This window comes from Lactococcus cremoris subsp. cremoris KW2 (assembly GCF_000468955.1).
GTDB lineage: Bacteria > Bacillota > Bacilli > Lactobacillales > Streptococcaceae > Lactococcus > Lactococcus cremoris.
The window spans coordinates 2191510-2306852 of record NC_022369.1; the positions used below are offsets into that span (position 1 = coordinate 2191510).

Sequence of the window (115343 nt, forward strand, 5' to 3'; positions counted from 1 at the left end):
TGTAAGTTGGGTAACCATCACGTTTTTGGATAACCCAATCTCCACCGATGTTGCCACCTTCAAATTCAATTTCGCCTTTAACGATGTCATTCCATTTGTAAATGGCTTTTTCGTCAACAGAGATACGAACGACAGGTTCAATATTTTGTGCTTTACGTTCAGCAATATAAGCTGCTTTTTCGTCATCGCTCATGCCAGCATATTCATTGATATAATGTGGGGGAATTCCTGCTGCTTCTTGTTTAGCATGGTCAGCTTCTAGTTCTTCAGGAGTTTTGTAAGAATAATAAGCTTTACCCTCAGCTAACAATTGGTCAATATATTTTTGATACAAAGGCAAGCGTTCTGATTGACGATAATTTTCGTGTGTTTCAGGGCTTTCATCCCAATCCATTCCCAACCAACGAAGGTTTTCAAGTTGTGAACGTTCACCATCTTCAACATGGCGTTCACGGTCTGTATCTTCAATACGGATGATGAAGTCTCCCCCGTGATGACGGGCAAAAAGATAGTTAAAAAGGGCTGTACGGGCGTTCCCGATATGCAAAAGTCCTGTTGGTGATGGTGCGTAACGGACGCGGATTTTTTTGTTCATTTTAATCCAATTCTCCTCATTGATTTCTTCACTTCTTTTTTATCAGAAATGAATCTTTATTGGTTTTAAATAGTAATTACTACTCTAACAATCAAATCTATTTTACCACAAATTAAAGAAGCTTGCGTCAGTGAAATTTATCTAATCTTTAATTTGAAGAAAACGTCCCTGCCAAAGATGATTTTCGTAATAATCAATCATTTCTCTTGCTGTCAGCCAATGATTATCAAAAGTTGAACTTGCCCCTTTTTGCATAAAATTTCGATAGCCCAAACCATGGGCAAAAACGACCGTTGTATTCACGCAAAATTCAGTTTGTGCCCCGCAAAATTCAATCGCTTTTACTGACAGCTTTTCCAAAAGCATTTGCAGTTCAGTTTGATAGAATCCATTAGCATGTGTTTTTTCCACATAGCTGTCAGTAGATTCTGTCAGTAATTCTGGAAGAAGTTGCCAACCCTCGCTTTCTTTTATCAGTTCATCATCATGATGTTGGATAAAGATAATTGGCTTTTTCTCCTTTCGATAAATAAGAATGCGTTGATTAATTTGCTCAATGAATTCATTTCGCCGATAAATGCCGTCACATACCCCTTTTTGCATATCAATCACAATTAAGACATCACTTGTTTTCATTGTTTATCCTTTCAAGAATTGGTCAGCTGTCAGTACTTGCGCAAAATTTTGTAAGGCTGAAAGAAAACTAATTTGAACATTTTCTGCCAAAACTTTTTTATCTTCAAAAATTAAATCTTTTGTTGCTGTTGCATCGGAAATCAATACTGGCTGAAAGCCAAGTTCTTTTGCCGCTCGAGTTGTTGAATCAACACACATTTGTGTCATCATTCCACAGATGACCAACTGCTCAATCTCTAATTTTTCTAGCGTTCTAAGTAACTCTGTCTCTAAAAAGCTATTAGGAAAATGTTTTTCAATGATGATTGACTGTTCCTGCACTTTGAGATTTGGGTGTAATTCACAGCCAATTGTCCCTGCTTCAAAAAAATCTGCATTCAGCTGATGCTTGATGTGTTGAATATAAATGATTGGCTTTTGTTCAGACAAAAAGCTATTTTCCAGTTGATTGACCTTTAGCAAAGCCTTGTCAGCTTCATGCAACTCATTTTTGCCTTCTGGAAAATAATCATTTTGAATATCGATTATAAGTAATGCTTGTTTCATTTTCGCCCTCTTTTTTAAGTTACTGAACAGTTTGTCAATAATTATTTCTCTGACAGAGTCGCTCACTCTATGTTAAAATTAGTATAACTCAAATTTAAGAAAAAGGAAATGGCTGTTTTTGCAAGATGGCCTTGTGATTTTTACATGACCTTTCAACATCTTTCAATCGAAAATATGCAGCTTTTTGTGACTGTTGCAGACAATAGCTCTATTTCACGTGCGGCCGAACAACTTTTTATTGACGCATCTTCTGTTAGTCGCAAGATATCTCTCATTGAAGAAGAACTTTCCAATCAATTATTTATTCGCTCAAATCAAGGGGTTGCCCTGACAGATACTGGAATTATCTTCTACAATTTTTGCCAGGAAACACTGAAAAATCTGTCAGAACTTTTTGAACATCTGTCAATAAACTCTAGTCTCTCTCAACTAAAAATAGGAACTTATGATTCCGTCAGTGTAGGTCTTTATAAAGATTTTTTTAGTGAAAATTTTTCAAAACTCGGAGCAGTTAAAATTTCTAACCAGATTGATAATTTAATCCAATCATTCAATAATAATCAATTAAATACTTTGATAATTGACGACGAATTTTCAAAATTTCTGACAGGAAATTTCTACGAAAAATCCTTAGCCAAAGAAGCATTTTATCTCGTCAGTCATCAAAAGTTTGCTAATAGTTTTGACAGTAAAAATTGGAAACAGCTTGAATTATTTTTAAATCCCAAAAGCTGTCCCATTCACCAAAAATTATTAGCCTTATGCCCTAAAGAGAACTTGCCCAAAATTCATGAAATAGAATATACTGCTTCTGCTCTTTCATTTTTGGTTTCTTCAAACCAAGCGACCATCTTACCAGAAGGCAGTCTAAAAAAATATGCATCAGAAAATTTTTATTTTCAAAAACTTCCAGAAAATTTCAATCGTAACCTTGTTATATTCTCAAGAACCTTGTCTGACCAAGAATTATTTTTAAGAAAAAATAACACTCAATAGAATGTTATCCTTGTAGTAATCTTTTTATTTCTCTAGTTGAGAGAATCCTCTTCAATAAATGAGTAACCAATGGCTTTTGTCGCCACAAAGGTAACTAAAGCAGCAATTATTAAGGACATCGTTGTATCTGACAAGAAATGTGCCCCAATTCGGACACGGGCAGCCATCATTAAAAGAGTGAAAATCAAGCCACTGTAAGCCAAAATCTTTTGGCCTTTAAGATTTTTTCTGTCAGCAAAAAATGGTAAAAAGAGTGCTGCTGCCGCTGCAATCGTATGTCCTGACGGGAATGACTGATGTCCTGTTGCACCATTTAAATGCCACCAATTAGTGAATGTTCCTTTAGTAGAAGACACAATTTCTTTGATCTCGTAAGGACGAAAACGCCCCCAGTTAACTTTCATGGTATTGACAATCGAGTTACTGACATAAACGACCGCAATTCCAGCAATAGCCACAATAATCAATTGACTCAACTCCTCATAAGTTTTTTTGCTTAGCCATCTATAAATTAAAAACGTCCCAATGACCAAGATAATAAATGTAAAAAGTGCTTCAAGACCGAAAGAATAAGTAGCTGTGGCGCCGATACTATTATTTGCCGCACCGAGCGCTTGATGAGTTTTGATATTATTGAGTGTCGTCACACCATAAAACATCCAGCCATCAACCCAACCCCAAGCTGACCAATAGGCAAAACCCAGAGCCGATAATGATAAAATCCATTTGCTAATTTGATTTTTTTGACGCAAACCGTAAATAAAGATAATTTCCGCTGAAATAAAAGGGATAAGTGCTGACGGAAACATTCCAAAAATCTGAAAAATATTACCAAAAATTGAATTTTGATTCAGGACCGCTTTTGAAATTTGCAAATCCTCAAAAGATGCAATAATTAATAAAAGAGCTGAAATTCCAATTAAAATGCTTAGGAATTTTTTCCCGCTTGTGTTCATAAAACCTCCAATAAGTTGATTACTACCCTTTTATTTTATCCCATTCTCAAACTCCCAATGTAAATCTTTGGTAAATTTTCCGTAAACCCTTTGTTAATCACTTCTTTTTATTTATAAGGCCAAACTATATAATCTTTTAATGACAAATGGTGGTTTTGGATTTTCTTTCTGGATAGTCTATGTTAGAATTAAATATATGAATGAAATTACTTATAATCAAATTATGCCAAATGATATAGATGATGTCATCCGTATTGAAAGACTCACTTTCTCAGAAAATGAAGCTCTGTCAGTTGAGTCAATGCTTGAAAGAATTAACTTAATTCCTGACACCTTTATCGCTGCAAGAAATAGTGAAGGAACTGTCGTCGGTTATGTTTCTGGCCCAGTTACAGAAGGCCGCTATTTAGACGATGAATCTTTTGAACGGACTGACGCCAACCCTGAACAAGGTGGTTTTCAAAAAATCATCAGTTTGACCGTTGACCCCGATTATCAAGGCTTGGGAATTGCAACAAATTTACTTCTTTTACTTGAAAAAGAAGCGAGAGCTAAAAAACGTTTAGGAATTAGCTTAACTTGTCATGATTACTTAGTTCCCTACTATGAAAAACATGGTTTTACTGATGAAGGACTTTCAGAGTCAACATTCGGTGGCGAAACCTGGTACAACATGGTCATGGAATTTTAAAATAAAAAAGTTACTGATAGGATTTTGTCAGTAACTTTTTTTATAAGCACCTTTCAAACTTACTGACAGTTTTGTTAGTAAGTTTTTTTATTACTTCTGAGCAAAATAATCATTCAATTCTTGCCGATATTTTTCTCGCCAATCTTGTTTATTTTCACTTAATAATTCGTCAGCAAAAGCCGAACTATCTTCACCTAAAACTTCTGCTGGGGTCCGTCCGTCAATGACAGCCAACTCAAACAATTCGATAATATCGGTAAAAATATGCCAATCTGTTTCCCCCATATTAAACATATACTTTTGAATGGCCTTATAAGCTTGATAAAAATCCTTAGGTAAATTTTTGGCCCGATTTTCCATCGCTTGCCATTCTCGTTTTTCCTTTAAGACGTCACTAATTTTCTCTAAAATCATTTTTTCACCGCCCTATTAAGTTTCACTTTTTGCTTCTTTTCCCAACCCTTATCATCAATCATCTCATCAATAAAGTCCGCAACATCTGTCCCAATTAAATCTGTCAGCTTTCTTTTTTGTCCCTTTGCCTCTTCAAGCAAATCCAAAAGTTGATTAAAAATAAATTTAAAATCGCTCCATTTGCTTGCTCCAGAAATCCAAACATATTTTTTTAATTCACAATAATCCTTATAGTAATCTGGGCCAAGATTTTTAGCTCGCTCTTCAAATTCACGAAATTCTCGTTTTTCCTCAAGGCCAATCATTCTATCAACAATATTTCTTTGTTTAGTCATCATTTTCTCCTTGCTCTGTCGTAAATTTTGTTTTATCTCTTAAAATCTCTAATTTTTCTGAGATAAACATCCATTTTTCCCAAAAATTTTGGCGTTCGGTTTGACCAGCCTCATTCAACCGATACCATTTACGTGGTGGTCCTATTGTTGAGGGTTTTTTAGCGACCTCAAGCCATTCTCGTTTTTCTAAACGCATGGTAATTGTATAAACAGTTCCTTCTACAACATCCTCAAAGCCAAGCTCCCGTAATTTTTGAGTAATTTCATAACCATAAGTTTCTCCTTGACCAATGATTTCTAAAACACACCCTTCAAGAACTCCTTTCAGCAATTCTGTTATTTCTTTCATTATTATCTCCAGCTATATTGTATTACTTATTACAGCTATATAGTACTACTACATAGCAAAATTGTCAAGCACTTCAATATTTTGGCAATAAAAAAACTGCATAAAAGCAGCTTTTCTATTCTTATTTTTCAAACTCAATTACTTTCATCTGCCCCTTAAAATTTTCATAGAGCACCGATTCAATGGTCAAACGAATAATGGACATATTCTCAGCGTTCTCGTGAAGAGACACAATTAGAGGTTCTTCCTTAATAAGCTTCTGAGTTGCCTCTCCCTCAATAACTTCAGACTTCACTCGATTCGAAGATAAACGTCCTCCATTTTCTAAGGAGTTAAACCAAGTTGTAAAACTTACTAATGGATTCTTTTTTAAGTCATAAATCTTTGATGCTTTTTTATCTGAAACCATATATAAAACATTCTCATTTTTTTGGGCTTGAATAAAACTCATAATTGTAGTTGAACTTTTTAAGCTCTCGTCAGTAACACTCAATGCAAGATAACCAGGAAAATCTTTCAGAAGGTAAGCCAGTTCATTTTCCAATGCATTTGTACCAACAACTTTAGCTTTTCGATTACTTTTAAAAATAGTCAACAGAACAAGAGGTAAAGTTAGAAAGATATAAGCAACCAAAAGCCCCAAAGCAAACCTTAACCAAAAATTACCAAAATTCATTTCTAATATCAAAGCGAAAATCACAAGAGAAACAAAAAAAATCACGAATAACTGAACAAATCTTTTTAAATACATCATTAACTCCCAAACACATCCATTAAAATAAAAGCCGATAAATTATCGGCCTTTCTTTTTATTTTTTAACCAAATCAGCAAAAATCATTCGACCAGCACTTGTTTGTAAAACCTTAGCAACTTCTACAGTCACTGTTTTATCAATCAATTTTGCGGTATCTTCGATAACAATCATCGTACCGTCTGGCAGATAGGCTACTCCTTGTTGACGTTCAGAACCTGCACGAATAATTTGAACATTAATATGTTCTCCCACAACAAGTTGTGTTTTCACAGCATTTGCAAGGTCATTAATATTAAGAACTTGAACCCCTTGAATCTCAGCAACTTTATTAAGATTAAAATCATTCGTCACTAATTTTGAACCAGTGGAACTTGCATATTTAAGTAACTTAGTATCAACTTCACGAACATCTGTAAAATCAACTTGAGAAATTTCAACTTGATCAAATTTAGTCAATTCATTGACCAAATCTAATCCCCGACGTCCTTTAGCTCTCTTCAAAGGATCTGAACTATCTGAAATTAACTGTAATTCTAAAATCACAAAATTAGGAACAATAATTTTATCTGAAATGAACCCTGTTTTAATTACATCTAAAATCCGACCATCAATGATTGAACTTGTATCCAATAAAATACTATTATCACTCTTAGATTCACTGACAACTTCCTCAGCAACTTCTACAGCTTCTGTTGCCATAACCTCCCGACGCTTACGAAAGAGCACTTTAGCAATTTCATCTCCACGACGGTCGAATAAAACATAACCTAAGTAAATCATGACCAATACAAGTATAAATGAAATGATATTACTCAAAATAGGAACATTTAAAAATCTTAATGGAATACTTCCAATAACTCCAACTAGAAGCCCAAGAACAATCCCAATAATATTAAAGACCATTTTTGACATATTCATTTTTGAGATTCTAGAATCTATTTTTTTCAACCCATTAAGCATTGAACCGGCAAATATAAATGAAAGAATAATAAAAATAATTGCACCAATCACACCGTCAACAGCTTCGTTTTGTAAAATTCCTTTGTCCCAACCAAATACCTTTAAAATGGACGGTACAACAGCAACACCTAGCGATGCTCCGATGACAGTCATAACGAGATGAATAATCCAACGACGCATATCTTTTCCTCCTTTTAGAAAATGGATAGGCTTACAATAAAGCCCTGTGTCAATTATACCACACGCTCCTTTAATATTGCTTATCCAAACACAAGAAATCTAGTTGATTTCTCATGCTATATTTATTATTTTATAACTTAATTACTTTAATAGCGACAATTTAATTTTTATTTTTGATAATAAATTTTATCATTTTAAATAAATAACATTGAAAAAGCATTGTGCTATAATGACTTTATCTTCTATAGATTATGAAGGAAATAAATATGATTAAATCCACTACTAACTCTAAAGAAAGTCTGCTCGTCGCTTTATTGCTTGCAATGAACACTGGCTTTGTTGATGCCTTTACTTTTTTCCATTTTGATGGCCGTTTTGCTAGCTTGCAAACAGGAAATCTAATACAAACCGGAATTAATTTAGCACATGGAAACTTTGAAAAAGCTTCTCAATTTATCATTCCCATCCTTTTTTTTGCCCTAGGAGCCCTTTTTAAAACATTATTTACCAAATATAAGAACAAGAATAACCACAGTGAAATTGGTCCACTCCTATTCATTCAAATGACTGGAATCCTTATCTTTTCCCTTTCATTTGCTACTTTTTTACACTTATCGGCCTCACTTTTTGTTGGAATTCTTTCTTTTTTCATGGTAATCCAAGGGGATACTTTTACAAAAGTGAGAGGACTTCCCTATGCCAATATCATGTCAACCGGGAATATTAAAGCTTTCGGAACCAATCTAGGCGAATATCTTGTTTCTAAAGAATCAAAATATTTAAGAAACTCGTTCATGTTTTTATCCCTTGCTCTATCTTTTGTTATTGGTGCCTTTGTTTCTTCTTTGGCCGGCTTCTGGTTAGGCAATTTTACCTTAGTGGGTTCTAGTATTCTAATATTATTTGCCTATATACTATATTCTTACAATCTGAAATTTTCATAAAAAATAAAAGCTATTTGTCTATCCAAATAGCTTTTATTACTTATTTTAGCCAAATACTAATTTTAGACATTCAGTTAGGGTTGTTACCCCAATTACTTTTATTTGTTCAGGAATATCAATTCCCACAATTGAATTTTTAGGAGCATAGACTTTTTTGAATCCTAATTTAGCAGCTTCATTCAGTCTTTGTTCAATTCGCGTCACACGTCGAATCTCTCCTGTTAAGCCAATTTCACCAATAAAACATTCACGCGCATCCGTCGGAAGTTCTTTATAACTTGAGGCTACAGCGACAGCAACCGCAAGGTCAATGGCTGGCTCATCTAATTTTACTCCCCCAGCTGATTTAAGGTAAGCATCTTGATTTTGCATCAATAAGCCTGTCCGTTTTTCAAGTACTGCCATAATCAGGCTCACTCTATTAAAATCTAAACCAGAAGTTGTTCTCTTAGCATTTCCAAACATTGTTGGTGTAGTTAAAGCCTGTATTTCAACTAGTATCGGACGTGTCCCTTCGAGTGCACAAACAATAGCAGAACCAGTTGAACCCTCTAATCGCTCTTCCAAGAAAACCTCAGAAGGATTAGTTACTTCAACTAAACCATGCCCTTGCATTTCAAATATACCAATTTCATTAGTTGACCCAAACCGGTTTTTAACTGCTCGAAGAATTCTAAAAGTATTATTTCTTTCTCCTTCAAAATAAAGAACGGTATCAACCATGTGCTCTAGCATTCTTGGTCCTGCCAATTGACCTTCTTTCGTCACATGACCAACGATAAAAGTAGCAATATCATTCGTTTTGGCAATTTGCATGAGTTCACCTGTCACTTCTCGAACTTGACTCACAGAGCCTTGAGTTGATTGAATTTCAGGTGTCATAATCGTTTGGATCGAATCAATAATCAAAAAATTTGGCTTCAAACGTTCAACTTCAGCACGAATTGACTGCATGTTAGTCTCGGCGTAAAGATAAAAATCTCGATCAATATCGCCCAAACGTTCCGCTCTAAGCTTAATTTGTTGAGCAGATTCTTCACCACTCACATAGAGAACCCGTCCTCTTGATGCAAGCTGAGTTGATACTTGCAAAAGCAACGTAGATTTTCCTATTCCTGGGTCTCCACCAATCAAAACGAGTGAACCAGGAACAACACCACCACCTAAAACACGATTAAATTCGTCAAGATCTGTTTCAATACGTGGTGTATCAAAAAGCTCAACTTCATCTAATTTCATTGGTTTTGAACGTTCACCAGACATCGACACTCGCTGATTTTTGACTTCCTGTACTTCAACTTCTTCAACAAAAGAGGACCACTCTCCACAATTTGGGCATCGCCCAAGATACTTTGCAGACTTATAACCACAATTTTGACAAACAAAAGATGATTTTTTCTTCGCCATTTTCCCTCCACTTATTTATACGTAAAATTTATTCAGATGTAACAAAAAAGCGAATAAATCGTCCTAAAATACCCTGATAAATAATTTTTTATCTTATTATTCTATCATACTTTATTTGACTTATCGCTATTATCTATGAAATATCATGATATAAAGGAAAATGCTTGGCTTATTTCTGCTTTAGTAGTCTGTATAATCGATTGGATAATCCAGTAGCATAAGGAAATGAACTTGCCAATTTCAAAAATGTTCCCCATTTTTTTCCAATATCTAATTTTAGAAAATATTTTTTATCCTCTTTATAAAGACTTTGAATGATCCGAATATTTTTTTTACTAACCGAAAAATTAGAAAATCGAATATCACCAAAAATCTTACCATAAAGCCAACAATATTTAAGTGCTAAATTATTAGCTTCTAAATCTATAAACTCCGGGTATTTAATTTTTACATCTTCTATTATTAAACGCTCTTGTTGGATTAAATCGAATTGTTTTTCGTAAAAAGTAATTCTTGTCTTTGAGGTCGGATTAGCGTAATAATAATAACCAATGTAGCTTGTTGCAATGGCCTTTTGGACTTTTTTAAAGTACTGATAGTTGAAGAAATTATCCTCAAATTCTCTGCCCACTTCAAAACGAATCTCCCCAAGAAGTTCGGTTTTATAAAGATTTGCATAAGACTCCCAAGGAAAATTTCTATCATCTTTGAATTCTTTCTCTAAAAAATCTTGCATAACATCATGATTATTTCTAAAATGATAGACTTTTGCTTGATTTTCCTGAATTATTTTCTTTACTTCTTCATCTCGTTCTTCCGAATAAGCGATATAACGACAACTCACGACATCAGCTTCATATTCAACCATTGGCTGATAAAGCTGCTCTAAGTAATCTAATTCAACAAAATCATCACTGTCAATAAAAGCAATATAGGTTCCGTAGACATTATCAATTCCCAAGTTTCTAGCTGCACTTTGCCCTCCATTTGGAATATGCCAAACGCGCACACGCTGATCTTTTTTTGCATAATTATCACAGATTTGACCAGAACTATCTTTTGAACCATCATCAATCAATAGCAACTCAAAATCCTGGAAGCTTTGATTGAGAACAGAATTCAAACATCTCTCTAAAAGTTTTTCAACATTGTATACAGGTACAATTACACTGACTTTTGGCATTTACTCTCTCTTTTCAAAATATAATTCACCGCTTCTTCGACATTATAAGTACAAAAATCTGCCTCGGTTTTTATTCGCTCACCTATCCCTACTGTTTTAAGACCTGCATTTTTTCCAGCCAAGACATCAGAATCAGAATCCCCGATTATATATGAATTATTCAGACTAATACTGAAATCACTCACAGCCATATTAATCAAGCCAGTTTTGGGTTTACGGCATGTACAAGACTCATAGCCAGGATAATGCGGACAAACATAAATTCCATCAATTTTGCCACCCTCCTCATTCAAAAGTTGGACCAATCGTTCATTTATTCTTTCAACATCAGAATAAGCGAGTCCTCTGTTATGAATAACTCCTCCTTGATTGGTAACAATAATACACAAATAGCCCGCTGCATTGGCTTTTTTTACTGCTCTTGCTGCTCCGTTAAGTAATACAAGCTCTTCAACTTGTGTAATATAATCTCCTAGTTTAAATTCATTGAGCGTCCCATCACGATCAAAGAAAATTGCTTTTCTCATTTTTCATTCGCAACCTTTTTATAAAAGACAGACATCATCATATGATTAAAAGTAAGGTGAATATCCTCAGCGATTTGCATATCATTGATAGGTACATGCATATTAAAATCGCTCATTTGATAAAGTTTTCCTCCATCATAACCTGTCATTCCAACGACTTTAGCTCCCACTTTTTGAGCCTCTTTAACCGCCTCAATTATATTTTTTGAATTTCCGCTTCCAGAAATCGCAAGCAAAATATCATCTTTTGTGATATTGCCCTCAAGTTGTTTTGAAAAAACCTTATCATAACTATCGTCATTGGCAATAGCCATCAACGTTGCCACATTATCATTCAAACAAACAAGGTGCCATTTTTTGTCTTGGTCATAAGAAAGTCCTTTGTTAAAATCATTCATGATATGTGAAGCAGTGCTTGCAGAGCCACCATTTCCACAAACATAAATTCTTACTTCATTTTCATAAGCTTCTTGTAAAAGATTCATCACCTGATTTAGTGCTTCTTTATCAAGTGATTCTATTGTTTTTTCAAGACGTGCGTAATAGTTTGTGATTTCTTCTGTATAATTCATTTAATTTCTCCTTTTGCTATGCATAGCTGATAATCAATTTATTAGTAGAAATATATGGTTTTTATTTTTCCTCATAAATGACTTTAGTTCCTTCGGTATCGTAAGAAAATTTAATTTCAGGAAGCTTTAAAGCTTTCCTAATTTTTTCTTTCGAGTCTTTAGTGGCATAAAATAATAAAAATCCTGCTCCACCTGCGCCCAGCAATTTACCACCTAGCGCACCTGCTTCCAAAGCCAATTGATAATATTCATCAATTCTAGTATTGGAAATTCCTCTTGCCAAAGTTCTTTTTAAAAGCCAATTTTCATGTAAAATTTCTCCAAGAGCATCAATATTCCCACTTTCAAGCTCAACTTTTAATTTTTCAGCAAGCTCGCACATTCTAATCAGGTTCTTTTCTTTACTCACCTCCTGAATATTTTTAGACTGCTCTGACAAAATCTGTGGAGCATCATGAACTCCTCCAATATAGAACATCAATAAGTTATTTGCCATTTTCTCTTTATCAGCTGAACTCATCTTAACTGCTTCAACGCTAACAGAACCATCTTTTTGAAATCGATAAAAGTTAAGATTACCGTAGCTTGCAGCGTATTGGTCCTGTTTCCCAATAGGGTTTCCTAAATCCTCTATTTCAATTTCACAAGCTTCTTGAGCAAGTTGTTCCTTATCTGTTTTCTGTCCCTTGTAGCTATTCAAAGCCGTTAATAAAGCCGTTGTAAATGTACTTGAAGAACCCAGCCCTGTTCCTGCTGGAATGTCTGCATCTGAATGAATTTCGATATTTTTTATATTTTTCTTTTGGAGACAAGCTCTTACAATATCATGACCAATTTCCGAAATCTCTTGAACCACTTCACTTTTTTTATAACGTAATATTGTTTCATTAGCATTGAAAGATGGATGAACGGATAAATAAATATATTTATCTATTGTTGTTGAAAGGACACAACCTCCATTTTTCTCGTAAAAACTTGCAATATCACTTCCGCCTCCTGCGAAAGATACCCTAAAGGGGGCTCGTACAATAATCATTTAAATATTTCTCCTTAATATTTATATTTCTAACCATTATTTTTTGAAAATAAACCATTGACCAAGCTTCTAAAATATCTAAATTCTCTACTTTTTCTAAAAAGTAAGATAAGTAAAGCATTGGGTATAATGAGACAAATTACAATTTTAAGTATAAAATTTCCCCAGACATTGCTTACGTCTAAAAAATGCGATACGACTACTGTGGATATAAAGAGTAAAACAAAGATAAAAAGATAGCTGAGTTGCTCAATTACATAAACAGAAACTTTCTTTTTGAATATCGGAACAAAAGTATATTTTGGAAAACTGTAACCATAAAGTATCATTGTACATATAATTGTTCCCAGTAAAACACCCGCAAGCCCTAAGTATTTAATCAATACAATCGAAGCTATCAAATTTGTTATCGCTTCAGCTACTGGGACGAACCTATTCTCATAAAAAATACCAGCCGCTTGCTGAAAGACTGTCATTGGACTTCTCATTCCCTGAACATAAAAGTTGAGTGCAACAACCAACAGAACACCACCAGATAAGAGATAATTTTTCCCCAGCCATAACTCAATAAAAGGCTGCGTTACAATATAAATCCCAATTGCTGAAAATGAGTAGAGCCAGAAACAGATAAAGGTTAAATGCTGATGAACTTTAAAATTTTCTTTACCATTTTTTTCCGTTAATAAATCCCCCACACTCGGAGTTACACTTCCTACAACTTGAAGTAAAAAACTGTTGAGCGTATTCGTTATTAATAAATAGTTACTATAGAGCCCCATAACAGTAAGTCCTAAGAAGGAGCTGATTATCATATTATCTGTTCCAAAAACAACAAATCCTCCGATGACGTGAAAAGCTTGTCCTTTCATTTGTTTTATCAATCTTCGAGCAATTTTTTTATCCAACAATTGAACATTTTTATCTTTAATATATGGATAACGTCGATCCGCAACTCGACTAATCATAATATTTTCAGCTAAACGAAGAAAAAGAACAAGCAACAAAATGAGAATATAATTATGGGTTAGAATTAACAAAGCAATCTGCCCTAAATTATAGATAATCGTATACGCTAAATCTGCCAGATTAATCAGATGTTTTTTTTGGTGAGCAATCAGTATTGATTGTTTATAAATTAATAAATAGGAAAAAGCTGAATCAGCTAAAAAAAGTAAATAAATTACATATACATTTTCATTAATCGAAGACATATTAACAAAAACATGTAAAAAGGGCATAAGAGCAAGTCCAAAAACAATGACAAATCCGGCAATAGCTTGATAACAGCGCTGATAAAATTTTAATAATGATTTTATCGTTTCAATATCTCTTTTAGCAATATACTCGTACATGTTAAATAAGATAGCTGTCCCCAGCCCAAGCTCAGCAATCCCGAGCATGCCAATAATACTTGAAAAAAGTCCATTAAGTCCTTGATATTTCAAACCTAGAATATGTATGAAATAGGATTGAGCTATAAATCTTAGAATGATTGTAACAACAATCTGCATCACTGCTGTTATCATATTACGTAAGGAATTTTGAATTCTCATAATTGTATCCAATCACTTTGTACTAGGGCATTATTTTTATTAATAGAATCTTTAGGATACCAATTTTTAGGGCCTACAACGATTTTTTGTGGATTAGCTGATAGAAATTGGCACCACCATGAAAAAGTGGAATTTGCAATGATATAATGCTTACAGGCGCTCATTAATCTTAATTTCTCCCAAACAGGGTTTCCCTCTTTTTCGACCATAAAATTATCCTCTTCTGTCATCACATCCTCTGCAAACTGTTTTGCGTACTCTAAATCATCACTAAAAAAGAAAAAAACTGGATTGACGATTTTTGATTTAAGTATTTCAATTCCTTTGATGAAGTATGATTCATCACATTGAAAAAAGGACTGACGATTTTCCGTTGAGAGATAATCGCCTCGGCGGATTGTAATACAAATCGACTGGCTTTCTTGAATTTTTCTATAAAACTCTTTATTTTGCTCAAGTAATCCCTCTCTTGGAGAAAAGGTTGCTTGTAGCTCAGCCTGCATTCCTTCAAAAAAACTAGCATCTTCAAAATATGAATGAAGTAAGATTGTTTCATTTTGAGGCTCATAGTTTAAGTCTTTTATCTTACTGGGATAAATTAACAAACCCTTTCGATACAGAAATCGACTATAATATTTCAGAAAGTTAGGCAATTTACCAAAAGGAAAGTATGAATGCCTTTTGAAGGATGATAAATGATGTAAGAGGCGATTTGTTACTCTTAGCCAGAAATATTGCCTTTTTGATAAATACTGAATTAAAAAATTTGATAATTTTTGCTGATCCAGTTGATAATCTGCATGAAAGTATTGAAGATTATTCATCCACCCTTGCTCATTTGGTGCTAAATCTCCATAAAGCGAAATTCTATAGAAATTAATAATAATTTCACTCTTTGGAATTTCTTTTTTTAGTTTCAAGGCATAAGCGTATTGAAACATTTGATTGCCTAAACGACCATCCATATCAACTACTATTTTTTTCATTTCACTTCTCATTCTTGATAATTTTGAACTAAAAAATAAAGCCAAGTGCTTTTTATTATTAGAAAATATTTTATCTTTTGTTTGAAGGTTAGTATTTTTGCTCGACCCAATCTAGAATAAATGCCTTTTATCAGCAATTTATTAAGAGTTTTTGTCATCCGGCCATAGTAAACATAATGATCTAGTACGTATAGCAGAGCATAATCAAAAGATTCTTTGCTTTTTCCTGATAAATTTTCTTCATATTTCATAAAAGAAATTAATATATTTTCCAAGTCTAGGACGGAGCTTCCATCTCTACTCTCAATAATAGAATCCTCATGCTCTCTTTGATAAATGTACTCGAAAGTCTCGATAATTTTTGCTCGTTTGGCAAGGTTCCAAACCCGCGGGGTGAATTCCTCATCTTCATGAATCGTTTTTGGGGAAAGCCAAAGACCATTTTTCATTAAAAATTCTCGCCGATACATATAGGCCCAAATCATTGGAATATAATTTCTTAGTTGAATTTGTTTCTTAAAAAGTACTATTCCTTCTTGGACTCCAGCCCTCAAAAGTTCGTTATTTCTTTCCATTTTCTTGGAAACTTTATTTTTGTAAGTTGCTTCGAAACTTCCACAAATGATATCAAGTTTTTTATTTTCAGCTTCTTGATAAAGTTTTTCTAAAAAAGTAGAATGCACAAAGTCATCACTGTCTACAAAACTAATATAATTACCACACGCAAGAGCAAGTCCTTTATTTCTAGCTTCAGCTGCCCCACTATTTTCAATCTCAATAAGTCGAATAAAATTATATTTTTCAATCAAATCAAAGATATGGTCAATACTACGATCAGTCGAACCATCATTAACCAGAATAATTTCAATGGGTTTTAAAGTTTGCTTGATTAAAGACTCCAAACAAGAACGAATATATTTTTCTGAATTATATATTGGCACAATGACCGAAACTTTTATATTTTTCATTATTATTTTAGGTGCCCCTCATTTGAAGTAGAATCTTATATTATAAGCCCACCAGATAATATTCGGACAAGATTTAACCATTTTAATCGTCCACTTTTCTCTTTTAGTTTTAAGAGCAAGAGCTCTTTGCAAAATTTCTTGATCTTCAATGAGATAATTTCTGATAATCTTTAAATACTCTTTAGATTTTGCTTTATTCTCTTTAAGCAAAGCCAGACATTTTATGATAATCCAATAGTAACCCCAAGCTAAATTATAAGCAGCAATGGGTAAATATTCTGGATATTTTTCTTTAACTTCTTTGATTACTTTATGTTGTTCGGTAATATTATCAAGTTGTCTTAAATCAAAGGATTTTCTTACAGTACTCTCTTGATTTTGAATGTAAAAATAACCTACAAAATCAATTGCAACTGCCGAGCTTATCTTTGAAAAATACTGGTAATTGAAATAGTAATCCTCATATATTTTATGCTCAGAAAAATATATCCCTTCTAACAATGCTCGATGATAAAGCTTTGTAACCGGTCCAAAACTAAACGGACTTTCTTGAAGATAGGCAGCCATTAAATCATCATTTGTTTGGAAATAGGTGAGCTTTCCACTCTCTTTTGGTGTCAAACTTTTTAAGTAGCTCTCCCCTCTCATCTGACAACTTACTAGGTCAACTTTTTCTTGCGCTATCACTTCATAAAGCCGTTCCAAATAATCAGAAGTAACATAATCATCACTATCTATAAAACAAATATATTTTCCCTGAGATTTAGTTAGACCCAGATTTCTGGCTACACTCTGTCCACTATGTTGCTCATAAAATAGTTGGATACGACGATCTTTCTGTTGGTAATGTTTACAGATTTGAGGAGATTTATCATCAGAGCCATCTTCTATTAGAATTAATTCGAAATCCTGAAAAGTCTGATTAATAATCGAATCTAAACATCTTTCTAAAAAGGGGGCGCTATTATAAACTGGAACAATAATGCTTATTTTAGGCATAATTCTCTACTTTTTATCCTTTCGCATTTTATAGAGTCTTTTGATTAGAGGATAAAGAAGTCTATTTGTAGGAATATCAAATTCTCCAACATATTCCTTAAAGGAAGGATTAAACATTTTTTTAAAAGAGCGTAAACCTCCAGAATCTGCCTCTACTCCCCCCATATCATGCATCAAAGCTCCTTTTAGAAAGCTATACTTTATACTTTCATCCCAAGAAAGATAAGAAACATAATATTTTTTGAAAGCATCATCCATCCCTGCATACAAGTTGTATGACTTTTCACCATAATATATTATTAAATTTCCTGCACTTGGGACAATTTCTCCCGAAGTTTTTATGATTTGTTCTAAATCATTCACCTCAGTCTTTTTTTCAAGAAGTTGATGTTCTAAAAGAACTTTTTTCTTTTCATTACTTATATCTTTGATTCTTTTTGATAATTTCAAAGTTTCGGTCTTTGCTTCATCCAAAAGTTCTTTAACATTTGTATAAACAATAACAATAGCAGAATTTTTGGGAAAGGCAGCTAGAATTTTTTCAAAATATGCTTTATCTCTTAAATTTATAACTTTTCTTGTCTCTGTTAATGTCATTAAGCGAGCAAAATCCTCGCTATATTCTTCTTGACCAATCTTAATTTCAGGAAAGGCTTTTTTGGCTTTATTTAATCGACTATTAAACTTTTTTGATAGTTTCTCGTAGCTATAATCGTCTCTATAGATTGTGGCATCAAAACGAAATTGTATTGTTTCATGAATTTCTTTTGTTCTTCCTCCATAAGCCACTCCTAATAGAGTTAACTTTTCAATAAGTCGCTTTCCCTCCGAATTCTCTTCAATAAGCGGGTCAAATTTAATAAAAAGCGCCTTTTCTTTCTTACCATATTCTTTCAACTTCAAAACAACAAAGCTTAAAAGCTCATCGTCGGAATAATCCATGATAATGCCTCGTGGAATATAGCACATTTTAAAACCCAGAGGTAAAGAACGCGTCAGTACTAAACAAGAAGCTAAAAGTTCTGTCTCCCCTTTTTCCGTAAATCCTAAAAATTCTGACTTCCATTCATCTTTAACATTTCTCCATGATGGCGTCTGCAAAATATCAAAAAGCGGTGACTTGAGTATGAAGTTTTCAACCTTTTCCAAGTCTACGATGCTTTTGAATTCAAACTCTCTTGATGTATATTCATTCATAAAATATATTAATTTCTAATTTTTTAAATTTTGCTGCTCTCATTTTGTCTTGGTAAAAGGTTACCACTAAAGCTTTCAATCACTCCATACTATTTCATAAAAGATTGAGCATTTCTATTATTTTACAGTTGAGGATGTTACAAATTTTTTAGATACATATATTAAATAGTCAAACTTTTCTAATACATCTATATTACACATTATTATATTTTTTGTCAACAAATCATGTTCTTTTTCTTTATCTATACTTTTATTTCTTTATTGTATTCACAAGGATACAACATATTACACTATTCCGTTCATTTTCTTTAGTGAATTCCCTAACATTTCTCAAATTTTTTATAAATGAAAAAAGGCAATCTTGTTGACTGCCCTTTTTTGATTACAAAAAAACTTAGACAAATAAAAAAACCTCATCTAATCCAAAATGAGTTTTTTTATTTGTCTAAGTTTATATGCCATTGAACAGAATCGAACTGTCGACCTTCACCTTACCATGGTGCTGCTCTACCGACTGAGCTACAACGGCTAAAATAAATAAATTGAGTGGTCTGACCAGATTAGAAATTTAATCTAATCAGACAGAGCTAGACTATAAGCAAGGCTGATGCGAAAGAGAGTCAATCACAACTCAACACATGCACCCACAGAAACCCCCGCCAACATCATAACACTCAATTTAGTATTTTATTACTTCAAGATTTAATAAAATTAAACCAATTCAATGATTGCCATAGGCGCAGCATCACCACGACGTGGTTCAACTTTAAGGATACGAGTGTAACCACCGTTACGTCCTTCGTAGCGTTTAGCAAGGTCGTTGAATAATTTTTGAAGGGCAGTTGGGAAAGTTTCAGTTTCTTCGTTGAAATCTTTAATTGCGATTTCATTACGTACGTAAGCAGCTGCTGCACGACGAGCTGAAAGGTCACCTTTTTTACCAAGCGTAATCATTTTTTCTACTGTACGACGAACTTCTTTAGCGCGAGCTTCAGTTGTAACGATAGTTTCGTTGATGATCAAATCTGTAGTCAAATCACGAAGCATAGCTTTACGTTGTGAAGATGTACGTCCGAGTTTACGATTGCTCATTTGTTTCCTCCTATATTATTATTTTCTTTTTTTAAGGGAAAGTCCCAATTCAGTCAATTTAACTTTGACTTCTTCTACTGATTTGTGACCGAGGTTTTTGACTTTAATCATGTCAGCTTCGCTCATTTCAACAATATCAGCAACAGTGTTGATACCTGCACGTTTCAAACCATTGTAAGCACGAACTGAGAAGTCCATTTCTTCAATAATTTTATCGAGCACACGTTCTGTTTTAACTTCATCTTTAACAACAAGTGTTTCAGCTTCAGCTGCAACTTCTGAAAGATCAACGAACAAGTTCAAGTGGTCTGTCAAAATTTTAGCTGAGAGTGACAAAGCTTCGTCAGAAACGATAGTACCGTTTGTAGTAATTTCAAGTGTTAATTTATCGTAGCTAGAATCTCCACCAACACGGGCAGGTTCAACTTGATAATTTACTTTACTTACTGGTGTGTAAATTGAGTCTACGGCAATTGTGCCAATTGGCGCTCCATCGACTTTATTTTCGTCAGCCGGAACATAGCCGTATCCTTTTTTAACAGTCATTACAGCACGCATTGAGTGACCTTCAGCAATAGAGAACAAGTAATGGTCTTTGTTGACAATTTCAATGTCGCTATCAGTTAAGATATCACCAGCAGTAACATCCATAGGACCAGTAACGTCAAGTTCGATTTGTTTTTCAGATTCAACGTATGATTTGATGGCAATTCCTTTAACCGCAAGAACGATTTGGATGACATCTTCACGTACGCCAGGGATTGTTGCGAATTCGTGTTGAACACCTTCAATTTGAATTGAAGTCACAGCAGCACCAGGAAGTGATGACAAAAGGACGCGACGCAGAGAGTTACCTAAAGTTGTACCATAACCACGTTCAAGTGGTTCAACAACGAATTTACCGTAATTTTCTGATTCGTCAAATTTAGTAATTTTTGGTTTTTCAAACTCAATCATGTATGTTCTCCTCTAAAGCGAAAAGTGATTAGTGACAAGAGTGACTAATTATACACGACGACGTTTTGGAGGACGTGCACCATTGTGAGGTACAGGAGTCACATCACTGATAGATGTTACATTAAGACCAGCTGCAGCGAGTGCGCGGATAGCTGATTCACGACCTGAACCAGGACCTTTAACTGTAACAGATACAGTTTTCAAACCTTGCTCTTGAGCAGCTTTAGCAGCAGCTTCTGAGGCCATTTGAGCGGCGAAAGGTGTAGATTTTTTAGAACCTTTGAAACCAAGTGCACCAGCTGAAGACCATGCAAGGGCGTTACCATGAACGTCTGTGATCATAACGATTGTGTTGTTGAATGTTGATTGGATATGAACAATCCCAGATTCAATATTCTTTTTAACACGACGTTTACGTGTAATTTTTGCCATTTTAACTCCTTTCTATTTAATTATTTTTTCTTACCTGCGATTGATTTAGCAGGACCTTTACGTGTACGAGCGTTGTTCTTAGTGTTTTGTCCACGTGTAGGAAGTCCACGACGGTGACGCATACCACGGTAAGAACCGATTTCCATCAAGCGTTTGATGTTAAGTGACACTTCACGACGAAGATCTCCTTCGAGTTTCAAGCCATCGAGTTCACGACGGATTGCATCTTCTTGATCTGATGTCAAATCTTTAGTACGGATATCTTCTGAAACACCTGCAGCTGCAAGTACTTTCTTAGATGTTTGAAGTCCAACACCGAATACGTATGTTAATGAAATAACAATGCGTTTTTCGTTTGGAATATCAACTCCAGCAAAACGAGCCATATTTTTCTATTTCCTTTCTATCCCTGACGTTGTTTGTGTTTTGGATTGGCAGGGCAAATTACCATTACACGACCGTTACGACGAATAACTTTACAGTATTCGCAGATTGGTTTAACTGATGGTCTTACTTTCATTGTGTCTTCCTTTCTATGGTTACTGTGCATCATGCACTCAATGAATGTCCGGATTACTTAAATCGGTAAGTAATTCGTCCGCGTGTCAAATCGTATGGTGAGAGTTCAACTTGAACCTTGTCTCCAGGCAAGATACGGATATAATTCTTACGAATTTTTCCTGAAATCGTCGCCAAGACTTGGTGACCATTTTCGAGTTCAACAGTGAACATCGCATTCGGCATGGTGTCAACGACTTTGCCGTCTACTTCAATTACATCATCTTTTGCCAAGCAAAAGTACCTCCTTAAAAATTTCCCGAAAGATATAAATACAAATTTAAATATATCTAAAAAGTCGGACTTATGTATTTTAGCATTTTTCAACAACAAATGCAAGTCTTTCTTTCATAAAAGCCTTTATTTTTCTAGCCTGAGTCCATTTTTATTTTCAGATTATCTGATAAGAGTACCTATGGCAATGCTTTCGGGTGTTTCTTTTTATTTTTAAGCTTGTTGACTCTTCTGTCAGTAAATTTTATCTTTCATTTTCATAATTAAAAAAACCTCTGACAGAGGTTTTATGATTTATTAGCCTAAAACTTTTTTAATATCATCTGTAACTTGACTAATTTCTTGTTCGCCTTCGATATTTTTAACAAGTCCAAGTTCAGTGTAATGTTCAATAATTGGCGCAGATTCTTTGATGTTGACATCTAAACGGTTTTTAACTGTTTCTGGTACATCATCAGCACGTTGGTAAAGGTCATGGCTACCACAAACGTCACAAGTTCCTTCAACTTTAGTTGGGTTGAAAATTTTGTGATAAGTTGCTCCACAATTACGGCAGATGTAACGACCACTTAAACGATCAACCAAGATATTTGGATTAACAACAATATTTACAACAGCATCAAGTTTAATGCCAAGCTCTTCAAGCATTGTATCAAGAGCATGCGCTTGGTCAATCGTACGTGGGTATCCATCAAGCAAGAAACCTGAAGCTTTGATATCGTCTTGTGCTAAACGTTCTTTGACAATACCATTGGTTACTTCATCAGGAACGAGTTCACCTTTATCAATAAAAGATTTAGCAAGTTTACCCATTTCTGTTTCATTTTTCATCGCTGCACGGAACATATCTCCTGTTGAAATATGGTTTACACCATAATTTTTAACGATAAATTCGGCTTGAGTTCCTTTACCAGCTCCTGGAAGTCCCATGATTAATAAATTCATTTTGTTTTCTCCTGATTTTGATTTTATAAATTACTGACAGCTCTGTCAGTAAAATGCAGATGTGCACTGTCTTTTACCTACACTATTTTAGCGTATTTTTACTGAAAAATAAAGAAAAACCTTGTCTAATGACAAGATTTTATTTTACGCATGAACTTTATTAAAAGTCATCTACTTGATTTCTGGAAAATTACTTTGATTATTTACAGCAATTTCAAGTGGATTATCCATAAATCCTGCATATTTACGTTTAAGTAAATATCCTTCAAGTTGTTTAACCGCTTGAATAGCAACTTGAATCAAGATTAACAATGATGTTCCTCCAAGAGCGACGATTTTTGGAAGTCCCCAAACGTTTTGGGCCGCAATAGGAATGATAGAGATCAATCCAAGGAAGAGCGAGCCAACCGTTGCAAGACGCATTAATAGACGAGAAACATACTTCTCAGTTCCTTTACCCGGACGAACAGATGGAATGTACGAACCTTGTTTTTGAAGGTTTTCAGCCATCTTTTCAGGATTAACCTGAACGAACGAATAGAAGAAAGTAAAGAGAACAATCAATAATGCGTAGAAGAGCATCCCTGTCCAAGTCGTATATGACAAAGCATTTTGTAAGGTTGATAACCAACCTACATTGCTACCTTGTGAACGTTGCAAGAATTGCAAGATCGTAGCAGGTGCAGTTGTAATTGAACCAGCAAAGATAACTGGAATAACACCAGCTGGATTGACACGAAGTGGCAAGTACGAACTTGTTGGTGCGCCTTGAGTCAACTTAGTGTATTGAATTGGTACTTTACGTTCCGCTTGTTGAACAAATGTTGTAACATAAATAATGACAATTGCTGACAAAATCAATCCAATAACAAATATCCAAGACATAGGAATTTCAGATGGTCTTACGTTTAAGAATTTTTCATCATAAACAGATTTGATGGCTGATGGAATACCAGAGACAATCCCAGCAAAGATAATTACTGAAACACCTGATCCAAAACCTTTTTCATTAATCTGTTCACCCATCCAAGTAACAACCATTGAACCTGTGGTCAAAAGCACCCCAATCATCAAATAACTTTGCCAATTTGGGTTTTGCACAATATTTAACGAGCTCATGGCTTGGAAACCAGCAGTAATCCCGATAGATTGTGCCATAGCAAGCACTAAGGTAATATAACGTGTCGCCTGATTCAGCTTACGACGTCCAATTTCTCCTTGTTTTGACCACTCAACAAATTTTGGTAAAATATCCATTTGTAATAATTGCACAATGATTGAGGCAGTGATATAAGGCGAAACTCCCATTGCAAAGAGTGAGTAGTTTTGCATTGCATTACCAGAAACCAAGTTCATCATGCTTAAGAATGGCAAATCCGCAACTTGTTGTAGATTTTGTACATTAACGCCAGGTACAGTAATGTGAGCACCTAGGCGAAAAACAAAAAGAATGAAGATCGTAAAGAGAATTCTTGCTCGGACGTCTTTTACCTTGAAGGCTTCCTTAAGCGTCTTAAAAAACATAAAATCTCCTTAAAGCGTTTTAATTGTAAATAGACAATAAGCGGTTGAAGATTCAACCGCCAATTGAAATGTAAAAATTAAGCTTCTTCTACAGAACCACCAGCAGCTTCGATTGCAGCTTTGGCAGCAGCAGATACTTTAGCAACTTTAACTGTAAGGTTTTTAGCTGTCAATTCACCGTTAGCAAGAACTTTAACACCTGATTTAACGTCCTTAACGATTTTAGCAGCTACAAGAGTTTCAGCTGAAACAGTTGCGCCATCTTCAAGACGGTTCAAAGTTTCAAGGTTGACAATAGCGTATTCTTTACGGTTAACATTCAAGAAACCACGTTTTGGCATGCGACGGAACAATTCTGTTTGTCCACCTTCAAAACCAGGACGTACTCCACCACCTGAACGAGATTTTTGACCTTTTTGTCCACGTCCAGATGTTTTACCATTACCTGATGATGTACCACGACCTACGCGATTACGTACTTTACGACTGCCTTCAGCAGCTTTCAATGAATGAAGTTCCATTTTTTTCTCCTTATTTTGTACCTTGCTGTCGCCTAATTTTCATGTAAGGAACGTGAAAATTAAACTCGCCGATACTTCAATATATTTATTTGTCTATTAACAGACTCCTATTATTTTACTATTTTTCGATTGGAATTACAAGCTATTTCCTCGTTTGTCCTGCATTTTACAATTCTAAAGTTATCTTTTGAATTGGTGAGATAAAATTTACAAGTTTTTAAATTACTGACGGATTTTTTAAGAAAAAAACAATCCTATCAGTAAAGATAGGATTGTTATTTTATGCAATAGTAATTATGCTTCTTCAACTTTTACCAAGTGAGAAATAGAGTTTACCATACCAAGAATAGCAGGTGAACCTTCTTTTACTACTGAGCTGTTGAGTTTACCAAGACCGAGTGCTTTAACAGTTTTGCGTTGAGCAGGGATACGGCCGATTGGTGAGTTTACCAATGTAATTTTAATTTGAGCCATTTTTTCCTCCTTAGGCGAAATCTGATACAGATTTACCGCGTAATGCAGCAACTTCTTCAGCACGTTTCAATTGAGTCAAACCATCAACTGTTGCACGAACAACGTTAATTGGTGTATTTGAACCAAGTGATTTTGATGTTACGTCAGCAACACCAGCGAGTTCGAGGACGGCACGAACGGCACCACCTGCGGCAACTCCAGCACCTTCTACAGCTGGTTTAAGGAGGATTTTACCACCACCGAAGACACCAAGTGCTTCGTGAGGAAGTGTAGTACCTACCATAGGAACTGTAATAAGGTTTTTCTTAGCTGCTTCGATTGCTTTACGGATAGCTTCAGGAACTTCTTGAGCTTTACCAGTACCGAAACCTACGCGACCGTTACGGTCACCAACAACAACAAGTGCTGCAAAGCGAAGACGACGTCCACCTTTTACAACTTTAGTAACGCGGTTAATTGAAACTACGCGTTCTTCAAATTCGCTTTGTTCGCGATCATTTCTTCTGTTTTCTGCCATGTTTAATTACCCCTTTCCTTAGAATTTCAATCCAGCTTCACGAGCTGCTGTAGCGAGTGCTGCAACACGTCCGTGATAGAGGTAACCACCGCGGTCGAAGACAACTTCTTCAACGCCTTTAGCTTTTGCAGCTTCAGCAACGAGTTTACCAACTTCTGCGGCTTGTTCAGTTTTAGTACCAGTCAATTTGAGTGATGAAGCTGATGCAAGTGTTGTACCAGTAACGTCATCAATGACTTGTGCATAAATGTTTGTGTTTGAACGGAAAACGTTCAAACGTGGAGTTTCAGTAGTTCCTGAAATTTTTCCGCGTACACGTGTGTGACGTTTTTGGCGGAGTTTGTTTTTATCTGGTTTAGAAATCACAATTCTACCTCTATATTATTTTAAATTTCGATAGTTTTTGCCATCGATTTTCTTACTGATTAATAAAATAATCAGCAAGCGGGGAGTTTTTGTCTGTCTAACAAAGTTAGCATTGACAAAATACTGGCAATTTGACCTAAATCAAACCACCAATTACGGATAACATTTTTTGCTAAAAGATTGCTAGGCAGCTTTTAGGACGAAGTCCGTGCTGAATCGTACTGACGTACATAAAGCAAAAGCTAACGACGCAAGCCCGACGCAAAAATTATTTACCAGTTTTACCTTCTTTACGACGAACGTATTCACCAACGTAACGGATCCCTTTACCTTTATAAGGTTCTGGAGAACGACGGCTACGGATGTAAGCTGCTGTTTGACCAACAGCTTCTTTGCTGATACCTTCAACGACGATAGAAGTTGGAGTTGCAACAACAAACTTAATGTTTTCAGGTGCTTCAACTTCGTCTTGGTGAGATTTACCAACAGACAATACAAGTTTAGTTCCTTGTAATTGTGCGCGGTACCCAACCCCAATCATTTCAAGTGCTTTAGAGAAACCATTTGAAACACCTTCTACCATGTTAGCAAGAAGGGCACGAGTAGTTCCGTGGAGCATTTTCATTTCTTTAGTGTCGTTTGGACGTTTAACAGTGATTTCGTTTTCAGCGATTTCAAGTGTGATGTTTTCGTTGAATGAACGAACGAGTTCACCTTTAGGTCCTTTGACAGTGACAGTTGCACCGTTTACTTCTACAGATACGCCTGCAGGGATAACGATGACTTTGTTACCAATACGTGACATTTTTTTTCTCCTGTTAAATTATCAGATTTAATTCAATCTGTTTTCACGGGTTTTAAATCAATTTTGACTTAAAAGATATAGTTTTTTACTGACAAAAATAAAATTATCTTTGTCAGTAAATTTGACTTACGAAAAATCGCTTGTCAGTTCAACACAGCATTTAGAAGTGTCGAATGTGAGGATAAAACTTCAGAAAATGAAGTTTTTCCTAAAATAATTACCAGATGTAGGCAATTACTTCACCACCAACATTTGTTTGACGAGCAACTTTATCAGTTACGACACCAGTAGATGTTGAGATGATTGCTGTACCAAGTCCGTTAAGAACTTTAGGGACATCATCAGATTTCACGTAAACGCGAAGACCTGGTTTTGAGATACGTTTCAAGTTAGTGATAACTTTTTCACCGTTTTTACCGTATTTAAGGAAAACGCGGATTACGCCTTGTTTGTTATCTTCAACGTATTCAACGTCTTTCACGTAACCTTCAGCTTTGAGGATTTCAGCGATTTGACGTTTGATTTTTGATGCAGGTGCTTCAACAACATCGAATTTACGCATGTTACCATTACGAATACGAGTCAAGAAATCTGCAATTGGGTCAGTCATTACCATAGTGTAATTTCTCCTTATTTGTAGTTTGGGCTTGTTCAAATCCCACTTTCAAATTAATGAGGTCTTTTTCATAAAAAGACCGAACTTAATTAGTATAGCAGAAGTTCCGCACTCTGTCAACATTTTTCTTTACAATGTTTTCGGGTGTGTCATGGATTTTTTAGAATAAAAATTACTGACAGGATCGCCAGTAATTTGTTATAACTTATGAACTCAAACCTGTGGTATCATTACTTACCTTATAATAAAATGATGTTGGCATCGTATCAAATATTTCTATGCCTTCTTCATCCGTAGTTATTATAAGCCGGTCTTTTCCCGAATCTGTCTTATCTAAATTTGAGGAATTTGGAAAGATTGGTGAATTATAAGCAGAGGCAAACATAAAGCCCATGTGTCTTTTGTCATTCAATGCATCAGCAATAATTATTCCATCCTTAGCTATTGGATTTGATATTATTCTCACATATTCTGAACTAAAAATGATGTTACCGTTTTTTAAAATAATTTTAGAAGTACCATCAGCAGTCTGCCAAGTTCCATTCAAAGAAGAATAATTCCCTGAAAGAATTTGTGAACTGTTTCCAAATCCTTCCTGACTGGAAGAACTTGAATTTGAACTTGATGAACTTGTACTTGAAGACGAACTACTACTTTGAATACTTTCATTATTTTTAATACTTGAAGAGGAGCTGCTTTGTTCAGACTTTTTACTTTCTTTACTGCTACAGGCCGATAAAACGGTTAAAGTTCCTAAAAGAATTAGGCTAATTCCTACAAACTTTTTAATATTAGCTGATATTTTTTTCATAAATCCCTCCTATTTCCTCACCATTATAGCAAATTCTCACTTTTAATCCACTATAAATAGACCATGTTTTCATAATACTTCTAAGGTATAAAAAAATTACTGACAGAAATCCTGTCAGTAATTTTTATTCGTTACACGATAATTAACAAATTACCATGAAGCTTTTTTAACGCCTGGCAATTGACCTTTGTAAGCCAATTCGCGAAGACAGATACGGCAAAGTTTAAATTTGCGGTAAACTGAATGTGGACGTCCGCAACGTTCGCAACGAGTATAAGCTTGTGTTGAGAATTTTGCAGGGCGTTGGTTTTTAACAACCATAGATTTCTTAGCCATTTATGTATTCTCCCTATCTTATTTAGCGAACGGCATGCCGAGTTTAGCAAGCAATTCACGTGATTCTTCGTCAGTGTTAGCAGTTGTTACGATAACAATGTCCATACCACGAACTTTATCAACATCATCATAGTTGATTTCTGGGAAAATCAATTGTTCCTTCACACCAAGTGTGTAGTTACCGCGACCATCAAACGCTTTGTTTGAAACACCGTGGAAGTCACGTACACGTGGGAGTGAAACAGTAACCAATTTGTCCAAGAATTCGAACATACGTTCGCCACGAAGAGTTACTTTCGCACCGATTGGCATACCTTCACGAAGACGGAAAGCAGCAACTGATTTTTTAGCTTTAGTAATCAATGGTTTTTGACCAGAGATCAAAGCCAATTCAGCAACAGCTTTATCAAGGTTTTTAGAGTTGTTTACAGCATCTCCAACACCCATGTTGATAACGATTTTATCAACTTTTGGTACAGCCATGATTGAAGTGTAGTTGAATTGTTCAGTCAACGCTGGTACTACTTCGTTAGTATATTTTTCTTTCAAACGATTAGTCATATTATTTCTCCTTTCCGCCTTAGTCTAAAATTTCGCCAGATTTTTTGTTGAAACGAACTTTTTTATCGTCAACAACTTTGTAACCTACACGACCAGCAACGCCATTTTTGTCGAGCACTTGTACGTTAGAAACGTGGATAGGAGCTTCGATTTCAAGAATAGCACCACTTGGGTTTTCTGAGTTTGGTTTTTGGTGTTTCTTCATGATAGCAACACCTTCAACGACAACTTTATTTACTTTTGGCAAAGCTTTGATTACTTTACCAGTAGTACCGCGGTCTTTACCTGCGATAACTTTAACTGTATCACCAGTTTTTACAAACATGTTTATTTCCTTTCTTACGCCCGATGGGCACCCTCATATTTTACTATCAGGGGACTATTCTGTTAATAATAACAGTAAAATATGACTCTGTCAAAAAATTTTTCCGACAAAACCATATCTCTATAATGCTTGATTAGAGTACTTCTGGAGCAAGTGAAACGATCTTCATGTAGCCACCTTCGCGGAGTTCGCGGGCAACTGGGCCAAAGATACGTGTTCCGCGAGGAGTTTTATCGTCACGGATGAGCACTGCTGCATTTTCATCAAATTTGATGTATGAACCGTCAGGACGTTTCGCACCAGATTTAGTACGAACGATGACTGCTTTCACAACTTCACCTTTTTTAACTGCTCCACCAGGGGCAGCTGATTTAACTGTAGCTACAACGATATCACCGATACCAGCGAACTTACGTGATGAACCACCGAGGACACGGATAGTCAAAAGTTCTTTAGCACCTGAGTTATCTGCAACTTTCAAACGAGATTCTGTTTGAATCATGCTATATTCCTCCTAGTTTTGCTTAGATAATAACTGCTTCTTCAACGATTTCTACAAGACGGAAATGTTTGTCTTTAGACAAAGGACGAGTTTCCATGATACGAACGATGTCGCCAGTTTTTGCAGAGTTGTTTTCGTCGTGAGCTTTATATTTTTTTGAATAGTTGATACGTTTACCATAGACAGGGTGGTTACGCTTAGTTTCTACGACAACTGTGATAGTTTTATCCATTTTGTCTGAAACCACGCGGCCTTGATAAACTTTACGTTGTTTGCGTTCCATTTATAGTTTCTCCTGACCTATTATTTGTTCAATTCAGCTTGCACAGTTTTTACACGTGCAATAGTTTTCTTGACTTCGTCAAGCTTAGCTGTGTTTTCGAGACGACCAGCAGCAGCTTGGAAACGAAGATCAAACAATTCTTTTTTCAATTCAGCTTCACGAGTTGTCAATTCTTCAACTGACAAAGCGCGCAAATCTTTAAGAAGTGATTTAGTTTCGCTCAATTTCATTACGCTTCACCTCGTTTCACAAATTTAGTTTTAACAGGAAGTTTGTGTGATGCAAGACGCAACGCTTCGCGTGCAGTTGCTTCATCAACGCCGCCCAATTCAAACATGACAACGCCACGTTTAACTGGAGCAACCCATCCTTCAGGAGCACCTTTCCCTGAACCCATACGCACACCAATAGCTTTGGCAGTGTATGATTTGTGAGGGAAAATTTTAATCCAAACTTGACCGTTACGTTTCATGTAACGAGTCATAGCAATACGAGCTGCTTCAATTTGGCGGTTAGTAATCCAGTGAGATGTAGTCGCTTGAAGACCATATTCACCGAATGATACTGTGTCGCCACCTTTAGCATAACCACGCATTTTACCGCGGAATTCACGACGGTGTTTTACACGTTTTGGTACTAACATGGATTATTTTTCTCCTTTCACAGATTTTTTAGTAGGGAGAACTTCACCACGGTAGATCCAAACTTTAACGCCGAGTTTACCATAAGTTGTGTCTGCTTCTTCCCAAGCGTAGTCAATGTCCGCACGGAGTGTGTGGAGTGGAACTGTACCTTCTGAATATCCTTCAGCACGGGCAATATCAGCACCATTCAAACGACCAGAAACTTGAGTTTTGATCCCTTTTGCACCAGCGCGCATAGCACGTTGGATGGCTTGTTTTTGAGCACGACGGAAAGCGATACGTGCTTCAAGTTGTTTAGCAATTCCTTCACCAACAAGATGAGCGTCCAAATCAGGTTTTTTGATTTCAACGATGTTGATGTGAACTTGTTTACCAGTAAGTTTGTTGAGTTCTGCACGGAGTGCATCAACGTTAGCTCCTGATTTACCAATAACCATACCTGGTTTAGCAGTGTGCAAAGTTACAATAACTTTGTTAATTGCACGTTCAGTTTCAATCAATGATACTGATGCATCAGCAAGTTTAGTTTGGATAAGTTGACGAATTGCCAAGTCTTCGTGAAGGTAATCCGCATATTCTTTTTCAGCATACCATTTGGCATCCCAATCACGAATAACGCCAACACGCATTCCTATTGGATGTACTTTTTGACCCACGTTTTTACCTCCTTATTCTTTCTCAGCTACAACTACAGTAATGTGAGCTGTGCGTTTGTTAATTGGTGAAGCTGAACCTTTGGCACGTGGACGGAAACGTTTCATTGTTGGACCTTCGTTAATGAATGTTTCGCTTACTACCAAGTTAGCTTTTTCAAGACCAAAGTTATTTTCTGCATTAGCGATAGCACTATTAAGTACATTTTCAACTTCTACAGCAGCTTTAGTCGGTGTAAATTTCAAGATTGCAATTGCATCTGCAACACGTTTCCCGCGGATAAGATCGATAACAAGACGAGTCTTACGAGGTGAAACGCGAACTGTTTTTGCAGTTGCTTTAGCTGAAGTAATTTCTGCCATTTTTTTCTCCTCCTATTAGCGACGTGTTTTCTTGTCGTCAGCAGCGTGACCACGGTAAGTACGAGTTGGTGCGAATTCACCAAGTTTGTGTCCAACCATATCTTCTTGAACATAAACTGGTACGTGTTTGCGACCATCGTAAACAGCAATTGTAAGTCCTACAAAGTTTGGAAAGATTGTAGAACGGCGTGACCAAGTTTTGATCACAGATTTTCTTTCGGCGTTGGTTTGAGCTTCAACTTTTTTCATCAAATGCTCATCGACGAAAGGTCCTTTTTTAAGACTACGACCCATTTTGCGAGTTTCTCCTTTAAATATTTGTACCACTGCCGCTACTAAGGCGGAGTTGGCGGAATTTATAGATGCACTTTCGACATCTCATTAAATTTGATAATAAGTTTTATCAAATTTAACAAGACGCCGAGAAGGCTCTTGTGAAAATAAAGCGACTTATTAGTCGTTGATACGACGAACGATAAGTTTGCTTGATTTTGCTTTCTTGTTGCGAGTCTTGAGACCAAGGGCTGGTTTACCCCATGGAGTCATTGGAGACTTGCGACCAACTGGTTGACGACCTTCACCACCACCGTGTGGGTGATCGTTAGGGTTCATTACAGAACCACGTACTGTTGGGCGGATACCCATGTGACGTGTACGTCCTGCTTTACCAAGGTTGATTAAGCTTTGTTGTTCATTACCAACAACACCGATTGTAGCACGGCAAGTTGAAAGAATCATACGAACTTCGCCTGATTGAAGACGAACGAGTGTATATTTACCTTCTGAACCGAGTACTTGAGCTGAAGCACCAGCTGAACGAACCAATTGTCCGCCTTTACCAGGTTTCAATTCAATGTTGTGAATCAATGTACCAACTGGAATGTTAGCAAGTGGCAACGCGTTACCAACTTTAATATCGGCATCAGGGCCAGATACAACTGTCATTCCAACTTCAAGGCCTTTAGCAGCCAAGATGTATGATTTAACCCCGTTAGCGTAAACAATCAATGCGATGTTTGCTGTACGGTTTGGATCGTATTCAATTGTAGCAACTTTAGCAACTACGTTGTCAGTTGTACGTTTGAAGTCGATCATACGATATTTACGTTTGTGACCACCACCGTGGTGACGAACTGTGATACGACCAGTGTTATTACGACCAGCTGTTTTGCTCATGCTTACAAGCAAGCTCTTTTCAGGAGTACTTGTAGTGATTTCAGCGAAGTCGCTACCAGTCATGTTACGGCGACCGTTTGTGGTAGGTTTGTAAACTTTAATTCCCACGATTTTCCTCCTCTATTATTCTGCGTCTTCGCCGAAGATTTCAATTGTTTTAGAATCTTCAGTCAAAGTAACGATAGCTTTTTTGTAGCCTGATTTAGTACCAGTGTATTTACCAACTCGTTTAGATTTTGGTTTTACGCTGATAGTATTTACTGAGGCAACTTTTACATCAAAGACAGCTTCAACAGCTTGTTTGATGAGAAGTTTATGCGCACGTGAATCAACTTCAAAAGTGTATTTCTTTTGATCCATAGCAGCCATAGAAGCTTCAGTAATGATAGGTTTACGGATGATATCATAAAGTGACATTATGCAAGAACCTCCTCAATTTGTGTCAATGCTGATTGAACCACAAGGAGTTTGTCAGCAGAAACGATGTCAAGTACAGATGCTGAATTAGCAGTTGTAACTTTCACGTTTTCAAGATTGCGTGCAGAGAGTTCTGCAAATTCGTTACCTTCGTTTGGAAGAACCACAAGTACTTTACGTTCGATTGAAAGTGCTGAAATTACTTTTGCAAATTCAGCAGTTTTTGGAGCTGCAAAGTCAAGTGTATCAACAGCGATTAATTTACCATCAGCAACTTTTGTTGAGTAAACTGATTTAAGCGCCAATTGACGAACTTTTTGTGGAAGTTTGTAAGCGTAGCTACGTGGGTTCGGTCCGAAGACAGTACCACCACCACGCCATTGTGGAGAGCGGGTAGAACCTTGACGGGCACGACCTGTACCTTTTTGACGCCATGGTTTTTTACCACCACCAGATACAGCAGAACGATTTTTGTGTGCATGTGTACCTTGGCGAAGGCTAGCGCGTTGTGAGATTACAACGTCGAATACGACAGATTCGTTTGGTTCGATACCAAATACTGAGTCGTTAAGTGTAACTTCACCAGCTTGTGAACCATCTTGTTTAAATAATGATACTTTTGCCATTATAGATTTCTATCTCCTTTCCTTCTTATTTAGCTTTGATTGCTGATTTAACAACAATCAATGATTTCTTAGCACCTGGGACATTACCTTTTACAAGGATAACGTTCTTTTCAGGAAGCACTTGTGCAATAACAAGGTTTTGTACAGTAACGCGTTTGTTACCCATACGTCCAGCAAGTTTTTTACCTTTTGGAACTTTGTTAGCTGCAACAGGACCCATTGAACCAGGACGACGGTGGTAACGTGAACCGTGGGCCATAGGACCACGTGATTGACCATGACGTTTGATTGGGCCTTGGAAACCTTTACCTTTAGAAGTTCCGGTAACATCAACAACATCTCCGGCTGCAAATGTATCAACAGTGATTTCTGCTCCTACTTCAGCGCCTTCGAGTCCTTTGAATTCACGAACGAAGCGCTTAGGAGTCGTATTAGCTTTAGCAGCATGACCTTTGGCAGGTTTGTTGGTCAAAACTTCACGAAGTGTATCGAAACCAACTTGAGTTGCTTCGTAACCGTCTGTTTCGACAGATTTAACTTGAAGAACTGTGTTTGGAGTCGCTTCGATCACAGTAACAGGAATTAATTCACCGTTGTCTGTGAAGATTTGAGTCATTCCCACTTTTTTCCCTAAGATTCCTTTTGACATGAGAATTACCTTTCTTAATTAGAGTTTAATTTCGATGTTTACACCACTTGGCAAATCGAGTTTCATAAGTGAATCAACAGTTTTTTGTGTTGGTTCGATGATGTCGATCAAGCGTTTGTGTGTACGCATTTCGAATTGTTCGCGTGAGTCTTTATATTTGTGAGTCGCGCGGATAACAGTGTAGACGCTACGGTCAGTTGGAAGTGGAATTGGACCACTTACTTCTGCGTTTGTACGTTTAGCAGTTTCTACGATTTTTTCTGCAGCTGCGTCAAGGATACGATGTTCGTATGCTTTCAAGCGAATGCGAATTTTTTTAGTTGCCATTTTTTCTCCTCTCGTCTATTGTATTCAATAGGCTAGCTCCACGGGAAAACCGACACGTTAGGTATGGCAATACCTTCGGGTGTGTCGCAACCTCTCGTTTCGTCGCTACATACTGTTTTTAACAGCACTTGTCTATTCTATCAAAGGAGATGTGCCTTGTCAAGGACTTTTTAGACTTTTTTCCATTCTTTCCTGTTCTTTTTATATATCTTTTAAAATTTTAAATAAAATCAATGAATTTACTGAAAAAGGCAAGAACCCACACTTTGTCATCTTTAAACTTTTTGATATAATTTGATTAAAGGTTTTATAAACTATTTATATAGGAGGATTTATGTTAAAGGAATTTAAAAACTTTATTTTGCGTGGCAATGTCTTAGACTTGGCCGTTGGGGTTATCATCGGGGCAGCTTTTACTGCTTTAGTTAAATCTTTGGTTGATAATTTGATTAACCCTTTGATTGGAATGTTCGTTCAAAGCAGCGCTCTTGCCCACTTATCAGTAACTGTTGGTAAGACTAAATTTACTTACGGAGCTTTCTTAAACGATGTTATCAATTTCGTCATTACAGCTTTTGTTATTTTCGTTCTTATCAAATTTATCAACAAACTTTTCCCTAAAAAAGAAGAAACTGTTGAAGAACAAAAAAACGAAGAATTGGAAACTCTCCAAGAAATTCGCGACTTGTTGAAAAAATAATAAAAAAACTGACAAAATCTTGTCAGTTTTTTTATTGATTAAATTTCTGTTGTGAGTGTTTTCTTAAATTTTATCTTAAGAAAAACGAATCTAAAAAAGTTATCAAGCAAGACCGCCAACCAAACACCTTCTAAGCCTAGCTTCAATACTAAAGCTAAAAATGCGCCTAAGATTAACCGAATGCCAAACATGCCTAAAGTTGTTGCATAAAACGGAAGTTTGGTATTTCCAATTCCCTGAAAAGCCGCTGTGTAAGTCGTCGCTCCTGTGACGAAGAAAGTCGCTAAAAAAGAAAATAAGATGACTGTCGTACTTGCGCCCATGGCAATTCTGTCAGTAGTAAATAGCTGATTTAGCATATTGGCTGTCAGTAAAAGAACTAATCCAATGACAAACATCATACTTGTTGCCAACCAGTAAGTTTTTTTGATGTAAGATTTAATATTTTCAATATTATTTTCAGCGGTTGCCTGTGCGACTAAAATAACTGTCACGGTTGCCATTCCAAAGACTGGCATATAATTAAATTGTGTAATGCTCTCGCCAATTGCATTTCCCGCAAAGACACGTTCTCCTAAACGGACAATAATCATCATGATTAATAAATCACCCAATCTCATGGATAATCTTTCTCCTGCCGCAGGTAGACTTAGCTTGATTAACTGACGATTGAGTTTTACTTTATAAAATTGAAGACTGGGCCGTTTTTCTTTTAATTTATAATAGAGGAAAGCTGTCCCAATTACTCTGGCAAGAACTGCTCCAAGCGCCGTACCTAAGACTCCTAAATGAAAAACAAAGATAAAAACAATTGAAAATAATAAATTTAGAACACTTGCAAAGAAAGACGCCCACATGGGTGTCTTTGTGTTTCCATCAGCCCGCAAAAAGGCTCCAAAAGTTGTCATTAAAGCTAAAAGAACAATCAAACCACCCACTAAACTCAGATAAATGATTGAAAGTTCTAAAACTTGCTGACGAGCCCCCAACAAATAAAGAAGCGGTTGAGCAGCAAAAAGGGAAAATAGACCAAAAACTAAACCGATTAAAACGGTGAGTTTAGTTGCAGAATTAATTAATTCTTTTGGCTTTTCTTTTGCCTTTTTTTCAATAAGTACCTTGGCAAATAAACTTGAAATAATTGTTCCTAGGGCGATAAATATTGCCTGATATACCGTAATTAAATTATTCGCAAGAGAAACTGCGGCTACAGCAGAAAGACTAAGGTGAGCAACAATCATTGTATCACTCACACCAACTAACATTTGCAAGAAATTTTCAATAATCGCAGGAAGGGCGAATTTTAATATTTCTTTATTTGTTTTCATTTTAAACCAAGGTATTTCTCTACTTCTTTTTGCATTTCCTGAACTGGAACTACTGTATGATGCAAAATTTCAGCTTTTTCAAGCCCTAACACAGCTTTGGGTAATGGAATACCACTGAGTTTTTCAAGTGATTTAACGGCAGCAAAATCATCTATCTTCTCTGGCAAGTCCGTTCCTGACTTTTGAAGTCCTTCTAAAACAACTTTAGGGAACTTATAAGGGCTGGCAGTGCTGACAACAACTGTTTTTTCTTTTGGTTGAATTTGATGATAGACATAGTTTGCAACCGCTGTGTGGGGGTCAAGAACATAGTTTTCATTTTCAAAAGTTTCATTAATTTCTTTGGAAATTTCTTCTTCTGATGCCCAGTCAGCTATAAAATCTTGCAACTTACTCATCATTTTTTTAGAAATTTGATAATGACCTTCTGCTGACAAAGCTGTCAGTAAAGTCAAAGTCTCATCATCACTCTCGTCAGTTAATTCAAAAATTAAACGCTCAAGATTTGAAGAAACCAAAATATCCATTGACGGTGAACTTGTCACATAAAATTCTCGATTTTTATCATAAAGCCCTGTTTTGAAAAAGTCAGTCAAAACATTATTTTTATTTGAGGCACAAATCAGCTGACCAACTGGTAAGCCCAATTTTTTCGCATAATAAGCGGCTAAAATATTTCCAAAATTTCCTGTCGGAACTGAAAAATTGATTTTTTCTCCGTCAGTAATTTGACCAGTTTTGACCAGTTGTGCGTAAGCATAAATATAATAAGCGACTTGCGGAATCAAACGTCCAATATTCATTGAATTTGCTGATGAAAATTGCTGATGATTCTTCAGAAGTTGGTCATGCAAGCTTTTATTATTAAACATTTCTTTTACTGCTGTCTGAGCTTGGTCAAAATTTCCATCAATTCCAACAACGTGAACATTAGCTCCTTTTTGGGTCAGCATTTGTTGCTCTTGAATGTGGCTGACTCCACCTTTAGGATAAAAAACAATAATTTTTGTCTGTGGCACATCAGCAAAACCTGCCATAGCTGCTTTTCCTGTATCCCCAGAAGTCGCCGTCAGAATAATAATTTCATTGGTCACACCATTTTTCTTAGCCGCTTGGGTCATTAAATGAGGCAAGATAGAAAGTGCCATGTCTTTAAAAGCGATAGTTTCACCATGAAAGAGTTCAAGAATATAGTGATTCCCGAGATTTTTGAGCGGTGCAATTTCAGGACTATCAAATTTTTCTCCGTAGGCTTTTGTCACCATTAATTTTATTTCGTCAGCAGAAAAATCATCAAAAAATGCTTTTAATACAAGTTCAGCAACTTCCTGATAAGAAGCATTTTTTAATTTTTCAAAATCTAAGTCCACTTTTGGAAATTCAACAGGAACAAAAAGTCCACCGTCTTCTGCCAAACCTTGCAAGATAGCTTGTGAGGCTGTTTTTTTATTTGATTTATCCCGTGTTGATTGATAAAAAGTTACCATGATATTTATTCCCCAATCACATTTTTTATAATTATAACAAATATTCTGTAAACTCGCAAAAAGCCACGAATCATCGTGGCTTTTTTTATAATAATTAATTAGGCTTGAATATCTTCGATTTGGTGCATGTCCAATTCAACTGGAGTTGCACGACCAAACATATCAACAGTCAAAGTCAATTTATCGCCATTGATTTCAGTAATTGGCGCTTCAAATCCTGAAAAGGCTCCATCAACAATACGCACACGTTTTCCAACAAAAACGTCAAAGTCAATTTCACGAACAACTTTGCCCATGCCAACCAAGATATCTTGGATTTCTTGTTCAAAAAGTGGTGTAGGTTTTGAACGGTTCCCGTGTGAACCAACGAATCCAGTAACGTTTGGTGTATTACGCACGATAAACCATGCTTCATCAGTCATGTTCATTTCGACCAAAACATACCCAGGGAACAAGTTTTCTTCAACGTCTTTCATTTTACCGTTCACTTCGGTACGAATTGTTTCCGTTGGAATTTCGACGCGCAAGATTTTGTCTGCCATATTATAAAGTTCAGCACGTTCAAGCAAATCTTCTTTGACTTTACGCTCATAACCTGCATAAGTTTGAATAACAAACCAACCTTGGTCAAAACTTACTAAATTATTATCTTCCATTTGAAATACCTCTGTATTTATTTTTTACTTAATTAGTGAAATCCCAGCTGACAGAACCTCTATAGCAATGCTGTCAGTAATTTGGGTACAAGAAAAAGGGCCAAGCCCTTATCAGATAATATTATTATATCATATTTATCTTGAATTAAAAGGACTTTTGTCAGTTAAGAAAAGAAAAATCTGTCAAAAATGACAGATTACTCGCTTATTTGAAAAATGGTACCAAGTGGCTAACACTAAATGTAATTCCATTTTGAGTTACCCAATCGAAAATTATGATAAACACCAAGAAGAAAGCTGTATATTCAATGACCATAAAAAAATCACGAACAGATTGTTTTCTGCTTGGCCAAGTTGTCAATTTCATTTCTTCAACAATGCTACCAATAAATTTAAACATAACCTTTTCCTATCCCTGCCCCATTATTACTGACAAGGTCCATTTCTTATTAAAAGTTTACTGACAAGTCCGTCAGTTCGACGTGTTCAAATCCTATTAAAGTAATACGATTTAACGCGTTTCTTTGTGCAATGTGTGTTTGCCACAAGTACGGCAAAACTTTTTAACTTCAACTCGTTTTTCTTTCGCTACTGATGAAAGATTGAGTGTATAATTTCGTGAACCACAAACGGTACACGCTAATCCAGCTTTTCTTAACATATTATCTCTTATTCTATCAAAAATTATTTACAAGCGCAAACTATTTTGCTACCTTAATCAGACTGTTTGCCACCAAAGTCGCGTATTCTTCTGCACCTGTTCCTTTTGGATGGATATTGTCACTGTAAAACCATGCGTTATGACCCGATGCTTTTTTATTCCAATCAATAATTTTTAAGTTTTTATATTTCTTAGCCGTTTTGGTCAGTAAATTATTATTAGGTTTTGCCCAAACTCGATCGGCATGAATGTTCATCCAATAGACTGGTTTATTACCTGCAACCTTCATTGCGGCTTCAATTTCAGATTCTTTAATTGTTCCATTTGTTCCCAAACCAATCAGATAAGCATCAGGATTAGGCATTTTAGCCTTAGCATTCGTTAAATCTGTTGCAAGCGACTCGGCTTGACGACCAACTGCTGCATCAATATACATATGTGGGAAGACCTCTTGCAAATTTGTTGAAGCGGCAACCATGACCGAATCTCCAAGTGCTAGAACATTCATTTGTGAAGCTTTTTCAGCAACAACTGGTTGAATTTCATACTTTTCCGCAACTGTCTTCAAAGACAGAGGAACCTTGTTATTCGCTTCGGCTAATTGTTTCTTTTGCAAAGCAACTTGTTGGGCCATGATTTTTTCTTCAATAAGTCTTTGGTCATGTGGTGAAGGAGGTGAAAAAATTATGAAACCTAAACTTATCAGAACAAGTCCAGAAAGAATCATTGGTCCAATATTCTTTTTCAACTTCCAGCCTTTTTCTCGGATGAAATTTTGAACAATTTCCAAAACATTACTATAATCAAAACGCTGTGTAGGCAACTCAATCAAACGATATGACAGTTCAGTCAGGATAAGAATGAGCGCTAATTGCCAAATCAAATTGTACCAAGAAGTTGGTGCTAATACTTTAGCCTCAGCAAAGGCAAAAACAGGAAGTTGCCAAAGATAAATTCCATAAGAACGCGAACCAATGTATTCAAAGATAGGATTTGAAAACAGCTTATTAGCTGGTAGACTTGGGTGTGCCACTAGTGCTACTAATATAACGCTTGATAGACTGGCCAGCCACATTCCGCCATAGTAAGTGAATGTCCCTTGAGCCGGCATGAAGATATAAGCAACCAATAGAACTAGAGATAAGCCAATGGTTAGCTGCCAAGCAATCTTAGTTGCCCTTTTATTAACCTTATGCGAAAGTTTATTTAAAGGCCAGATGAAAGCTAAACTTGCCCCCATCATTAAGCTAAAGAACCGCGTATCTGTTCCATAATAAACCCGTGTTGGGTCAGCCCCAGGAACAAAAAGTACCGCCATCAAAATTGCTGAAAGAATAGCTAAAACATTAGCAATGATAAAAATTCGACCCCGTTTTTTAACAAATTTAAGTAATACAATTAAAAGCAAAGGCCAGATGATGAAAAATTGTCCTTCAATTGCTAAGTAATAAATATGTTTAAAGGGCGAAGCCCCAGCAATATCAGCGAAGTAAGAACTTCCTTGCGAAATTTGCCACCAGTTCTGCACTGAAAAAACAGCCGAAAGAAAGTTTGAACGTAAGCCAGCCCATAAATTAGGCTGGAAGATAATAATATAAGGTGTGACAAGAAGAAAGATTGAGATTAATAAAGGATAGAGTCTTTTAATTCTTCTACCCCAAAACTTCCAAATATTAATCTTTTTACTTCTTTCGTACTCCCTTAAAAGAGAGTCCGTCACCAAATAACCAGAAAGGACAAAGAATAAAACGACACCAAGAAAACCGCCCTGAACATGATTTGGCCAGAGGTGATAAAGAATAACCGTTAAAACTCCAATAGTCCGTAATCCATTAAAACCTGTGACGTAACGCTTCATTTTCCTTCTCGATTTCTATCTTTATTCTTTAAGTTCTTTTTGTCTTAAAACTACTACGCTTTCTTCTTAATTTTATCATATTTTCAGTGTTTTTTTTACTTTTAGTTGCCAAAAACCCCTTTAACTTTATCCCAAGCATTTTTAGCTGCATCACCAATATTTTTACCAATTTTACCTAGGTCCAAACCATTGGAATCAGAAGATGATGAAGTGCTAGAACTAGAGCTTTCTGGAGTATTTCCAGTCGTATTCGCTTCTGCCTGTTCTTGGTCTACAATATCATCTTGATATTGTCTTTGTTGAGTCCAATAAGGTTGTTGAGCCGCAACGCCTGCCTGAGCATAAGGGTTTTCAACTGTGAAAGGTGTTCCTTTGGTGTAAGGCAACATATAACTTGCTTCCTGACGGAAAATTACTGACGTTTGTCCTTCTGATGAACCTGTCAATTTATATTTACCATCAGAATAACCAACCCAAAGCGCCATCACAACATCTGGAGTATAACCGACTACCCACTGGTCTTGGTCTTCGTTAGTCCCTGTCTTACCTGCCAAAGTATAAGATTTAGGTGAAGCTTTCCAAGCAGAACCATTAGTGTAAGTCCCTAACATCATTTGAGTCATTTTATCGGCAGTATCTTTACTAACGACACGTTTTTTGTTTACTTTTGCCGTTTTAACGACTTGACCAGCCGCATTTTCAATTTTAGTAATGAGATGCGCATCATTCATTACTCCACCATTGGCAAAAGCTTGATAAGCCTGAGCAATTTGCCATGGATTTGTTTCAACTCCTGCGCCAAGAGCCGTTGGTAAAACATCATTTTTACTATTTAAATCCAAACCAAATTCACGTCCCAAAGCATTTCCAACTTTTGGACCAATGGCTTGATAGGTATTTATGGCTGGAATATTATATGAATTGGCTAAAGCCGTATACATCGGAATTTGTCCTCGCCATTGATTATCAAAGTCCGTTGGTTTCCAACCATTATAATCAGCCGGAGAGTCATCAACTGTTTTGTCAATTGACCAACCCGCTTCAATTGCAGGAGCATAGACAATCAATGGTTTGATGACCGAACCGGGAGAACGTTTAGACATTGTCGCATAGTTATAATCAGTAAAACTATTAGAACCTTCTGTATTAACATTACCCACGAGAGCATTAACAGCTCCTGTTTTTGGATCAATTGCCACCGATGCTGACTGGGCATAGGTTCCATCTGCTGCTTGTGGGAAGAAGCTTGGATCCGCATAGGTTTTTTGTAAACCTGACTGCATATTTTGATCCATTCCCGTATAAATTTTATAGCCATTATTCATAATTTCTTGTAAGGTTAAACCATACTTACGTTCAGCCTCAGAAATTACCGCATTATAATAGCTTGGATATTTGTATTGACTACTTTTAGATTGATAATTATCTTGCAATTGAGCTTGTAAATCAACCTTCATAAAGCTGTCTGCTTGTGATTGCTCAAGATAGCCAGCATTAACCATATTTTGTAAAACGGTATTGCGACGGTCAGTGGCATATTTTCCCTTTTCATATAAAGGATTATAAATTTCAGGACCTTTTAGCATTCCGGCAAGACTGGCTGCTTCATCAACAGTTACTTCACTGGCTGGAACACCAAAATATTTCAAGGCTGCATCTTGAATTCCCCAAACCCCATTACCAAAGTAAGAGTTATTCAAATACATATCTAAAATCTCATCTTTGCTATAGTGTTTGTTAATTTCAAGAGCCAAGAAAAATTCACGCGCCTTACGGTCAATGGTTTGTTCTTGAGTCAAGTAAGCATTTTTGGCCAACTGTTGAGTAATTGTTGAACCACCCCCAAAACGACCAAGTGTTACTGCCGCCAGAGCAAAACGTTTCAAATTAACCCCGTGGTTTTCATAAAAGGTTCTATCTTCTGTTGCCACTACAGCATTCGTAATATTTTTAGAAATTTGGTCAATCTTAACAGGAGTTCCCTTTTGGCCATAAAGATTTCCAGCTTCATTATTATCTTTATCATAAATAACTGTCTGAGCAGAAATAGAACTTTGTAGAACCTTCACATTTGCTGTTTTAGCCAAGTAAAAAAGATATGAGCCTGTCGCAACGATCGCTACCAAAACAAAAATAATCGTAATTTTTGTTAAGTTATAACGTTTCCAGAAACGTTTTATCGGTCTCATAAATTTACCAAATTTAGTTTTAGCTGGTTTTTCTATTTCTTCTTCAAGTTTTTTTTGTTTTTTAGGGCGTATTTTAGGAATTTTTAAACTTTTCTTTCCTGTTTCTTTTTTACTACGCCGACTGAAATTCTTATTTTCAGGCATCTATACTTCCCTCAGATATTTTTTATTTCTATACTTACTCAAATGAATACATCAATATCTTATTTTAATACTTTTCCGATTTTTTTTCCTTACATATTTGTAAGACCTCTAGTTTTCATCTTTTCAGTTTTGCTTATTTTATCAAAAATCCCTTTGCACTACAATATAAATTTGTAAAACGAAAGGGATTTATGTTTTATTATAAAGATTTCTAAGGATTTTTCAATTGTTTTACTTCCAGTATCAAAATTCTATTTATAAAATTTATATCTTTATTATCAATATAGCGACAATAAATAATCATCTTTTGAGACTTTTATCATTTGTAAATCCATCTATAATTTAGCTAAATTTAAATTAAAAGAACAGTATTCACCTGCTAATATTTACTTTGTATATCCGTAAAGTTTAAGTTCACCTGATAAGTATTCACCTAAATAAATTTCCTTGATTTGGTTGTACCCTTGCAGATTAATTTGCTGTTCAAGCCAAACTTCATCTTTATCAATTAATTCGAGAACGTCAAAATTTGCTTGTCCATCAACAATAATTGGATATTTAATATTTTCACCGCCAAATTCAATCAATGTCAATTGACCATTTTGCTCTAAAATAGCTCTTTTAACATTATGTATCTCATAGATACCATTGGAACGTAATTTAAACATTAATTCATTAGCAGAGATTCCATTTCTGAGGCATTCATTTACTCTAACTTTCCCATCTTGAATTAGAGTCAAGGGTTTACCATCAATGATTAATTTTACATAGCGATTGTGCTCCTTTGCAAATTTCAAAATTAATACTAACAGCGTCCATATGATTAGAACCAAGACAAATTGTAAGACCGTAATAGAATCATTATAAATGACTCCACCAATAATTCCACCTAAAACATAATTTTGAACTTGGTCCATTGCTGATGAGGGAGCAAGATTACCTTTGCCCATTAAATTTATTTGAATAATTAAACAAATAATCCCTAAAGCAAATTTTAATATTATTGGACTGTATAATTGCATTATAACTCCTAAATTTTTTATTTTTCTGGATTAATCAAGTAACTTTTGGTAAGGGTATATGATTGCTGATCAGTACTAAGATTAACTTTATAATAATCACCTTTTATTTTGACAATCACGCCATCAGCTAATTGTGTGGAATTAACAAAAATATTATTTTTATCCGTTCTTTCATTTTTGGCGACTCTTTCAATGAATCCAACCATCTGTGAAGATTGAGTATGCTTAGACTGGTTAATTTGATAATTGGAATATTGTATACCGATTTCTAAAATAATAAATAATAATAAAATAATACTAAGATCTCTATATTTCGTTTTAATTCTATGCTTAATATATATAGCAAATACAATAACAAGAACTACAAGACTCCCAAAAATAAAGATATACCGAAGATAATCGCTAAGTCCAGCTTGAGATTTTAAAAATTCAATATCATAAAACTTCATGTTCTCCCCCCTTAATAACTATTATATTAAAAAATAATTAATAAATCATTATATAATTATTAAAAAACTCATTTAATTTTATAGATAATCTTTCATAAGATGAAAAATTATCTTTATAATAGTTGCTCTACTTCCAACGGAGTAAGTTCAAGAACTGCTCTTAAAAATGGATATTTCTCTTTCATCATCGCATAGTCTGGACCACTTGAAATAAGTTTTGCTTTAGCACTCACCCTAAAGCCAATCCCTTGATAGCCATTTTTACCTTCGACTTCTCTAACCCCAAGCATAAGATAAATTGTATCATTTACTTTAATGTCTTCTTCTAAATAATGCATCCCTGCCGCTGGTGCCAATATCCGTTCATCATTGGTAAGATGTAAATAAGAAATCCATGTTCCCGTAACATGTGGATGATTGTCAGCCCCCCATGAAGTTAAGGAAACTGACCCTTCATATTCTAATGTCTCTTTAAATTTTTTTGTTAGCATTTTTTCTCTTTCTATAATTCCACTCATAATATTTATCATTTTTTTACACTTTGAGTTATTTTTATTACGTATTTTTAAGAAGATACTTTGATTATAACAAACCTAGAGTTAATTGAAAAGTAATTCTTTCGATATTCACAATTTGAACTCTTTATATTTTGGGGGCAACTAAAAACTTATAGTATAATGTGATTATGGAATTTAACTTCATTTTACCCGAAAATTTTATCCCACAAGTTCTTTCAGATTTACTTGAAAAAACTTGGCTCGTCCCGCGTAAACAAAGACATTTTTTACGAATGAAAAAACATGCTTTAGTCAATGATCAAATAATCGATGAGAATCAACTCCTTCATGCTGGAGATAAGGTGACTCTTATTTTTGATAAAGAAGATTTTTCAAATTTGTCATTAAAATTTGGCTCAGCCTCCTTAGCAGATATTCTCTATGAGGATGAACATTTGATTGTAGTCAATAAACCTGAAGGAATGAAAACTCACGGCAATACAGCTGATGAAATTGCTTTACAAAATCATGTTGCAGCAGCAATTAATCAAAATGTTTTTGTGGTTCATCGACTTGACCAGGCAACTTCTGGAGCTGTTTTATTTGCCAAAAATCAATTCGTACTGCCAATTCTTGGAAAAATGTTTGAAGAAAATAAAATTCATCGTGAATATTTAGCTCTTGTTGCTGGCCATTTCTTAGAAGAAACCTTTACCATCAACCAAGCCATTGGACAAAATCGTCATGAAAAGAATAAACGAATCATTTCTAAACATGGGCAAAAAGCAATCACACATGTTCAACTTATACAAAATTTTACTGACAAAAGTTTAGTTAAATGTATTTTGGATACAGGACGAACACATCAAATTCGTGTTCATTTATCCTCTTTAGGTCACCCTATCATTGGAGATGCATTATATGGGCCAAAAAGCACCTCACGCTTGATGCTACATGCTGAAAGCATCATTATCCCCCATCCCTTCACTAATCAACTTTTAAACATTTCTGCACCGAGCCCTAGCTTTTCAAACATTCTAAATAAAATAAAAAAGAAGTAATTTCAGTACTTCTTTTTTATTTTACGCTCTAATTAATCGTTTTAAACTTGAAGTAACTAAGAAAAGAACAATGAAAATCAAAGTTATTGCGGCAGAGGCTGGCGCATCCATATAATAAGAAGCAATCAAACCAGCATTTAACCCAATAAAACTAACAATAACTGAGATAAAAAGCACAGCCTTGAAAGATTTTCCTAATCGCATCGCAATCGAAGCTGGTAACACCATGATCGCTGATACCAATAGAGCTCCCGCTGCCGGAATCATCAGTGCAATCGCAATCCCTGTCACAATATTAAAGGCAATTGAAATCCAGCGAACTGGAAGTCCATCAACAAATGCCGTATCTTCATCAAATGTCATCACATAAAGCGGACGTAAAAATAGAATAAATCCGAGTAGAACAACTGCAGCCAAAACAAAGAGCATAATTACTTGCGAAAGTGAAATTGTGATAATTGAACCAAACAAATATTGCTCTAAACTTACAGAGGTTGCTCCTTTGGAAGAATTTAAAATTAATAAAGCAATAGCAAGACCCGCCGACATCAAAATCGCCGTCGCAATTTCCATGTAATTATGATAAATCGTTCTCAAATATTCTAGAAAAACTGCAGCAATCACTACGGTAATTAAAGTAGTAATCGTTGGATTCCAACTTAATAGCACGCCAAAGGCAACACCCGCTAAAGAAACATGCGATAATGTGTCCGACATTAGACTTTGTCTACGCAGGACAAGAAATACACCAAGTAATGGCGAGAAAATTGAAATTGCTGTCGCTGCTAAGAGAGCATTCCTCATAAAATCATACTGGAATAATTCAAACATTTGCTTTCTCCTCTAATTCTTCTTGCTCTTCTTGGAGAACTCTATCACGGTCAGTATGCAAATCAAAACAAGCGAACTTTCCATTTTTGTCTTTTAATAGATGAATGTTACGGTCAGCGAAATCTTTCACTTCCTCAGGATCATGAGTGACCATTAGGACTGCTTTCCCATGCTTATGGGCCGCATGATGCATCAACTGATAAAAATCACTACTTGATACATCATCCATACCAGTTGTTGGTTCATCAAGGATAAATAAATCAGGGTCACTAGCAAACATTCTCGCAATAGCAATCCTTTGCTTTTGACCTCCCGAAAGTTCACCAATCCGTTTATCGCGATAGTCCCACATACCAACTGAATCAAGAGCTGCCTTGACATGTTCTAAATCATGAGCGCCCATTTTTTTAAACCACCCCTGTCTTGGATAGCGTCCACTCATGACAAATTCATGAACAGAACTCGGAAATCCTGCGTTAAAACTTGCAACTTGCTGCGGAAGGTAGGCAATCCGTAACTTTTCTCCTCTATTATTTTTAGAAGAAATCGTTATTTTCCCTTTCTTTGGTTTTAAAATACCCAAAGTTGTTTTAATTAAAGTTGATTTTGCCGCTCCATTTTCTCCAGTTAAGGTGACAAATTCACCAGAGTCCACATGGTAGCTAATATTTTCTAACACTGGCTCTCTATCATAGTAGAAGGTCAGATTTTCAACATTGATATATCTCATTTTTTTCTCTTTTTATCTTTAATAGTAGCCCTAATTATAGAACTATCTAGTGCCTCTTATTTTTTATTCAAAAACACGAAACTCCCGTTCATAAGAACGAGAGTTTCAAGGAGTTTTATGAAAAGATATTTTTGGAAGAAGTTCATTATAATTCCTTCTTCTTAATTTCCCCTTAAACTCACTTGATTGTTTTCTTCAAAGCTGTCAAGTTTTCTTGCATCAATGTGAGATAGTTATCCCCATTTTTTTTCTGTTGATCCGACAAGCCTTCAACGGTATTGATACCAATTAGATTTGCTCCAACTGATTTTGCCAAAGTTTCTGCAATTTTACTATTTGCATTTCCTTCAAAGTAAACATTTTTAAGTCCGGCTTTTTCCATTTCAGTCTTTAAAGTAGCAAGTGTTGAAGCTGATGGCTCAACTTCTGGGTCGAGTCCAGCAATAGCAATTTCTTTCAAACCATAATCACGTCCAAGGTAAGCAAATGCTTCATGTTGTGTGATAAATGTTTTTTGCTTGGCATTTTTTAGAGTGTCAAATTCACTATCTAACTTTTTCAATTTGACAACATAGTTTGCTGCATTCTTTTCAAAAGTTGTCTTATCTTCTGGGAATTTTTTCCCTAATTCCTCAGCAATTGTATTAACTTCAATAATTGCTTGCTTTGGACTAATCCAAGTATGTGGATCTCCTTTAATTTTATTGACGTCTTTGCTTGCTTCTATTTTGACTCCTTTATTATTCACTTTCAGAGCCCATTTTTCAAGGTCATCAGAATTATAAATAATAGCTTGAGCATTTGTCATTGTTGCAACTTGCTTGGCACTCGGTTCAAATTCGTGAACTTCTTGATTCGCCGGAACAATATTTTCAATTTTAACCTTATCTCCAACAATCGCTTTCGTAAATTCATACATCGGCTCAAAAGTTGTCACAACTTCTGGTTTGTCTGCTGTTTTTTGACAACCAGCAAGAAGTAAAACTGCCGGAATAGCAAATAACATCAATATTTTCTTCATCGAAACTCCTCCGTAAGTACTGATAAGAATTGACTTATCACTTTTTGTTCTTCGTCAGTAAATTTGTCTCCTAATTCTTGGTAGGTACTTAGAGTTTTCTCATGATGAGCAGCATGTTCTTTAGCAACTGGAATTGCTTTTTCTGTCAGGCTCCAAAGGACTACGCGTTCGTCATTTGTTGCCCGACTTGATTTAATCAGTTCTTGCTCTTGTAATTTTTTGAGAGCTTTAGTTACCGCTGCTGGCGAAATCTTGAGTTGCTCGGCAATTCTCGCGTTTGTCGAAACCTCTGCAGCTAGAATCATTAAGATATGTTCTTGCGTGCTTGTTAGCTTAACATTACTTTCGCATTCGCCGAGTAATATTTCATGCTTGTTTTCTGCAAACTGCATAATTGCCCCAAGAAACTGGTCGATTTGATTTGCTAAACTCATAGTATTTCGTCCTCCATAATTAGTTTACTGGTTAATTATATAGCAAAGTAAAAATAATGTCAACCAGTTAACATTATTTTTTACTTTTTTATTTGAAAAATTCTTCCATCCTTAAGCCGAACATCAAAACAATAAGTTTTATTACTAACAGTTTGACCACCGCTAGTTGAATCAGCTGACAGATCTGTCAGTAATTTATAAGTTAAATTTCCACAATCAAAATTAAGTTGACCACTCGTTTTCAAATCCTTTTTAAGAGCCAATGAAACCATTAATTCGGCTGTCAGTCGCTCCTTTTCTATTTTCAATTGCTGAGCTGTAAGCACCTGTTTTTGCAAATAAAACTGTAGAAATAAAGAAAAAATTAGCAGTAAAACCAAAGTATATAAAAGTATCCCTCCTTTTACTTTGTATCTGTAAATCGATAAATAAATACTCGCTCACCTCCATTATCAAAATCAATTGTTATTTTTATCAAATTTTCTTCTGCCTGAATTTTTGCTCCTTTTAAATCATAAAGCATCGGTTGGTATCCTTGCCCTTTATCATCACTTTTACGAAAATCATCCCCTACTAATCCGAACCGTAACTTCTTATCTTTGGTCACATACAAAAAATTTTGATTCACATTGTCTAATTTTGCTCCGGAGAGTTCTGAACGCATTTGTTCACAAAATATTTGCCAATCTTTCCTACTATCATTCTGGCTTATTTTCATCTGTTCTTCAATCATTCTAGTCAGCCCTGAGATGACTAGCACTGAACCAGAAATTGCCAAAAGTGCTACGAGACATTCTAGTAAAGTAAATGCCCTAATTTTGAGCTTCAAGTCGCAAAATTTCCTTTCCATGGTCACTAATAATGGTTGCAGTCGAATCTTGTCTTATTTTTATAACAGAACCATTTAACGATAGTTCCGTCAACTGACTTTCTATTGCCATCTGAGCTACATTTAAGGACTCAATTTGTTGATTTTCTTGTGCCTCTTGCTGACGAGAATTAGTAAGAGAACTCAAGAGAAAAGTGACTAAAAAGCTCAATAATGCCATACTAATTAGGCTCTCAAGAAGTATATATCCCTTAATTGATTTTCTTTTTATATTTTCCACTCCCCATCTCCATTTGATATAAAATTGTTTTCTTCTCATAAGGTAAATAAACTTTGATTTTCTGTAAACTTGAGTTCTCCCCCTTCTCATCAAATTTAATCAAAAATTCTACCATTTCAACCTCTTTGGGAATATCTATCTCTTTGTTTTCATAAATCAATTTCCCATTTTTACTTCCTAAATTTTCTGGACTACTTTGTAGCGCTGCATTCTCCTGACTTATTTTGTATAAATTTTCGAACTGTAAGACAAAGAGTTCTCCCTTAAATAAATGCACTGTTTGAGTCAATTCTGCTGAGAAAAAGAGGGTGATAAAAGAGACAATAAGTAATACCAGTAGAGATTCTAACAATGTGAAGGCTCTAATCATCGAAATTGCGCTGTTCATTTTTATTCTGGTCATAGTAATCATCATAGGCCGTGACTTGCTTTTGCGTAATCATCCCCGCACTTAAAAGTTCTGATAGGTTTGGCTTATCATTATCATGATCCAACTCATAAAGTTGTGCCTGACTTTCAACTACTTTAACTACTGCTGCTTCACCAGTTTTTTGAACTTGTGCTTTTTCTTTTATCAAATTTGGCACAAAAAGCAAAATTAAAATACTGATAATTGCCAACACAATTAACATCTCAATCAAGGTAAATGCTTTTTGCTTTTTTTGACAAAGCTTTCTTCCGTGAATTTTAACTAATGACAAAGCTTTGCTCATTATTAAAGTTATATTTTCTATTTTCATAAATTTCCTTCCTTTTTTTAAATTCCAGAACCCATATTAGAATAAATGGGTAACAACATCGCTGCATACAATAAGACAATCATCAAAGCAACAAAAATAAAAATTAGGGGTTGTATTAATTGCATTAGACGGTCTATCTTAGAAAAGAATTGTTCCCAACATTCATCAGCATAAACAGAAAGCTCCAACCCTAATTTATCTTTAATCGCGCCGTACTCAATCATCAAAGAAAGTTCTGGTAAAAAAATCGAAAAATGACTGACAGCTTGCTCAAAATTCTGACCAGCCTTCAAACCCAAATCAAGTTTAATTCCAACTTCCGCAAAAATGCGACTTTTCTGCTTTTTCATCAATTCTATTATTTGTCGCAATTCAACGCCTTGAGCAATTAAATTTCCCCATTCTCTGGAGAAATAAGCGGTCAAATACAAGCGAATAAAAGAACTTACTAATGGAACTTTGACCAAAAAAGTAAAATTAGTGAGTGCTGAAATATGTTTGAATATTATTATTGATAAACTTGTTAGTAAAACGATTAAAGCACCAACAGAAAAAAATACTAGCGGTAAATGATTAATTAATAAAGTAGCAAAATTATTTCCCTTATCAAGCTGAGGCAACAAATAATTTTTCAAGCCCCACATAATTCCAATGAGAAATACCAACAATACAACTGGATAAGTTGCCACTTCAATTAATTTCTTTTTGACCTTAAGTTGCTTTTTTAAATGCAGTTCTACCAATTGCATGGTTCCTACTAGATTTCCATGCACTTCTACCAAAGCAAGTTGTGTCACAACATTTTTAGAAAAAGAGAGACTTTCTAAAATTTCAGATAATGATTTTCCAGAACTAAGACCTTGGTGCATTTTGAATACAAACTCTTTTTCTACTAATTTTGATAAGGCTAAAAAATTGATAACTTCTCCCAAATTAAAACCATTATTCAAAAGATTCCCCATCAGTTGTATCAATTTTGCTTGCTTGATTAATGCTAATTTTTTCCCTTTCGGCCTCAATAGCCGTAAGATGTCCGTTTGCATATAAGTTCTCAATCTTTTCATTCCATTTTTTCGGCGACCAAGTGTCAAATTTACTTTTCGCAATATCTAATACTCCTTTTCCCGCTATTAACCGTTGATAAACAACTGCCTCTAATCCATTTTTTAATTCCCAATCACTCAAACCCAATTCCAACAAACGTTGAACCACTCCCTTCACGGAAGCCGCATGAATAGTAGAAAAAACTGTATAGCCTGTTAAACTTGCACGCAATACAGCACGAGCTGTCTGCTGATCTCGAATTTCTCCAACAATTAGTAAATCTGGTCGGTGTCTTAAAGAAAGTTTAATTAATTCATCATAACTATTCCCAATTACATCATTAACTTGTAACTGAATAAAATCAGAATCAATTAATTCTACAGGCTCCTCAATAGTGATAACCTGTGCATTTGAAAAATGACGGTGGGCTAAGTCAAACATTAGTGAAGTTTTCCCAGACCCTACTGGCCCAGCAAATAAATAAAGTCCTCGTTTACATCGAAAATCCTGAAGTTTATCATCAAACCAAAACTCAAGTTCTTGTTTTTGGTCATGCAGAAGACGGATAACCAATGATTCGTTTCCTTCAAAATCTCCCACTGTTGAAAGGCGCAAACGTTTTGCCGAACTTCCCTCTAGTTCATACCAACAAGCACCCAGCTGAACACGCCGGCGTTCACCAGTATTCATGCCAGCAAGAAATTTAAAATGAGTAAGTAATGCTAAACCAATCTCTTGGTTAACTTCCTCTATTAAAGTTCGCCCTAATTGTTGACGAATATATATCTTATAAAGATTTCCTGAAGCAATTAAATAAATATCAGAAGCCTCCATCTCAATTGCCTTTTGAATGAGTTCTTGTGCTTTTTTCTGTACCATACTAGAATATACGCAATTTGTTAGTAAATGTAACTAAAAATAGTACAAAAAAAGTCGAAGATATTTCGACTTTTTTAATATAAATGACTAATCTAGCGATTCAATTGCTTAAATCAAAAGAAATCATCAAATAAGCTTAATTGATTATCATCAGGCATCCCTTCAAGAACGCCCATATTGGTCATGTTTTCAATAATGGTTTGTGAAACTCCCCCACGTTTACGAAGTTCCATCTTACTCAAAAATTCACCCTCAGCACGCGCTGCGACGATTTGTTTTGCCACGTTTTCACCCAATCCGTCCATCGTTACAAATGGCGGAATCAAAGTGTCACCGTCAATGACAAACTCCGTAGCCTCAGAGCGGTAAAGGTCAATTTTACCAAAAGTGAAGCCACGCTCTAACATTTCATTACAGAGTTCCAAAGTTGTATAAAGGTTAGTTTCCACATTTGTAGCCTCAAAACCTTTATCCTTAATTTCTTTCATTTTTGCTTTGACTGCTTCAAGACCAGCCCCCATGACACCAATATCAAAGGCCGTTGCCCTGATAGAGAACCATGCGCAGTAATAGAAAATTGGATGATGTACTTTGAAATAAGCCACCCGCAGAGCCATCATAATATAAGCTGCCGCATGGGCTTTAGGGAACATATATTTAATCTTAGAACAAGACTCAATATACCATTCAGGAACCTCATGTTCTCGCATGGCTTCCACATATTTCTCACGTTCTTCGGCAGGAATTTTATTCCACATTCCCTTACGTACATGCTCCATAATTGTAAAAGCAAGACCATTTTCAAGTCCTTTATGGATGAGATAGACCATAATATCATCCCGACAACCGATAACACTTGAAAGGTCGGCAATTCCTGAACGAATTAAATCTTGGGCATTTCCTGACCATACGTCTGTTCCATGGGAAAGTCCAGAAATTTGCAGTAAATCAGCGAAATTTTTGGGTTTGGCTTCGGCAATCATATTCATTGAGGTAAAAGTTCCCATTTCAGGAATCCCAAGAGTCCCGAGTTTTACTCCCAATTGCTCTTCGGTCAAACCTAAAGATTCTGTACCGGTGAAAAGTTTCATCACTCCGGGGTCATCCATCGGAATGTCTTGAGGAACAATACCAGAAAGACTTTGCAATTTTCGAATCATCGTTGGATCATCATGTCCAAGAATATCGAGTTTCAAGATATTATCATGAATGGCATGGAAATCAAAGTGAGTCGTTTGCCATTCGGCATTGACATCGTCGGCTGGAAATTGAACTGGAGAAAAATCATAAACATCCATGTAATTTGGAATAACGATAATCCCGCCTGGGTGTTGACCTGTTGTTCGCTTGACACCCGTCGAGCCGGCAGCTAAACGGTCAATTTCAGCATTGCCATAAAATTGGTCATAGTCACGTTCGTAGCCTTTGACGAAACCAAAAGCCGTTTTTTCGGCAACCGTACCAATTGTTCCCGCCCGAAAAGCGTAATCTTCCCCGAAAATATCGCGAACGTCCAAGTGAGCCAAAGGTTGGTCATCCCCTGAAAAGTTCAAGTCAATATCGGGAACTTTGTCCCCCTTGAAACCTAGGAAAGTTTCAAAGGGAATATCGTGACCATCTTTGATGAGTTTGTGGTCACATTTAGGACAATTTTTATCCGGCATATCATAACCTGAACCGAAAGATCCATCATCATAGCATTCAAAATATTGACATTCTGGGCAACGGTAATGAGGTGCCAGTGGATTTACTTCGGTAATTCCAATCATGGTCGCAACCAGTGACGAACCTACTGATCCCCGTGAACCAACAATATATCCACGCTCATTGGAACGCTTTACAAGTTCTTGCGAAATAATATACACGACTGAGAAACCATTCCCCAAAATCGACCGCAGTTCTTTTTCAAGCCTTGCATCAATAATATCTGGCAATGGATTTCCATACCACTCGTGGGCTTTTTCATAAGTCAAGCGAACAATCCGCTCTTCTGAGGTTTCTCCTCCGTCAAAGACCATTTTAGGAGTATATAAATCATCACGAACAGGAGTGAGAACATCGAACTCATCAGCCATTTTTTGGGTATTGTCAATGACAATTTCACGCGCTGTTTTCTCATCAAGAAAACTAAAGGCTTCAAGCATTTCATCAGTTGTTCTAAAGTGAGCTTCAGGTAATGGCAATGGTTTAGCGTGTTCCCCATGTCCTTGTGTCCAGTTAATTTCTGCCCCAAGACCTAGTGAACGGACAATAATTTCACGATAAATGGCATCTTCCGGATTCAGATAATGGAGATTTCCTGTGGCCAGAACTGGCTTGCCAAGCGTTTTTCCGATTTTTATCAAATCTTTAAGCGTTTGTTCCAATTCTTTTTCTGATTTGAAAGAGCCGCCGACAACAAGTGAGCGATAAAGTGCTGGTGGGAAAACTTCAATGAAATCATAAAATTTAGCAATTTCAAGCGTTTCTTCAAAAGTTTTATTAATCGCTGCATCGAAGACTTCGCCGACTTCACAGGCTGAACCAACAAGTAATCCCTCGCGATTGGCTTCCAAAACTGACCGAGGAAGACGAGGAAGACCAGCATAATATTTCACATTTCCAAAACTAACAATCTTGAAGAGATTTTTAAGTCCTTCTTGTGTTTTGGCATATAAAGTCACGTGTTTTGGTCGTACTTTTTTATAAGAATCTTCACTGACCAACTTGGCATTAAGTTCTAACAGACTTGTCCACCCTGTGTTTCTGGTCCGTAATTCTTCCAAGAATACAAAGAGCAAACGCCCGGTTGCTTCCGCGTCAAAATTGGCCATATGGTGATGTTCAAGTCCGATTTGGAATTTCTTAGTCAATTGACCCAGACCAAAACGTTTCATTTCTGGGTAAAGATTACGGGCAAATTCAAGAGTATCAACGACAGGTTGACTAATAATCGGCAGCCCATTTCGTGAATAGTTCATATTCATGAAGCCCACGTCAAAGGATGCATTATGAGCGACAAGAATTGTTCCTTCGCAAAATTTTTGAAATTTCGTCAGTACTTCATAAAGCGGTTTGGCATTTTTGACATGGTCATCAGTAATTCCGGTTAGTTCTGTTGTAAATTCGCTCAAACGATAACCCGGATTAATAAATTCATCAAATTCATCAATGGGATTTCCTTTGTGCATTTTTGTTGCTGCAATTTGAATCAAATCATTATGAACTGCTGAAAGACCTGTTGTTTCGACGTCAAAGACGACATAAGTTGATTCATACATATCAACATCTGTTTCATTAAATACAATTGGGATTTTGTCTTCGACAAGATTGGCCTCGACTCCATAAATAATCTTGACCCCATTCTTTTTACCTGCCGAGTGAGCCTCAGGGAAAGATTGCAAGCCCCCATGGTCAGTAATTGCAATGGCTTTGTGTCCCCATTTTGCAGCCTGAGCAACTAAACTTGAAGCTGACGGAATCGCGTCCATTTGGCTCATATTAGTATGGGCATGAAACTCAACACGTTTTTCGTCAGACTTATCTTCACGAACATTTTGTGTCGGAATTTCAATCAAATCAGTCAATTGTAGCACTAAATCATTTTTGAAATTGTCCCGTTGAACATTCCCGCGAACTCGACACCATAGTCCCGCTTTAATTTGTTTGGCCAATTGAATTTCTTCTTCGCCACGTAACCACTTTTGCACATAAAAACTTGACGTGTAATCAGTCATTTCAAATTCAAGAAGATAACTGATATTTCCTGTCTTACGTGATTTGATTTCGCGGAGTTCCCCTTTGAAGACATAACCTTCAAAAACAACGGGACCGTTAGTAGAAAATTCACTGACAGAACGCATCGGAGTGACTGGCTCATTATTTTTGATTTCACGGCCCAGTTGAATTTTATCTGATTTTACAGCTTTGATTTGGAGAGCCACACGGTCAATGGTTGGTTTAGGTTTGATTTCAACAACCGCATTTGCCGTCATTACTAAGTCATCTTTGTATTTGTCGTGTTCAATATTTCCTTGCACACGTAACCAAAGGGCATCAGATAGGCTGTCAGTAAAATTATCCGCTCCGTCAGTAAGAATTTTTTCATTCATGGCTTTAACGGTGCTGACAATTTGGTCAAATTGTGCAATTTCTTCGTCCTTACGACCCCATTTGGAAATCATAAAGGTTGATGTTTCATCAGCCATTTTCAATTCTAAAATATGATTGACTTTACCTGATTCTTTTCCTGTAAATTCGCGATGTGCGGCCTCAAAAACAAGACCTTCAAAGATAACCCCAAAGCCTTCCCCGGCGATGAAAGACATACTGGTAATTGGACTTTGTCCACTGATTTTTCGACCAAAGAAAATCCCATCAGAAAGTGCCGTCTCTACAAATTCTGGTTTGGCTTCTCTAGTATTTTTACTTTCACGTTCCTCTGAGCGTTGTTTTTTAAGCTCCGAAACTTGAGCTTGCTCTGCCGTTTGAGCGGCCAAGCGAGCGGCTACTTTTTCGGCATGAGCAGCCACCTGTAAGTCGGTTAATTGTTGATCAACCACTGGAATAATTTTTAATTTTCCAAAACCAAAATCTGCGAATTTTTCTTCTAAAATTGGAAAGTATTTTTCAACAAAAAAGTCCATTCGTGGATTATCTTCAACCATCAACTGAATTTTTTCTTCCTGCAATTCAAGATGATATTTCTTAAAAATACTTGAAAATGCAGAATCACAAAGTTCAGGAAGTGTCAGCGCATATTGATAATAATCATTAAGTTTTTGCTCGTCAATGACTATTTCACGGCTACTGACAGAAATTTCTGTACGAGCGATTGTAGAAAAAGCTGTCTCTGTCAATTCTGTCAGTAATTTATATGTGTCAATTGGTAAAATCTCGTCAAAAATTAACTGAAAGTGCCAGAGCTTACTTGCCGTATGCACTTCAACATTTTCAATATCAGCATGCTCAAACTGTCTAGAACGACGCAAGTTTGGTGGCATTTTGATCTGATCCATCAATTTCTCAAAAAGATTTTCCATGTTTTTCGACCCTTTATCTTATTTTTTCTATCTTCAAATAAATAGAATTTCAGTTCTCATTATAGCATAAAAAAATGATGATTTTCATGATTTTTTTCAAGAATAAAATAACTGACAAAGCTGTCAGTTAATTCATTTTTACTTACTAATGACCGACAGTTCTGTCAGTAAAATTATTTGTTCGTTGAATGATTATTTTCATCCATTTCCCAAAAATAGAGTGCTTCTTCCAAAGTCTGTGCCTCACCACGTTTCATATAACGAATCATGTGGCTAACCGTTTCAATTGTTTTAAATTCTGCTGGAATTCGTTCAAAGTGATTTAATTCTTTTTGAATTTTTTCTTCTTCTTCTTTAAGTTTCTTCAATTCAGAAGCTAGAGATTCTTTTCTTCTGACACTTTCTTGCTCTAAAGATAGTTTTTTCTCAAATTTTCTTGAATCATATCTAAATAAAAGGCAAAAAGCCAATAAATACAAAAGAGAGATGACTAGTAACAGAAAAAATGATAGTTTGAAATAGACCCCGACCGCTATGATAGCAATGAAAAGAACCAGTTTAATAAATAGAGATTTACCCTGACGACGACGAATTCTCTGTTTATTAGAATGCTCCGAAAAAAACTCAATATTTTGCTCTACCTTTGCCAAATCTTCAAGCAGTTGGAGTACTTTTTGGCAATAAATTAAATCTCTATTGGTCTTTTCCACAAAAAACTACCTTTCATTCTCTCTGACTAGCCGAGCAAGGATCCGATTAAAGCCTCGTGGGTCTTTGTATCCATGTTCAAAATAAAAATCTGTAAACTCAATATCTTCAATTCTCAATTGTTGCTGAATCGCAAGTGAGAAAATATTAACATATTCTGCCATATCACTCGTTTTTCCGATACATTGTAAACCAAGAATTTGATGCGTGCGTCTTTCATAAATCATCCAAATATTGCTTGGCAGACGCCCTTCGAGATGTTCATTTAATAAGTGCACAGCATCTGCATCATAACCAAAACCAACCGCTTGTTTCATTGTAATTCCAGTCATGGCCATTACTAAATTTTTCATCGGAACATGATAAGTTCCTTGAGTGCTCGTAATTTTTTGCCGAGCTTCTAGCAAATTAATAGCCGCAATTTCTCCGTCTCGAACAGCATCTGACGCATGTGGAAGATAACGATTCTCTTCTAATAAATTGACATAAGTCGTTGAGACGTCACCCACTGCAAAAACATCAGGACAGCTTGTTTGCATGTATTCATCAACTACGACTGCACCTCTATCGCCTAACTCAACTTGTTGATTCAAAAGATAAGAATTAGGACGAAAACCGATTGTAAAGATGACCCCATCAACAGCAATCTTTTGACCATTTGTTGTTTGAACCACCGTATTTTCTCCATCAACGCTAATTTCTGTTACTTCAGTATTTAATAAGAGACGAGTTCCTTCAGCATTCATCCAACTTTCCAACAACCGGCTGGCAGGTTCATCAAGATAATCATTCAAAAGATTTTTATTGCGGTGAATGAGTGTCGTTTGAATTCCTCTATCTTGTGTGATTCGAGCAACTTCAACACCAGTCATTCCACCGCCAATTACTGCAATATTTTTAGCTGTTGCCAAAAATTCTTCAGCCTTTATTGCATCTTCCATACTCTTCAAAAAGTAAAGATTACTTTTTTTATCAAAAGGAACCGAGGTCATCGCCGGATATGAGCCCGTCGCTAAAATTAATTTATCATAATCGGTAACTTTTGTTTTCTTTGAGTTACTTCTACGGTAAAATACTTTTTTATGATTTGTATCAATTTCTTCTATCACAGTTTCCATCTGCATGTTCAATCCCGCTTCTTTTAATTCTTCTACCGAAGAATAGCTAGATTGATTAAGGACAGATTTTTGACCCGCGAGGTAAGAAATAATTCCTTGAGAAACAAAAGAAACCTGATTACGCTTATCATAAAGCGTAATCTCGGCTTCTGGGTATTCTTCAAGCGCCCGTAAACCAGCACAAATTCCGGCATGGGAGCTTCCAACAATAACAATTTTCATCGTAAATCTCTTTTTTATTTACTTAAAATTTCAATGGTATTAACAAGTTCATCTTTGTTGATTTCAACAACTTCACCTGTCGCACGAATTTTAACTTCAACGATTCCCTCAGCTGCTTTTTTACCGATTGTTACACGAACTGGAAGTCCAATCAAATCACTATCAGCAAATTTCACCCCTGCACGTTCATTACGGTCATCAACTAAAACTTGGTAACCTTTACCACGGAGTTTTTCTTCAAGTTCAGAAGTTAATTCCATTGCTGCTTCATCTTTAACATTGACAGGTACAAGGTGAATGTCAAATGGTGCCAATTCTTTAGGGAAATTGATTGACCAGCTAAATTTGAATTCTTCTCTTGGTGTTTTTTCAACATAGATACGGGCAAATTGTTCCAAAATAGCTGAAAGCAAACGACTGACACCGATTCCGTAGCAGCCCATGAGCATTGGAATTGAACGACCATTGGCATCAAGAATATTAGCATTCATAGCCTCTGTATAGCGAGTGCCCAATTTAAAGATGTGGCCAATTTCAATCCCACGTGCAAATTTCAAAGTTCCACGACCATCTGGTGAAATTTCACCTTCATTAACTGTGCGTAAATCAACAAATTCTTCAACTTCAAAATCACGACCGAAATTAGCATTCTTGTAATGATAGCCATCAACATTCGCACCAACCACTGCATTTTTAATTAACTCAACTTTGCGGTCAGCAATAATTCGAACATTTTCAAGACCAATAGGTCCAAGTGAACCAAAATGAGCTCCAAATTTTTCTTCAACTTCTGCTTCACTTGCAGCTTCAATAAATGACGCTCCAAGATGGTTAGTTAATTTCACTTCATTAAGTTGGTCATTCCCGTTTAACAAAATAACAATTAACTCATCATCAGCATGATAAACCAAAGTTTTAACCGTTTGTTCTTCATCAATTTCAAGGAAGTTTGATACTTCATCAATTGTTTTAGCCCCTGGTGTTGCTACTTTTTCAAGTTCAAGTTCTTCTGTATAAGCGACATTTGGTTCAAACTGGCTTGTTGCCATTTCAATGTTTGCAGCGTAATCGCCACCTTCAGCATAAACAATGGTATCTTCACCAGCAACCAACCATTTACCAAGTTCTTCTTGGATTTCTGAAAGGACAGATTCTGGAATTTCATCAATTGAAGTAATATTTTTACTTAAAACAAGCCATTTTTCGAGATTGATGCGGTCATCAGTAATCGCAATAAACTCTTGACTATCTTTACCACCCATTGCACCAGCATCGGCAATAATTGGTTTAAAGTTCAAACCAGCACGCTCAAAGATTTTTTCGTAAGCTTTTTTATAATCAAGATAAGTTTCATCTAATGAATCTTGGTCAGCATGGTAACTATAACCATCTTTCATCAAGAACTCACGACCACGCAATAAACCATAACGCGGACGTTTTTCATCACGGAATTTTGTCGCAATTTGGTAAACATTGAGTGGTAATTTTTTATAAGAAGTGATTTCGTCACGGACAAGAGAAGTCATTGTTTCCTCATGAGTTGGTCCTAAAATGAAATCAGAACTATCACGGTTTTTTAATTTATATAAATCTTCTCCGTATGTTTCGTAACGACCAGATTCACGCCAAAGGTCTGCTGTCAAAAGACTTGGAGCAAGAAGTTCTACAGCACCAATTTCATCAAACTCTTCACGCATGATATTTTTCAACTTTTCAAGTACACGATTTGCCAATGGCAAGTAGGCATAAATCCCTGCTGAAACTTGGCGAACATATCCTGCACGCATCAGTAAAGCATGGCTAATAACCTGGGCATCAGAAGGCATTTCTCGAAGGGTTGGTATAAGCATTTTTGATTGTTTCATAATTTTAAAATTTCCTTTATGAGTATGGTTCAACTTCTTTTTTTCTGAATAGAAGACGAATAGATAATATTAGTTGACAAAAGCCCGTAGAATGTCATTCCATGTTACGGCCACAAAGAGCACAAGCATGAAGACAACTCCGACTAATGTGATAATTGATTCTTTCTCAGGCGAAAGTGCTTTGCCACGAATTGCTTCAATAATATTTAAGACGATTTTTCCACCGTCAAGCACTGGAATAGGGAAAAGATTGACAATTCCTAAGTTAATTGAGAGCATAGCTAACAACTGAATAATTGTTGGCAAACCTGCTCTTGCCGCTTGTCCGCTGAGTTGATAGATGGCAACTGGCCCACCCAGTTTATCAAGACTCGGTCGTGCAATCAGACTTCCTAATGCTCTGAAAATTGCTGTGGTCGCTTGTCCTGCTTGAACAAAACCACCTGTAATTTTATCAAAGAAGCCTGTTTTCATAGATTGCATGATTCCAACACGATAACTGCCATCCATCTTTTTAGGGGTAACTGCCAAAGTTTCTGATTTGCCTGAGCGGCTAATTTCAAGTTTTAATTCTTTTCCATTAGAACTTGAAATTTCTGTGACCAATTTATCCCAATCTGCTGTTTTAGTTCCATTGACAGCTTGAATTTTATCTCCAGATTTCAAGCCTGCAGTGTAGGCTGGTGTTCCTTTTTCTACTTGCCCAATAGCATTAGAATTTGATGGAACGCCTCCTTGAATAAAAGTTAAAACGATAAAAGCGACAAGCCCTAGAATAAAGTTATTCAAAGGACCACCGAAATTCGTCAACATCTTATGGAAGACCCCTGCTGATTGATATTGAACATCAAGAGGAGCAATCCGGACTTCAGTGCCATCTTCTTCAATAATTGTGGCATCATGGTCAACTGAATAACGTTTGATTTCTCCAAACACTTCTCCTTCAATGAAAAGTTCTTTTTCAAAATCATATTCAGTGATTAACATTGGAACAGCTTCTTCTAATTCCACATGTTCTGACAGATTAATTCTTCTGACAATATTACTGACAGAATTTTCATCTCCTGAATTTACTGCTTCAGATTTACTGACAACCAGACTTGCAGCTTGTCCTTTTTTTATTTCAGTTTTATCATCACCCCAGCCGGCCAAACGAACATAGCCTCCAAGTGGTAAAATTCGAATCGTGTAGAGCGTTCCATCTTTTGCTTGATGAGCAAAAATCTTCGGCCCCATTCCTACGGCATATTCACGCACTAGAATTCCAGAACGTTTTGCCCACCAAAGGTGACCATATTCATGAATAGCGACAATAATACCAAAAATAATAATAAAAGTAATCAGAGTTTCTATCAATCGACTTCCTCCTTTAGATTAGAACAGTCCAAGTAGATGCATAATCGGAAAAACAAAAATAAGATTATCAAAACGGTCAAGAATTCCACCATGACCTGGTAAAATTTTACCAGAATCTTTCACGCCAAAATGACGTTTAATGCTTGACTCCACGAGGTCACCAATCTGTCCAACAACAGAAAAGATAATGGTGAATGCAATAAGTTTTATATAACCAATATGTGGTAACTCTTTGGTAAATAGAAAATACATAATTAGAGCAACGACAACAGCTGAAACAATCCCACCAAGCGATCCAATCACCGTTTTATTTGGTGAAACAGAAGGTAAAAGTTTTTGTGGGAAACGGTCTTTGAGTGACCGACCAAAAGCATATGCTCCAATATCTGTCGCCCAAACAATAAAGAGGGCTAAAAAGACAATATAAACACTTGTTTGGCGTGCTGTCAGTAAATTTTGAAAACCAATTCCTACGTAGAAAGCCGAAAGGAATGGAAAACCAGCATCAACAAAAGAATATTTTCCGTTTGAAAGCACCATTCCTGTCAGCATTGCAAACAAGAAAAGGGTAAAGAGCATCACTCCACCGTCAACATTAAGCCCTAGCCAGTGTTTCCCAACTGGTAAAGCAAGTGAAAGGGCGGCTAAAGTTGCTAAAATTCCTTCAAATGATAATAATTGAAGCTTGTACATTCGAAATAGCTCTTGCATGGCAATAATAACAAGCAATGCGACTAAAATTTGGAAGTAAGCACCTCCCAAGAGCAAAAGGGCTAGAAAAATCCCTCCTGCAACCACTCCTGTGATAATTCGTTGCATCATTATTTGACTCCTCCATATCTGCGGTCACGCTTTTGGAACGCAGCAATCGCTTTGTCCAATTCCGCTTCATCAAAGTCGGGCCAAGCGGTTTGCGCAAAATATAATTCACTATAAGCTGACTGCCAAGTCAAGAAATTAGACATCCGTTGTTCACCTGACGTTCTGATAATCAAATCGGGATCCCGAAGATTTTCCGGCAAAACAGCTGTTTGCAGATGTTTTGATAAATCTTCTTCGGTCAGTGTACTTAAGTCCTGTCCACTCTTAGCAAGTTCTTGAATGGCTAAGATGATATCACGACGTCCACCATAATTCATCGCAAAATTCAAAATCATTCCAGTATTTTCAGAAGTTTCTCGAGCCGCACGGTCAATAGAGTCTAAGGTTGCTTTTGGCATTCCTGCTCGTTCACCAATCATACGGATTTGAATATTTTCTTCTTTTAAAACTGGAACATATTTGCTGTAAAAGTCAATCGGTAAGCTCATAATGAATTTTACTTCATCTACTGGTCTTGTCCAATTTTCGGTAGAAAAAGCATAAACAGTCATCACTTTAATTCCACGTCTTGCACCATGAACGGCAACATCTTTTAGCGAATCCATTCCTGCTTTATGACCAAAAATTCGTGGTTTCCCCTTCTTTTTGGCCCATCGTCCATTACCATCCATGATAATCCCGATATGCTCTGGAAGTAATTCTTCTTGTTCTTTATTTTTTAAGTTATTAAACATAGTACCTCACATGGGAATTTTATGCAAAAATTGTATTTCATAAACTCACCAATATACTCTTTGGTTATTAAAGTTCTATTGAGATAAGAGCTTTCTGAAAAATAAAATTCTCTCATCCATTTTCAAAACTTTATTCGATACTTTCTCAAAAAGACAGTATTACTTTTCCATTTTACCATATTTTGATATAGATTTGTATCTCAAATTTTATTCGTCAGTATTCAAGTTTTATTCTTTTTGATAAATTCAAATTACCGATTGTTCTGTCAGTAAATAATTTTATAAAAAAATCCTGTCAGTAACTGACAGGAAAATAAATTGAGTCTATTGCCTCATCAAGAAAAAATAAATTATTTTTCTTCAATTGGGCTTTCCACTTTTGTTTCTTCTACTGTTTCTTCAACAACAGTTGCTTCTGGTGTTACACCACTTTTAACTGTTTTTACAGCTGCACGGTCAAAAGTTAAAATAACTCCTTCACAATCAAGTTCAATTGTTCCTTTTGCTGAATCAATACTTGAAAGAATTCCGTGTAAACCGCCAATTGTTACGATTTCTGAACCTGGTTGCATCGCATCCAATTGTTCTTGACGTTTTGATTGTTGTTTCTTTTGTTGACGGTTCATAAAGAACATCATCCCACCCATAACAACAACGATAAAAATAAGAGATAAGCCTGACATTTCTGTCTCCTTTGTAAGTTTTATTCAAATTTAAGTCCATTTCCGAACATTCTTCTTATTTTATCATAGTTTGAAAACTCTGTCAAATCAAGCTTTAGAGATGTTTAGTGGCTTCCCGAATTGAAAGTTTTGCCATTTCTTTTTCATGCCGCCCAATAAATTCTTGCACCCATCTTGGATTAGTTTTTGCTAAATCTCGCAAAGCCCAACCAATAGCCTTATTAATGAAAAATTCGTCAGCAAATGGAGAATGTGCAAGATTTTGTTCAATATTATAAGAAAGTAGCTCTAAATCTGTTTTTTCTTTTAAACTTAATTGACAATCTATCGCGATTCTACGAACCCAAAAATTCTCATCTTGGGCCCATTCTTTTACTAGCTTACTCATTCTTTCATAAGCTAGCCCCTCATCTTCAACCAACTTTGCTCGACTTGCCATTAAGATAAAGCCAACTAATTCATCAAGCGAATCCACTGTGTCCCACCAAGATTTACTAATCGTTAATTTTTTTATCTTCGCTAAATCTGCAAAAGTAAGCCATTTTTTCATTTGATGAAGATAATCGATCGCCAAATATTGAAATTCACGTTCAGGCAAGTTCCAAAGTTCAAAAACAAAATCCCATTCAATTTCTTTACTTTGTTTTTTTTCCTTTATAAATTCCTTACCTAAAAGACGTCTTTCGGGTGTTTTCAAACCAATAAATTCAAACTGATGGCGTAAATAAGCCGCTTGTTTTTCCGCATTTTCTAAATTTTTATTTTTGCGGAATTCTTCTATTATATTAATCATATCTCATTCTTTCATTTTTACTTATGATAAGCCGAACCTCGATTTATCATTTGCGCTCGATAAATCTGTTCCACTAAAACCAAACGCATCAGCTGATGAGGGAGAGTCATCCGACCAAATGAAATTTGCAAATCACTTCTTTTATAGACCTCCTCGGAAAGTCCCAAAGACCCTCCAATTACGAAAACGAGATTGCCTGTTCCATAAACTTCTGCTTTTTTCACAAAATCAGCCAATTCCTCTGATGACATCAACTTCCCTTGAATTGCTAAAATTGCTAACTTATCTCCTGTTTGAATGCGAGATAAAATTTTATCCCCTTCTCGCTTCTTTAAAGCTTCCGCTTCTTTCTCAGAAGCATTATCCGGAATTTTTTCATCAGCTAGCTCGATAATTTCAAGTGGAAGCATCGTTCCCATTCGTTTAACATATTCGGCAATTCCATCTTTTAGATACTTCTCTTTCAATTTTCCAACAACTACTAATTTAATTTTCATCTTTATTTTTCTCCCAATCAAAGCTTTTATTACTTAAAAATTAAAAACTTTTTCCCCAATTTTTTACTCACTTTTACACCTTAGGCAATAAAAACATTTATAAATTCTTAAATTTATTTTATAATTTTACCCTTTTCCCCCATTGAAAACAAGATGAAAGCATGATTTATCAACATTTTTTCACTTTTTTCCACTTTTGTGTGGAAAACTCCTCTTAAATATCCACTTATCCTCATTAATTTTTAAATTATCCACAAAAATGTGGATAAACTATATTAGTTTGATTTTTGTTACTATTAAGGTATTATTAAGTGAGAGTAGTTATAATTACAACATAGAAATGCTACAAAGAGTAATAATTGAAAGGAATTATTTATGGCAAAAGCTAATATAGGAAAATTGCTATTAACCGGTGTCGTGGGTGGAGCTATCGCACTCGGAGGAAGCGCAATTTATCAAAGCACTACAAACCAACTAGGAAATGCTAATCGCTCAAATACGACTAGCACAAAGGTTAGTAATGTTTCGGTAAATGTCAATACCGATGTTACCTCTGCAATTAAAAAAGTTTCAAATTCTGTCGTTTCTGTTATGAATTATCAAAAACAGAATTCACAAAGTGATTTTAGTTCAATTTTTGGTGGAAATAGCGGCTCAAGTTCAGCTAATGACGGCTTGCAACTTTCCAGTGAGGGTTCTGGTGTTATTTATAAAAAATCTGGTGGAGATGCTTACGTGGTCACTAACTATCACGTTATTGCTGGAAATAGTTCCCTCGATGTTTTACTTTCTGGTGGGCAAAAAGTTAAAGCCACAGTTGTTGGTTATGATGAATACACTGACCTTGCCGTTCTTAAAATCAGCTCTGACCATGTTAAAGACGTGGCAACTTTCGCTGATTCAAGCAAGTTAACTATTGGTGAACCAGCTATTGCGGTCGGCTCACCTTTAGGTAGCCAGTTTGCTAATACTGCAACCGAAGGAATTCTGTCTGCAACAAGTCGTCAAGTCACCTTGACTCAAGAAAATGGTCAAACAACAAGTATCAATGCGATTCAAACGGATGCTGCCATTAACCCTGGTAACTCAGGTGGAGCCTTGATTAATATTGAAGGTCAAGTGATTGGTATTACTCAAAGTAAAATCACAACGACTGAAGATGGTTCTACCTCTGTGGAAGGTTTAGGTTTTGCTATTCCATCTAATGATGTGGTAAACATCATTAATAAACTTGAAACTGATGGTAAGATTTCACGTCCTGCTTTAGGTATCCGTATGGTTGACTTATCTCAATTATCAACAAATGATAGTTCTCAACTGAAATTACCTAGCAGCGTAACTGGTGGAGTGGTTGTCTACTCTGTTCAAGCGGGTCTTCCTGCTGCCTCAGCCGGTCTGAAAGCTGGCGATGTGATAACGAAAGTGGGAGATACCGCTGTTACTTCATCAACAGACTTACAAAGTGCTCTTTACTCACACAATATTAATGATACTGTGAAAGTCACCTACTACCGTGATGGTAAATCAGCCACAGCAAATGTTAAACTCTCTAAATCAACAAGCGATTTAGAAACAAATAGTTCATCTTCTTCTAATTAATATATCATTGATAAAAAAGTCTTCTGGAAAGAAGGCTTTTTTCATACTAAAGTCTGAAATTTTGTAAAATAATAATTTTCCATTTTTCTTTTATTGATTTATGGTAAAATAAAGGTAAGCATGAAAATTTTACTTTACTTAGAAGCCGAACAATTTTTGAGTCATTCAGGAATTGGTCGTGCAATGAAACATCAACAACGCGCCCTTGATTTAATGGGCATTGACTGGACAAAAAATCCTGAGGATGATTATGATATCCTCCATTTAAATACTTATGGTTTTAGCAGTTGGAAAATGTTAAAGAAAGCCAAAAAAGCAGGAAAAAAAGTAATCTTTCACGGTCATTCGACAAAAGAAGATTTTCAAAATTCCTTTATCGGCTCAAATATTGCCGCTCCTTTCTTTAAACAATATTTAATGCACTTTTATCGGGCAGCCGATTTAGTGATTACACCAACTGATTATTCTGCTAGTTTGCTTCGTTCTTATGGAATTAAATGCCCAATCCTACCCATTTCAAATGGAATTGATTTGGCTAAATATTCCCGAAGTAAAGCTAAAGAACAAGCTTTTCGTGATCATTTTTCTTTGAAAGCTGACCAAAAAGTTGTCGTAACTGCTGCTCTTTATTTTAAACGTAAGGGAATTGATGACTTTATCAAAGTCGCTGAAAGAATGCCTGACGTGACATTCATCTGGTTTGGTTACCAAAATTTATGGACCATTCCTGGATGGATTCGCCGCATTGTGAAGAAAAATCACCCTAAAAATGTTCTTTTCCCTGGCTATATCAAAGGCGATATTTTTGAAGGTGCTATGACTTCTGCTGACGCATTCTTTTTCCCTTCACGTGAAGAAACAGAAGGAATTGTTGTTCTTGAGGCCTTGGCTAGTCATCAAAAAACCGTCGTTCGAGATATTCCGGTCTATCATGGCTGGCTTGATTCAAATGCTGTAAGTATGGCTTGCGATATTGATGGATTTGTTAGCCAGCTCCAAGATGTTTTAGATGGGAAGGTAGATAAAACAGAAGCCGCTTATCAAGTGGCTGAAAGTCGGACAATTGAAAAAGTAGCACAACAATTGGCTGATGCCTATCAACAGACTTTGGAACTTTGATTTTTTGAATGATTTATTGATTTATTGATATAATGGGATAAATGAATTTACTGACAGACTAGACTGGTCAGTAATCTTAACTGACAAAAATGTCTATCATTAAATTAATGATAGACTTTACAGAAATATAAACGGGAATTTATTTATGAGAGTTGGACTTTTTACAGATAGCTACTTTCCACAAATCAGTGGTGTAGCAACAAGTATTCGCACTTTAGCCATAGAGCTTGAAAAACTAGGGCATGAGGTTTTCATTTTTACAACAACAGACCCAAATGCTGATGTGGACCATGAACGAAATATCATTCGCTTGCAATCTATTCCTTTTGTGAGCTTGGCTGAACGAAAAATTGTACTCAAAGGCGTTTTTGCTGCCTACTTGATTGCGAAAGAATATGACTTAGATATCATTCATACCCAAACTGAGTTTGGAATGGGAATCTTGGGTAAAATGGTTGCTGCTCAATTACGTATTCCTGTCATTCATACTTTACACACTAAGTATGAAGACTACGTTTATTACATCGCTAAAGGACGTTTGATTCGTCCAAGTATGGTCAAATATGTGATTCGTAATTTCTTACGAGGAACTGAAGCGATTATTTGCCCAAGTGAAATGGTTCTGGAAACAGTCAATAGCTATGGCGTAACCCTTCCTAAACGGGTCATTCCAACAGGAATTGAAATCGACCGATTCAAACGTGACGATATTAAACCTGAAGAATCCGCAAAACTCCGCGCTGAGCTTGGTTTACAAGAAAATGAAATCATGTTACTCAGCCTTTCACGAATTGCTGCCGAAAAAAATATCCAAGCGGTTATTCACGCGCTACCTGATATTTTAGAAGAGTTTCCCGTGAAACTTGTGATTGTTGGACATGGTCCCTACGCTGAAACGCTAAAAGATTTAGTAGATTCACTCGAATTATCTGATAAAGTTATCTTTACAGGTTCCGTTGAAAATGAGCAAACTGCTTATTATTATAAAGCCGCAGACTTTTTCATCTCTGCCTCTACCTCAGAAACACAAGGGCTCACTTATCTTGAAGCAATGGCAGCAGGAACAAGAGTTTTAGCAGCAAAAAATCCTTATTTATCTGAATTAATCAATGATGATGAATTTGGAAGACTTTTTATCGGTGATGACGATTTAGCTGAAGTTACTAAAAGTGCGATTCGTGACTTACACCCAATTGATAAAGATAAATTTGAAAAGAAACTCTATGAAATTTCAGCAGAAAATTTTGCTAAAAAAGTTTATCTCTTCTATATTGATACAGTTATCGAATATAATAACCTTAAATCTATTGAGGCGGAACGTTTCCCAATGAAAATGGAAGATACCATTCGCCAAATGCCAGTTACTGTTAAACGTTCACTTAAAAGAGAACAAATTCGGGCAAAATATTTTGCTAGAAAAGCCAGTAAACTTGCCAAAAATCTACAAAGTTATGTTAAAATAGATAAGGACAAAGAACAGGACTAATGGGGTTAATCCTGAAAGCTGTTCCTTTGAAAATCAATTGTAAGTAAAAACAATTTTATAAAAAACAAAGTTTTGCTTTGCAAAACGCCGAAAGGAATTTTTAAGAAATGAAATCACATTTGTTAGCAATTATGAATCGCTTAAATCGTTTAGTTGAAGGTGGCGATCCAAAAGAAACTTATAATTTTGAACGTGAAGGCGAAGTAATGCTCACAGTGAGCTACAGCCCAGAAGATGAAGCATTTGCTTTACGTTATCCTAAACAAAAAGACGCTTCTTTGTTCGATGACATCGACCTTGTTGCTATTGAAATTTATGATATGATTTATTAAAAAATTACTGACAAACAACTTAGATTCGCTCTTAATGGTTTGTCAGTGATTTTTTTTGTTCTTTTGTTTCATTATTTCTGATTTGTTATTGATATTTTACTTTTTTTATAGTAAAATATCAATAAAATACATTAGGAGTAATTTATGAAAAAGAAAATTTGGATGTCTTTGGGAATCACTGCTCTTGCAGTTGTCACTCTCTCTGCTTGCTCGACTAAAAACTCTGATGCGGCAAAAAAAGCCTTTATCTCAGATACAGTTGCCCTAAACAACTCTAAAGAATACAACGCACAAAATGTAAAACTTGATGTCAACGAATTCAAGCTACACGGGGAAGATTCTTCTGAATTCAATAAAATGTTTTCAAAAGGGGCTCATTTAAACGTAAATCTGGGGCTTGACAAGACTAACCAACTTGCTGCTCTCGCTGGAACAATCACATTAGATAAAAAAGATTATAATTTAGGCGTGATGATGTCACAAAAAGGCCTTTATCTTGCTAGCACTGATATCAAATCACTTTATAATAACAATAAAGATTTGATTCCCAGTGAAGATAGCGATACGGCAATGGTTTATGGAGCGATGATTGACAGTCTTAACAAATCATATCTTTTGATTGATTCTGAAACAATTGATTCAAGTGCTCAATCTGTTGATGAAAATTGGTCTTCAACTTTTAAAGACTTATTTAAATCTACTGAAAAAATAAAACAAGCTGATTTGGAAAAAGAATTTAAAAAAATACCAAATTCTGATTTTACCAAAGATGGTGATAAGGTGACTTTGAAATTCTCTGGTAAAGATATTGACCTCAAAGATTTAATCAATAGTATCAGCTCAACCTCTTCAATCCCTAAAAAACAAGTGGAACAACTGATTAAAGAAAGTAAAAACCTTGATATTAGTAAACTTTCTGTTAAATTTGCGATTGATAATAAGGCACACAAAATGACGAGCACTATTTCCGGAAGTATTACTAATACTAAAGAAAAAGCAAGTGCTGACCTCAATCTCTCATTATCTTCAACACGTAGTAAATTAAAGAAAGCAATTAAAGAACCAGCTGCTACAGATACTAACACACTTGAAGAAGTGCAAAATGCAGCGATTGAAAAAATAATGGCTCAAGCAAGTGCCGCATATTAAAAAAGAGTTACTGACAAGTAAAAGCTTAACTTTAGGCTTTCTGTCAGTAACTTTTTTTAATGTTTTCCATAATAAATTTCATCAATTTCATCGGTATAAGTCCCATCATCATTATGAACAATGAGAGGTGGGAGGAAAATTTCTCCCCCTTCTTTTCCATCTTTAATGGCATCAATCAACAAAATATTAGCCGGTTGATTCGCTTTGGGATAGACGAACTGAATCCATTTAGGCTGCAAATTATTAGCTCGCATCTTATCAACAATTTCTAAAAAGCGCTCGGGCCTATGGACCATGGCAATATGACCATTCGTTTTCAGTAACTTTTTACTAATCTCAAAAATTTCATCCAAATTTGTTGTCAGTTCATGGCGTGCTAGAGTATAATGCTGACTTTCATTTAGATGACTGTCAGCTGAGTCTACTTTAAAATAGGGTGGATTACAAAAAATCAAATCTGTACTAGAAGTATGAAGATGATTAAGCGCCTGATTGAGATTATCATTAATGACCGACATTCTGTCAGTAAGTTCATTAAGCTCAATTGAACGCTGCGCCATGTCAGCCAGACGTTCTTGAATCTCTAGCTCAATGATCTGTGCATTGGTTTTAGAGCTCGCAAAAAGACCCACTGCCCCATTGCCCGCGCACATGTCTACAATTTTTCCACGTTTTGGCAAGCGCGGAAAACGAGCCAGCAAAATCGCATCTATGCTAAAAGAAAAAACCTCTCGGCTTTGAATAATTTTGACCCCACTACTGGCAATTTCATCAATTCTCTCATCCATCTTCAATTCGATATTTTCCATAATTTTATTATATCACAGACCCCGACACATCTTCTAACAGTACCTGTTAAAATACCAAAATGATAAACACCAAAAAATGATAATCAGCACGAACTAATTATCATTTTTATTTACCTTTTTTTGTCAGCTAGCTGCTCTGTCAACTGAATTAAAAATTCAACTGCTACTTGCTGACAGAAAGCTTGTCAGTATCATTAATGACTAGTATTATTTGGCTTCATACCAAGTTTTACCAGTATTTTCATCCACTTTCAATGGCACAGCAAGTTCGATTGCTTCTTCCATTGTTTGCTTTACAAGTGCCTTGATATCCTCCAATTCCTCGAGTGGAACATCTAGAATAATTTCATCGTGCACTTGCAATAATAATTTTGATTTTAATTGACGTTCCGTCAGCGCTTTATCCAGATTAATCATCGCAATTTTCAAAATATCCGCTGCCGATCCTTGGATTGGCGAATTAATTGCCGTCCGCTCCGCAAAACCACGAACATTAAAATTACGTGCATTAATATCTGGAATCTTACGACGACGATGACTCATTGTCTCAACAAATCCTTTATCTCTAGCCTCGCGAACAATATTTTCCATATAAGTTTTAATACCAGGATAACGTTCAAAGTAAGTTTCAATATAATTTTTGGCATCTTTTCTTGTAATTCCCAGATTTCTTGCCAAACCAAAATCCGAAATTCCATAAACCACACCAAAATTGACTGCTTTTGCATTTCGGCGGTCATTTGCCGTGACATCTTCTGCTTTTTCAATGCCAAAGACCCGCATAGCCGTTGACGTATGGATATCAGCCCCATGTTTAAAGGCGTCAATCAAATGCTCATCAGCAGAAATATGAGCCAGCACTCGCAATTCAATTTGTGAATAGTCGGAACTCAACAAAAGAGAATCTTGACTGGGCACAAATGCCTTACGAATCTTCCGTCCTTCTTCCAGTCGAACAGGAATATTTTGCAAATTCGGGTCAACCGAACTCAAACGACCGGTCTGAGTCAAGTCCTGAACATATCGCGTATGGATTTTTCCATCATCAGCAATTTGCGGAATCAAGCCTTTAACATAAGTCGATTGTACTTTATTGATTTGACGATATTCCAAAATCTTTGCCACCACTGGAGATAAAGCAGCCAAGTCTTCTAAAACATCCACCGCCGTTGAATAACCCGTTTTTGTTTTCTTACCTACTGGCAATTGCAATTTTTCAAATAAAATCACTCCCAGTTGTTTTGGTGAATTAATATTAAATTCTTCACCAGCCAAATCATAAATTTCACGAGTCAACGAAGCCAATTTTTCTTCGTTTTCTGCACCAATTTCTTCCAGCGTATTTTGACTGACAGAAATTCCTGTAATCTCCATTTTTGCCAAAACTTCGGCTAATGGTAATTCCATATCAGACAAAAGATGTTCTTGTTCATTTTCAATAAGTTCAGCCATCATTTTTTCTTTGGCACGAGCTAAAACTCTGATTTTACGAGCCAAATGGTCAAACAAAATCTCATCATCAGGTAGAGCAAGTTTTGTACCTTTGCCAAAAATTTCCTCATCGGTGACCAAATGTCCCACATCAAAAAGTCGTGCAATGGTTGAAATTTTATTATCTTCCGTTGTAGAAATTAAATATTTTGCAAGCATAGCATCAAATTTAACCAGAGGTAATTCAATACTTAAGTGGCTCAAAAGTACGCGATTTTTCTTGAAATCATAAGTATTTTCAGGAAATTTCATTTCTGTCAGTAAATCCAGATTTTTTGAAACATAAATTTTCTCAGAATTTCCCCAAGCAAATGCCACAATCTGCTCACGATGATAATTTTCACCCAAAGTTTCCAAGTAAAAGAAGTCATCAGCATTTACTGAAGCAACTGAACTTTTGTCAGTAACTATTTCAAACTTAATTTCTTCACTGACAGTTTCGTCAGTAACTTCTCCACCGCCGTCAGCTAATAACTTACTTTTGAATTGTGAAAATCCCATTTCATCATAAAATTGGCCCAGTTCAGCCACATTTTTTTCTTTTAAAAGCGTATCTTCTAAACCAATTTCAAGAGGAGCTTTCGTATTGATTGTCGCCAATTGCTGTGACAAAAAGGCCATTTCCTTGTCAGCAATTAGATTATCCTTCATCTTGCTGGCTTTTAGCGTCTCAACATTTTCATAAAGATTTTCCAGTGAACCAAACTCTTGTAAAAGTTTAAGACCCGTTTTTTCACCAACTTTAGTGACACCAGGATAATTATCCGAAGAATCGCCCATCAAAGCCTTCAAATCAATAAATTGTGATGGCGTAAGTCCCATTTTTTCTAAGAGATAGTCAGGCGTAAATTCCTCAAACTCAGCCACACCCTTTTTAGAAATTTCCACTCGTGTATTTCCATCGACAAGCTGGATCATATCCTTATCCCCGGTCACAATGGTCACATCGAAATTCACATCAGGTGCTTCAGCCATTTTATCCAAAGTTCCGATAATATCATCAGCCTCATAGTTTGCCAACTCATAGTGTCGAATTCCTAACTTCTCAATCATTTCCTTAATAAAAGGCAATTGCTCGCGAAACTCATCAGGTGTTTTTGACCGTCCCCCTTTATAATCCGCAAACATCTCCGTCCGAAAAGTCGTTTTCCCCGCATCAAAAGCAATTAAAACATGTGTTGGTTGAATTCGTTCCATCAAAGAAGATAACATCGTATGAAAAGCAAAAATGGCATTTGTATGTAAGCCATTAGGTGCTTTGAACCGATCTAACTGATTATATAATGCGAAAAACGCTCGAAAAGCAACCGATGACCCATCAATTAGCAAAAGTCTATTCTTATCTTCCATCTCTATTATCTACCTCTATTTTTCTACTTTTTATTCTATTATCCTATTTTACTTTTAATTCAAATCAATTTATCTCTCAAATCAATAAAAAATGAGCTTTACTAAATTATAACATTTTAAACACTCCTTTTGGAATTGCTCAGCTCTATCCATTTTTAGAAAAAAATACTTCCATCAGTAAAAATAAAAATAATAATCCTTGACATGGAACGCGTTTCATAAATTAGAATAGAATCATCAAAGAAAAGGAGCTTCACAAAATGAAAATTAAACACATTTTTACAGATATGGACGGAACATTGCTTGACTCACATGGAGCTTTATCTGATACCAACCACTGGTCAATATACTACAGTAAGTTACCAATTACCCTAGTTTCAGCACGTAGCCCATTAGAAATGAGTGATGTGGTAGAAAAATTACAGCTTTCCACACCACAAATTGCTTTCAATGGAAATTTAACATTTACACAAAATCAATTCGGCCTTCAAATTTTAGATAAAAACACCCTGAACTCAGAAACAGTATTCCAAATTTTAGATTATGTTTCAAATGAATTTCCGAAAGTAAGTCTAAACTGGTATAGTCTTGCTCATTGGTATACCAACAAACAAGATAAAGGAACCTTTATCCAAAAAGCCTTGACAGGCCTCGAACCAAGAATCAAAACTTTCGATGGACAATCAGAAATCTATAAGATTATGATGATTGTTTTTGACCAAAATGAACTTCGTCAACTTCAAAATCAACTTAATCAATTGGAAATTCCAAATGTTGCAATTCAACAAAGTGGTCAGTGGTATTTAGAAATTACATCTGATAAAAGAACAAAGGCCAATGCGGTTCAATCGATCCTTAACGAGGAAGCATTAGATTTTACACAAATTGCTGCAATTGGTGATGGTCATAATGACATTCCTCTCCTTAAAGCCGCAGGTCTAGCCATCGCAGTGGATAACGCTAACCCAGAAGTTAAAAAACATGTTAAAATGGTAGTAGCAAAGAACACAGAGCATGGTGTGGCAGAGGCCATATCAGCCATCAATACCCTCAATGAACAGGTAATTTAATGACCTCACTAACCGATTTATCAAAACTCAGTGGCTATTCAAAAGCTACAGTTTCACGTGCCCTTTCTGGAAATGGCTACGTATCTCCCGAAGCTCGGACAATCATACAAGATTTAGCAAATAAATTGGATTATACTCCTAATGCCATTGCTCAAGAACTTGCTGCCGGAACAACCAAGAATATCGGAGTCGTTCTACCTTATGTTAAGCACCCATTTTTCAGTCAAATTTTGGAAGGAATTCTTGATAAAAGCTTTGAAACTGGCTATAAGATTGTCATTCTTCCCTCAAATTATGATCAAAATCTAGAACTTCAATACTTAGAGCAATTGCGCAAAAAAGCATTTGAAGCCTTAATCTTTACCTCAAGAAAAATATCTGAGGAAACTGTTCTTAAATACCAAAAATATGGTCCAATTATCTTATGTCATAAACCTAAGACCAAGACAATATCAGCCAGCTATGCCGAAAGAGAAATCGGATATCGTGATGCCTTTAAATGGCTTAAAAAACAAAACTGTACAAATATAGGTTTTCTATTTTCACGCTATAAAAGCCCAACCACATCCGTCACCCTCCAGACCTATAGCGAAATATATAAACAACCAGTTAGGACTGACCAAATCAAAACAGGAGCGGTCTCCTCGACAGATGGCTACGACTTAGGAGCAGAACTTACTCAATTTGATAGTATTTTTGCCAATTCAGATGATATTGCTGCAAATGTTTGGCGATGGTTTGAACAAAACAAACTCCCCAAACCAATTATAATAGGCCAAGAAGCACTGATTGCAGGCCAACTATTAAATCTCCCAACTGTTGACAATCACTTTTTACAAATTGGAAGATCAGCATTTGAATTAGCCATTTCAAAAGAAATAAAACAACTAGCTATAAAATCAGAATTCATTCTCCAAAGATAAAAACAGCCCTTAGGGGCTTTTTAAGTTATCGAGAAATAAGTAGCCAAGAACACAAAAAAAGGAGCCTTAGCTCCTTTAGTTCACTTGGCCACTCGCATATCTCCCAGGGGGCAACCCCCAAGTACTTCCGCCGTAGATGGACTTAACTTCTGTGTTCGACATGGGAACAGGTGTATCTCCATCGCAATGATGACCAAATCATTAAATGTTACTTTGAACATTCAAAACTAAATAACAATTCTTCTAACTTCTAAACCATAAGCATTTTATATTTGACTCTTTTGGTAAAGTCCTCGAGCGATTAGTACTGGTCCGCTCCAAGTCTCGCAACTCTTCCACTTCCAGCCTATCTACCAGATCATCTCTCTGGGCTCTTAATTCTTACGAATGGGTAATCTCATCTTGAGGTGGGCTTCGCACTTAGATGCTTTCAGCGCTTATCCCTTCCCTACATAGCTATCCAGCCGTGCTCCTGGCGGAACAACTGGTACACCAGCGGTAAGTCCATCCCGGTCCTCTCGTACTAAGGACAGATCCTCTCAAATTACCTACGCCCGCGACGGATAGGGACCGAACTGTCTCACGACGTTCTGAACCCAGCTCGCGTGCCGCTTTAATGGGCGAACAGCCCAACCCTTGGGACCGACTACAGCCCCAGGATGCGACGAGCCGACATCGAGGTGCCAAACCTCCCCGTCGATGTGAACTCTTGGGGGAGATAAGCCTGTTATCCCCAGGGTAGCTTTTATCCGTTGAGCGATGGCCCTTCCATGCGGTACCACCGGATCACTAAGTCCTAGTTTCCTACCTGCTCGAGTTGTAGCTCTCGCAGTCAAGCTGGCTTTTACCTTTACACTCTACGATTGATTTCCAACCAATCTGAGCCAACCTTTGAGCGCCTCCGTTACTCTTTAGGAGGCGACCGCCCCAGTCAAACTGTCCGTCAGACACTGTCTCCCTGGCCGATTATGCCAGCGGGTTAGAGTAACCATAAGTCAAGGGTAGTATCCCAACAACGCCTCAATAGAAACTAGCGTCCCTATTTCAATGGCTCCTACCTATCCTGTACATGACTTACAGGTACTCAATATCAAACTACAGTAAAGCTCCATGGGGTCTTTCCGTCCTGTCGCGGGTAACCTGCATCTTCACAGGTACTAAAATTTCACCGAGTCTCTCGTTGAGACAGTGCCCAAATCATTACGCCTTTCGTGCGGGTCGGAACTTACCCGACAAGGAATTTCGCTACCTTAGGACCGTTATAGTTACGGCCGCCGTTTACTGGGGCTTCAATTCATACCTTCGACTTACGTCTAAGCACTCCTCTTAACCTTCCAGCACCGGGCAGGCGTCACCCCCTATACATCACCTTGCGGTTTAGCAGAGAGCTGTGTTTTTGATAAACAGTTGCTTGGGCCTATTCACTGCGGCTGGCTTTTACACCAGCACCCCTTCTCCCGAAGTTACGGGGCTATTTTGCCGAGTTCCTTAACGAGAGTTCTCTCGATCACCTGAGGCTACTCGCCTCGACTACCTGTGTCGGTTTGCGGTACGGGTAGATATGACTTTACGCTAGAAGCTTTTCTTGGCAGTGTGACATCAGAGAGTTCGCAACCGTAGTTGCTTCCCCATCACAGCTCAATGTTAGAGAGAAATGCATTTGACACATCTCACACCTCACTGCTTAGACCAGAATCCATTAACTGGCATCTCTTAGCCTACTGCGTCCCTCCATCACGATCATATCTAGTACTGGAATATCAACCAGTTGTCCATCGACTACGCCTTTCGGCCTCGCCTTAGGTCCCGACTAACCCAGGGCGGACGAGCCTTCCCCTGGAAACCTTAGTCTTACGGTGGATAAGATTCTCACTTATCTTGCGCTACTCATACCGGCATTCTCACTTCTTAACGCTCCAGCACTCCTCACGGTATACCTTCATCGCGGTTAAGAACGCTCTCCTACCATTGATAAAATATCAATCCAAAGCTTCGGTAATATGTTTAGCCCCGGTACATTTTCGGCGCAGGGTCACTCGACTAGTGAGCTATTACGCACTCTTTGAATGATAGCTGCTTCTGAGCTAACATCCTAGTTGTCTGTGCAACCCCACATCCTTTTCCACTTAACATATATTTTGGGACCTTAGCTGTTGGTCTGGGCTGTTTCCCTTTCGACTACGGATCTTAGCACTCGCAGTCTGACTGCCGAACATGTGTATTAGCATTCGGAGTTTATCTGAGATTGGTAATCCTAGACGGACCCCTCACCCAAACAGTGCTCTACCTCCAATACACTTACATTTCGACGCTAGCCCTAAAGCTATTTCGGAGAGAACCAGCTATCTCCCAGTTCGTTTGGAATTTCTCCGCTATCCACAAGTCATCCAAACACTTTTCAACGTGTCCTGGTTCGGGCCTCCAGTGCGTCTTACCACACCTTCACCCTGCTCATGGATAGGTCACTAGGTTTCGGGTCTACATCATGATACTAAGTCGCCCTATTCAGACTCGGTTTCCCTACGGCTCCGTCTCTTCAACTTAACCTCGCATCATAACGTAACTCGCCGGTTCATTCTACAAAAGGCACGCTCTCACCCATTAACGGGCTCGAACTTCTTGTAGGCACACGGTTTCAGGTGCTATTTCACTCCCCTCTCGGGGTTCTTTTCACCTTTCCCTCACGGTACTGGTTCACTATCGGTCACTAAGGAGTATTTAGGGTTGGGAGATGGTCCTCCCGGATTCAAACTGGATTTCGCGTGTCCAGCCCTACTCAGGATACTGCTAGGTATAAGCGCTATTTCGTCTACGGGATTATTACCCTCTTTGATTAACCTTCCCAGGTTATTCGACTATAATGCTTAAGTCCACGTTGCAGTCCTACAACCCCAAGAAGCAAGCTTCTTGGTTTGCCCTTCTTCGCGTTCGCTCGCCGCTACTTACGAAATCGTTTTTACTTTCTCTTCCTGCAGGTACTTAGATGTTTCAGTTCTCTGCGTTACCTTTACATGAGCTATGTATTCACTCATGAATAACTGCTAGTAGCAGCTGGGTTTCCCCATTCGGAGACCTAGGGATCAATGCGTACTTACTGCTCCCCCTAGAATATCGTCGTTAGTCACGTCCTTCATCGGCTCTTAGTGCCAAGGCATCCACCGTGCGCCCTTATTAACTTTGCCATGATGATTTATAATCATCGTTTTTCAAGTATAAGTTTGTAAATTCTTTAAAATTCACAGCTTTTGGTTTATTTATCGTTATTAGATATTGTTATTTAGTTTTCAATGTTCAAGTGATTTTAACGTCTTGTCTGACAATGGAGCCTAGCGGGATCGAACCGCTGACCTCCTGCGTGCAAAGCAGGCGCTCTCCCAGCTGAGCTAAGGCCCCACAATCAAGAATTTGATTCTTGCTTAGGTTTATGACTAAACCCCTCAAAACTGAATAAAGTTGAATGCTCACGTCTTTGTATATATTCCTTAGAAAGGAGGTGATCCAGCCGCACCTTCCGATACGGCTACCTTGTTACGACTTCACCCCAGTCATCGGTCTTACCTTAGGAAGCGCCCTCCTTGCGGTTAGGCAACCTACTTCGGGTACTCCCAACTCCCGTGGTGTGACGGGCGGTGTGTACAAGGCCCGGGAACGTATTCACCGCGGCGTGCTGATCCGCGATTACTAGCGATTCCGACTTCATGTAGGCGAGTTGCAGCCTACAATCCGAACTGAGAATGGTTTTAAGAGATTAGCTAAACATCACTGTCTCGCGACTCGTTGTACCATCCATTGTAGCACGTGTGTAGCCCAGGTCATAAGGGGCATGATGATTTGACGTCATCCCCACCTTCCTCCGGTTTATCACCGGCAGTCTCGTTAGAGTGCCCAACTTAATGATGGCAACTAACAATAGGGGTTGCGCTCGTTGCGGGACTTAACCCAACATCTCACGACACGAGCTGACGACAACCATGCACCACCTGTATCCCGTGTCCCGAAGGAACTTCCTATCTCTAGGAATAGCACGAGTATGTCAAGACCTGGTAAGGTTCTTCGCGTTGCTTCGAATTAAACCACATGCTCCACCGCTTGTGCGGGCCCCCGTCAATTCCTTTGAGTTTCAACCTTGCGGTCGTACTCCCCAGGCGGAGTGCTTATTGCGTTAGCTGCGATACAGAGAACTTATAGCTCCCTACATCTAGCACTCATCGTTTACGGCGTGGACTACCAGGGTATCTAATCCTGTTTGCTCCCCACGCTTTCGAGCCTCAGTGTCAGTTACAGGCCAGAGAGCCGCTTTCGCCACCGGTGTTCCTCCATATATCTACGCATTTCACCGCTACACATGGAATTCCACTCTCCTCTCCTGCACTCAAGTCTACCAGTTTCCAATGCATACAATGGTTGAGCCACTGCCTTTTACACCAGACTTAATAAACCACCTGCGCTCGCTTTACGCCCAATAAATCCGGACAACGCTCGGGACCTACGTATTACCGCGGCTGCTGGCACGTAGTTAGCCGTCCCTTTCTGGGTAGTTACCGTCACTTGATGAGCTTTCCACTCTCACCAACGTTCTTCTCTACCAACAGAGTTTTACGATCCGAAAACCTTCTTCACTCACGCGGCGTTGCTCGGTCAGACTTTCGTCCATTGCCGAAGATTCCCTACTGCTGCCTCCCGTAGGAGTTTGGGCCGTGTCTCAGTCCCAATGTGGCCGATCACCCTCTCAGGTCGGCTATGTATCATCGCCTTGGTGAGCCTTTACCTCACCAACTAGCTAATACAACGCGGGATCATCTTTGAGTGATGCAATTGCATCTTTCAAACTTAAAACTTGTGTTTAAAGTTGTTATGCGGTATTAGCATTCGTTTCCAAATGTTGTCCCCCGCTCAAAGGCAGATTCCCCACGCGTTACTCACCCGTTCGCTGCTCTTCAAATTGGTGCAAGCACCAATCTTCATCGCTCAACTTGCATGTATTAGGCACGCCGCCAGCGTTCGTCCTGAGCCAGGATCAAACTCTCAAATAAAGTATTTAAGTCACCGAAGTGACTGGCTTGTCTTTCATTATTGATTGACAGATTTTTGATGTATTGCTACATCACATGAGTCATTCTTCTTTATTCAGTTTTCAATGGTCTAGCTTGTCGCGCTTCAACGCTCGTCTCTCGCGACAACTATTATATTCTATCAAACCTATCTCGCCCTGTCAAGAATTTAATGTGGCTTTTTAGAATTTCTTTCCCTTTTGTTCGTTTTAATCTACTTATGTATCCGTTTTAACTTAGGCTAGCAAACAATTGGACCTCTTCTTATTTTTTTTATTATTTTTTAAAATAATAACTCCCCTATCAAAGATAAGGGAGCTTTTTTTAATCATCATCTCGAGAAAATAGTATATTTTTGATTTTTTCTCGTAGCCGATAGCGTTCCATTCGCGTGAGTTCTTCTCCTCTCATTTGACGCACGAGTAATTCCTGATAGTGGGCGCTCAATCCTTCATAAACTTCTACTAAAAGATGATTGAACACAAGCTCGCTTTCAGGGGTACTTCCTCCTGCATCTATCCAGTCCGAACATTCATAAATGTCCAGACCTACAAAATGGTCATGAAGCCGTTTTTTGGCGTAGCTATGGCGTAGTTCATCAATCAAACGTTGATGATATTTTACTTTGAACTTTGTATAAATATTAGTGGATGGGTGATTTTCTTCTAAAAGGTGATGCAAAATAATCATTCCTTCTTGATAATAATCCTCTATGTCCCATGCTTTGATTCGAATTTGTTTCATCAATTTTCTGATGATTGGTTTCATTCCAGAAAATAAACCTTCGAATTCATTTTCTTCCAAGTAATATGTCATTGATATTCCTCTTTTTCATAATTTATTATAAGTGATTAAAGAAATTATGGGGGGAGAATGACTGTCTAATAAGCCGTCAGGGGGGAATTCTATTATAATGTTGAATCTTCATTTTTGCCCTTTCCAAGACATGAATATATCTTTATGTTTCATTATAATAATTTTTATTTGTTTTACCTAACATCATTATACAGAAAATTCTAAAATTATCAAACTATTTTTTGAAATAAAATAAAAAAAAGCAAGGAAATTAATCCTTACTTTTTTATAAATAATCTGGTGTAGGTTTATTTTTGAAATAAACTCCGGAAATTCTTGAAGCGGCACCAGGTTCAACTATTTCTAAAGTCTTAGAAATTTCATCGAATGAACCATCATAATCGCGACTGTTTTCAAAAAGTTGAAGTGCTCTTGAGATGCCTTGTGCAACTTGTTCATTAGACGCTTTATAACGATTAGCATATTGAATAAGTTGTTCTGCTAATACTGCATGGTCTGTCAAATTAGTTGTTGCTTCTTTCAAAACATGCATATCTTCGGTACTCACATCAACAAGATGGTTAATTGTATCAATATTAATTCTTACACGTCCCAACTCTTTGAAAAGATTTTGCACTCGATCTCCAGTCATAAAGAATAAATCAAGATAATCTTTAGGAAGTCCTGGCAAATTACATTTTTCAACATAACGTTTGATAGTACGAAGTTCAGAATCAAAACGTTCTGCAATTTCTTGTGCTGCTCTTTCTTCATCTCTGAGTCCTGAAAGAGTCTCGCTAATTTTGATTTGATTTTTTTCAATATCTTCTAAAGCATTGACAACAGAGTTCACGCGGCGTGAAAGGCTTGAATAAGGAATTGCTTTAGCTTCAATGTTGGCGATGATTTCATCAACATCTGCATCCAATGACTCTAAATGTTCTTGATATCCTCTCACATAACCTTTTTCATTTCCCGAAAGGATATAAGCTTGAGTCACATGATCAATTTCAAGAAGAAGATTTTTGTTATTCACTCTAATATGTTCAATATATTCTTTAAGAACTGATGAACGTTTTTCGACATTTCGACGTGCACTGTATTCTCTCTCAAAGATAGAATAAAGTTCTTCCACTCGTTCTTGAATCAAATCAAGTTCTGCTTCAACTCGATCAAGTTCAAATTGCTCCAAAAGTGAGCTACTTTCTTCAAGATGATGTTGTAAATCATCCATTCTCTCTTTGAGATTAACATTCTCTGGGAGAATATAATCTTCGGCAATGAATTTGTCACTTGCTTCTTGTAATTCTTCAAGACGTTTAGGCACATCTTTTTCAATTGTTTTAATGAACGATGGGATTTGTTCGGTAATCGCACGCAATGCAATTGTATGTTCTTCTGCCGTTTCTAAAACTTCGGCTGCCTCAATTGGGTCACCAGTTGAGTTCAACGTTACAAATTGAGAAAACTCTGTTTCAATATTAGCAAGATGTTTTTCGAGCTCAGTAATAACTGTCCCATACAAATCTGCATTATCTGCGATATCGCTACGCAAATTATCATACAAATCAAGAGATTCTTGAATCTTGTTTGAATTTCGTTTTTCTTGCTCAACAAGTTGGGCAACCCCTTGGCGAATTCCTTCAACATCTCCTTCCATCATTTCAATTTGGGCTTCGCTATCTGCGACAGATTCGCGAGCGCGGAAAAAGTGGAAAGAATCGTTGAGCTGTTCGGCTTCAAAAATGTGCTCTTCTAAGTCAGCAAAAGAATTTGATGATAAATCAAGCCATTTTTGATTCCATTCGCGGAAAATTGTCTGTGATTGCCCTACAAGGTGCATTTTCTTCACAGAATCAATCTCTTCTTGAACGGGTAAATCGAAAAGCGACTCTTTTCGCTCTTCTAAGGCTAAAATACGATCCTCCGTTTTCTTTCGCATCAAAATTGCAAAAGCGTAAAAAGCAACGAGAATAACTAATAGGACAACAATGAGGATAATTACAGTACTTGACATGCTTTACTCCATAAAATGATTTTATTACTTGAAAATATATTTGTTTACTAAGGTTAATAGATTTTAATTAAATAGAAAATCTCAAATATAATTATAGCATATTGCGTCAAAGAAATACACTATTTTCTTAGTTTTCTAGTTGTAAATCCTTTTTTCTTTTTCAAAAAAAAAGCAACCACTAATTTGGTTGCTCCTTTTATTAAATTAAAGTCCTGCTTTTGCTGCTTCAACTTCAGCTGCGAAGTCTGTTTCAGCTTTTTCAATTCCTTCACCAACTTCAAAACGTGTGAATGCAATTGCTTTAGCACCTTTAGATTCAAGGAAAGCTTCAACAGTTTTACTATCATCCATGATGTAAAGTTGTGCAAGAAGAGCAAATTGTTGGTCAACTTTTGTGTTGTCAACGATAAATTTAGCCATTTTACCTGGAAGGATTTTGTCCCAGATTTTTTCTGGTTTGCCTTCAGCTTTAAGTTCTTCTTCAAATGAAGCTTTTGCTGCTGCAAGAACTTCTTCTGTCAATTGGCTCTTAGAACCATATTCATGATGTGGAAGTTCTGGTTTGTTAACGAGTACACGGCTAGCGTTGTCTTCATCAATTTTGTGGTTCATTTGTGCTAATTCAGCTTTTACAAATTCTGAATCAAGTTCATCAGCAGAAAGAACTGTTGGGTTCATAGCGGCAATGTGCATTGATACTTGTTTAGCAAGTGTTTCGTCAGCGCCTTCGATAACTGAAATAACCCCAATTTTACCACCGTTATGTTGGTATGCACCAAAGTGTTGCGCATCAGTTTTTTCAATTACTACAAAACGACGGAAAGTGATTTTTTCTCCGATTGTTGCAGTTGCTTGAACAAGTTCTTGTTCAAGAGTTACGCCTGAAGCTGTTTTGATAGCCAATGCTTCTTCATTGTTTGCTGGTTTGCTAGCCGCAAGAAGTTCTGCAGTTTCTTTAACCAAAGCAACAAATTGGTCATTTTTCGCAACAAAGTCTGTTTCTGAATTCAACTCAACAAGTGCTGCAACATTTCCATTTACAGCAATCCCTGTAAGTCCTTCAGCGGCAACGCGGTCAGCTTTTTTAGCTGCTTTAGCGATTCCTTTTTCACGAAGAAGTTCTGCTGCTGCTTCCATATTTCCGTCAGTTTCTACGAGCGCACGTTTAGCGTCCATAATTCCTGCACCAGTTTTTTCACGTAATTCTTTTACTTGAGCTGCTGTTACTGCCATTTTGTAAATCTCCTATGTGTTTATTCTGTCAATATTGACAGTAGTTTTATTTAAAAAAACAGGTGAGGCGTAAGGCCTCGCCTGTTGTAGTTACTTAATTTAGTATAAGTTGAAGTTAAAATTATTTACCTTCAACGATTTCAGCAAGTTCTTCAAGTGATTCTTCTGAAGCTGCTTCTTCTGCAACGAAATCTTCCGCTGCATCTTCACCTTGACGTCCTTCAATGATAGCGTCTGCCATTTTAGCTGTAATCAATTTAACAGCACGGATAGCATCATCATTTGCAGGAATAACTACGTCAATTGGTTCTGGATCTGCATTTGTATCAACCATTGCTACAACCGGGATTCCCAAAGTTTTAGCTTCTTTTACTGCGATTTGTTCAGCATGTGGGTCAACGATGTACATAACATCTGGAATACGAGGCATATCAGCGATACCACCGATGAATTTTTCAAGGCGTTCGCGTTCTTTGTTAAGAAGAACTACTTCTTTCTTAGGTAATACTTCGAAAGTTCCTTCTTCTTCCATTTTGTTGATTTCTTTAAGGCGTGTCACACGTGTTTGGATTGTATTCCAGTTAGTGAGCATACCACCCAACCAACGGTGGTTTACGTAGTATTGACCAGCGCGGAGAGCTTCTTCTTTTACTGCTTCAGCAGCTTGTTTTTTAGTACCAACAAAAAGAACTACTGCGCCTTCTTGTGAAGCGTTTTTTACATAGTTGTAAGCATCGTCAACAAGTTTTACAGTTTTTTGAAGGTCAATAACGTGGATACCATTACGTTCTGTGAAGATGTATGGTTTCATTTTAGGGTTCCAACGACGAGTTTGGTGACCGAAGTGAACACCAGCTTCAAGAAGTTGTTTCATTGAAATAACTGACATGTTAATGTCTCCTTTTAAAATAGTTTTTCCTCTTTCATCTGTCATCCGCAGCCGCAATACTTGCGTACACTACGACTTTGTCGAGACGAAATGCGAGATGGTTGCATAGCAACTCTCTCATTATACATTGTTTAAGCTACTTTTGCAAGCATCTATTCATTTATTTCTTTTATCAATATGAGTAAGTGAAAGCTATCCTACTCCACTTTTTTTATTCTGTTTTTTATATCTCAATGTTGTCTGACAAATTTAACGAATATTTTTGCCAATATAATCCCCTTAAGGGAGATTTTTACATTTTTTTCTAAGAATAAAATTAATATTTTTGCTGAAAACGCTTTTTTTGTGATAAAATAATTATAGTAAATAAAATAGTTTGTGAGGAGAGAAATATGAAAGAAAAAATCCTTTTAGGCGGTTATACTAAACGTGTATCTAAAGGCGTTTACAGTGTTCTATTAGATAGCAAGAAAGCTGAATTGTCGGCTTTAACTGAAGTTGCAGCGGTTCAAAATCCAACTTATATCACTCTTGATCAAAAAGGGCACCTCTACACTTGTGCTGCTGATGGAAATGGTGGTGGAATTGCTGCCTTTGATTTCGATGGTCAAAATACAACTCACCTAGGGAATGTAACGAGTACTGGAGCCCCTTTGTGTTATGTGGCTGTTGATGAAGCACGTCAACTCGTTTATGGTGCCAACTATCACTTGGGTGAAGTTCGTGTGTACAAAATTCAAGCTGATGGCTCCCTTAGATTAACCGATACAGTTAAACATAATGGTTCTGGTCCTCGACCTGAGCAAGCAAGTTCTCATGTCCATTACTCTGATTTAACTCCAGATGGTCGTCTTGTTACTTGTGATTTAGGTACAGATGAAGTGACTGTTTACGATGTTATTGGTGAAGGTAAACTCAATATCGTTACGATTTATCGTGCCGAAAAAGGAATGGGAGCTCGTCACATCAGCTTCCATCCTAATGGAAAAATTGCTTATCTCGTCGGAGAATTAAATTCAACTATTGAAGTTCTAAGCTATAATGAAGAAAAAGGACGATTCGCTCGTCTTCAAACAATCAGTACCTTACCTGAAGACTATCACGGAGCCAATGGAGTAGCTGCTATTCGAATTTCTTCTGATGGTAAGTTCCTCTATGCTTCTAATCGTGGGCACGACTCTTTAGCAATTTACAAGGTAAGTCCTCTCGGAACAAAATTAGAATCTATTGGTTGGACAAAGACTGAAGGTCATATTCCACGCGATTTTAATTTTAATAAAACCGAAGATTATATCATTGTCGCTCATCAAGAGTCTGATAATTTAACTCTTTTCTTGAGAGATAAAAATACAGGGTCATTAACGTTAGAACAAAAAGACTTTTACGCTCCTGAAATTACTTGTGTTTTACCTTTGTAAAAACTAAACTTTAGTAAATCTTGCTTTTGTTTTTTCACAAAGTTTTACTAAATCAGACAAAAAAATATTGCCAAATCTTTAAAAGGATTGGCAATATTTTTTTGTCTGAAACCCTTGCTTATAAAGCGATTTCTAAAAGTTTGATGAGTTTTTTTGTAAATTTCATCACAATATCGCTTGACTTCTTTAAAAAACTTTGTTAAACTATTCACGTAAAAGAAAGTGAATGAAATCACAAAGGAGAACGTACACATATGGCAACTAAAAAAGCCGCTCCAGCTGCAAAGAAAGTTTTAAGCGCTGAAGAAAAAGCCGCAAAATTCCAAGAAGCTGTCGCTTATACTGATCAATTAGTCAAAAAAGCTCAAGCTGCAGTTCTTAAATTTGAAGGATACACACAAACTCAAGTTGATACTATTGTTGCTGCAATGGCTCTTGCAGCAAGCAAACATTCTCTGGAACTCGCTCACGAAGCCGTTAATGAAACTGGCCGCGGAGTTGTTGAGGACAAAGATACAAAAAACCATTTTGCTTCTGAATCTGTTTATAATGCAATCAAAAATGATAAAACAGTTGGCGTTATCGCTGAAAACAAAGTTGCTGGTTCTGTTGAAATCGCAAGCCCCCTTGGAGTACTTGCTGGTATTGTCCCAACAACTAATCCAACATCAACAGCCATCTTTAAATCTTTATTGGCTGCAAAGACACGTAATGCTATTGTCTTTGCCTTTCACCCACAAGCACAAAAATGCTCAAGCCATGCAGCTAAAATTGTTTATGATGCTGCTATTGAAGCAGGTGCACCTGAAGACTTCATTCAATGGATTGAAGTACCCAGTCTTGATATGACGACTGCTTTGATTCAAAATAGAGGAATTGCTACAATTCTTGCAACTGGTGGTCCAGGTATGGTCAATGCCGCGCTTAAGTCTGGTAATCCTTCACTTGGTGTAGGTGCTGGTAACGGTGCAGTGTACGTTGATGCAACTGCAAATATCGATCGTGCTGTTGAAGATCTCTTGCTTTCAAAACGTTTTGATAACGGAATGATTTGTGCGACTGAAAACTCTGCAGTTATTGATGCATCAATCTATGATGAATTTGTCGCTAAAATGCAAGCACAAGGCGCTTATATGGTTCCTAAAAAAGATTACAAGGCAATTGAAAGTTTTGTTTTCGTTGAACGTGCTGGTGAAGGTTTTGGTGTAACTGGTCCTGTTGCTGGTCGTTCTGGTCAATGGATTGCTGAACAAGCTGGTGTTAAAGTCCCTAAAGATAAAGATGTTCTTCTTTTTGAACTTGATAAGAAAAATATTGGGGAAGCTCTTTCTTCTGAAAAACTTTCTCCTTTGCTTTCAATCTACAAATCAGAAACACGTGAAGAAGGAATTGAAATTGTCCGTAGCTTACTTGCTTACCAAGGAGCTGGTCACAACGCTGCCATTCAAATCGGTGCAATGGACGACCCATTTGTCAAAGAATACGGAATTAAAGTCGAAGCTTCTCGTATCCTCGTTAACCAACCTGACTCTATCGGTGGGGTCGGAGATATTTATACTGATGCAATGCGTCCATCATTGACGCTCGGAACTGGTTCATGGGGGAAAAATTCACTTTCACACAATTTGAGTACATACGATCTATTGAATGTTAAAACAGTGGCTAAACGTCGTAATCGCCCTCAATGGGTTCGTTTGCCAAAAGAAATTTACTACGAAAAAAATGCAATTTCTTACTTACAAGAATTGCCACACGTCCACAAAGCTTTCATTGTTGCCGACCCTGGTATGGTTAAATTCGGTTTCGTTGATAAAGTTTTGGAACAACTTGCTATCCGCCCAACTCAAGTTGAAACAAGCATTTATGGCTCAGTCCAACCTGACCCAACTTTGAGCGAAGCCATTGCAATCGCTCGTCAAATGAAACAATTTGAACCTGACACTGTCATCTGTCTTGGTGGTGGTTCTGCCCTTGATGCTGGTAAGATTGGACGTTTGATTTATGAATATGATGCTCGTGGTGAGGCTGACCTTTCCGATGACGCAAGTTTGAAAGAGCTCTTCCAAGAGTTAGCTCAAAAATTTGTTGATATTCGTAAACGTATTATCAAATTCTACCACCCACACAAAGCACAAATGGTTGCTATCCCTACTACTTCTGGTACTGGTTCTGAAGTGACTCCATTTGCGGTTATCACTGATGATGAAACTCACGTTAAATATCCACTTGCTGACTATCAATTGACACCTCAAGTTGCCATTGTTGACCCTGAGTTTGTTATGACTGTACCAAAACGTACTGTTTCTTGGTCTGGGATTGATGCTATGTCACACGCGCTTGAATCTTATGTTTCTGTCATGTCTTCTGACTATACAAAACCAATATCACTTCAAGCCATCAAACTTATCTTTGAAAACTTGACTGAGTCTTATCACTATGACCCAGCTCATCCAACCAAAGAAGGTCAAAAAGCTCGCGAAAACATGCACAATGCTGCAACACTCGCTGGTATGGCCTTCGCCAATGCTTTCCTTGGAATTAACCACTCACTTGCTCATAAAATTGGTGGTGAATTTGGACTTCCACATGGTCTCGCCATTGCCATCGCTATGCCACACGTCATTAAATTTAACGCAGTGACAGGAAACGTGAAACGTACGCCTTATCCACGTTATGAAACTTATCGTGCGCAAGAAGACTACGCTGAAATTTCACGCTTCATGGGATTTGCTGGCAAAGAAGATTCAGATGAAAAAGCGGTCAAAGCCTTGGTTGCTGAACTTAAGAAATTGACTGACAGCATTGACATTAACATCACTCTGTCAGGAAATGGTGTCGATAAAGCACATCTTGAACGTGAACTTGATAAATTGGCTGACCTTGTTTATGATGACCAATGTACTCCTGCTAATCCACGTCAACCTCGTATTGACGAGATTAAGAAGTTGTTGTTGGATCAATACTAATCTATACTTGATAATAAATAAGAAGCTCTGACGAATTCGTCAGAGTGTTTTTTTATATATTATTCTTAATTATAAATCAGTAATTAATTAGCACCAGAAGTTGAGTTCATAAACCTTATCGGTAAAAACAGTTCATCATCTCTAAACATATCTTTTTCCTTTTCCATAGACGCCTAAAACTATGATAATTAAAGCAAAAATTGCACTCATATACAAATAAGTCATCAAATAGTTTTCTGTTCCTTTTTGAACAATTCCCATTAAGAAGAAAGAGGCGGATAATAAAAGCTGAGCTATTGTAGAATAAAGAGAAAAAATAGTTGTTTTATCTTTCCTATCTCTAATCGCTGTGTTGATAAAATAAGAAGATAACCCTTCTGAAAACAGCCTGATAGTCTGCATACTTGAAAATACTATTGCGATAATGAAAAAATGGAAAAAATTGCCTGATATAAAACGTTCACTTATCAAGACTCCTTGAAAAACAAGAACTCCAAGGGAAATAATAAGTAATTTCGAAAGTCTAAATAAAGATACTCTATTTTTCAAAATCCTCAAAAAAACAAATATTGCTAAGTTTACTATCATGATAAGAACGCCATAGTAATACAGGGGAATATCTAGCGAAGTCATGACTGGTTGATAGAGTGAAAAAGTTGCCCTCGAAATACAAAATAAAATTGCTAATGACAATAATAGAAATAGTAATTTATAATTTAATCGATTTACTTTTTCTCTATTCTTATTATTTTTATCCTCAATTCTTTTATGGCTTGTTCTTTCTTCCGAAGGTATAAAAAATGTGAGCAATAATTTGATAATTTTTATCAATATATCCAATATAAGTGGCAAAATTACTAAATATGAGAACAAAACAGTAGAAAAAAATCCAGAAACTGCGGCTATAATCGCTCCTATGGAAAAATATGATGCTGATTTTTCCATAAAATCCCTTTCAGGTTTTAGTTCTTGTTTAAACATATCAAATATTAAAACTTCAAAATTTCCACTTGATAAAGCTAGCATTCCCGTTCTTAAAATTTCTATAAATAGAACCGGAAGAAATAAAGAACCTTTAATCAGATAGGGGAGAAAAAGTAAAACTAAAAGACATATAATTTCTGCCCCATTTCCTATTATTAGCATCAATTTTCTATTAAATTTATCTGATAAATAACCCGTTGGAATTTGAACTAATAGAGAAAACAGTAAACACAAGCCCATAATTCTTGAGAAATTCGGAAAAGAAAGTTTTAAATACATACTAAAAAATATTACCTCTACTACTGTTATGAATGTATCATCAAAAAATATTCTATTTATAAATAATATTTTTTGCCAGTTGAATATTTGATTCATTGACTTCCTCCATAAACTATCATTTTCAAAGTCACTTTTAGGACAGACAAAATCGTCATGACTTCTTTTATAGTAGCAGCCCCCGTCGCAATTTGGAAGAAACTCGCAGCTATCACAAGTATCATAAGCATATCCTATATTCTGTGCTTGGGAGCGAATAATCTCAAACATTGCAGAACCGTAATCATTAACGTGAGCTTGCCTAAACTCATTCATACCAACAGCTTCTATACAAGAAAAGAGAAAACCATCAGCGCCTATAATGATTTCTCATATATTTCACTACTGCTAAGAAACATCAGTTCACCTATACCTATACTAGCCTGTTTTAATATACTTTATATGAATCATGTCTTAGGTCTAAAATCTTCATGTAAAATAACCCCGCTATTATCATCAAAACAGCAGTCAATAAGAAAACATCAGTGAAAGGTACTCTATCATAAAGATAGCCAAACAACATGACACTTACTGCTCTGAAAAGCTGGTCATAATTTTTTTGCTTTGTCAGAATATTGTTTAATGCACTCTCTGAAAAATTATTTAGAGTATTTACGGATAGAATCACTCGATATCTAACAATAATTATCGCAAAAAATAAATTAAACAAACTAATAGATAAAAATGGTGGGAAAAATTTCATAAGGAGGGATACTGAAAACAACATTACGATTGCCCCCATTATAAGAATTGATTTGGCAAAATCTGCTAATTTTGACTCTTTTTTCAAATTTTTAATTAAAAATACTCCCGAAATCAACATCCCAACGGCCCACAAAACTTTTGTAAAGGCATATTGAAATGCAGATAATGATAATTTATCAATTTGGATAAATGGTAAACCAACATTAATTGAAGAAAATCCAATAGATATTATAGTTGGTACGATTATAAAAAGAGAGGTTTGCCTACGCACAATAAAATCATTGTTTTTAGTAGTATTTAATAGACTACCAGAATCATTAATTTCCGTATCAGGCTCGTATTCTTTGTTGAAAAATACTAAGCGTGAAACCATAAAAAGAGTAATAAAATCAATGGCAGCACTAAGAATAATATAAACTGTGGAATTTAATATCGTAAATAATGTAGCGGCCAAAAGAGGACTGATAATAAGTGCAATAGCTCCTACAACTTCTTCTAATGATTTTAACCTTTTAACTTCTGCTTCAGAGCTTACTAGGAATTTACATGAGATATTATATGAAACAGAGAACATTTGATTAAAAATAGCATTAAGTGTTAAAAGTAAAATTACCATAAGAAATAAAAAATTTTGGTTAGAAATAATCCATAAAGAAAATCCAATTAATAGAGAGATAATCGTTGTAGAAAAAAGAGAGAGTTTCAGAATTGACGAGACCTTATACTTTTCTAAGATATTTTTCATTTGTTTAGTAAAAATGAAGCAAACAACTGGCCCTAAGAACTGTGATATCCCAAAAATCAATGCGGACCTTGATTTTAATAAAATAATTAATCCAATACCAAAGCTCAAAAATTGTCCCGCAAAGCTTCCAAAAAAGCAAGCCGATAGCGCCCAAAGTATGTTTTTGTTTTTTATTTTCATATAATGAAAGGCTCCGGCATTATTGGAGAAACTAGTGGATAAATTTCATGTGCGTAAAATTCAGCAAGCTTGCAAGTTAGTTCGGAGTAGCTATATAGATTATTAGTATCATAATAGCTATCTGCTCGACAACCACCCCCACAATATTTCAAAAATTCACATTTTTGACATTTCTGTGGAAGTTGACGCGGAGTAAAATTATAAACTTTTAGCCATTCTGGATTATTCAAAATCTTATCTATAGGGTCTGTTAAAATATTTCCATAAGATATATCCAAAGAGGGACAATAAGTTACATCTCCGTTAGGACGAACAGTAAGTGCTCCTTGATAAGAGCATGGACGACTATCCAAATCATATTGAACAAGATGTGCTCCCTCAAAAATTCCAGACCGATAGAGTTTACTGACGTCCAACTCAAATACCTCTGGTTCTTTCATGTGTTTGACGATAAGCGCTTTGATTTTAAAAAATTGCTCTTTTGTCCCATCAAATTTCAAGCTATTTTTACTTGCATTACCTTGTCCAAAAATAAATCCAAGACGCCATCTATCAACACCCATATCTTTAAATAAATCGTACATCTCCATAAGTTCATCAATGTTTTCATTGGTAATCATAGTATTGATAGTAGTAACATATCCATTATCCAACAATCGTTTTACTCCATTGAGCGCATATTTGTAAGGAACACCACGAATATTTTTATGGCTTTCTAAGCCGTCAATACTTATTCTAAACTCAATAAGTAAATCTTTAACTGCATTGAGCTCGTCAATTATTTTTTGTGATATAAGCATACCATTCGTCAGAATATGTATAGGATGATCTTTTGAATAAGTAATCAGTTCCATAATATCTTTTCTCATGAACGGCTCCCCACCTGAAAAACCAATATCCCTACAACCAATTTCAAGCGATTTATCAATGATTTTTTTAATAGTCTTAATATCAATATCATCGTCAGAAGAATCTAAGTAGTCAATATTATAGCAATGCGTGCACCGTAAGTTGCACTGATTTGTGAGTTCAAAATGTAATCCTGTAAAAGGTTTTTGCATAACTTTTCCTTTCATAAAAGGCCAAAGAATTCTTTGACCTTCATTTTCTTAAGCAACATTTTTTTCTGTTTTAGCTTCAATAATTTCAAGAAGAGGAAGACAGGCAGAATCATTATTCCAAGCAACTTCCTGTGAAACAATGCGTGTTTCGCTCTTACCAAAAAGTATAGTACGTTTTTCTTCTTTTGACATTTTAAATTCCTTTCTCCTGAATACTTCTCGCGCCTAAAAGTATCTAGGTTTTTCTAGGTTTTTCAAAGCCCTATAATTTTTCAATTTCTTCAAAAAGTGCTTTTGCTTCTAGTGGGAAACCATAATCTGCAAGAGTTTGCGCGTGTTTTTTCATTTCTTCTATCGCTCCGTTTTGTTTTTGCAATACCTTATAATGAGCTTTGTGATATTCAAAGAGGATTTTTTCATAGAAAAAATTGATACTTATTCCTATTTCTTTTAAATGGTTGATATATTTAAAAGCTTGTATTAAGTTTTCTCGACGTAACCAAGTATCAATAAGATTTAAAAATGTTCTTATTACTATCTGTTGATTGAGATGAATTGAGTGATAATAATTTGCTTTTCCTAAAATTTGCATTCCGTAATACTCTAAAGCATTATCATCAAAATGTCGAAGACAATTCCCAAAAATCCATAGTTCATAGCGTCCCCATTCGCTGACAGATTCAAGGTAGTTCATCAAAAAGTCAGTATCTTCCTTAAAAACAGTAGAACCTTTTGCCATTGCTAAGTTGATTTTAACCACTATTTTATTAATCTGATAAAATTTATTATCAGATTTCTGTTGGCATTTTTCTTCCCAAAAACTTTGAATTTCCTTTATTACTTTGATATTTTTTTGCGCATAAGCCACAGCCAACTCGTGACGGTAGTTGTATTCATATGATTGTTCATATTCGTTATAAAGGTTTTGAAATTCATCTAAATAGACATTTGAGTTTTCTAAAACGGTAAATAGTTTACCCACCGTAATCTCTGTTTCTCCTTTTTCAAATTTTGCGAGCTGAGATTCTGAAAAATCGCCACCAGTCATTTCTTTTAATTTTAGATGCTTCGTTTCTCTGATAAAAGCAATTATTTTTCCGGTTTTTAAATTTTTTCCCATTTCATTTTCCCTTTGTCGTATATTCCAAATCTTTTAAATTATTTGAAGTCATTATATAACTTTACTTTTAGCTTGTAAACTACTACTAAGCAAAATATAGATTAAAAAAATAAATAAGGAGATTGAACCAAAGATTAAATAAATAAATTCAACTGTTAGATTTTGTGAAATAAAACCACTTGACAAATCAGCTAAAATAAACCAGAAAGATAAAAAAGTATCATAGATTGACCAGAAAATTACTCGATTATTTTTTATTCGTTTATTAAATTCACCAATGAAAAAATTGTTATAGCTACCATTTATCAATCTAAAAGCCGAAAACAGGATAATTGTCATAAATAAAGATTTTGTGAAAAACAAAAGAATGGATAGGAGGGGGAGGAAAAGAACTAAGGATATTTTCCCCCATTTTATTCGACTACCAATTGCCATACATAGATTAAAAATAAACAAAATAAGTCCTAAATATTTAAGTGAAAAATGATGATACTTTAATAAAATACTACTCCAACTATTTGCAGACATGATGAGTGTTGTTATCGTTATTCCTAATATAACGAACAGGCTTAGACTTTTTGAGGTTTTTAATTCTTTTTGCAAAATCCTTAGACTAAGATTTACTTTTTCTTGTTTTTTCTCTTCTCTTTTTCCTGATTTTATGAAGCATAAAAAAATAGTTGATAAAATGATAAATACTATCGATAGGATGATTGGTAAAAAACGGTTAAATTGTAGTATCGCTGGTGTGATAATAGTCATTACTGCTACCGCAAGGTATTGGATGAAGTTACTTTTTTCTAGATATTCTCGATAAGTCTTATCATCCAGAAATTGTTCATAAGAAAAAGTTTGCATTACTCCAGAGGACAAGGCTTCTGATACCCCAAGTATAACTGCAGCTAGGATTGCTAGATAAAAATTTTCAAATAAGAAGAGTATAAAAGCACTAATTGATAAAATATTATTAAGTAATAATACTTTTTTTCTATTTCTTTGTTCCGCATAAATCCCAAGAGGAAAATTAAAAATGACTGCCACTATTTGTGTCATTGCACTGATACTCATAATTTCCGAATAACTATAACCTAAAGCATTCATAATTAATATGCTAATAAAAAAATAGGGAAGGAGGGATAAAAAGAGTTTAAATAGAAAAAGTTGTTTGTATTTGATTATGATTTTCATAACTGACAAGTTTTATCTTTCGTAAACTTGGGATTTAATGTTCTTTGTAATTTGGGATAGCATCCCCCCTCGCAAATTTTTAACATTGAACATTTTAAACAATCTTTATTTTCCGTTTTAAATTCTCTAACTTTTGTATAATTTGAATCGTTTTTCCATATTTCATCCAATGTTTGATGAAAAGCATTGGAAGTATACTTTGCTCTACAACCAAAATACATATTTTCAAACTCCGATAAATTTTCCCCTTCCTCAATTAACTCTGGAAAAGCCGTAAAATAAAAACATCCTTCAACTGAAAAATTGAAATTATCTATTTTATTATCTAGTAGATATCTTCGAACTTTTTCTTCTAATTTTCTCAGGTCTGATATATTGTAAATTTTTGTTATTTTTGTAAAACCAGTCACTTCGGAGTAGTCCGCAATAGAAAAACGGTCAATTTCGTTTTTAATCGCAAACTTCAAAAGCTCCACAATATCCTCCTCACTTTGATTAGAATAAACCGTATTTAATCTGACTTTCTTTTTTCTTTCATGAAAAAGCTTTATTAATTCTATTCCTCTTTTTGACCTTGTACCCATGAGTTCAAAATTTTTAAAATCATCTATTGATTCAAGAGATATAACTGGGGTAATATAATCAGATTGGCAAATAATATCTATTGTTGATTTTTTTATCTCTTGCCCGTTTGTTGTTATTGTTGTCACTACTTTCAATGAATCAATGATTTTTAAAAGATTATCTATGTCTTTATATTTTGTTGGCTCACCACCTAATATAGAAAATGACAAAATTCCATTTTCTTTTGCTTGACTTAAAACCTTTTTCCAATCATCTGCAAGATGAACATTTTCATCTTCTCTGTTTGCAAGAAAGCAAAAGCCACAATGAAGATTGCAATACATACTAGGATAAATTACTAACTCTAGTGGAAAACTGATTTGATTTAGTTTTTTTAGCTCTTTAATTTTACTTTGTATTTTATTAATAATTGATAAAGAAGATATACCTTTTTCTTTTATCTCTCCTTCTCTATAAATTTTTTCTCGTAAAATTTTTGTTAGAGAATCAGCACTAAAATATTTTATGTATTCGTTAAATGCTTTTTCTTTTCCCATTTCTTTTACTAAAGATAAAAAATAGACTCACTTTCTGACAATTCTAATCTGCTAAAATTATTTTTATTTATTAAAATTCCGCCGTTTTTCTCAACTCTAAATAATAATTCATCTGATAAAACATACATATTAACATCCTTTCTAAATATTACTCAAAAAAAGGCGACTAAATGTCGCCAATTCTGCTATCAAATTTTATTTGCTAGCAGCCCATCCATCTCCTTTAGCCATTGAACTATTTTCCAATACATTTTTAAGCATTGCCAAAAGCTCTGGTTTGGTTGATTGTTCTTTAAGTTCTTTTTGCATAATAAATCTCCTTTAAATATAAATATGCACTAATCTTTAAACCAATTAGTACTTATTATCTTAGCAAAAATATTGATAGTAAAAATATCATTTGGAATATATGCCAAAACTTCATTAAGTGTTGAACTCGCCAGAAACCTTTGTTTTTACTAGATTATAATTCTTTTTCTAATTCCAAGTTTCTCACATTATCTCCAGTTTTACTTTCAAAATCTCAATCCTAAACTTTTTTTAAAAAATTTTATTTTATTTATCTTTTGTCATATATTCCAAAAATATCCGATAAAAAAATTACTGACAGAAAAGCTGTCAGTAGTTTTTATTTTTCTAAATAAGTTAAAGCGTCTTGAATGGTCTTGACGGGAACAATTTTCATCTTCGTTTTTAATTTTTTAGCGGCTGCTTTGGCTCCAAGATAGTTATTGCTGCTTTCTTTTTTGGTGCCTGAGTCAGGAACTAAGAAAACTTTTGCGCCTTCTTTGCTAGCAGTAGCTACTTTTTTATCAACACCGCCGATTTGGCCAATGCTTCCATCATGTTCAATCGTTCCAGTTCCTGCTATTTCGCGACCACCACGTAAGTCTTTACCTGTCAACTGACTGTAAATCTCTAGTGTAAACATCATTCCGGCAGATGGTCCACCGATTGAACCTGCATTGACTGTAACTTTTGGGTCTGTGACTACTTCAGTATGGTCAACTAGTCCAATTCCGATTCCAGTTTTTCCATTAGCGATTTTGATATATTTTCCAGTAGACTTGTGCTTACTGCCATCAATCCGTGTATATTCAATGGTAACTGAATCGCCGACTTTTTGCTTCGAAACGTAAGCAATCATATCTGCACTTGATTTAAATTCTTCCCCATTGACTGCTGTAATCGTGTCCGAAAGTTCCAATTTATTTTTAAAAGTCGAATTTTTAGCAATATCAAGGACATAAACCCCTTCATATTTCAGTTCATAGGGTTTATTTGCCAACTTGAATGCCTGATAAACGGCTGTATTTTGTGCCGTTTCCATGTAAAACTGGTTGACACGATTGAACTGCGCATCATTAAGGCCACCGGTCATTTCTTGTTCACTGTAAATGCTTGTAAAACTATTAAAATGACTGTAAATCATTGTGGCAAGATTAGCGCGCGCAATTTGAACGGTAGTAAGGAAGAAGTCACCTTTGTGCTCATCTTTTTTTCCTTCGACTTTGACCATTTTCCCTAATGGCTCGGTTGTTCCAGGCATTTCCACATAGTAATTTGTTGGATACACTAAAACAAGGAGAGCGACAATAATCAGACCAATAGAGATGCCCCATTTTAATTTGGGACTGATTTTTTTATTTTTTTTCTTCATCTAATTTCCTTAATTCACGACTCACATTTTCTGGAACCCAAGCGCTGACATCTTGCCCGAAAGCATGTAATTCTCGCATTCTTGTTGAATTTAGCGGTTCAAGTTCTGGTTTTGCTAGAAAGAAGATGGTTTCAATACCCGTCATCTCCAGATTAAAATAGAACATATTTTTTTCATATTCTAAATCTTGGCTATTACGTAAAGAACGAACCAGAGCCGTCACACCAAGTTTTTTTGCGATATTTACTGTCAAATCACGTTCATGTTTGATGACTTTAACTTTATGATTTACTGACAGATTTGTCAGTGCTTCTTCTAGCATTTCCACTCGTTTGTCCGTTGGAAAAAGTGGATTTTTCTGGTCATTTTTAAAAATTCCAACATAAAGTTGATCAAAATGCTGGCTAGCACGTTTGATAATATCTAAATGGCCATTTGTCAGTGGATCAAAAGTTCCTGTAAAGAGTCCAATTTTTTCTGTCATTACTTTTTTCTTTCTTAATTTACTGACAGAATTTCTGTCAGTAAATGTCAAAATTCATAAATTGATATTTTAGAAATTCCATAAGTTTTTTGCCTAGTCAACTCTAATTTCCCGATTTGGTCAGGAAGTTCAACTTCCTTGTCTGTTTCACAGACAACAATTACCTTTTCTGTCAGTAAATTTTTTTCTTGCAAAAGTTCTAAGTTTTCAACAATTTGTTCTTTAGCGTAGGGTGGATCCAACAAGACTAAATCAAAACTTTCAGACAGATTTGTCAAAACACGCTCTGCTGACATTTTTAATAATTGAAATTTCTCAGGCTCTTTCGTCATCTTGATATTTTCCAAAATGACTTGTTGAGCTGCTCGGTCTTTTTCAACAAGAAGGGCATGATCCATTCCTCTTGAGACGGCTTCAATTGCCAAACTTCCTGACCCTGCAAATAAATCAAGGACACGACCTCCGTCGAAATAAGGGCCAATCATATTAAAAATGGCTCCCTTGACTTTATCTGTGGTTGGTCTTGTTGTTTTTCCTGCCAATGTCTTCAGCGGTCTTCCGCCATAATTTCCTGAAACTACTCTCATGAAAATAATTATATCACAAAAGTTTAAATGAAGAGCCGAATCGTCCTGTCAGGCTTGGTCCAATCGTTCTGTCAGTAAAAATTTTCTTTCTTGTTATTACTAACAAAAAAAGCTTCTCAAATTAGACTTTCATTCTAACTCTTGAAACTTATTTTTGACTTTATCCAAATAATTAATGACTTTCATGCATCCTAATCGCACGTAGTGAGGGCAGCACACCTAATACAATAATGAAAAACATGAAAATTGTCATTCCGATATTTCCGTAAAGACTTGAGAGGGACACCAGAATTCCTGACAAGACCGAAGCGATAGGTTGTGTGACCGAAAAAGCGCCTGTATAAGTTCCCACTTGGTCTCCATCCATCAAATCGGCCCGCAGAGCCTGTGAAAATGGAACCAAAATCATTTCACCAATTGTTGCTACCAAAGCCGCAACAAGTTCCCAAGTCAAGTCGCGACCAAGAAAAGCAATCATGAAGCCCAAACCTTGCAGAATAATCCCAATGGATATTCCGCTACTTCGTGACCAATTTTTGGTTAGTTTATTGACTCTTCCCATAAACAATACGATGACTAAGGTATTGACCATCAGGAAAATTGTCAGCATCCGTTGTCCATAAACTTCAATGCCAAAAATTCTGGCGGTTCTAAAGCTGTCACTCAAGTGAACTGGCAGATAATAATCAATTTGATTAAAAATCATCGCAATAAAGACGGAAGCAAATAAATAATACATGAAAATGCGGTCTTTAGCGACTGTGAAATAGGCTTTAATAATGTTTGATTCTTGCTTGTGCTGCTGAGTATCTGGATTGAAGGATTCATCAATCCAAAAAATCACAACCAGACAACTTAATATTTCTTCAATTGTAATAGCTAAAAGTAGCCAAACCAAGTAATCTCTGAAAAACCAGCCTGAGAGTCCTGAACCAATCATGATTGCAAAGTTGATAATCCAGTATTGAATACTATAAACGACTCGCCGATTTGCGCTCGTTGTTAAATCTACAATCATCGCTTGACTTGCGGTGTTAAAAAAGCCAAAACCAAAATTAATAATGAGAAAACCTAAAAAAGTTACCCAAGGATTGAAATAAAAGGGCGAGTTTGCGAATGTTGCTAAAGCTCCACCAAATCCAGTGATGGCAGTTGAGAAAATCATCACAGGTCTTCGTCCCTGAACATCGGACAAATGTCCTGCATAAAGTCCAACCAAGAAGACCATGACTGAGCTAATCACCAAAAGTAGTCCTGTGATTCCTGCACCCATATATTTATTGTAGTAGATTGTCATTGAGCCACCCACTGTACTAAAGCAAAGCGTCCCAAAAAAATTCATAATTAAACGAATTTTAAGTGTTGGATGTAATCCAAAAAAATCTTTCATTTTCTTTCTTTCTGTTTTCTTTCAATAAAAAATCTATCTTGACTCCTTTTCAAGATAAATTTCTTTTTTTAGAAGTCATTTATTTAATTTAATTTTGTTTTCTGATGTCTATTTACAGCAACAAGAACTAAAATAATCGCTAGAACTTCAGTCAATGCTAAGACCAAAGAAACTCCTGTTGCCTTAATAATTGGTGAAATCGAAACAAGTAAACCTGCAAGAATTGATGCAATTGGCATTTTAATTGCTGCAACGCCATTATAAGAACCAATTTTTTCCGGATTCATCAAATCTGCTCCTAAAGTTTGAACACTTGGGGTATAAACAATCTCACCCAAAGTATAAACAATACCTGCAATAAAAATTGGTGTAAAAGTTGTTGTCAAAAATGAAAAAATCATCCCAATTGCCATAAATAGACTCCCCCAAATAAAACCTTTTTGGTGTGACCAATCTTTGGTCAATCGATTTAGAGTCGTCATTAATAGGACAACTAATACACAAGCTAAAATCAAATATATGGTGAGCATCCGTTGTCCATAGATTTCAAAACCCCAAAAAGTGATTGTTTTAAAACTATTCGATAAATGAACAGGTAAAAAATTATCAAATTGCATGATAATAAAAGTAGTCGCAATATTGGCTCCCATGAAAATCATGTAAGTTTTATCTTGTAGTACTGTCTTATAAGCCTGAAAAATATTCTCGGCTTTCTCATCAACTTTGACTGTGGGTATAAAAGTTTCTGTCATTACAAAAGTAGTCAGGAAAAATGAGACTAAGACAGTTAAAAGTAAAATCACTAAAAGTGCTTCAAAAGCTGGTCTAAAAAGCCAAGCACCTAATGCTGCCCCTAAAATAACCGATAAATTTTGCGCCCAATAGTCCAACATAAAAACAACTTTACGATTTTCAGCATTCGATGCATCAATAATCATGGCATTCCCAGCAGTTATCACAAAATTATAACCAAAACTAATCAGCAAAAAAGCAATAAAAGTTGACCAGGGATTCACATGTCCCGGTAAGTTTGAGGCAATAGCTAAAGCTGCTCCTAAAAGTTGAATAATTGTTCCAAAAACCATCACTGGTTTTCTTCCATTTCGGTCAGCAAAAAAGCCTGCAAGAATTCCGGCGACAAAAGTTGCTACCGCAGATAAGGCAAGCAAAATCCCTGTAATTGCGCTTCCTAAATATTGATTATAATAAATGGTCATTGAAGAAAAAACGGTGCCATATGAAAAGGCACCTAAAAACACAATCCCTAAACGGAGTTGCAAGTTTTTGTCTAAATTCCAAAACTCTTTCATATTATTCCTTAAATTTTCCGATTTTTTTAATTTATCTATAATTGTAGCACAAATAATAAACAAAAACTAGGTGGATTTTTAAAAGTTATTAATAAAATACAGAGAATGAAAATATAACTTATGAAAATATACAAAAAATCACTGACAGACATCTGTCAGTGATTTTTATGACACTTTTAATCAAAGATTAAAGGCGGTCATTTAATTCTTTGCTGAGTTCTTCAAATCCTGGTTTACCAAGAAGAGCGAACATATTTTTCTTGTAAGCTTCAACACCTGGTTGGTTGAATGGGTTAATTCCATTCAAGTAACCAGAAACACCGATAGCAAGTTCAAAGAAGTAAATTGCATAGCCAAGTGTGAATTCGTCTTGTTCAGGCAATGTCACGATCATGTTTGGAACATTTCCGTCAGTGTGAGCAAGAAGCACGCCGTCAGCTGCTTTTTTGTTAACGAAGTCAACATCTTTACCTTGCAAGTATCCAAGTCCATCAAGGTCAGCGTCAAGTTCTGGAATGTTGATGTTTTTACGTGGTTTTTCAATACGGATTGCTGTTTCAAAAACAGTACGTGTTCCTTCTTGAATCCATTGTCCTAATGAGTGAAGGTCTGTTGAGAAGTTAGCTGAAGTTGGGTAAATTCCTTTTTGGTCTTTCCCTTCTGATTCACCAGCCAATTGTTTCCACCATTCTGAGAAATATTGAAGACTTGGTTCGTAATTGATCAAGATTTCTGAGAATTTACCTTTACGGTAAAGGATATTGCGAAGTGCAGCATAGGCGTAAGCATCATTTTCATGAACATTTGTAGAAGTGTATTCTTTACGCGCAGCGTTAGCACCTTCCATCAAAGCTGTGATATCAGCACCTGAAGCTGCAATTGGCAAAAGTCCAACAGCTGTCAATACTGAGAAACGTCCACCAACTGAATCTGGAACAACGAAAGTTTCCCAGTTGTTTGCGTCAGCATTAACTTTTACAGCACCTTTTTCTTTATCAGTTGTTGCGTAAATACGTTTGTTTGCTTCTTCGCGACCGTATTTTTTAACTAACATTTCTTCGAAGACACGGAAAGCAATCGCTGGTTCTGTAGTTGTACCTGATTTAGAGATTACATTTACAGAAAAATCTTTGTCCGCAACATAATCTACAAGGTCAGCCAAGTATGATGAAGAAATTGAGTTACCAGCATAAAGAATACGTGGTGCTTTACGTTCTTCGGCAGTTTGCAAGTTAACAAAGCTGTTGCTCAAAAAGTCAATTGCAGCACGTGCACCGAGGTATGAACCACCGATACCGATAACAATAAGTACTTCTGAATCAGATTGAATTTTTTTAGCTGCTTTTTGAATACGAGCAAATTCTTCTTTGTCGTAATCTTCAGGAAGGTCAAGCCATCCGATATAATCGCTCCCAGCACCTTTTCCTTCGTGGAGCAATTTAGCTGCCCCGTCGATTTGCCATTGGATTTCGTCTAATTCATTTTCAGCTACAAATGGAGTGAGTTTTGAATAGTCAAATTTAATATGAGCCATTTTAATTCCTTTCAATTTCTCGCTTTTTACGAGAATTTAGCTATTGAAGAACGACAACTTTTGCATTGTTTTATCTTCGAATTTTCTAGTTCATTTTATCACTTTTTCGGCTTTTTAACAATACTAAAGGTTATGTAAGCGCTTATTTGTTTGGCTTTTCACTTCTGAAACTTCCACATCTCTTTAACGACTTTTTTTGAAATAAATTGGCTTAAAATCCCAATGAACATTAATTGTCATCAAAAGATTTACTGATAAGTTCATTAGCAGATTTTTTGAGGGTGTCAAATCTCTTTGACGACTGACAAATCGGTCTTTCATGTATTTTTTTGCTAAAATATTAATGATGAAATATACATTTGAAATTGACCTTGACCGTTATAAAAATCTAGCCCAGCAAAAACAAAAGACACATAAGAAATTTTTAGCTGGACTTGCCAAAAAACCACCAAAACAATTAGATAAAATGGTTAAAGAAGTTCATGAAGAGGTTTTTTTAGAAATTGACTGTACTAAATGTGCCAATTGTTGCAAAACCTTAGGCCCTCTTTGGACAGAAGCCGATATTGAACGCGTCGCAAAACATTTAAGAATGAAAGTGAGTGACTTTGAAGCCACTTATCTCCGAACTGACGAAGATGGTGACAAAGTTTTTCAAACGATGCCTTGTCAGTTTCTTGGCTCTGACAATCTCTGTAGCATTTACGAAGTTCGTCCCAAAGCTTGCCGTGAATTCCCTCATACTGACCGTAAAAAGATTTATCAAATCAACAATTTAACGATAAAGAATACACTCTACTGTCCAGCAGCTTATGAATTTGTTGAGAAATTGCAAAAGCGCTTAGATTAATTGGCTCATAAAAAATACAATTTGATCAATTGATCAAATTGTATTTTTTATATATTTTTCTAGTTTTTCTCTTGCAACTTCTGCATTGTATTTTTTTGGTAATGACACTTCATTTCCCTTGTCATCAAACATCTTCCCAGTCACACCAGTATATCTTCCGTCTAAAGCTAACCTTCGACCAACGGCAACAGAATGATTGGTCAGATTTTTGGTCCAAGACATCAAATCACTCTGGACATCTCCGGGATAAAACGAATTAACCATAATATTTTTTTCAAAAAGTTCTTTTGAAGCTAATTTCATAAGCAAGGTTTTATGAGTAATTTCCCAAATTCCACGCTCTACCGTATTCTTTTGTCCAGAACAAATCATTCCTAGTCTAAGCACTTGAAAATGTCCAGTTACCAAAGCAACACGTGCTTGTTCACTTTTTTCTAAAAGCGGAACAAACAGGTGGATAAGCTCAGCATGCGCCTGTAAATTCGTGCGAATATTTATTTCTTCTGAACTTGGGAAAACGCCAAAAGTATCGATTAATGCATCAATATGGTCAAACTTTTTACCAATCTCTTGAATCAACTTTCGTTGCTCATTTTTGTTAGTCAAATCAGCAATAAGAAAATCAATTTTCCCATGAGCCTGATGATTCACCCTTTGAGCTTTTGCTTTACTGCGCCCAATAATCAGAAGTCTTGCTTCATCATCTCTAAAACCCAAAGCAATTGCTTTTCCTACACCAGAAGTGCCACCTAAAATTACAATATTCTTTTTCATAGCTTCAGTATAGGAAAATTGAGAAAGAAAATAAAATAAGAATCCTTATATTTTGTCAAATACCTTTTCTTTATAAAGTTCGGTAAAAAGTTGGCTTTTAGAAAAATAGGCTCTACTTTTATCATTTTCAACAAGTAAGGCAGCCAAATAATAAAAGTTGGCCAACATATAATGAGAATTGTGTTCAGAAATAAATTGGATACCTTTTTCAAGTGTCATTAATGCTAACTTATTTTTTTCCAATTTTTTATAAATTACTGCTCTCAAATAATAAAGAACATTCAAATTTTCATCATAGGAGGTCTTTTCTAAGTCCTGAAAAGCAGCTTCAATATATTCCTCTACTTGTTTTTCTTGATGATTCACTGCCGAAATCACCCCTAAACTCATCCAGCTAAGGCGAGAAATAATCGTTAACTTTTTTTGGTCAATTAAAGCTAAGCGCAAGTTTTCTTGTGCCTCATTAAGTTGGCCGAGTTGAGCTTGAGACACGCCTAAATAATAGTAATAGGCTTGCACCCCATCCTCTGAAATGGCATCTATAGTTGAATCTATCAACAAAAAATCTCTTAATTCAGCGTATTGATGTTTGCGGCATAATTCTTCAGATTTTTGGCTCAATTTTTCAATTTGACTCATTGGAAAATAATTTTTCAAATTTGCTTGCAACTCTGAAATTCCCAATTTTTGATAAATGCCAATAAAAATATCTGCTGCCGGCATATAATCCCCAGCTTCAATATGAGATAGCAGAGCCTGTGAGCAAATTCCTTGTGCCAATTCTGCTTGAGTAAGTCCTAATTTTTTTCTTTCTTCCTTAATACCTTTACCAAGCGCTTTTTTATTCATGCATTTATTATAGCAGAATAAAAAATTTACTGACAAATTGATTTATCAGTAAATTTTTCTTTTATTTTATTAAGCCAAAAGTTCTTTCAAAGCTTCTGTTGTCTCTGTCAGTGAATGTCCCAAAGCTTTTTCAAAATCTTTAGATTCCACGTCTAAATCTTTTGCTTCAATGTCTTTTTGGAATCCGAGGAAAAGTTCGGCTACAAAATCTGGAAGCCCTGTTTCAACTAAATGACTGACAAAAGACTTATCATCAGCGACAATAACTTCAAAATCCTTATCAGATACTGATTTTAGTGCTTGAGCAAGTTCTGCGTACGTGAGTGTCTTTCCTGAAAGCTCTAAAACTTCTGGAAAATCTGCTCCTGCAAGTACTTTTGCCCCAGCTTCTGCGTATTCGCGTTTCAAAGCCCAGCCCACTTTACCTGTTGGTGCATTGTAAACAAATTTTCCAGTTGAAAGAGCTGCAGCAATAATTGGCATTTCATTTTCAAAGTACCAGTTATTACGTAAAAATGTGTGGGAAATCCCTGATTTTTCAATCGCTTTTTCAGTATAAATGTGATCAGCAGCTAAATCGCTTGTCGCAGTTTCTGCTTGAGGAAAACTTGTATAAACAATGTGAGAAATTCCAGCACTTTTGGCTGCATCAACCACATTTTGATGCTCAGCTTGACGATTTCCCGGCGCTCCTGAGACAAAAAGCAGACGGTCAATTCCTGTAAATGCTTGCTCTAAAGCTGTTAAATCTGAATAATCAGCCAAACGTACATCGAAACCTGCCGCTTTAAGTGGAGCTGCTTTTTCTTCTGTGCGAGCCAAAACCGCAATATCAGAAATTGGAACCAATTCTTTCAAAAATCCAAGAGCATAAGTACCATATCCACCCGTCGCACCTGTTACTAAATATTTCATGTTAAATCCTCCATTTATTTATTATTTTTTATATTTTAAAGTAGCTTGCTTTTCTGACTACCTAAGTGTATAATAACATTGTACTACCAATGTGTAAAGTAAGCACTTAAAAGTAAGATACTATCCTTTTGGATACTATTGTATAATAACAACGATTATGAGGTGATAAAAAATTGAATAAAATTTCTGAACTTCCCGATTGCCCTGTTGAAACAGCACTTGTTTTGATGGGTGACCGTTGGAAAATGCTCATTGTCCGTGATTTATTAGAGAGAACCATGCGCTTTGGCGAACTTCAACGTTCAGTTGGACATATTTCACAAAAAGTTTTGACCCAACATTTGCGTGCCCTCGAAGAAAGCGGGCTGGTTCATCGTGAAGTCTATGCAGAAGTGCCTCCTCGTGTTGAATATTCGCTGACAGAACTTGGAAGAACCCTCAAACCAATCCATGATACGATGGCAGCTTGGGGAAATCTTTATAAAAAAGAAATCAGCAAAGCTTAGAGATAAAAATTACTGACAGGAAATTCTGTCAGTAATTTTTGTTTAATTATTTATAAATTTCTGCACACCTTTACCTAAAAAAGAATTATAATAAAAGTAAATATGGAGGTTTGATGATGATAAAAAATGCTAAATTTTATAAATTTGGTCTTATCCTTAGTATCTTCTTAGTGTTTTTAACTTTTGTCAGTACAATTATTTGCTCAATCCTATCTGTAAATTTCGTCAGAATTTCTGCTGCCTCAGAATGTTTGAGCATTGCTCTGCTACTTTTCTTTTTGCAGAAATATGGTGAGCAGACAGTCAGTAAAGAAGCAGATTTCTGGATTCCTCGAAAATTTGGGTTGGGTATAAGTATCAATCCTCATACAAAGGCAAGTAAAAGAATGACTATTTTTCTTATTTGCTTTCTTGTCTTCGCTGGATTCTTTTTGATATTTTTATAGAAAAACCAGTATCTTTTGAGATACTGGTTTTTTTATTTATGATTAGTTTTCTTTCAATTCTGAAATCCGAGCTTTCACAGTATCGAATTTTTCTTGATAATCAGCTAATTTATCTTTTTCTTTTTGGACAACTTCTGCTTTAGCATTCGCAACAAAACGTTCATTACCCAATTTTTTATTAACTAAATCTAACTCTTTTTGCCATTTGGCAAGTTCTTTTTCAAGTCGAGCAATTTCTTCTTCGATGTTAATCAGACCTTTGAGTGGTAAGAAGAGCTCAGCCCCTGTGATAACAGCAGTCATCGCTTGCTCATCAAGCACGACTTCTTCTGCAATAACAAGCTCTGACGGGTTAGCAAAACGTGTGATATAAGGAGCAACAGAGTTCAAAAATTCAGCTTGTTCAGACTTGATGAAGATTGGCACTTGCTTAGACAATGGAGTATTAACCTCAGCACGAATATTACGAACGGCTGTAATTAATTCGATTAACATCGCCACACCTTCGCTTGCCTTGTCGTCATTAAATTCTGGACGTACTTTTGGATATTCGGCAACAACAATTGAGCCAGAAGTGTTTGGTAATTTTTCAAAGATTTCTTCAGTGAAGAAAGGCATAATTGGGTGTAAAAGACGTAAAACTTGATCTAAAACATGGAGCAATACTGCACGTGTAATGTCTTTTTCAGCTTCATCCTCACCAAACATGACTTCTTTTGTTAATTCCAAATACCAGTTTGCAAACTCATCCCAAATGAAATTGTAAAGGATATGACCAGCGACACCAAATTCAAATTTATCCATTTGTTCAGTCACGCGCTCAACAGTATCATTCAAACGTGTCAAAATCCAACGGTCAGTGACATTACCAGCAGTTTTATTTGCAACTTTTGTCAAAGCCGAAGAGACAGCATCAGCGCTGACATCTTCTGCATTCATCAAAATATAACGTGAAACATTCCAAATTTTATTGATAAAATTCCAAGCGGCATCCATTTTATCATAAGAGAAACGCACATCTTGTCCTGGTGCAGAACCATTTGATAGGAACCAACGGAGTGCATCAGCCCCATATTTTTCAATCACATCCATTGGGTCAATTCCGTTACCAAGCGATTTAGACATTTTACGTCCTTCTTCGTCACGAATCAAACCATGAATCAAAACATTGTGAAATGGTGATTTACCAGTGAATTCTAAAGATTGGAAAATCATGCGTGAAACCCAGAAGAAGATAATATCATAACCTGTTACAAGGGTACTCGTTGGGAAATAACGTTTGAAGTCTGCTGAGTTTTCATCTGGCCAACCCATTGTTGAAAATGGCCACAAAGCTGAACTAAACCAAGTATCAAGCACATCTTCATCTTGTGTCCAACCTTCGCCTTCTGGTGCTTCTTCACCAACATACATTTCACCCGCTTCATTATACCAAGCTGGAATTTGATGTCCCCACCAAAGTTGACGTGAAATAACCCAATCATGAACATTTTCCATCCATTGCATGAAAGTATCGTTGAAACGTGGCGGATAAAATTCTACTGCATCTTCTGTTGTTTGATTAGCAATTGCATTCTTAGCTAATTCGTCCATTTTGACAAACCATTGTGTTGATAAACGTGGTTCAACAACCACTCCTGTTCGCTCTGAGTGCCCAACTTCGTGACGGACTGGTTTTACATCAAGCAATTGACCCAATTCTTTGAGGTCAGCAACAATTTGTTTGCGGGCTTCAAAACGGTCAAGTCCTTCATATTTTCCACCATTTTCATTGATGGTTCCGTCATTATTCATCATGTTAATCATTGGCAAATCATGACGCATCGCAACTTCAAAGTCATTAGGATCATGAGCAGGTGTAATTTTTACAACCCCAGTTCCTTTTTCCATATCAGCATGGTCGTCTGTCAAAATCGGAATGACACGATTAATGATTGGGAGGATAACATTTTTGCCCACTAAATGTTTATAGCGTTCATCTTTTTCATTGACGATAACAGCTGTATCACCAAGGAAAGTTTCTGGACGTGTTGTGGCGATTTCAACAAACTCATCACTTCCTTCAATTTGGTAAGTGATGTGGTAAAAAGCCCCATCAATTTCTTTGTGAATGACTTCAATGTCTGACAAAGCAGTCATCGCTTTTGGATCCCAGTTGATGAGTTTTTCACCACGGTAAATCCAACCCTTATTGTAAAGTTGAACAAAAACTTTACGAACCGCTTGTGAAAGGCCTTCATCAAGAGTAAAACGTTCACGAGAATAATCCACTGAAATCCCCATTTTACCCCATTGTTCCTTGATTGTTGTGGCATATTCATCTTTCCACTCCCAAACTTTATCAAGGAATTTTTCACGTCCAAGGTCTTGTGGTAAAATACCATCTTCAGCAAGGCGGGCAGCAACTTTTGCTTGAGTGGCAATCCCCGCATGGTCCATTCCTGGCAACCAAAGCGTATCAAAACCTTGCATCCGTTTTTGACGGATGATGATGTCTTGCAAAGTTGTATCCCAAGCATGACCCAAGTGGAGTTTTCCTGTCACATTTGGTGGTGGAATAACGATGCTATAAGGCTCTGCATCGGGATTTCCAGAAGGTTTGAAAACATCAGCTTCAAGCCATTTTTCGTAGCGTCCTGCTTCAACCTCTGTCGGGTTGAATTTTGGGGTTAGTTCGTTTGTCATGTTTTTCTCCTTGTATATCTTACAAATTTTTTAATTTATTTTCCGTTCTTAGCTCTATCCCATTCATGTTTCAAATAGG

At 36.2% G+C, this 115343-nt stretch carries 122 protein-coding genes, 2 tRNA genes, 3 rRNA genes and 3 pseudogenes (2 of these 130 only partly in view); 17 read left to right on the forward strand and 113 right to left on the reverse strand.

The window, feature by feature from the left end:
* From gltX to KW2_RS10490, 3 genes are all read right to left on the reverse strand, one after another.
* Positions 1-595 carry the beginning of a glutamate--tRNA ligase gene (gene gltX / locus KW2_RS10480; protein WP_021037917.1) on the reverse strand. The gene continues 857 nt to the left of window position 1, outside the view, so 595 of the gene's 1452 nt are visible here — the first part of the coding sequence; its start codon is at positions 593-595; its stop codon lies beyond the left edge, outside the window.
* A gap of 141 nt (positions 596-736) precedes the next feature.
* Positions 737-1231: a cysteine hydrolase family protein gene (locus KW2_RS10485; protein WP_021037918.1), complete on the reverse strand. Its 495-nt coding sequence runs from the start codon at positions 1229-1231 to the stop codon at positions 737-739.
* A 3-nt stretch (positions 1232-1234) separates the two neighbouring features.
* Entirely contained in the window at positions 1235-1777 is a 543-nt protein-coding gene (locus tag KW2_RS10490; RefSeq protein WP_021037919.1) for a cysteine hydrolase family protein, read from the reverse strand.
* Positions 1778-1885: 108 nt separating this feature from the next.
* Between KW2_RS10490 and KW2_RS10495 the strand changes: the two genes are divergently transcribed.
* Positions 1886-2773: a LysR family transcriptional regulator gene (locus tag KW2_RS10495; protein ID WP_021037920.1), complete on the forward strand. Its 888-nt coding sequence runs from the start codon at positions 1886-1888 to the stop codon at positions 2771-2773.
* 32 nt (positions 2774-2805) lie between these two features.
* On the opposite strand, the gene KW2_RS10500 is transcribed toward KW2_RS10495, so the two are convergent.
* Positions 2806-3729, reverse strand: coding sequence for a phosphatase PAP2 family protein (locus KW2_RS10500; RefSeq protein ID WP_021037921.1), 924 nt, complete (start codon positions 3727-3729; stop codon positions 2806-2808).
* A 196-nt stretch (positions 3730-3925) separates the two neighbouring features.
* Between KW2_RS10500 and KW2_RS10505 the strand changes: the two genes are divergently transcribed.
* The gene (locus KW2_RS10505) at positions 3926-4420 is read left to right on the forward strand and encodes a GNAT family N-acetyltransferase (protein WP_041168746.1); all 495 of its coding nucleotides are present in this window, start codon (positions 3926-3928) and stop codon (positions 4418-4420) included.
* A 90-nt stretch (positions 4421-4510) separates the two neighbouring features.
* Here KW2_RS10505 and KW2_RS10510 read toward each other — a convergent pair whose 3' ends face one another.
* The 5 genes from KW2_RS10510 to KW2_RS10530 form a co-directional block, all read right to left on the reverse strand.
* A complete protein-coding gene (locus tag KW2_RS10510) occupies positions 4511-4834 on the reverse strand; it encodes a DUF1048 domain-containing protein (RefSeq protein ID WP_021037923.1) in 324 nt (107 codons plus the stop codon).
* Complete coding sequence (locus KW2_RS10515) at positions 4831-5169, reverse strand: DUF1048 domain-containing protein (RefSeq protein ID WP_021037924.1); 339 nt, start codon at positions 5167-5169, stop codon at positions 4831-4833. Before KW2_RS10515 ends, KW2_RS10510 begins: the two co-directional genes overlap by 4 nt.
* A complete protein-coding gene (locus tag KW2_RS10520) occupies positions 5162-5518 on the reverse strand; it encodes a PadR family transcriptional regulator (RefSeq protein ID WP_021037925.1) in 357 nt (118 codons plus the stop codon). Before KW2_RS10520 ends, KW2_RS10515 begins: the two co-directional genes overlap by 8 nt.
* A 121-nt stretch (positions 5519-5639) precedes the next feature.
* Positions 5640-6269 carry a hypothetical protein gene (locus KW2_RS10525; RefSeq protein WP_021037926.1) on the reverse strand — a complete coding sequence of 210 codons (630 nt, stop codon included), beginning with the start codon at positions 6267-6269 and terminating at the stop codon, positions 5640-5642.
* Between the two features lie 58 nt (positions 6270-6327).
* Positions 6328-7413, reverse strand: a complete 1086-nt coding sequence (locus KW2_RS10530) for a PIN/TRAM domain-containing protein (RefSeq protein WP_021037927.1) — start codon at positions 7411-7413, stop codon at positions 6328-6330.
* A gap of 266 nt (positions 7414-7679) precedes the next feature.
* Here KW2_RS10530 and KW2_RS10535 point away from each other — a divergent pair, with 266 nt between their 5' ends.
* Complete coding sequence (locus KW2_RS10535; RefSeq protein WP_021037928.1) at positions 7680-8357, forward strand: YoaK family protein; 678 nt, start codon at positions 7680-7682, stop codon at positions 8355-8357.
* A 45-nt stretch (positions 8358-8402) separates the two neighbouring features.
* Here the strand turns inward: KW2_RS10535 and radA are convergent, their stop codons facing one another.
* From radA to rpsJ, 41 genes are all read right to left on the reverse strand, one after another.
* Positions 8403-9764 (reverse strand): DNA repair protein RadA, encoded by a 1362-nt coding sequence (radA, locus tag KW2_RS10540; protein ID WP_011677138.1) that lies wholly within the window; start codon positions 9762-9764, stop codon positions 8403-8405.
* Between the two features lie 169 nt (positions 9765-9933).
* Positions 9934-10947 (reverse strand): glycosyltransferase family 2 protein, encoded by a 1014-nt coding sequence (locus tag KW2_RS10545; protein ID WP_021037929.1) that lies wholly within the window; start codon positions 10945-10947, stop codon positions 9934-9936.
* Positions 10929-11474, reverse strand: a complete 546-nt coding sequence (locus KW2_RS10550) for a D-glycero-alpha-D-manno-heptose-1,7-bisphosphate 7-phosphatase (RefSeq protein WP_021037930.1) — start codon at positions 11472-11474, stop codon at positions 10929-10931. Before KW2_RS10550 ends, KW2_RS10545 begins: the two co-directional genes overlap by 19 nt.
* Positions 11471-12046, reverse strand: coding sequence for an SIS domain-containing protein (locus KW2_RS10555; protein ID WP_021037931.1), 576 nt, complete (start codon positions 12044-12046; stop codon positions 11471-11473). The genes KW2_RS10550 and KW2_RS10555 overlap by 4 nt, the downstream gene beginning before the upstream one ends.
* Before the next feature lie 61 nt (positions 12047-12107).
* On the reverse strand, positions 12108-13082 hold the full coding sequence (locus KW2_RS10560) for a GHMP family kinase ATP-binding protein (RefSeq protein ID WP_021037932.1): 975 nt from the start codon (positions 13080-13082) through the stop codon (positions 12108-12110).
* Positions 13083-13111: 29 nt separating this feature from the next.
* The gene (locus tag KW2_RS10565) at positions 13112-14635 is read right to left on the reverse strand and encodes a lipopolysaccharide biosynthesis protein (RefSeq protein WP_021037933.1); all 1524 of its coding nucleotides are present in this window, start codon (positions 14633-14635) and stop codon (positions 13112-13114) included.
* Positions 14632-15621: an alpha-1,2-fucosyltransferase gene (locus KW2_RS10570; protein ID WP_021037934.1), complete on the reverse strand. Its 990-nt coding sequence runs from the start codon at positions 15619-15621 to the stop codon at positions 14632-14634. Before KW2_RS10570 ends, KW2_RS10565 begins: the two co-directional genes overlap by 4 nt.
* Positions 15622-15629: 8 nt before the next feature.
* Complete coding sequence (locus tag KW2_RS10575; protein ID WP_021037935.1) at positions 15630-16589, reverse strand: glycosyltransferase; 960 nt, start codon at positions 16587-16589, stop codon at positions 15630-15632.
* Between the two features lie 18 nt (positions 16590-16607).
* Positions 16608-17588 carry a glycosyltransferase family 2 protein gene (locus KW2_RS10580; protein WP_021037936.1) on the reverse strand — a complete coding sequence of 327 codons (981 nt, stop codon included), beginning with the start codon at positions 17586-17588 and terminating at the stop codon, positions 16608-16610.
* Positions 17589-17594: 6 nt separating this feature from the next.
* Positions 17595-18785: a peptidoglycan bridge formation glycyltransferase FemA/FemB family protein gene (locus tag KW2_RS10585; RefSeq protein ID WP_021037937.1), complete on the reverse strand. Its 1191-nt coding sequence runs from the start codon at positions 18783-18785 to the stop codon at positions 17595-17597.
* Between the two features lie 456 nt (positions 18786-19241).
* Positions 19242-19314 (reverse strand) — tRNA-Thr (locus KW2_RS10590).
* A gap of 182 nt (positions 19315-19496) precedes the next feature.
* The gene (rplQ, locus tag KW2_RS10595) at positions 19497-19877 is read right to left on the reverse strand and encodes a 50S ribosomal protein L17 (RefSeq protein ID WP_003130558.1); all 381 of its coding nucleotides are present in this window, start codon (positions 19875-19877) and stop codon (positions 19497-19499) included.
* Positions 19878-19895: 18 nt separating this feature from the next.
* Positions 19896-20834, reverse strand: a complete 939-nt coding sequence (locus KW2_RS10600; protein ID WP_003130557.1) for a DNA-directed RNA polymerase subunit alpha — start codon at positions 20832-20834, stop codon at positions 19896-19898.
* 48 nt (positions 20835-20882) lie between these two features.
* Positions 20883-21266 carry a 30S ribosomal protein S11 gene (gene rpsK / locus KW2_RS10605; protein WP_010906297.1) on the reverse strand — a complete coding sequence of 128 codons (384 nt, stop codon included), beginning with the start codon at positions 21264-21266 and terminating at the stop codon, positions 20883-20885.
* Between the two features lie 20 nt (positions 21267-21286).
* Complete coding sequence (gene rpsM / locus KW2_RS10610; protein ID WP_003130555.1) at positions 21287-21652, reverse strand: 30S ribosomal protein S13; 366 nt, start codon at positions 21650-21652, stop codon at positions 21287-21289.
* Positions 21653-21669: 17 nt separating this feature from the next.
* Positions 21670-21786, reverse strand: coding sequence for a 50S ribosomal protein L36 (rpmJ, locus tag KW2_RS10615; RefSeq protein WP_001808836.1), 117 nt, complete (start codon positions 21784-21786; stop codon positions 21670-21672).
* A gap of 53 nt (positions 21787-21839) precedes the next feature.
* On the reverse strand, positions 21840-22058 hold the full coding sequence (gene infA, locus KW2_RS10620; protein WP_003130554.1) for a translation initiation factor IF-1: 219 nt from the start codon (positions 22056-22058) through the stop codon (positions 21840-21842).
* A gap of 297 nt (positions 22059-22355) precedes the next feature.
* Positions 22356-23003 carry an adenylate kinase gene (locus KW2_RS10625; RefSeq protein WP_011677149.1) on the reverse strand — a complete coding sequence of 216 codons (648 nt, stop codon included), beginning with the start codon at positions 23001-23003 and terminating at the stop codon, positions 22356-22358.
* Positions 23004-23174: 171 nt separating this feature from the next.
* Positions 23175-24527: a preprotein translocase subunit SecY gene (secY, locus tag KW2_RS10630; RefSeq protein WP_021037938.1), complete on the reverse strand. Its 1353-nt coding sequence runs from the start codon at positions 24525-24527 to the stop codon at positions 23175-23177.
* Between the two features lie 77 nt (positions 24528-24604).
* Positions 24605-25048, reverse strand: a complete 444-nt coding sequence (gene rplO, locus KW2_RS10635) for a 50S ribosomal protein L15 (protein WP_011677151.1) — start codon at positions 25046-25048, stop codon at positions 24605-24607.
* A gap of 294 nt (positions 25049-25342) precedes the next feature.
* The gene (rpmD, locus tag KW2_RS10640; protein ID WP_003129921.1) at positions 25343-25522 is read right to left on the reverse strand and encodes a 50S ribosomal protein L30; all 180 of its coding nucleotides are present in this window, start codon (positions 25520-25522) and stop codon (positions 25343-25345) included.
* A gap of 10 nt (positions 25523-25532) precedes the next feature.
* Entirely contained in the window at positions 25533-26039 is a 507-nt protein-coding gene (rpsE, locus tag KW2_RS10645; protein ID WP_011836022.1) for a 30S ribosomal protein S5, read from the reverse strand.
* 18 nt (positions 26040-26057) lie between these two features.
* The gene (gene rplR, locus KW2_RS10650) at positions 26058-26405 is read right to left on the reverse strand and encodes a 50S ribosomal protein L18 (protein ID WP_011677153.1); all 348 of its coding nucleotides are present in this window, start codon (positions 26403-26405) and stop codon (positions 26058-26060) included.
* 268 nt (positions 26406-26673) lie between these two features.
* Positions 26674-27210 carry a 50S ribosomal protein L6 gene (rplF, locus tag KW2_RS10655; protein WP_011836023.1) on the reverse strand — a complete coding sequence of 179 codons (537 nt, stop codon included), beginning with the start codon at positions 27208-27210 and terminating at the stop codon, positions 26674-26676.
* A gap of 217 nt (positions 27211-27427) precedes the next feature.
* Positions 27428-27826: a 30S ribosomal protein S8 gene (gene rpsH, locus KW2_RS10660; protein ID WP_011677155.1), complete on the reverse strand. Its 399-nt coding sequence runs from the start codon at positions 27824-27826 to the stop codon at positions 27428-27430.
* Positions 27827-28031: 205 nt separating this feature from the next.
* Positions 28032-28637: a DUF6287 domain-containing protein gene (locus KW2_RS10665; RefSeq protein ID WP_021037939.1), complete on the reverse strand. Its 606-nt coding sequence runs from the start codon at positions 28635-28637 to the stop codon at positions 28032-28034.
* Positions 28638-28787: 150 nt separating this feature from the next.
* Entirely contained in the window at positions 28788-28973 is a 186-nt protein-coding gene (locus KW2_RS10670) for a type Z 30S ribosomal protein S14 (RefSeq protein ID WP_003129946.1), read from the reverse strand.
* Positions 28974-28991: 18 nt separating this feature from the next.
* Entirely contained in the window at positions 28992-29534 is a 543-nt protein-coding gene (gene rplE / locus KW2_RS10675) for a 50S ribosomal protein L5 (RefSeq protein ID WP_003129948.1), read from the reverse strand.
* 19 nt (positions 29535-29553) lie between these two features.
* On the reverse strand, positions 29554-29859 hold the full coding sequence (gene rplX, locus KW2_RS10680) for a 50S ribosomal protein L24 (RefSeq protein WP_003129951.1): 306 nt from the start codon (positions 29857-29859) through the stop codon (positions 29554-29556).
* Between the two features lie 133 nt (positions 29860-29992).
* A complete protein-coding gene (gene rplN / locus KW2_RS10685; protein WP_003129953.1) occupies positions 29993-30361 on the reverse strand; it encodes a 50S ribosomal protein L14 in 369 nt (122 codons plus the stop codon).
* 22 nt (positions 30362-30383) lie between these two features.
* Positions 30384-30644: a 30S ribosomal protein S17 gene (gene rpsQ, locus KW2_RS10690; protein WP_003129955.1), complete on the reverse strand. Its 261-nt coding sequence runs from the start codon at positions 30642-30644 to the stop codon at positions 30384-30386.
* Positions 30645-30664: 20 nt separating this feature from the next.
* Positions 30665-30874, reverse strand: a complete 210-nt coding sequence (gene rpmC / locus KW2_RS10695) for a 50S ribosomal protein L29 (protein ID WP_003129957.1) — start codon at positions 30872-30874, stop codon at positions 30665-30667.
* Positions 30874-31287 carry a 50S ribosomal protein L16 gene (gene rplP, locus KW2_RS10700; protein ID WP_011677158.1) on the reverse strand — a complete coding sequence of 138 codons (414 nt, stop codon included), beginning with the start codon at positions 31285-31287 and terminating at the stop codon, positions 30874-30876. Before rplP ends, rpmC begins: the two co-directional genes overlap by 1 nt.
* 3 nt (positions 31288-31290) lie before the next feature.
* On the reverse strand, positions 31291-31944 hold the full coding sequence (rpsC, locus tag KW2_RS10705) for a 30S ribosomal protein S3 (RefSeq protein WP_003129960.1): 654 nt from the start codon (positions 31942-31944) through the stop codon (positions 31291-31293).
* Between the two features lie 12 nt (positions 31945-31956).
* Positions 31957-32304: a 50S ribosomal protein L22 gene (gene rplV / locus KW2_RS10710; protein ID WP_010906302.1), complete on the reverse strand. Its 348-nt coding sequence runs from the start codon at positions 32302-32304 to the stop codon at positions 31957-31959.
* A gap of 15 nt (positions 32305-32319) precedes the next feature.
* Positions 32320-32598, reverse strand: a complete 279-nt coding sequence (rpsS, locus tag KW2_RS10715; protein ID WP_011677159.1) for a 30S ribosomal protein S19 — start codon at positions 32596-32598, stop codon at positions 32320-32322.
* Positions 32599-32757: 159 nt separating this feature from the next.
* Positions 32758-33588 carry a 50S ribosomal protein L2 gene (rplB, locus tag KW2_RS10720; RefSeq protein WP_011677160.1) on the reverse strand — a complete coding sequence of 277 codons (831 nt, stop codon included), beginning with the start codon at positions 33586-33588 and terminating at the stop codon, positions 32758-32760.
* 15 nt (positions 33589-33603) lie between these two features.
* Positions 33604-33897 (reverse strand): 50S ribosomal protein L23, encoded by a 294-nt coding sequence (locus KW2_RS10725; protein ID WP_011836026.1) that lies wholly within the window; start codon positions 33895-33897, stop codon positions 33604-33606.
* Positions 33897-34523, reverse strand: coding sequence for a 50S ribosomal protein L4 (rplD, locus tag KW2_RS10730; protein ID WP_011677162.1), 627 nt, complete (start codon positions 34521-34523; stop codon positions 33897-33899). Before rplD ends, KW2_RS10725 begins: the two co-directional genes overlap by 1 nt.
* 25 nt (positions 34524-34548) lie before the next feature.
* The gene (gene rplC / locus KW2_RS10735; RefSeq protein ID WP_011836028.1) at positions 34549-35172 is read right to left on the reverse strand and encodes a 50S ribosomal protein L3; all 624 of its coding nucleotides are present in this window, start codon (positions 35170-35172) and stop codon (positions 34549-34551) included.
* An 18-nt stretch (positions 35173-35190) separates the two neighbouring features.
* Complete coding sequence (gene rpsJ, locus KW2_RS10740; RefSeq protein ID WP_003129973.1) at positions 35191-35499, reverse strand: 30S ribosomal protein S10; 309 nt, start codon at positions 35497-35499, stop codon at positions 35191-35193.
* A 334-nt stretch (positions 35500-35833) separates the two neighbouring features.
* Here rpsJ and mscL point away from each other — a divergent pair, with 334 nt between their 5' ends.
* On the forward strand, positions 35834-36199 hold the full coding sequence (gene mscL / locus KW2_RS10745) for a large-conductance mechanosensitive channel protein MscL (protein ID WP_021037940.1): 366 nt from the start codon (positions 35834-35836) through the stop codon (positions 36197-36199).
* Between the two features lie 38 nt (positions 36200-36237).
* Here the strand turns inward: mscL and KW2_RS10750 are convergent, their stop codons facing one another.
* The 10 genes from KW2_RS10750 to KW2_RS10795 form a co-directional block, all read right to left on the reverse strand.
* Positions 36238-37527, reverse strand: a complete 1290-nt coding sequence (locus tag KW2_RS10750; RefSeq protein ID WP_021037941.1) for an MATE family efflux transporter — start codon at positions 37525-37527, stop codon at positions 36238-36240.
* Positions 37524-39014: a threonine synthase gene (gene thrC / locus KW2_RS10755; RefSeq protein ID WP_021037942.1), complete on the reverse strand. Its 1491-nt coding sequence runs from the start codon at positions 39012-39014 to the stop codon at positions 37524-37526. Before thrC ends, KW2_RS10750 begins: the two co-directional genes overlap by 4 nt.
* Before the next feature lie 98 nt (positions 39015-39112).
* On the reverse strand, positions 39113-39670 hold the full coding sequence (nusG, locus tag KW2_RS10760; RefSeq protein ID WP_011677166.1) for a transcription termination/antitermination protein NusG: 558 nt from the start codon (positions 39668-39670) through the stop codon (positions 39113-39115).
* A gap of 205 nt (positions 39671-39875) precedes the next feature.
* A complete protein-coding gene (secE, locus tag KW2_RS10765; RefSeq protein ID WP_021037943.1) occupies positions 39876-40070 on the reverse strand; it encodes a preprotein translocase subunit SecE in 195 nt (64 codons plus the stop codon).
* A gap of 111 nt (positions 40071-40181) precedes the next feature.
* Positions 40182-40331 carry a 50S ribosomal protein L33 gene (gene rpmG / locus KW2_RS10770; RefSeq protein ID WP_011677168.1) on the reverse strand — a complete coding sequence of 50 codons (150 nt, stop codon included), beginning with the start codon at positions 40329-40331 and terminating at the stop codon, positions 40182-40184.
* Positions 40332-40371: 40 nt separating this feature from the next.
* A complete protein-coding gene (locus KW2_RS10775; RefSeq protein ID WP_021037944.1) occupies positions 40372-42189 on the reverse strand; it encodes an acyltransferase family protein in 1818 nt (605 codons plus the stop codon).
* A gap of 101 nt (positions 42190-42290) precedes the next feature.
* Positions 42291-44522, reverse strand: a complete 2232-nt coding sequence (locus KW2_RS10780; protein ID WP_011677170.1) for a PBP1A family penicillin-binding protein — start codon at positions 44520-44522, stop codon at positions 42291-42293.
* A 386-nt stretch (positions 44523-44908) separates the two neighbouring features.
* Entirely contained in the window at positions 44909-45544 is a 636-nt protein-coding gene (locus KW2_RS10785; RefSeq protein ID WP_011677171.1) for a DUF421 domain-containing protein, read from the reverse strand.
* A 17-nt stretch (positions 45545-45561) separates the two neighbouring features.
* On the reverse strand, positions 45562-45993 hold the full coding sequence (locus tag KW2_RS10790; RefSeq protein ID WP_011677172.1) for a DUF3290 domain-containing protein: 432 nt from the start codon (positions 45991-45993) through the stop codon (positions 45562-45564).
* A 113-nt stretch (positions 45994-46106) separates the two neighbouring features.
* Positions 46107-46484 (reverse strand): pyridoxamine 5'-phosphate oxidase family protein, encoded by a 378-nt coding sequence (locus tag KW2_RS10795; protein WP_041168662.1) that lies wholly within the window; start codon positions 46482-46484, stop codon positions 46107-46109.
* A gap of 194 nt (positions 46485-46678) precedes the next feature.
* Between KW2_RS10795 and KW2_RS10800 the strand changes: the two genes are divergently transcribed.
* Positions 46679-47551, forward strand: coding sequence for an RluA family pseudouridine synthase (locus tag KW2_RS10800; RefSeq protein WP_021037946.1), 873 nt, complete (start codon positions 46679-46681; stop codon positions 47549-47551).
* A gap of 21 nt (positions 47552-47572) precedes the next feature.
* Here KW2_RS10800 and KW2_RS10805 read toward each other — a convergent pair whose 3' ends face one another.
* The 22 genes and pseudogenes from KW2_RS10805 to rlmH form a co-directional block, all read right to left on the reverse strand.
* A complete protein-coding gene (locus KW2_RS10805; RefSeq protein WP_011677177.1) occupies positions 47573-48382 on the reverse strand; it encodes a metal ABC transporter permease in 810 nt (269 codons plus the stop codon).
* Entirely contained in the window at positions 48375-49112 is a 738-nt protein-coding gene (locus KW2_RS10810) for a metal ABC transporter ATP-binding protein (RefSeq protein WP_011836039.1), read from the reverse strand. The genes KW2_RS10805 and KW2_RS10810 overlap by 8 nt, the downstream gene beginning before the upstream one ends.
* Positions 49113-49290: 178 nt before the next feature.
* Positions 49291-50133, reverse strand: coding sequence for a metal ABC transporter solute-binding protein, Zn/Mn family (locus KW2_RS10815; RefSeq protein WP_011677179.1), 843 nt, complete (start codon positions 50131-50133; stop codon positions 49291-49293).
* Complete coding sequence (locus tag KW2_RS10820) at positions 50130-50567, reverse strand: zinc-dependent MarR family transcriptional regulator (RefSeq protein WP_011836041.1); 438 nt, start codon at positions 50565-50567, stop codon at positions 50130-50132. The genes KW2_RS10815 and KW2_RS10820 overlap by 4 nt, the downstream gene beginning before the upstream one ends.
* Before the next feature lie 80 nt (positions 50568-50647).
* Positions 50648-50947 (reverse strand): competence type IV pilus minor pilin ComGG, encoded by a 300-nt coding sequence (gene comGG / locus KW2_RS10825; RefSeq protein ID WP_021037947.1) that lies wholly within the window; start codon positions 50945-50947, stop codon positions 50648-50650.
* A gap of 23 nt (positions 50948-50970) precedes the next feature.
* Positions 50971-51396 (reverse strand): competence type IV pilus minor pilin ComGF, encoded by a 426-nt coding sequence (gene comGF / locus KW2_RS10830; protein WP_014735174.1) that lies wholly within the window; start codon positions 51394-51396, stop codon positions 50971-50973.
* Positions 51380-51676: a competence type IV pilus minor pilin ComGE gene (gene comGE, locus KW2_RS10835; RefSeq protein ID WP_014735175.1), complete on the reverse strand. Its 297-nt coding sequence runs from the start codon at positions 51674-51676 to the stop codon at positions 51380-51382. Before comGE ends, comGF begins: the two co-directional genes overlap by 17 nt.
* Positions 51648-52091 carry a competence type IV pilus minor pilin ComGD gene (comGD, locus tag KW2_RS10840; RefSeq protein ID WP_096816401.1) on the reverse strand — a complete coding sequence of 148 codons (444 nt, stop codon included), beginning with the start codon at positions 52089-52091 and terminating at the stop codon, positions 51648-51650. Before comGD ends, comGE begins: the two co-directional genes overlap by 29 nt.
* Positions 52039-52389 carry a competence type IV pilus major pilin ComGC gene (gene comGC / locus KW2_RS10845; protein WP_051303741.1) on the reverse strand — a complete coding sequence of 117 codons (351 nt, stop codon included), beginning with the start codon at positions 52387-52389 and terminating at the stop codon, positions 52039-52041. Before comGC ends, comGD begins: the two co-directional genes overlap by 53 nt.
* Before the next feature lie 44 nt (positions 52390-52433).
* On the reverse strand, positions 52434-53459 hold the full coding sequence (gene comGB, locus KW2_RS10850) for a competence type IV pilus assembly protein ComGB (protein WP_042211510.1): 1026 nt from the start codon (positions 53457-53459) through the stop codon (positions 52434-52436).
* Positions 53359-54339, reverse strand: a complete 981-nt coding sequence (gene comGA, locus KW2_RS10855; protein ID WP_011836048.1) for a competence type IV pilus ATPase ComGA — start codon at positions 54337-54339, stop codon at positions 53359-53361. The genes comGB and comGA overlap by 101 nt, the downstream gene beginning before the upstream one ends.
* A gap of 113 nt (positions 54340-54452) precedes the next feature.
* Positions 54453-58235, reverse strand: a pseudogene (locus tag KW2_RS10860) (PolC-type DNA polymerase III); the annotation flags it as partial.
* A gap of 531 nt (positions 58236-58766) precedes the next feature.
* Positions 58767-59360, reverse strand: a pseudogene (locus KW2_RS12375) (PolC-type DNA polymerase III N-terminal domain-containing protein); the annotation flags it as partial.
* 173 nt (positions 59361-59533) lie between these two features.
* The gene (locus KW2_RS10865) at positions 59534-60070 is read right to left on the reverse strand and encodes a hypothetical protein (protein ID WP_021037952.1); all 537 of its coding nucleotides are present in this window, start codon (positions 60068-60070) and stop codon (positions 59534-59536) included.
* Between the two features lie 6 nt (positions 60071-60076).
* Complete coding sequence (locus tag KW2_RS10870) at positions 60077-61408, reverse strand: NAD(P)/FAD-dependent oxidoreductase (protein WP_021037953.1); 1332 nt, start codon at positions 61406-61408, stop codon at positions 60077-60079.
* Positions 61409-61422: 14 nt separating this feature from the next.
* Positions 61423-63273 carry a proline--tRNA ligase gene (locus tag KW2_RS10875; RefSeq protein WP_021037954.1) on the reverse strand — a complete coding sequence of 617 codons (1851 nt, stop codon included), beginning with the start codon at positions 63271-63273 and terminating at the stop codon, positions 61423-61425.
* A 69-nt stretch (positions 63274-63342) separates the two neighbouring features.
* Positions 63343-64629: an RIP metalloprotease RseP gene (rseP, locus tag KW2_RS10880; protein WP_021037955.1), complete on the reverse strand. Its 1287-nt coding sequence runs from the start codon at positions 64627-64629 to the stop codon at positions 63343-63345.
* A gap of 18 nt (positions 64630-64647) precedes the next feature.
* Positions 64648-65451, reverse strand: coding sequence for a phosphatidate cytidylyltransferase (locus tag KW2_RS10885; protein ID WP_011677190.1), 804 nt, complete (start codon positions 65449-65451; stop codon positions 64648-64650).
* Complete coding sequence (locus KW2_RS10890) at positions 65451-66185, reverse strand: isoprenyl transferase (RefSeq protein WP_011836054.1); 735 nt, start codon at positions 66183-66185, stop codon at positions 65451-65453. Before KW2_RS10890 ends, KW2_RS10885 begins: the two co-directional genes overlap by 1 nt.
* A 350-nt stretch (positions 66186-66535) precedes the next feature.
* Positions 66536-66868 carry a preprotein translocase subunit YajC gene (gene yajC, locus KW2_RS10895; RefSeq protein WP_011836055.1) on the reverse strand — a complete coding sequence of 111 codons (333 nt, stop codon included), beginning with the start codon at positions 66866-66868 and terminating at the stop codon, positions 66536-66538.
* A 94-nt stretch (positions 66869-66962) separates the two neighbouring features.
* Positions 66963-67661: a DNA alkylation repair protein gene (locus KW2_RS10900; protein ID WP_021037956.1), complete on the reverse strand. Its 699-nt coding sequence runs from the start codon at positions 67659-67661 to the stop codon at positions 66963-66965.
* A gap of 17 nt (positions 67662-67678) precedes the next feature.
* The gene (gene rlmH / locus KW2_RS10905; protein WP_021037957.1) at positions 67679-68158 is read right to left on the reverse strand and encodes a 23S rRNA (pseudouridine(1915)-N(3))-methyltransferase RlmH; all 480 of its coding nucleotides are present in this window, start codon (positions 68156-68158) and stop codon (positions 67679-67681) included.
* Positions 68159-68533: 375 nt separating this feature from the next.
* Between rlmH and KW2_RS10910 the strand changes: the two genes are divergently transcribed.
* The 5 genes from KW2_RS10910 to KW2_RS10930 all read left to right on the forward strand — a co-directional run bounded on the left by KW2_RS10910 (position 68534) and on the right by KW2_RS10930 (position 73843).
* Positions 68534-69757, forward strand: coding sequence for a S1C family serine protease (locus KW2_RS10910; protein WP_021037958.1), 1224 nt, complete (start codon positions 68534-68536; stop codon positions 69755-69757).
* Positions 69758-69877: 120 nt separating this feature from the next.
* Positions 69878-70876, forward strand: a complete 999-nt coding sequence (locus KW2_RS10915; protein ID WP_011836059.1) for an LTA glycolipid anchor biosynthesis glycosyltransferase, IagA/BgsA family — start codon at positions 69878-69880, stop codon at positions 70874-70876.
* Between the two features lie 145 nt (positions 70877-71021).
* A complete protein-coding gene (locus tag KW2_RS10920; protein ID WP_021037959.1) occupies positions 71022-72362 on the forward strand; it encodes a glycosyltransferase family 4 protein in 1341 nt (446 codons plus the stop codon).
* Positions 72363-72469: 107 nt separating this feature from the next.
* Positions 72470-72694 (forward strand): YkuJ family protein, encoded by a 225-nt coding sequence (locus KW2_RS10925; protein WP_003130579.1) that lies wholly within the window; start codon positions 72470-72472, stop codon positions 72692-72694.
* A gap of 144 nt (positions 72695-72838) precedes the next feature.
* Complete coding sequence (locus KW2_RS10930; RefSeq protein WP_021037960.1) at positions 72839-73843, forward strand: hypothetical protein; 1005 nt, start codon at positions 72839-72841, stop codon at positions 73841-73843.
* A gap of 56 nt (positions 73844-73899) precedes the next feature.
* Here the strand turns inward: KW2_RS10930 and KW2_RS10935 are convergent, their stop codons facing one another.
* Complete coding sequence (locus KW2_RS10935; protein ID WP_021037961.1) at positions 73900-74652, reverse strand: tRNA1(Val) (adenine(37)-N6)-methyltransferase; 753 nt, start codon at positions 74650-74652, stop codon at positions 73900-73902.
* A gap of 207 nt (positions 74653-74859) precedes the next feature.
* Positions 74860-77493, reverse strand: coding sequence for a DNA polymerase I (gene polA / locus KW2_RS10940; RefSeq protein WP_021037962.1), 2634 nt, complete (start codon positions 77491-77493; stop codon positions 74860-74862).
* Positions 77494-77753: 260 nt separating this feature from the next.
* Here polA and KW2_RS10945 point away from each other — a divergent pair, with 260 nt between their 5' ends.
* Positions 77754-78563 carry a Cof-type HAD-IIB family hydrolase gene (locus tag KW2_RS10945; RefSeq protein ID WP_021037963.1) on the forward strand — a complete coding sequence of 270 codons (810 nt, stop codon included), beginning with the start codon at positions 77754-77756 and terminating at the stop codon, positions 78561-78563.
* The gene (locus KW2_RS10950) at positions 78563-79486 is read left to right on the forward strand and encodes a LacI family DNA-binding transcriptional regulator (RefSeq protein ID WP_021037964.1); all 924 of its coding nucleotides are present in this window, start codon (positions 78563-78565) and stop codon (positions 79484-79486) included. Before KW2_RS10945 ends, KW2_RS10950 begins: the two co-directional genes overlap by 1 nt.
* A gap of 82 nt (positions 79487-79568) precedes the next feature.
* Here the strand turns inward: KW2_RS10950 and rrf are convergent.
* The 8 genes from rrf to rpsB form a co-directional block, all read right to left on the reverse strand.
* Positions 79569-79684 (reverse strand): 5S ribosomal RNA (gene rrf / locus KW2_RS10955).
* Between the two features lie 83 nt (positions 79685-79767).
* A 23S ribosomal RNA gene (locus KW2_RS10960) occupies positions 79768-82668 on the reverse strand.
* Between the two features lie 138 nt (positions 82669-82806).
* A tRNA-Ala gene (locus KW2_RS10965) sits at positions 82807-82879 on the reverse strand.
* Positions 82880-82972: 93 nt separating this feature from the next.
* Positions 82973-84519: ribosomal RNA gene (locus KW2_RS10970) — 16S ribosomal RNA — on the reverse strand.
* The 16S, 23S and 5S rRNA genes sit together here with 1 tRNA gene alongside, the layout of an rRNA operon.
* Before the next feature lie 342 nt (positions 84520-84861).
* Complete coding sequence (locus tag KW2_RS10975; RefSeq protein ID WP_021037965.1) at positions 84862-85353, reverse strand: sigma-70 RNA polymerase sigma factor region 4 domain-containing protein; 492 nt, start codon at positions 85351-85353, stop codon at positions 84862-84864.
* A gap of 265 nt (positions 85354-85618) precedes the next feature.
* The gene (ezrA, locus tag KW2_RS10980; protein ID WP_011836066.1) at positions 85619-87349 is read right to left on the reverse strand and encodes a septation ring formation regulator EzrA; all 1731 of its coding nucleotides are present in this window, start codon (positions 87347-87349) and stop codon (positions 85619-85621) included.
* A gap of 204 nt (positions 87350-87553) precedes the next feature.
* Positions 87554-88582, reverse strand: coding sequence for a translation elongation factor Ts (tsf, locus tag KW2_RS10985; RefSeq protein ID WP_011677206.1), 1029 nt, complete (start codon positions 88580-88582; stop codon positions 87554-87556).
* A 121-nt stretch (positions 88583-88703) separates the two neighbouring features.
* Positions 88704-89471, reverse strand: coding sequence for a 30S ribosomal protein S2 (gene rpsB / locus KW2_RS10990; protein WP_011836067.1), 768 nt, complete (start codon positions 89469-89471; stop codon positions 88704-88706).
* A gap of 392 nt (positions 89472-89863) precedes the next feature.
* Here rpsB and KW2_RS10995 point away from each other — a divergent pair, with 392 nt between their 5' ends.
* Both KW2_RS10995 and adhE read left to right on the forward strand, forming a co-directional pair.
* Positions 89864-90889, forward strand: coding sequence for a lactonase family protein (locus KW2_RS10995; RefSeq protein WP_011836068.1), 1026 nt, complete (start codon positions 89864-89866; stop codon positions 90887-90889).
* A gap of 254 nt (positions 90890-91143) precedes the next feature.
* A complete protein-coding gene (adhE, locus tag KW2_RS11000) occupies positions 91144-93855 on the forward strand; it encodes a bifunctional acetaldehyde-CoA/alcohol dehydrogenase (protein WP_021037966.1) in 2712 nt (903 codons plus the stop codon).
* Positions 93856-93996: 141 nt separating this feature from the next.
* Here the strand turns inward: adhE and KW2_RS11005 are convergent, their stop codons facing one another.
* From KW2_RS11005 to KW2_RS11060, 16 genes and pseudogenes are all read right to left on the reverse strand, one after another.
* Positions 93997-95214 carry an MFS transporter gene (locus KW2_RS11005; protein ID WP_041168664.1) on the reverse strand — a complete coding sequence of 406 codons (1218 nt, stop codon included), beginning with the start codon at positions 95212-95214 and terminating at the stop codon, positions 93997-93999.
* Positions 95211-95339, reverse strand: a complete 129-nt coding sequence (locus tag KW2_RS12345) for a hypothetical protein (protein WP_268871478.1) — start codon at positions 95337-95339, stop codon at positions 95211-95213. The genes KW2_RS11005 and KW2_RS12345 overlap by 4 nt, the downstream gene beginning before the upstream one ends.
* Positions 95329-95430 (reverse strand): annotated as a pseudogene (locus tag KW2_RS12300) (radical SAM/SPASM domain-containing protein); the annotation flags it as partial. The gene KW2_RS12345 and the pseudogene KW2_RS12300, both read right to left, overlap by 11 nt.
* 112 nt (positions 95431-95542) lie before the next feature.
* Positions 95543-96784, reverse strand: a complete 1242-nt coding sequence (locus KW2_RS11010) for an MFS transporter (RefSeq protein WP_021037968.1) — start codon at positions 96782-96784, stop codon at positions 95543-95545.
* Entirely contained in the window at positions 96781-97845 is a 1065-nt protein-coding gene (locus KW2_RS11015; protein WP_021037969.1) for a radical SAM/SPASM domain-containing protein, read from the reverse strand. Before KW2_RS11015 ends, KW2_RS11010 begins: the two co-directional genes overlap by 4 nt.
* Before the next feature lie 48 nt (positions 97846-97893).
* Positions 97894-98037 carry a hypothetical protein gene (locus tag KW2_RS12185; protein WP_155723358.1) on the reverse strand — a complete coding sequence of 48 codons (144 nt, stop codon included), beginning with the start codon at positions 98035-98037 and terminating at the stop codon, positions 97894-97896.
* A gap of 70 nt (positions 98038-98107) precedes the next feature.
* Positions 98108-98965: an Rgg/GadR/MutR family transcriptional regulator gene (locus tag KW2_RS11020; RefSeq protein WP_021037970.1), complete on the reverse strand. Its 858-nt coding sequence runs from the start codon at positions 98963-98965 to the stop codon at positions 98108-98110.
* 51 nt (positions 98966-99016) lie between these two features.
* A complete protein-coding gene (locus tag KW2_RS11025) occupies positions 99017-100153 on the reverse strand; it encodes an MFS transporter (protein ID WP_011836074.1) in 1137 nt (378 codons plus the stop codon).
* Positions 100150-101274: a KxxxW cyclic peptide radical SAM maturase gene (gene kwcM, locus KW2_RS11030; protein ID WP_021037971.1), complete on the reverse strand. Its 1125-nt coding sequence runs from the start codon at positions 101272-101274 to the stop codon at positions 100150-100152. The genes KW2_RS11025 and kwcM overlap by 4 nt, the downstream gene beginning before the upstream one ends.
* A 195-nt stretch (positions 101275-101469) precedes the next feature.
* On the reverse strand, positions 101470-101583 hold the full coding sequence (locus tag KW2_RS11990) for a KxxxW-cyclized peptide pheromone (RefSeq protein ID WP_011836076.1): 114 nt from the start codon (positions 101581-101583) through the stop codon (positions 101470-101472).
* 319 nt (positions 101584-101902) lie between these two features.
* Positions 101903-102934, reverse strand: a complete 1032-nt coding sequence (locus KW2_RS11035) for a SepM family pheromone-processing serine protease (protein ID WP_021037973.1) — start codon at positions 102932-102934, stop codon at positions 101903-101905.
* Positions 102918-103418, reverse strand: coding sequence for a pantetheine-phosphate adenylyltransferase (gene coaD / locus KW2_RS11040; protein WP_021037974.1), 501 nt, complete (start codon positions 103416-103418; stop codon positions 102918-102920). The genes KW2_RS11035 and coaD overlap by 17 nt, the downstream gene beginning before the upstream one ends.
* Positions 103419-103465: 47 nt before the next feature.
* Positions 103466-104005, reverse strand: coding sequence for a 16S rRNA (guanine(966)-N(2))-methyltransferase RsmD (gene rsmD / locus KW2_RS11045; protein WP_021037975.1), 540 nt, complete (start codon positions 104003-104005; stop codon positions 103466-103468).
* 172 nt (positions 104006-104177) lie between these two features.
* Positions 104178-105395: an MDR family MFS transporter gene (locus tag KW2_RS11050; protein WP_021037976.1), complete on the reverse strand. Its 1218-nt coding sequence runs from the start codon at positions 105393-105395 to the stop codon at positions 104178-104180.
* Between the two features lie 83 nt (positions 105396-105478).
* Positions 105479-106705, reverse strand: coding sequence for a multidrug efflux MFS transporter LmrP (lmrP, locus tag KW2_RS11055; RefSeq protein ID WP_021037977.1), 1227 nt, complete (start codon positions 106703-106705; stop codon positions 105479-105481).
* Positions 106706-106892: 187 nt separating this feature from the next.
* Entirely contained in the window at positions 106893-108239 is a 1347-nt protein-coding gene (locus tag KW2_RS11060; RefSeq protein ID WP_010906353.1) for a glucose-6-phosphate isomerase, read from the reverse strand.
* A 343-nt stretch (positions 108240-108582) separates the two neighbouring features.
* Here KW2_RS11060 and KW2_RS11065 point away from each other — a divergent pair, with 343 nt between their 5' ends.
* The gene (locus tag KW2_RS11065) at positions 108583-109089 is read left to right on the forward strand and encodes a YkgJ family cysteine cluster protein (RefSeq protein ID WP_041168751.1); all 507 of its coding nucleotides are present in this window, start codon (positions 108583-108585) and stop codon (positions 109087-109089) included.
* A gap of 33 nt (positions 109090-109122) precedes the next feature.
* Here the strand turns inward: KW2_RS11065 and KW2_RS11070 are convergent, their stop codons facing one another.
* From KW2_RS11070 to KW2_RS11080, 3 genes are all read right to left on the reverse strand, one after another.
* Positions 109123-109863, reverse strand: a complete 741-nt coding sequence (locus tag KW2_RS11070; RefSeq protein ID WP_021037979.1) for an SDR family NAD(P)-dependent oxidoreductase — start codon at positions 109861-109863, stop codon at positions 109123-109125.
* Positions 109864-109908: 45 nt separating this feature from the next.
* Positions 109909-110712: a helix-turn-helix domain-containing protein gene (locus tag KW2_RS11075; protein ID WP_021037980.1), complete on the reverse strand. Its 804-nt coding sequence runs from the start codon at positions 110710-110712 to the stop codon at positions 109909-109911.
* Between the two features lie 69 nt (positions 110713-110781).
* Positions 110782-111627 carry an NAD(P)H-binding protein gene (locus KW2_RS11080; RefSeq protein ID WP_021037981.1) on the reverse strand — a complete coding sequence of 282 codons (846 nt, stop codon included), beginning with the start codon at positions 111625-111627 and terminating at the stop codon, positions 110782-110784.
* 227 nt (positions 111628-111854) lie between these two features.
* Here KW2_RS11080 and KW2_RS11085 point away from each other — a divergent pair, with 227 nt between their 5' ends.
* Positions 111855-112133 carry a winged helix-turn-helix transcriptional regulator gene (locus KW2_RS11085; RefSeq protein ID WP_010906356.1) on the forward strand — a complete coding sequence of 93 codons (279 nt, stop codon included), beginning with the start codon at positions 111855-111857 and terminating at the stop codon, positions 112131-112133.
* 113 nt (positions 112134-112246) lie between these two features.
* Positions 112247-112579 carry a hypothetical protein gene (locus KW2_RS11090; protein WP_021037982.1) on the forward strand — a complete coding sequence of 111 codons (333 nt, stop codon included), beginning with the start codon at positions 112247-112249 and terminating at the stop codon, positions 112577-112579.
* A gap of 42 nt (positions 112580-112621) precedes the next feature.
* On the opposite strand, the gene KW2_RS11095 is transcribed toward KW2_RS11090, so the two are convergent.
* Together KW2_RS11095 and KW2_RS11100 are read right to left on the reverse strand one after the other, a co-directional pair.
* Entirely contained in the window at positions 112622-115264 is a 2643-nt protein-coding gene (locus tag KW2_RS11095) for a valine--tRNA ligase (protein ID WP_021037983.1), read from the reverse strand.
* 35 nt (positions 115265-115299) lie between these two features.
* Positions 115300-115343, reverse strand: partial view of a hypothetical protein gene (locus KW2_RS11100; RefSeq protein ID WP_021037984.1) — the 3' end only. The gene runs 451 nt beyond the window's last position; only the last 44 of its 495 coding nucleotides appear in the window; its start codon lies off the right edge, out of view; the stop codon is at positions 115300-115302.

Excerpts from the sequence above, each read along its gene's own strand:
- KW2_RS10820 (WP_011836041.1), bottom strand. The coding sequence starts at position 50,567 with ATGAGTTTAGCAAATCAAATCGACCAGTTTCTTGGGGCAATTATGCAG.
- rpsE (WP_011836022.1), bottom strand. The coding sequence starts at position 26,039 with ATGGCAGAAAACAGAAGAAATGATCGCGAACAAAGCGAATTTGAAGAA.
- rsmD (WP_021037975.1), bottom strand. The coding sequence starts at position 104,005 with ATGAGAGTAGTTTCAGGAAATTATGGCGGAAGACCGCTGAAGACATTG.
- comGB (WP_042211510.1), bottom strand. The coding sequence starts at position 53,459 with ATGCAAACGGACATCTTACGGCTATTGAGGCCGAAAGGGAAAAAATTA.
- thrC (WP_021037942.1), bottom strand. The coding sequence starts at position 39,014 with ATGGTAACTTTTTATCAATCAACACGGGATAAATCAAATAAAAAAACA.
- KW2_RS10780 (WP_011677170.1), bottom strand. The coding sequence starts at position 44,522 with ATGCCTGAAAATAAGAATTTCAGTCGGCGTAGTAAAAAAGAAACAGGA.
- KW2_RS11035 (WP_021037973.1), bottom strand. The coding sequence starts at position 102,934 with ATGAAGAAAAAAAATAAAAAAATCAGTCCCAAATTAAAATGGGGCATC.
- rplP (WP_011677158.1), bottom strand. The coding sequence starts at position 31,287 with ATGTTAGTACCAAAACGTGTAAAACACCGTCGTGAATTCCGCGGTAAA.
- KW2_RS11090 (WP_021037982.1), top strand. The coding sequence starts at position 112,247 with ATGATGATAAAAAATGCTAAATTTTATAAATTTGGTCTTATCCTTAGT.
- comGA (WP_011836048.1), bottom strand. The coding sequence starts at position 54,339 with ATGGTACAGAAAAAAGCACAAGAACTCATTCAAAAGGCAATTGAGATG.
- KW2_RS10800 (WP_021037946.1), top strand. The coding sequence starts at position 46,679 with ATGGAATTTAACTTCATTTTACCCGAAAATTTTATCCCACAAGTTCTT.
- KW2_RS10515 (WP_021037924.1), bottom strand. The coding sequence starts at position 5,169 with ATGACTAAACAAAGAAATATTGTTGATAGAATGATTGGCCTTGAGGAA.
- secE (WP_021037943.1), bottom strand. The coding sequence starts at position 40,070 with ATGTTTAAATTTATTGGTAGCATTGTTGAAGAAATGAAATTGACAACT.
- rplQ (WP_003130558.1), bottom strand. The coding sequence starts at position 19,877 with ATGAGCAATCGTAAACTCGGACGTACATCTTCACAACGTAAAGCTATG.
- KW2_RS10665 (WP_021037939.1), bottom strand. The coding sequence starts at position 28,637 with ATGAAAAAAATATCAGCTAATATTAAAAAGTTTGTAGGAATTAGCCTA.
- KW2_RS10900 (WP_021037956.1), bottom strand. The coding sequence starts at position 67,661 with ATGATTAATATAATAGAAGAATTCCGCAAAAATAAAAATTTAGAAAAT.
- KW2_RS10580 (WP_021037936.1), bottom strand. The coding sequence starts at position 17,588 with ATGCCTAAAATAAGCATTATTGTTCCAGTTTATAATAGCGCCCCCTTT.
- KW2_RS10525 (WP_021037926.1), bottom strand. The coding sequence starts at position 6,269 with ATGTATTTAAAAAGATTTGTTCAGTTATTCGTGATTTTTTTTGTTTCT.
- ezrA (WP_011836066.1), bottom strand. The coding sequence starts at position 87,349 with ATGTCAAGTACTGTAATTATCCTCATTGTTGTCCTATTAGTTATTCTC.
- radA (WP_011677138.1), bottom strand. The coding sequence starts at position 9,764 with ATGGCGAAGAAAAAATCATCTTTTGTTTGTCAAAATTGTGGTTATAAG.
- KW2_RS11070 (WP_021037979.1), bottom strand. The coding sequence starts at position 109,863 with ATGAAAAAGAATATTGTAATTTTAGGTGGCACTTCTGGTGTAGGAAAA.
- KW2_RS11020 (WP_021037970.1), bottom strand. The coding sequence starts at position 98,965 with ATGGGAAAAAATTTAAAAACCGGAAAAATAATTGCTTTTATCAGAGAA.
- KW2_RS10995 (WP_011836068.1), top strand. The coding sequence starts at position 89,864 with ATGAAAGAAAAAATCCTTTTAGGCGGTTATACTAAACGTGTATCTAAA.
- KW2_RS11990 (WP_011836076.1), bottom strand. The coding sequence starts at position 101,583 with ATGCAAAAAGAACTTAAAGAACAATCAACCAAACCAGAGCTTTTGGCA.
- KW2_RS10935 (WP_021037961.1), bottom strand. The coding sequence starts at position 74,652 with ATGGAAAATATCGAATTGAAGATGGATGAGAGAATTGATGAAATTGCC.
- KW2_RS10915 (WP_011836059.1), top strand. The coding sequence starts at position 69,878 with ATGAAAATTTTACTTTACTTAGAAGCCGAACAATTTTTGAGTCATTCA.
- KW2_RS10495 (WP_021037920.1), top strand. The coding sequence starts at position 1,886 with ATGGCTGTTTTTGCAAGATGGCCTTGTGATTTTTACATGACCTTTCAA.
- rpsK (WP_010906297.1), bottom strand. The coding sequence starts at position 21,266 with ATGGCAAAAATTACACGTAAACGTCGTGTTAAAAAGAATATTGAATCT.
- KW2_RS11095 (WP_021037983.1), bottom strand. The coding sequence starts at position 115,264 with ATGACAAACGAACTAACCCCAAAATTCAACCCGACAGAGGTTGAAGCA.
- KW2_RS11050 (WP_021037976.1), bottom strand. The coding sequence starts at position 105,395 with ATGAAAGATTTTTTTGGATTACATCCAACACTTAAAATTCGTTTAATT.
- tsf (WP_011677206.1), bottom strand. The coding sequence starts at position 88,582 with ATGGCAGTAACAGCAGCTCAAGTAAAAGAATTACGTGAAAAAACTGGT.
- KW2_RS10875 (WP_021037954.1), bottom strand. The coding sequence starts at position 63,273 with ATGAAACAATCAAAAATGCTTATACCAACCCTTCGAGAAATGCCTTCT.
- KW2_RS10790 (WP_011677172.1), bottom strand. The coding sequence starts at position 45,993 with ATGAAGTTTTATGATATTGAATTTTTAAAATCTCAAGCTGGACTTAGC.
- KW2_RS10975 (WP_021037965.1), bottom strand. The coding sequence starts at position 85,353 with ATGACATATTACTTGGAAGAAAATGAATTCGAAGGTTTATTTTCTGGA.
- KW2_RS10805 (WP_011677177.1), bottom strand. The coding sequence starts at position 48,382 with ATGTTTGAATTATTCCAGTATGATTTTATGAGGAATGCTCTCTTAGCA.
- KW2_RS10775 (WP_021037944.1), bottom strand. The coding sequence starts at position 42,189 with ATGAAGCGTTACGTCACAGGTTTTAATGGATTACGGACTATTGGAGTT.
- adhE (WP_021037966.1), top strand. The coding sequence starts at position 91,144 with ATGGCAACTAAAAAAGCCGCTCCAGCTGCAAAGAAAGTTTTAAGCGCT.
- KW2_RS11010 (WP_021037968.1), bottom strand. The coding sequence starts at position 96,784 with ATGAAAATAAAAAACAAAAACATACTTTGGGCGCTATCGGCTTGCTTT.
- KW2_RS10560 (WP_021037932.1), bottom strand. The coding sequence starts at position 13,082 with ATGATTATTGTACGAGCCCCCTTTAGGGTATCTTTCGCAGGAGGCGGA.
- KW2_RS10565 (WP_021037933.1), bottom strand. The coding sequence starts at position 14,635 with ATGAGAATTCAAAATTCCTTACGTAATATGATAACAGCAGTGATGCAG.
- KW2_RS10885 (WP_011677190.1), bottom strand. The coding sequence starts at position 65,451 with ATGATGCAACGAATTATCACAGGAGTGGTTGCAGGAGGGATTTTTCTA.
- KW2_RS11015 (WP_021037969.1), bottom strand. The coding sequence starts at position 97,845 with ATGCAAAAACCTTTTACAGGATTACATTTTGAACTCACAAATCAGTGC.
- KW2_RS10585 (WP_021037937.1), bottom strand. The coding sequence starts at position 18,785 with ATGAATGAATATACATCAAGAGAGTTTGAATTCAAAAGCATCGTAGAC.
- KW2_RS11060 (WP_010906353.1), bottom strand. The coding sequence starts at position 108,239 with ATGGCTCATATTAAATTTGACTATTCAAAACTCACTCCATTTGTAGCT.
- yajC (WP_011836055.1), bottom strand. The coding sequence starts at position 66,868 with ATGTCAGGCTTATCTCTTATTTTTATCGTTGTTGTTATGGGTGGGATG.
- kwcM (WP_021037971.1), bottom strand. The coding sequence starts at position 101,274 with ATGGGAAAAGAAAAAGCATTTAACGAATACATAAAATATTTTAGTGCT.
- KW2_RS10505 (WP_041168746.1), top strand. The coding sequence starts at position 3,926 with ATGAATGAAATTACTTATAATCAAATTATGCCAAATGATATAGATGAT.
- KW2_RS11025 (WP_011836074.1), bottom strand. The coding sequence starts at position 100,153 with ATGAAAATCATAATCAAATACAAACAACTTTTTCTATTTAAACTCTTT.
- KW2_RS10575 (WP_021037935.1), bottom strand. The coding sequence starts at position 16,589 with ATGAAAAATATAAAAGTTTCGGTCATTGTGCCAATATATAATTCAGAA.
- KW2_RS11080 (WP_021037981.1), bottom strand. The coding sequence starts at position 111,627 with ATGAAATATTTAGTAACAGGTGCGACGGGTGGATATGGTACTTATGCT.
- KW2_RS12345 (WP_268871478.1), bottom strand. The coding sequence starts at position 95,339 with ATGATACTTGTGATAGCTGCGAGTTTCTTCCAAATTGCGACGGGGGCT.
- KW2_RS10945 (WP_021037963.1), top strand. The coding sequence starts at position 77,754 with ATGAAAATTAAACACATTTTTACAGATATGGACGGAACATTGCTTGAC.
- KW2_RS10920 (WP_021037959.1), top strand. The coding sequence starts at position 71,022 with ATGAGAGTTGGACTTTTTACAGATAGCTACTTTCCACAAATCAGTGGT.
- KW2_RS10750 (WP_021037941.1), bottom strand. The coding sequence starts at position 37,527 with ATGAAAACAAATAAAGAAATATTAAAATTCGCCCTTCCTGCGATTATT.
- rplF (WP_011836023.1), bottom strand. The coding sequence starts at position 27,210 with ATGTCACGTATTGGTAACAAAGTCATCGTTATCCCTGCAGGCGTATCT.
- KW2_RS11085 (WP_010906356.1), top strand. The coding sequence starts at position 111,855 with ATGGGTGACCGTTGGAAAATGCTCATTGTCCGTGATTTATTAGAGAGA.
- KW2_RS10530 (WP_021037927.1), bottom strand. The coding sequence starts at position 7,413 with ATGCGTCGTTGGATTATTCATCTCGTTATGACTGTCATCGGAGCATCG.
- KW2_RS10925 (WP_003130579.1), top strand. The coding sequence starts at position 72,470 with ATGAAATCACATTTGTTAGCAATTATGAATCGCTTAAATCGTTTAGTT.
- KW2_RS10870 (WP_021037953.1), bottom strand. The coding sequence starts at position 61,408 with ATGAAAATTGTTATTGTTGGAAGCTCCCATGCCGGAATTTGTGCTGGT.
- rplX (WP_003129951.1), bottom strand. The coding sequence starts at position 29,859 with ATGTTTGTAAAAACTGGTGATACAGTTAAAGTTATCGCAGGTAAAGAC.
- rpmG (WP_011677168.1), bottom strand. The coding sequence starts at position 40,331 with ATGTTAAGAAAAGCTGGATTAGCGTGTACCGTTTGTGGTTCACGAAAT.
- KW2_RS10950 (WP_021037964.1), top strand. The coding sequence starts at position 78,563 with ATGACCTCACTAACCGATTTATCAAAACTCAGTGGCTATTCAAAAGCT.
- KW2_RS10815 (WP_011677179.1), bottom strand. The coding sequence starts at position 50,133 with ATGAAGAAAATATTGATGTTATTTGCTATTCCGGCAGTTTTACTTCTT.
- comGD (WP_096816401.1), bottom strand. The coding sequence starts at position 52,091 with ATGATGATTACTATGACCAGAATAAAAATGAACAGCGCAATTTCGATG.
- rpsB (WP_011836067.1), bottom strand. The coding sequence starts at position 89,471 with ATGTCAGTTATTTCAATGAAACAACTTCTTGAAGCTGGTGTTCACTTC.
- lmrP (WP_021037977.1), bottom strand. The coding sequence starts at position 106,705 with ATGAAAGAGTTTTGGAATTTAGACAAAAACTTGCAACTCCGTTTAGGG.
- KW2_RS10535 (WP_021037928.1), top strand. The coding sequence starts at position 7,680 with ATGATTAAATCCACTACTAACTCTAAAGAAAGTCTGCTCGTCGCTTTA.
- KW2_RS12185 (WP_155723358.1), bottom strand. The coding sequence starts at position 98,037 with ATGTCAAAAGAAGAAAAACGTACTATACTTTTTGGTAAGAGCGAAACA.
- rplC (WP_011836028.1), bottom strand. The coding sequence starts at position 35,172 with ATGTCAAAAGGAATCTTAGGGAAAAAAGTGGGAATGACTCAAATCTTC.
- rpsJ (WP_003129973.1), bottom strand. The coding sequence starts at position 35,499 with ATGGCAACTAAAAAAATTCGCATTCGCTTGAAAGCATACGAACATCGT.
- KW2_RS10670 (WP_003129946.1), bottom strand. The coding sequence starts at position 28,973 with ATGGCTAAGAAATCTATGGTTGTTAAAAACCAACGCCCTGCAAAATTC.
- KW2_RS10485 (WP_021037918.1), bottom strand. The coding sequence starts at position 1,231 with ATGAAAACAAGTGATGTCTTAATTGTGATTGATATGCAAAAAGGGGTA.
- KW2_RS10555 (WP_021037931.1), bottom strand. The coding sequence starts at position 12,046 with ATGAATTATACAGAAGAAATCACAAACTATTACGCACGTCTTGAAAAA.
- KW2_RS10545 (WP_021037929.1), bottom strand. The coding sequence starts at position 10,947 with ATGCCAAAAGTCAGTGTAATTGTACCTGTATACAATGTTGAAAAACTT.
- KW2_RS10890 (WP_011836054.1), bottom strand. The coding sequence starts at position 66,185 with ATGTTTAATAACTTAAAAAATAAAGAACAAGAAGAATTACTTCCAGAG.
- KW2_RS11075 (WP_021037980.1), bottom strand. The coding sequence starts at position 110,712 with ATGAATAAAAAAGCGCTTGGTAAAGGTATTAAGGAAGAAAGAAAAAAA.
- rplV (WP_010906302.1), bottom strand. The coding sequence starts at position 32,304 with ATGGCAGAAATTACTTCAGCTAAAGCAACTGCAAAAACAGTTCGCGTT.
- rpsQ (WP_003129955.1), bottom strand. The coding sequence starts at position 30,644 with ATGGAACGCAAACAACGTAAAGTTTATCAAGGCCGCGTGGTTTCAGAC.
- mscL (WP_021037940.1), top strand. The coding sequence starts at position 35,834 with ATGTTAAAGGAATTTAAAAACTTTATTTTGCGTGGCAATGTCTTAGAC.
- rpsS (WP_011677159.1), bottom strand. The coding sequence starts at position 32,598 with ATGGGTCGTAGTCTTAAAAAAGGACCTTTCGTCGATGAGCATTTGATG.
- secY (WP_021037938.1), bottom strand. The coding sequence starts at position 24,527 with ATGTTTTTTAAGACGCTTAAGGAAGCCTTCAAGGTAAAAGACGTCCGA.
- rpmD (WP_003129921.1), bottom strand. The coding sequence starts at position 25,522 with ATGGCTCAAATTAAAATTACATTGGTAAACTCACCAATCGGCCGTATC.
- rplD (WP_011677162.1), bottom strand. The coding sequence starts at position 34,523 with ATGGCAAAAGTATCATTATTTAAACAAGATGGTTCACAAGCTGGTGAA.
- rlmH (WP_021037957.1), bottom strand. The coding sequence starts at position 68,158 with ATGAAAATTAAATTAGTAGTTGTTGGAAAATTGAAAGAGAAGTATCTA.
- rplE (WP_003129948.1), bottom strand. The coding sequence starts at position 29,534 with ATGACTAATCGTTTGAAAGAAAAATATACTAACGAAGTAGTACCAGCG.
- rpsM (WP_003130555.1), bottom strand. The coding sequence starts at position 21,652 with ATGGCTCGTTTTGCTGGAGTTGATATTCCAAACGAAAAACGCATTGTT.
- KW2_RS10550 (WP_021037930.1), bottom strand. The coding sequence starts at position 11,474 with ATGAGAAAAGCAATTTTCTTTGATCGTGATGGGACGCTCAATGAATTT.
- KW2_RS11065 (WP_041168751.1), top strand. The coding sequence starts at position 108,583 with ATGATGAAATATACATTTGAAATTGACCTTGACCGTTATAAAAATCTA.
- KW2_RS11005 (WP_041168664.1), bottom strand. The coding sequence starts at position 95,214 with ATGAATCAAATATTCAACTGGCAAAAAATATTATTTATAAATAGAATA.
- KW2_RS10570 (WP_021037934.1), bottom strand. The coding sequence starts at position 15,621 with ATGAAAAAAATAGTAGTTGATATGGATGGTCGTTTAGGCAATCAAATG.
- KW2_RS10725 (WP_011836026.1), bottom strand. The coding sequence starts at position 33,897 with ATGTCACTTTATGATATCATCCGTAAACCTATCATTACTGAAGCTTCT.
- KW2_RS10510 (WP_021037923.1), bottom strand. The coding sequence starts at position 4,834 with ATGATTTTAGAGAAAATTAGTGACGTCTTAAAGGAAAAACGAGAATGG.
- polA (WP_021037962.1), bottom strand. The coding sequence starts at position 77,493 with ATGGAAGATAAGAATAGACTTTTGCTAATTGATGGGTCATCGGTTGCT.
- KW2_RS10910 (WP_021037958.1), top strand. The coding sequence starts at position 68,534 with ATGGCAAAAGCTAATATAGGAAAATTGCTATTAACCGGTGTCGTGGGT.
- KW2_RS10625 (WP_011677149.1), bottom strand. The coding sequence starts at position 23,003 with ATGAATTTATTAATCATGGGACTTCCAGGAGCTGGTAAAGGAACTCAA.
- KW2_RS10500 (WP_021037921.1), bottom strand. The coding sequence starts at position 3,729 with ATGAACACAAGCGGGAAAAAATTCCTAAGCATTTTAATTGGAATTTCA.
- rpmC (WP_003129957.1), bottom strand. The coding sequence starts at position 30,874 with ATGAAATTGAGCGAAACTAAATCACTTCTTAAAGATTTGCGCGCTTTG.
- comGC (WP_051303741.1), bottom strand. The coding sequence starts at position 52,389 with ATGAGCAAAGCTTTGTCATTAGTTAAAATTCACGGAAGAAAGCTTTGT.
- KW2_RS10785 (WP_011677171.1), bottom strand. The coding sequence starts at position 45,544 with ATGCAATTATACAGTCCAATAATATTAAAATTTGCTTTAGGGATTATT.
- KW2_RS10810 (WP_011836039.1), bottom strand. The coding sequence starts at position 49,112 with ATGAGATATATCAATGTTGAAAATCTGACCTTCTACTATGATAGAGAG.
- rpsH (WP_011677155.1), bottom strand. The coding sequence starts at position 27,826 with ATGGTAATGACTGACCCAATTGCAGATTTCTTGACTCGTATTCGTAAT.
- coaD (WP_021037974.1), bottom strand. The coding sequence starts at position 103,418 with ATGACAGAAAAAATTGGACTCTTTACAGGAACTTTTGATCCACTGACA.
- rplO (WP_011677151.1), bottom strand. The coding sequence starts at position 25,048 with ATGGAACTTCATTCATTGAAAGCTGCTGAAGGCAGTCGTAAAGTACGT.
- rpmJ (WP_001808836.1), bottom strand. The coding sequence starts at position 21,786 with ATGAAAGTAAGACCATCAGTTAAACCAATCTGCGAATACTGTAAAGTT.
- KW2_RS10520 (WP_021037925.1), bottom strand. The coding sequence starts at position 5,518 with ATGAAAGAAATAACAGAATTGCTGAAAGGAGTTCTTGAAGGGTGTGTT.
- KW2_RS10930 (WP_021037960.1), top strand. The coding sequence starts at position 72,839 with ATGAAAAAGAAAATTTGGATGTCTTTGGGAATCACTGCTCTTGCAGTT.
- KW2_RS10600 (WP_003130557.1), bottom strand. The coding sequence starts at position 20,834 with ATGATTGAGTTTGAAAAACCAAAAATTACTAAATTTGACGAATCAGAA.
- nusG (WP_011677166.1), bottom strand. The coding sequence starts at position 39,670 with ATGGAAGATAATAATTTAGTAAGTTTTGACCAAGGTTGGTTTGTTATT.
- rplN (WP_003129953.1), bottom strand. The coding sequence starts at position 30,361 with ATGATTCAAACAGAATCTCGTTTGAAAGTTGCAGATAACTCAGGTGCT.
- KW2_RS10795 (WP_041168662.1), bottom strand. The coding sequence starts at position 46,484 with ATGCTAACAAAAAAATTTAAAGAGACATTAGAATATGAAGGGTCAGTT.
- KW2_RS10490 (WP_021037919.1), bottom strand. The coding sequence starts at position 1,777 with ATGAAACAAGCATTACTTATAATCGATATTCAAAATGATTATTTTCCA.